Origin of the sequence: Enterovibrio gelatinilyticus, assembly GCF_028683095.1 — a bacterium.
Taxonomy (GTDB): Bacteria; Pseudomonadota; Gammaproteobacteria; order Enterobacterales; family Vibrionaceae; genus Enterovibrio; species Enterovibrio gelatinilyticus.
In genome coordinates this window covers 1-115,343 of record NZ_JAJUBC010000014.1, presented here as the reverse complement: position 1 = coordinate 115,343, position 115,343 = coordinate 1, and the positions used below count along the sequence as shown (strand labels likewise).

87 protein-coding genes, 2 tRNA genes and 1 other annotated feature (1 of these 90 running past the window's edge) are annotated in these 115,343 nt (G+C 47.3%); of the genes, 60 read left to right on the top strand and 29 right to left on the bottom strand.

From position 1 onward, the window contains the following. The 4 genes from LRP50_RS13605 to gltB (LRP50_RS13590) all read right to left on the bottom strand — a co-directional run. On the bottom strand, positions 1–623 hold the beginning of the coding sequence (locus tag LRP50_RS13605; RefSeq protein ID WP_274165004.1) for an FAD-dependent oxidoreductase. It extends 793 nt beyond the left edge of the window; only the first 623 of its 1,416 coding nucleotides appear in the window; its start codon is at positions 621–623; the stop codon falls past the left edge of the window. 11 nt (positions 624–634) lie between these two features. Beyond that, positions 635–5,101, bottom strand: a complete 4,467-nt coding sequence (gene gltB, locus LRP50_RS13600; protein ID WP_274165003.1) for a glutamate synthase large subunit — start codon at positions 5,099–5,101, stop codon at positions 635–637. Between the two features lie 394 nt (positions 5,102–5,495). Further along, the gene (locus LRP50_RS13595; protein ID WP_274165002.1) at positions 5,496–6,965 is read right to left on the bottom strand and encodes a glutamate synthase subunit beta; all 1,470 of its coding nucleotides are present in this window, start codon (positions 6,963–6,965) and stop codon (positions 5,496–5,498) included. Beyond that, positions 6,958–11,505, bottom strand: coding sequence for a glutamate synthase large subunit (gene gltB / locus LRP50_RS13590; protein WP_274165001.1), 4,548 nt, complete (start codon positions 11,503–11,505; stop codon positions 6,958–6,960). The genes LRP50_RS13595 and gltB (LRP50_RS13590) overlap by 8 nt, the downstream gene beginning before the upstream one ends. 584 nt (positions 11,506–12,089) lie before the next feature. Between gltB (LRP50_RS13590) and mnmL the strand changes: the two genes are divergently transcribed. The 3 genes from mnmL to arcB all read left to right on the top strand — a co-directional run bounded on the left by mnmL (position 12,090) and on the right by arcB (position 17,360). Then, the gene (mnmL, locus tag LRP50_RS13585) at positions 12,090–13,016 is read left to right on the top strand and encodes a tRNA modification radical SAM protein MnmL/YtqA (RefSeq protein WP_274165000.1); all 927 of its coding nucleotides are present in this window, start codon (positions 12,090–12,092) and stop codon (positions 13,014–13,016) included. Positions 13,017–13,151: 135 nt separating this feature from the next. Further along, a complete protein-coding gene (locus tag LRP50_RS13580; protein WP_274164999.1) occupies positions 13,152–14,900 on the top strand; it encodes a sensor domain-containing diguanylate cyclase in 1,749 nt (582 codons plus the stop codon). A 114-nt stretch (positions 14,901–15,014) separates the two neighbouring features. Next, positions 15,015–17,360: an aerobic respiration two-component sensor histidine kinase ArcB gene (arcB, locus tag LRP50_RS13575; protein WP_274164998.1), complete on the top strand. Its 2,346-nt coding sequence runs from the start codon at positions 15,015–15,017 to the stop codon at positions 17,358–17,360. A 176-nt stretch (positions 17,361–17,536) separates the two neighbouring features. Here the strand turns inward: arcB and arcA are convergent, their stop codons facing one another. Further along, positions 17,537–18,256, bottom strand: coding sequence for a two-component system response regulator ArcA (gene arcA / locus LRP50_RS13570; protein ID WP_028023885.1), 720 nt, complete (start codon positions 18,254–18,256; stop codon positions 17,537–17,539). A gap of 732 nt (positions 18,257–18,988) precedes the next feature. Between arcA and LRP50_RS13565 the strand changes: the two genes are divergently transcribed. Further along, on the top strand, positions 18,989–19,486 hold the full coding sequence (locus LRP50_RS13565; RefSeq protein ID WP_274164997.1) for a putative 4-hydroxy-4-methyl-2-oxoglutarate aldolase: 498 nt from the start codon (positions 18,989–18,991) through the stop codon (positions 19,484–19,486). Positions 19,487–19,529: 43 nt separating this feature from the next. On the opposite strand, the gene LRP50_RS13560 is transcribed toward LRP50_RS13565, so the two are convergent. Further along, a complete protein-coding gene (locus tag LRP50_RS13560; protein WP_274164996.1) occupies positions 19,530–20,006 on the bottom strand; it encodes a hypothetical protein in 477 nt (158 codons plus the stop codon). A 222-nt stretch (positions 20,007–20,228) separates the two neighbouring features. Continuing rightward, on the bottom strand, positions 20,229–21,944 hold the full coding sequence (gene aceK, locus LRP50_RS13555; protein ID WP_274164995.1) for a bifunctional isocitrate dehydrogenase kinase/phosphatase: 1,716 nt from the start codon (positions 21,942–21,944) through the stop codon (positions 20,229–20,231). A 242-nt stretch (positions 21,945–22,186) separates the two neighbouring features. Further along, positions 22,187–22,305: a sequence feature (Thr leader region), on the top strand. A gap of 49 nt (positions 22,306–22,354) precedes the next feature. Here aceK and thrA point away from each other — a divergent pair. The 3 genes from thrA to thrC are packed head-to-tail and all read left to right on the top strand — an operon-like array spanning position 22,355 to position 27,056. Next, complete coding sequence (gene thrA / locus LRP50_RS13550) at positions 22,355–24,814, top strand: bifunctional aspartate kinase/homoserine dehydrogenase I (protein ID WP_274164994.1); 2,460 nt, start codon at positions 22,355–22,357, stop codon at positions 24,812–24,814. A gap of 2 nt (positions 24,815–24,816) precedes the next feature. Then, positions 24,817–25,776, top strand: a complete 960-nt coding sequence (thrB, locus tag LRP50_RS13545) for a homoserine kinase (RefSeq protein WP_274165034.1) — start codon at positions 24,817–24,819, stop codon at positions 25,774–25,776. After that, positions 25,773–27,056: a threonine synthase gene (gene thrC / locus LRP50_RS13540; protein WP_274164993.1), complete on the top strand. Its 1,284-nt coding sequence runs from the start codon at positions 25,773–25,775 to the stop codon at positions 27,054–27,056. Before thrB ends, thrC begins: the two co-directional genes overlap by 4 nt. Before the next feature lie 93 nt (positions 27,057–27,149). Here the strand turns inward: thrC and grcA are convergent, their stop codons facing one another. Next, complete coding sequence (gene grcA, locus LRP50_RS13535; RefSeq protein ID WP_274164992.1) at positions 27,150–27,527, bottom strand: autonomous glycyl radical cofactor GrcA; 378 nt, start codon at positions 27,525–27,527, stop codon at positions 27,150–27,152. 402 nt (positions 27,528–27,929) lie between these two features. Here grcA and nfo point away from each other — a divergent pair, with 402 nt between their 5' ends. The 3 genes from nfo to LRP50_RS13520 all read left to right on the top strand — a co-directional run bounded on the left by nfo (position 27,930) and on the right by LRP50_RS13520 (position 30,223). Continuing rightward, the gene (nfo, locus tag LRP50_RS13530) at positions 27,930–28,805 is read left to right on the top strand and encodes a deoxyribonuclease IV (protein WP_274164991.1); all 876 of its coding nucleotides are present in this window, start codon (positions 27,930–27,932) and stop codon (positions 28,803–28,805) included. Positions 28,806–28,831: 26 nt separating this feature from the next. Further along, on the top strand, positions 28,832–29,512 hold the full coding sequence (gene ung / locus LRP50_RS13525) for a uracil-DNA glycosylase (RefSeq protein ID WP_274164990.1): 681 nt from the start codon (positions 28,832–28,834) through the stop codon (positions 29,510–29,512). Between the two features lie 186 nt (positions 29,513–29,698). Next, on the top strand, positions 29,699–30,223 hold the full coding sequence (locus LRP50_RS13520) for a hemerythrin domain-containing protein (RefSeq protein WP_274164989.1): 525 nt from the start codon (positions 29,699–29,701) through the stop codon (positions 30,221–30,223). 133 nt (positions 30,224–30,356) lie between these two features. Here LRP50_RS13520 and LRP50_RS13515 read toward each other — a convergent pair whose 3' ends face one another. Then, positions 30,357–30,539 carry a DUF3545 family protein gene (locus tag LRP50_RS13515; protein ID WP_028023874.1) on the bottom strand — a complete coding sequence of 61 codons (183 nt, stop codon included), beginning with the start codon at positions 30,537–30,539 and terminating at the stop codon, positions 30,357–30,359. Between the two features lie 627 nt (positions 30,540–31,166). On the opposite strand from LRP50_RS13515, the gene LRP50_RS13510 reads away from it, so the two are divergent. Beyond that, complete coding sequence (locus LRP50_RS13510) at positions 31,167–32,615, top strand: alanine/glycine:cation symporter family protein (protein WP_274164988.1); 1,449 nt, start codon at positions 31,167–31,169, stop codon at positions 32,613–32,615. A 139-nt stretch (positions 32,616–32,754) separates the two neighbouring features. Further along, positions 32,755–33,528, top strand: a complete 774-nt coding sequence (gene yaaA / locus LRP50_RS13505; RefSeq protein ID WP_274164987.1) for a peroxide stress protein YaaA — start codon at positions 32,755–32,757, stop codon at positions 33,526–33,528. A 105-nt stretch (positions 33,529–33,633) separates the two neighbouring features. On the opposite strand, the gene srmB is transcribed toward yaaA, so the two are convergent. Beyond that, the gene (gene srmB / locus LRP50_RS13500) at positions 33,634–34,893 is read right to left on the bottom strand and encodes an ATP-dependent RNA helicase SrmB (RefSeq protein WP_274164986.1); all 1,260 of its coding nucleotides are present in this window, start codon (positions 34,891–34,893) and stop codon (positions 33,634–33,636) included. Positions 34,894–35,007: 114 nt separating this feature from the next. Then, positions 35,008–35,712, bottom strand: a complete 705-nt coding sequence (locus tag LRP50_RS13495; protein ID WP_274164985.1) for a tRNA1(Val) (adenine(37)-N6)-methyltransferase — start codon at positions 35,710–35,712, stop codon at positions 35,008–35,010. A 308-nt stretch (positions 35,713–36,020) separates the two neighbouring features. On the opposite strand from LRP50_RS13495, the gene brnQ reads away from it, so the two are divergent. Then, a complete protein-coding gene (gene brnQ / locus LRP50_RS13490) occupies positions 36,021–37,346 on the top strand; it encodes a branched-chain amino acid transport system II carrier protein (RefSeq protein WP_274164984.1) in 1,326 nt (441 codons plus the stop codon). Positions 37,347–37,448: 102 nt separating this feature from the next. On the opposite strand, the gene fldB is transcribed toward brnQ, so the two are convergent. Beyond that, entirely contained in the window at positions 37,449–37,967 is a 519-nt protein-coding gene (fldB, locus tag LRP50_RS13485; protein WP_274164983.1) for a flavodoxin FldB, read from the bottom strand. Positions 37,968–38,161: 194 nt separating this feature from the next. Here fldB and xerD point away from each other — a divergent pair, with 194 nt between their 5' ends. From xerD to LRP50_RS13450, 7 genes are all read left to right on the top strand, one after another. Further along, on the top strand, positions 38,162–39,058 hold the full coding sequence (gene xerD, locus LRP50_RS13480; protein ID WP_274164982.1) for a site-specific tyrosine recombinase XerD: 897 nt from the start codon (positions 38,162–38,164) through the stop codon (positions 39,056–39,058). A 146-nt stretch (positions 39,059–39,204) separates the two neighbouring features. Next, a complete protein-coding gene (gene dsbC / locus LRP50_RS13475) occupies positions 39,205–39,939 on the top strand; it encodes a bifunctional protein-disulfide isomerase/oxidoreductase DsbC (RefSeq protein ID WP_274164981.1) in 735 nt (244 codons plus the stop codon). A 229-nt stretch (positions 39,940–40,168) separates the two neighbouring features. After that, complete coding sequence (gene recJ, locus LRP50_RS13470; RefSeq protein WP_274164980.1) at positions 40,169–41,896, top strand: single-stranded-DNA-specific exonuclease RecJ; 1,728 nt, start codon at positions 40,169–40,171, stop codon at positions 41,894–41,896. 184 nt (positions 41,897–42,080) lie between these two features. After that, a protein-coding gene (gene prfB / locus LRP50_RS13465) for a peptide chain release factor 2 (protein ID WP_274164979.1) occupies positions 42,081–43,179 on the top strand; the annotation gives its coding sequence in 2 pieces (ribosomal slippage) (positions 42,081–42,155 and positions 42,157–43,179; 1,098 coding nt in all). Positions 43,180–43,207: 28 nt separating this feature from the next. Further along, entirely contained in the window at positions 43,208–44,722 is a 1,515-nt protein-coding gene (gene lysS, locus LRP50_RS13460) for a lysine--tRNA ligase (RefSeq protein ID WP_274164978.1), read from the top strand. 205 nt (positions 44,723–44,927) lie between these two features. Beyond that, positions 44,928–46,337, top strand: coding sequence for an amidohydrolase (locus LRP50_RS13455; protein WP_274165033.1), 1,410 nt, complete (start codon positions 44,928–44,930; stop codon positions 46,335–46,337). A 419-nt stretch (positions 46,338–46,756) separates the two neighbouring features. Next, positions 46,757–48,091 (top strand): sigma-54-dependent transcriptional regulator, encoded by a 1,335-nt coding sequence (locus tag LRP50_RS13450; protein WP_274164977.1) that lies wholly within the window; start codon positions 46,757–46,759, stop codon positions 48,089–48,091. Positions 48,092–48,175: 84 nt separating this feature from the next. On the opposite strand, the gene LRP50_RS13445 is transcribed toward LRP50_RS13450, so the two are convergent. Further along, entirely contained in the window at positions 48,176–48,604 is a 429-nt protein-coding gene (locus LRP50_RS13445) for a PACE efflux transporter (RefSeq protein WP_274164976.1), read from the bottom strand. A 625-nt stretch (positions 48,605–49,229) separates the two neighbouring features. On the opposite strand from LRP50_RS13445, the gene LRP50_RS13440 reads away from it, so the two are divergent. Beyond that, complete coding sequence (locus LRP50_RS13440; protein WP_274164975.1) at positions 49,230–49,481, top strand: hypothetical protein; 252 nt, start codon at positions 49,230–49,232, stop codon at positions 49,479–49,481. Positions 49,482–49,591: 110 nt separating this feature from the next. Here the strand turns inward: LRP50_RS13440 and LRP50_RS13435 are convergent, their stop codons facing one another. Next, on the bottom strand, positions 49,592–50,626 hold the full coding sequence (locus LRP50_RS13435) for an NADP(H)-dependent aldo-keto reductase (protein ID WP_274164974.1): 1,035 nt from the start codon (positions 50,624–50,626) through the stop codon (positions 49,592–49,594). A gap of 303 nt (positions 50,627–50,929) precedes the next feature. Here LRP50_RS13435 and LRP50_RS13430 point away from each other — a divergent pair, with 303 nt between their 5' ends. Continuing rightward, the gene (locus LRP50_RS13430; RefSeq protein WP_274164973.1) at positions 50,930–51,229 is read left to right on the top strand and encodes a DUF6482 family protein; all 300 of its coding nucleotides are present in this window, start codon (positions 50,930–50,932) and stop codon (positions 51,227–51,229) included. A 50-nt stretch (positions 51,230–51,279) separates the two neighbouring features. Here LRP50_RS13430 and mutH read toward each other — a convergent pair whose 3' ends face one another. After that, entirely contained in the window at positions 51,280–51,960 is a 681-nt protein-coding gene (mutH, locus tag LRP50_RS13425) for a DNA mismatch repair endonuclease MutH (protein WP_274164972.1), read from the bottom strand. Positions 51,961–52,590: 630 nt separating this feature from the next. Here mutH and rppH point away from each other — a divergent pair. From rppH to LRP50_RS13400, 5 genes are all read left to right on the top strand, one after another. Beyond that, positions 52,591–53,118 carry an RNA pyrophosphohydrolase gene (gene rppH / locus LRP50_RS13420; protein ID WP_274165032.1) on the top strand — a complete coding sequence of 176 codons (528 nt, stop codon included), beginning with the start codon at positions 52,591–52,593 and terminating at the stop codon, positions 53,116–53,118. A 59-nt stretch (positions 53,119–53,177) separates the two neighbouring features. Then, positions 53,178–55,436, top strand: a complete 2,259-nt coding sequence (gene ptsP, locus LRP50_RS13415) for a phosphoenolpyruvate--protein phosphotransferase (RefSeq protein ID WP_274164971.1) — start codon at positions 53,178–53,180, stop codon at positions 55,434–55,436. 10 nt (positions 55,437–55,446) lie between these two features. After that, the gene (locus LRP50_RS13410; protein ID WP_274164970.1) at positions 55,447–56,253 is read left to right on the top strand and encodes a sulfite exporter TauE/SafE family protein; all 807 of its coding nucleotides are present in this window, start codon (positions 55,447–55,449) and stop codon (positions 56,251–56,253) included. 13 nt (positions 56,254–56,266) lie between these two features. Further along, positions 56,267–57,067, top strand: coding sequence for a prolipoprotein diacylglyceryl transferase (gene lgt / locus LRP50_RS13405; RefSeq protein WP_274164969.1), 801 nt, complete (start codon positions 56,267–56,269; stop codon positions 57,065–57,067). Between the two features lie 95 nt (positions 57,068–57,162). Continuing rightward, entirely contained in the window at positions 57,163–58,002 is an 840-nt protein-coding gene (locus LRP50_RS13400) for a thymidylate synthase (protein ID WP_274164968.1), read from the top strand. A 122-nt stretch (positions 58,003–58,124) separates the two neighbouring features. On the opposite strand, the gene LRP50_RS13395 is transcribed toward LRP50_RS13400, so the two are convergent. Then, positions 58,125–59,270, bottom strand: a complete 1,146-nt coding sequence (locus LRP50_RS13395; protein WP_274164967.1) for a Na/Pi symporter — start codon at positions 59,268–59,270, stop codon at positions 58,125–58,127. A 422-nt stretch (positions 59,271–59,692) separates the two neighbouring features. Here LRP50_RS13395 and nhaA point away from each other — a divergent pair, with 422 nt between their 5' ends. From nhaA to LRP50_RS13380, 3 genes are all read left to right on the top strand, one after another. Beyond that, entirely contained in the window at positions 59,693–60,880 is a 1,188-nt protein-coding gene (gene nhaA, locus LRP50_RS13390) for a Na+/H+ antiporter NhaA (protein WP_274164966.1), read from the top strand. A gap of 112 nt (positions 60,881–60,992) precedes the next feature. Further along, positions 60,993–61,880: a transcriptional activator NhaR gene (gene nhaR, locus LRP50_RS13385; protein ID WP_274164965.1), complete on the top strand. Its 888-nt coding sequence runs from the start codon at positions 60,993–60,995 to the stop codon at positions 61,878–61,880. A gap of 137 nt (positions 61,881–62,017) precedes the next feature. Then, the gene (locus tag LRP50_RS13380; RefSeq protein WP_274164964.1) at positions 62,018–62,320 is read left to right on the top strand and encodes an ArsR/SmtB family transcription factor; all 303 of its coding nucleotides are present in this window, start codon (positions 62,018–62,020) and stop codon (positions 62,318–62,320) included. A gap of 71 nt (positions 62,321–62,391) precedes the next feature. On the opposite strand, the gene rpsT is transcribed toward LRP50_RS13380, so the two are convergent. Then, on the bottom strand, positions 62,392–62,652 hold the full coding sequence (gene rpsT, locus LRP50_RS13375; RefSeq protein WP_028023845.1) for a 30S ribosomal protein S20: 261 nt from the start codon (positions 62,650–62,652) through the stop codon (positions 62,392–62,394). A gap of 294 nt (positions 62,653–62,946) precedes the next feature. Here rpsT and murJ point away from each other — a divergent pair, with 294 nt between their 5' ends. The 10 genes from murJ (at position 62,947) to LRP50_RS13325 (ending at position 77,860) form a co-directional block, all read left to right on the top strand. Beyond that, on the top strand, positions 62,947–64,506 hold the full coding sequence (gene murJ / locus LRP50_RS13370) for a murein biosynthesis integral membrane protein MurJ (protein WP_274164963.1): 1,560 nt from the start codon (positions 62,947–62,949) through the stop codon (positions 64,504–64,506). Positions 64,507–64,567: 61 nt separating this feature from the next. After that, positions 64,568–65,527 (top strand): bifunctional riboflavin kinase/FAD synthetase, encoded by a 960-nt coding sequence (gene ribF / locus LRP50_RS13365; protein WP_274164962.1) that lies wholly within the window; start codon positions 64,568–64,570, stop codon positions 65,525–65,527. Positions 65,528–65,534: 7 nt separating this feature from the next. Further along, positions 65,535–68,381 (top strand): isoleucine--tRNA ligase, encoded by a 2,847-nt coding sequence (ileS, locus tag LRP50_RS13360; RefSeq protein ID WP_274164961.1) that lies wholly within the window; start codon positions 65,535–65,537, stop codon positions 68,379–68,381. A 68-nt stretch (positions 68,382–68,449) separates the two neighbouring features. Then, complete coding sequence (lspA, locus tag LRP50_RS13355) at positions 68,450–68,962, top strand: signal peptidase II (protein ID WP_274164960.1); 513 nt, start codon at positions 68,450–68,452, stop codon at positions 68,960–68,962. Between the two features lie 159 nt (positions 68,963–69,121). After that, on the top strand, positions 69,122–69,553 hold the full coding sequence (gene fkpB, locus LRP50_RS13350) for an FKBP-type peptidyl-prolyl cis-trans isomerase (protein WP_274164959.1): 432 nt from the start codon (positions 69,122–69,124) through the stop codon (positions 69,551–69,553). Positions 69,554–69,580: 27 nt separating this feature from the next. Further along, the gene (ispH, locus tag LRP50_RS13345) at positions 69,581–70,525 is read left to right on the top strand and encodes a 4-hydroxy-3-methylbut-2-enyl diphosphate reductase (protein WP_274164958.1); all 945 of its coding nucleotides are present in this window, start codon (positions 69,581–69,583) and stop codon (positions 70,523–70,525) included. A gap of 208 nt (positions 70,526–70,733) precedes the next feature. After that, positions 70,734–71,543, top strand: coding sequence for a 4-hydroxy-tetrahydrodipicolinate reductase (dapB, locus tag LRP50_RS13340; protein ID WP_274165031.1), 810 nt, complete (start codon positions 70,734–70,736; stop codon positions 71,541–71,543). A 493-nt stretch (positions 71,544–72,036) separates the two neighbouring features. Then, the gene (carA, locus tag LRP50_RS13335) at positions 72,037–73,176 is read left to right on the top strand and encodes a glutamine-hydrolyzing carbamoyl-phosphate synthase small subunit (RefSeq protein ID WP_274164957.1); all 1,140 of its coding nucleotides are present in this window, start codon (positions 72,037–72,039) and stop codon (positions 73,174–73,176) included. Between the two features lie 16 nt (positions 73,177–73,192). Further along, the gene (carB, locus tag LRP50_RS13330; protein WP_274164956.1) at positions 73,193–76,429 is read left to right on the top strand and encodes a carbamoyl-phosphate synthase large subunit; all 3,237 of its coding nucleotides are present in this window, start codon (positions 73,193–73,195) and stop codon (positions 76,427–76,429) included. Between the two features lie 579 nt (positions 76,430–77,008). Beyond that, a complete protein-coding gene (locus LRP50_RS13325) occupies positions 77,009–77,860 on the top strand; it encodes a magnesium transporter (protein WP_274164955.1) in 852 nt (283 codons plus the stop codon). Here LRP50_RS13325 and dacB read toward each other — a convergent pair. Continuing rightward, positions 77,835–79,250: a serine-type D-Ala-D-Ala carboxypeptidase gene (dacB, locus tag LRP50_RS13320; RefSeq protein ID WP_274164954.1), complete on the bottom strand. Its 1,416-nt coding sequence runs from the start codon at positions 79,248–79,250 to the stop codon at positions 77,835–77,837. The genes LRP50_RS13325 and dacB overlap by 26 nt on opposite strands. 101 nt (positions 79,251–79,351) lie before the next feature. Beyond that, positions 79,352–80,284: a porin gene (locus LRP50_RS13315; RefSeq protein ID WP_274164953.1), complete on the bottom strand. Its 933-nt coding sequence runs from the start codon at positions 80,282–80,284 to the stop codon at positions 79,352–79,354. Positions 80,285–80,792: 508 nt separating this feature from the next. Here LRP50_RS13315 and greA point away from each other — a divergent pair. Continuing rightward, positions 80,793–81,266 carry a transcription elongation factor GreA gene (greA, locus tag LRP50_RS13310; RefSeq protein ID WP_274164952.1) on the top strand — a complete coding sequence of 158 codons (474 nt, stop codon included), beginning with the start codon at positions 80,793–80,795 and terminating at the stop codon, positions 81,264–81,266. Positions 81,267–81,331: 65 nt separating this feature from the next. Here the strand turns inward: greA and yhbY are convergent, their stop codons facing one another. Then, positions 81,332–81,628 carry a ribosome assembly RNA-binding protein YhbY gene (yhbY, locus tag LRP50_RS13305; protein WP_028023831.1) on the bottom strand — a complete coding sequence of 99 codons (297 nt, stop codon included), beginning with the start codon at positions 81,626–81,628 and terminating at the stop codon, positions 81,332–81,334. Positions 81,629–81,759: 131 nt separating this feature from the next. Between yhbY and rlmE the strand changes: the two genes are divergently transcribed. From rlmE to nlpI, 15 genes are all read left to right on the top strand, one after another. Further along, positions 81,760–82,389 carry a 23S rRNA (uridine(2552)-2'-O)-methyltransferase RlmE gene (rlmE, locus tag LRP50_RS13300; RefSeq protein WP_028023830.1) on the top strand — a complete coding sequence of 210 codons (630 nt, stop codon included), beginning with the start codon at positions 81,760–81,762 and terminating at the stop codon, positions 82,387–82,389. Positions 82,390–82,439: 50 nt separating this feature from the next. Then, the gene (gene ftsH / locus LRP50_RS13295; protein ID WP_274164951.1) at positions 82,440–84,374 is read left to right on the top strand and encodes an ATP-dependent zinc metalloprotease FtsH; all 1,935 of its coding nucleotides are present in this window, start codon (positions 82,440–82,442) and stop codon (positions 84,372–84,374) included. A gap of 87 nt (positions 84,375–84,461) precedes the next feature. Next, complete coding sequence (folP, locus tag LRP50_RS13290; protein WP_274164950.1) at positions 84,462–85,313, top strand: dihydropteroate synthase; 852 nt, start codon at positions 84,462–84,464, stop codon at positions 85,311–85,313. Further along, positions 85,310–86,647, top strand: a complete 1,338-nt coding sequence (glmM, locus tag LRP50_RS13285) for a phosphoglucosamine mutase (RefSeq protein ID WP_274164949.1) — start codon at positions 85,310–85,312, stop codon at positions 86,645–86,647. The genes folP and glmM overlap by 4 nt, the downstream gene beginning before the upstream one ends. 210 nt (positions 86,648–86,857) lie before the next feature. After that, entirely contained in the window at positions 86,858–87,196 is a 339-nt protein-coding gene (secG, locus tag LRP50_RS13280; protein WP_274164948.1) for a preprotein translocase subunit SecG, read from the top strand. An 11-nt stretch (positions 87,197–87,207) separates the two neighbouring features. Beyond that, a tRNA-Leu gene (locus LRP50_RS13275) sits at positions 87,208–87,294 on the top strand. 75 nt (positions 87,295–87,369) lie between these two features. Continuing rightward, a tRNA-Met gene (locus LRP50_RS13270) sits at positions 87,370–87,446 on the top strand. 169 nt (positions 87,447–87,615) lie between these two features. Then, positions 87,616–88,071 (top strand): ribosome maturation factor RimP, encoded by a 456-nt coding sequence (gene rimP, locus LRP50_RS13265; RefSeq protein ID WP_274164947.1) that lies wholly within the window; start codon positions 87,616–87,618, stop codon positions 88,069–88,071. A 21-nt stretch (positions 88,072–88,092) separates the two neighbouring features. Then, positions 88,093–89,580 (top strand): transcription termination factor NusA, encoded by a 1,488-nt coding sequence (nusA, locus tag LRP50_RS13260; protein WP_274164946.1) that lies wholly within the window; start codon positions 88,093–88,095, stop codon positions 89,578–89,580. Between the two features lie 21 nt (positions 89,581–89,601). Beyond that, entirely contained in the window at positions 89,602–92,298 is a 2,697-nt protein-coding gene (gene infB / locus LRP50_RS13255; protein ID WP_028023823.1) for a translation initiation factor IF-2, read from the top strand. Between the two features lie 85 nt (positions 92,299–92,383). Beyond that, positions 92,384–92,782, top strand: coding sequence for a 30S ribosome-binding factor RbfA (rbfA, locus tag LRP50_RS13250; RefSeq protein ID WP_028023822.1), 399 nt, complete (start codon positions 92,384–92,386; stop codon positions 92,780–92,782). After that, positions 92,782–93,729, top strand: coding sequence for a tRNA pseudouridine(55) synthase TruB (gene truB / locus LRP50_RS13245; RefSeq protein ID WP_274164945.1), 948 nt, complete (start codon positions 92,782–92,784; stop codon positions 93,727–93,729). The genes rbfA and truB overlap by 1 nt, the downstream gene beginning before the upstream one ends. A gap of 144 nt (positions 93,730–93,873) precedes the next feature. Further along, the gene (rpsO, locus tag LRP50_RS13240) at positions 93,874–94,143 is read left to right on the top strand and encodes a 30S ribosomal protein S15 (protein WP_274164944.1); all 270 of its coding nucleotides are present in this window, start codon (positions 93,874–93,876) and stop codon (positions 94,141–94,143) included. A gap of 420 nt (positions 94,144–94,563) precedes the next feature. Then, positions 94,564–96,693, top strand: a complete 2,130-nt coding sequence (gene pnp / locus LRP50_RS13235; RefSeq protein ID WP_274164943.1) for a polyribonucleotide nucleotidyltransferase — start codon at positions 94,564–94,566, stop codon at positions 96,691–96,693. Positions 96,694–96,767: 74 nt separating this feature from the next. Beyond that, positions 96,768–97,673 (top strand): lipoprotein NlpI, encoded by a 906-nt coding sequence (gene nlpI / locus LRP50_RS13230; protein ID WP_274164942.1) that lies wholly within the window; start codon positions 96,768–96,770, stop codon positions 97,671–97,673. Positions 97,674–97,771: 98 nt separating this feature from the next. On the opposite strand, the gene LRP50_RS13225 is transcribed toward nlpI, so the two are convergent. The 3 genes from LRP50_RS13225 to LRP50_RS13215 form a co-directional block, all read right to left on the bottom strand. Then, a complete protein-coding gene (locus LRP50_RS13225) occupies positions 97,772–98,638 on the bottom strand; it encodes a U32 family peptidase (protein WP_274164941.1) in 867 nt (288 codons plus the stop codon). A 12-nt stretch (positions 98,639–98,650) separates the two neighbouring features. Beyond that, positions 98,651–99,646: a ubiquinone anaerobic biosynthesis protein UbiU gene (gene ubiU / locus LRP50_RS13220; RefSeq protein ID WP_274164940.1), complete on the bottom strand. Its 996-nt coding sequence runs from the start codon at positions 99,644–99,646 to the stop codon at positions 98,651–98,653. A 175-nt stretch (positions 99,647–99,821) separates the two neighbouring features. Further along, a complete protein-coding gene (locus tag LRP50_RS13215) occupies positions 99,822–101,870 on the bottom strand; it encodes a sensor domain-containing protein (protein WP_274164939.1) in 2,049 nt (682 codons plus the stop codon). A gap of 353 nt (positions 101,871–102,223) precedes the next feature. Here LRP50_RS13215 and ubiT point away from each other — a divergent pair, with 353 nt between their 5' ends. From ubiT to rimI, 4 genes are all read left to right on the top strand, one after another. Beyond that, complete coding sequence (gene ubiT, locus LRP50_RS13210) at positions 102,224–102,751, top strand: ubiquinone anaerobic biosynthesis accessory factor UbiT (RefSeq protein WP_274164938.1); 528 nt, start codon at positions 102,224–102,226, stop codon at positions 102,749–102,751. Next, positions 102,735–103,238, top strand: coding sequence for a GNAT family N-acetyltransferase (locus LRP50_RS13205; protein ID WP_274164937.1), 504 nt, complete (start codon positions 102,735–102,737; stop codon positions 103,236–103,238). Before ubiT ends, LRP50_RS13205 begins: the two co-directional genes overlap by 17 nt. A 174-nt stretch (positions 103,239–103,412) precedes the next feature. After that, the gene (locus LRP50_RS13200) at positions 103,413–103,808 is read left to right on the top strand and encodes a DNA polymerase III subunit psi (protein ID WP_274164936.1); all 396 of its coding nucleotides are present in this window, start codon (positions 103,413–103,415) and stop codon (positions 103,806–103,808) included. Continuing rightward, positions 103,798–104,244 carry a ribosomal protein S18-alanine N-acetyltransferase gene (gene rimI / locus LRP50_RS13195; RefSeq protein WP_274164935.1) on the top strand — a complete coding sequence of 149 codons (447 nt, stop codon included), beginning with the start codon at positions 103,798–103,800 and terminating at the stop codon, positions 104,242–104,244. Before LRP50_RS13200 ends, rimI begins: the two co-directional genes overlap by 11 nt. Before the next feature lie 36 nt (positions 104,245–104,280). Here the strand turns inward: rimI and LRP50_RS13190 are convergent, their stop codons facing one another. The 6 genes from LRP50_RS13190 to LRP50_RS13165 all read right to left on the bottom strand — a co-directional run. Continuing rightward, on the bottom strand, positions 104,281–106,215 hold the full coding sequence (locus LRP50_RS13190; protein WP_274164934.1) for an EAL domain-containing protein: 1,935 nt from the start codon (positions 106,213–106,215) through the stop codon (positions 104,281–104,283). A 79-nt stretch (positions 106,216–106,294) separates the two neighbouring features. Beyond that, positions 106,295–106,888 (bottom strand): OmpA family protein, encoded by a 594-nt coding sequence (locus LRP50_RS13185; protein ID WP_274164933.1) that lies wholly within the window; start codon positions 106,886–106,888, stop codon positions 106,295–106,297. Next, positions 106,888–108,291 carry a TolC family outer membrane protein gene (locus LRP50_RS13180; protein ID WP_274164932.1) on the bottom strand — a complete coding sequence of 468 codons (1,404 nt, stop codon included), beginning with the start codon at positions 108,289–108,291 and terminating at the stop codon, positions 106,888–106,890. The genes LRP50_RS13185 and LRP50_RS13180 overlap by 1 nt, the downstream gene beginning before the upstream one ends. Positions 108,292–108,311: 20 nt before the next feature. Next, complete coding sequence (locus LRP50_RS13175) at positions 108,312–109,694, bottom strand: HlyD family type I secretion periplasmic adaptor subunit (protein ID WP_274164931.1); 1,383 nt, start codon at positions 109,692–109,694, stop codon at positions 108,312–108,314. After that, a complete protein-coding gene (locus tag LRP50_RS13170) occupies positions 109,687–111,867 on the bottom strand; it encodes a type I secretion system permease/ATPase (protein ID WP_274164930.1) in 2,181 nt (726 codons plus the stop codon). Before LRP50_RS13170 ends, LRP50_RS13175 begins: the two co-directional genes overlap by 8 nt. A gap of 91 nt (positions 111,868–111,958) precedes the next feature. Beyond that, positions 111,959–115,343 (bottom strand): VWA domain-containing protein (locus tag LRP50_RS13165; protein WP_274164929.1); only part of this gene is annotated, 3,385 nt, incomplete at its 5' end.

Here is a 115,343-nt window from a genome sequence, read left to right as displayed (position 1 = left end):
TCGGTAAAGACGCGCTGACGATTGCGCATGATGTCTTTTTCCAATTTGAAGGACGGAATACCAAAGGTCAGTAAGCCGCCAATCTCAGGGTAGCGATCGAACACAACGGGTTTAACGCCGTTGCGGACAAGCACGTCAGCGCAGGCGAGACCCGCAGGGCCTGCACCAATGATGGCGACTTTCTTATCGGTCCATTCCACGCCAGACATGTCTGGCTTCCAGCCCATTTCAAAGGCTTTGTCGGTGATGTATTTCTCGACATTACCAATGGTCACGGCGCCGAAATCTTCGTTTAGCGTGCATGATCCTTCGCAGAGGCGGTCTTGTGGGCAGACGCGACCACAGACTTCAGGCAGGCTGTTGGTTTGGTGAGAAAGCTCTACCGCTTCAATGATTCGCCCTTCGTTCGCCAGCTTTAGCCACTGAGGAATGTAGTTGTGAACGGGACATTTCCACTCACAGTAAGGGTTGCCACAGTCCAAGCAGCGATCAGATTGTGCAGATGCTTGCGTGCCCGTGAAGGGTTCGTAGATTTCAACGAACTCTGTTTTACGTGTTTTGATCGGCTTCTTACGTGGGTCGATACGTTGCACGTCGATAAATTGGTATACGTTCTGGCTCATAAGATCCTCCGTTACTGTGCCTGAACACGCAGCTCTGCTGCGCTTCGGCTTTGGTGACCAAGCAGAGAGCGAACGTCTGCGGCTTTAGGTTTCACCAGATAGAATTTACTGATCCATTGTTCAAAGTCGGCGAGGATTTCCTGCGCTCGGCTGGAACCTGTGAGTTCCAAATGTTGATCAATGAGACCACGGAGGTGTTCTTGATGAATCGTTAAGTTATCGAGTGACAGCGCTTCAACCAATTCAGGGTTTACACGACCCGCAAAATCGCCCGTTTCATCCAGCACATACGCAAAACCACCGGTCATGCCTGCACCGAAGTTGACGCCGCAATGCCCGAGGATAGCCACAATACCGCCGGTCATGTATTCACATGCATTGTCGCCAGCGCCTTCCACAACAGCTAATGCTCCGGAGTTACGTACGGCAAAGCGTTCACCTGCTGTACCTGCAGCAAACAATTTACCGCCAGTGGCACCATACAAACAGGTGTTACCGATGATGGTCGATTCGTGGGAGCGGAACGCAGAACCCACTGGCGGCTTGATAATGATCTTGCCGCCCGCCATGCCTTTACCGACATAGTCATTGGCATCGCCGGTGAGCGTGATATGCACGCCACCCGCATTCCAAACGCCCAGAGATTGGCCTGCGGTACCTTGCAACTGGATATTTAGCGGTGTGCCCGCCATCCCTTGGTTGCCGTAGCGTTTAGCGATGGCACCCGACAAGGTCGCGCCGATAGAACGGTCGGTGTTTTTCACGTTGAGGTAGGTGCTCGCTGGCTGACGCTTTTCGATGGAATCAGCAAACGTGCCCATGAGCGTTTGGTTCAGCAAGGCTTTATCAAACGGTGGGTTTGGCTCTGTCCAATACACGGATTTGCCTGCCACAGGTGTCGGGGATTCAAGGATGCTGCTCAAATCGAGTTTAAGCTGCTTGGCTGTGAACCCATCAACCGCTTCAAGCAAGTCTGTGCGACCAATCAAATCGGTGAGTTTCTCAACGCCAAGCTCTGCCATAAGCTCACGCACTTCTTCGGCTAGACCTTTAAAGAAGTTCATGACTTGCTCTGGCAAGCCTTTGAAGTAGTCGCGGCGCAGGGTGTCATCTTGCGTTGCAACACCGGTTGCGCAGTTGTTTAAGTGACATATACGCAGGTATTTACAGCCCAGAGCGACCATTGGCGCAGTACCAAAGCCGAAGCTTTCAGCACCCAATATGGTAGCTTTAATAATATCTAAGCCGGTTTTCAACCCGCCATCCACTTGAAGGCGGATCTTATGACGAAGGCCGTTAGCCACCAAGGCTTGTTGGGTTTCTGCAAGGCCAAGTTCCCACGGGCTACCTGCGTATTTGACGGAGGTCAGTGGGCTTGCGCCTGTGCCGCCGTCATAACCGGAAATGGTGATGAGATCAGCATACGCTTTCGCCACACCCACCGCGATGGTGCCAACGCCAGGTTCAGACACCAATTTTACAGATACCAGCGCCTCAGGGTTCACTTGTTTGAGATCGAAAATCAGCTGCGCCAAATCTTCAATCGAGTAAATGTCATGGTGTGGTGGCGGTGAAATCAGTGTTACGCCCTGTACTGAGTGACGAAGACGCGCAATTTCTGCCGTGACTTTGTGGCCTGGTAGTTGTCCACCTTCACCCGGTTTTGCACCTTGCGCCACTTTGATTTGCAGCACATCGGCGTTAGTCAGGTAATGCGGTGTTACGCCAAATCGGCCTGAAGCAATCTGCTTGATGCGCGAGTTGCGCTCAGAGTTAAAGCGGCGTGGATCTTCGCCACCTTCGCCCGAGTTGGAATTACCGCCAAGGCGGTTCATCGCAATCGCGAGGGCTTCATGCGCTTCTGGGCTCAGAGCACCAATGGACATGGCGGCGGAGTCGAAACGTTTAAACAGTTCGCTGGAAGGTTCAACGTGCTCAAGAACGGCAGGTTTTTCAACCGGCTTGAGGCGCATCAAATCGCGAATTGACGAAACAGGGCGACTGTTGACGGTTTTCGCGTAAGCCTTGTAATCGACACTTTCGCCGGATTTCACCGCAGATTGCAGCGAGTTCACGACATCTGGGTTATACGCGTGGTATTCGCCATTATGGACGTATTTGAGCAAGCCACCGTGTTCGAGTGGTTTACGTTTGAGCCAAGCGCGACGTGCCAGATTGATAAGGTCTTGCTGAAAGTCATCAAAATCAGCGCCTTGAATACGGCTTGCCACACCTTTAAAGCAAAGGTTTACCACGTTGTCATTAAGGCCGACGGCTTCAAACAGCTGAGAACAGCGGTAAGAGGCAATGGTTGAGATACCCATTTTAGACATGATTTTAAACAGGCCTTTATGGATACCATTTCGGAAGTTAAGTGCCGCTTCCGCCATGGTCTTGGCAATGACCTTGTTGTCGACCATCTTGCCGATGGACTCATATGCGAGGTAGGGGTAAACCGCTGTCGCGCCAAAGCCAAGCAGAACGGCAAATTGGTGTGGATCGCGAGCAGACGCGGTTTCGATAACAATGTTGGCATCACAGCGTAGATTGGCGTTCACCAAGCGTTGTTGGACTGCACCTACCGCCATGGCTGCCGGAATCGGGAGTTTGTCTTTTGTAATGCCGCGATCTGACAATACAACCAATACTGTGCCGTCACGAACGACGCGTTCTACTTGGTCACAAACATCAATAATGGCTTGTTCGAGATCTTTCTCTTCTGGGTTGAAGTTGATGTCGATAATACTGTTTTGATAATACTCATCGTCCAGTTCAAGTAACTGCACCATGTCTGAATAGAGTAGGACAGGACTTTTGAATGAGACGCGATGTGCGTGACCATCGGTTTCTGAGAAGACATTTTTCTCACGACCAATCGAGGTTGCCAGCGACATGACGTGGTTTTCACGCAAAGGATCGATCGGTGGGTTGGTCACCTGCGCGAATTTTTGTCGGAAGTAATCCGCAACGTTTCGTTCTTTGGAAGAGAGCACTGCCATGGGCGTATCATCACCCATTGAGCCTGTTGCTTCTTGACCAATGTCACCGAGAACACGCAGCACTTGATCGAGCTCTTCGCCGGAGACGCCATAGAGTTTTTGATAAACCTGAAGTTCATCATCGTCCATGCTGCGCTGACTTGCGTGATCGCTTTGATCCATGTCTTCAAATGGCGTGAGGCGTCGAACGTTTTTGTCGAGCCACGCTTTGTACGGGTGGCGACCTTTGAGATCGTTGTCGATGTCGGCGGAGTGCCATACTTCACCGTCAAAGGTATCAATAACCAGCAGCTCACCGGGGCCAACACGGCCTTTCTCTGCGACTTCATCCGGCGCGTAATCCCAGATGCCCACTTCGGAGGCGAGGGTGATCAGTTTGTCTTTGGTGACAACATATCGCGCAGGGCGCAGACCATTTCGGTCGAGGTTACACGCGGCATATCGACCGTCTGACATGACGATGCCAGCTGGACCGTCCCACGGTTCCATGTGCATGGAGTTAAAATCGTAAAACGCGCGTAAGTCTTCATCCATGTCTGGGTGGTTTTGCCATGCTGGTGGTACAAGCATGCGCATCGCACGGAATAGATCCATGCCTCCAGCCAGAAAGACTTCCAGCATGTTATCAAGGCTAGAGCTGTCAGAGCCTGTTTCGTTAACAAACGGCGCGGCTTGTTCTAGGTCTGGCAATAGTGGCGATTTGAATTTGTAAGCACGGGCACGGGCCCATTGGCGGTTGCCTTCAATGGTGTTGATTTCACCATTGTGCGCCAAATAACGAAACGGTTGAGCCAATGGCCAGCGAGGTGTGGTGTTGGTTGAAAAACGCTGGTGGAACAAACAGATCGAAGACTCAAGGCGAAGATCAGCGAGATCAAGGTAGAACCTTGGCAGATCAGCAGGCATACACAAGCCTTTGTAGACAATGGTACGCGTCGACAGGCTGGTGATATAAAAATCAGGGTCTTCTTGAAGGGCTTTTTCTGCGCGGCGACGGGCGATATACAGACGTCGCTCAAGGTCACGGGCGCGCCAACCAGCAGGACCGTTGATGAAGACTTGCTCAATGGTAGGGACTGAGCTTAAGGCAATTTCACCCAGTACGTCTGAGTTTGTTGGCACTTCGCGCCAACCGACGATAGACAGGGTTTCGGCTTCAATTTCCCGCTCAAAGATCGCTTTGGCTTTTTTTGCCTTCTCGGGATCTTGGCTGAGGAATATCATGCCGACGCCATAGAGTTTACTGAGGGTCCAGTTGTTCTCTTCGGCAATAATACGGAAAAAGTTATCGGGCTTTTGAAGTAGTAAGCCGCAACCATCACCGGTTTTCCCATCGGCGTTAATCGCGCCACGGTGGGTCATTCGGTCTAGTGCGGAAATAGCGGTTCGGACAAGTTTGTGGCTTGCCTCGCCCTCGGTATGGGCAATGAGGCCAAAGCCGCAGTTGTCTTTCTCCAGCATTGGATCATACAGCGACATTGCAATTCTCCCTTGCGACTGCTCCAAGCAGTGACTGCAGTTCTATGCCTTCCTGGCATTTAGGTTGAGTCATTGTGCTCAACGGTATTTATTTTGGGCAGAACAACTTATCGGTTAATGATGACTAGGTCAAATTTCGTCACATCACATTAACCTCGTTTTTAAACAGATATATATGTCGAATTGTAGGGGGTGATGTAGCATTTTGTGGTGGTTTTTTTAACTCTGTCGCAGAGATTCACTTATCCGTATGCTGAGAATCATCTAAGCGTGTTGCTGGCTTTTTGCGAGGAGTTGGGGAAGTTGAGGCGGAAGTGACACGAATGCTGGGAATCAAAAAGAAAAAAGCCAGCCGCGGGGGCTGGCAAAACTGGAAGATAACACTTACTTATAGTTATGCGGAGAGCATCAAAGAGTCTGCTTTAGCCTCAAGATGCGTATCACCCATTAGATAAGTATCAATTGCACGGGCACATTCGCGGCCTTCATTGATACAACGTACAACGAGAGACTGACCAGTACGCATATCGCCAGCGGCAAATACGCCTTTTTGACTTGTTTGATAATTGGTCGCTGCGACGTTGCCGCGGTCATCCAAGGCAACATCTAGCTGCGCAAGCACACCGTGAGGTTCTGGGTGGAGGAAGCCCATCGCCAAGAATGCGTTATCACAAGGGATAACACGCTCAGAGCCTGCGACCTCTTCAAAGCCTGGACGTTCGCCTGGCGCTGCATCTTTCCAAACAATATCAGCGATACGTAGTGCTTTTACATTGCCTGCATCGTCACCGATAAATTCTTTGGTCAGGATGTTCCAATGACGATCACAACCTTCTTCGTGAGAAGTCGAGGTACGCATGATCATCGGATATTGCGGCCAAGGCATATTAGCGGGACGCTTCTCTGGTGGGATCGGCATGATTTCCACTTGGGTAATGCTCTTCGCACCATGACGGTTTGATGTACCTACACAGTCAGAACCGGTATCACCACCACCAACAACCACGACGTGCTTGTCTTTTACGTGGATTTCGTCAGTTTTCAAATCCATGCCGTTTGCACGGCGGTTGTTTTGACCGAGGAATTCCATCGCAAAATGAACGCCTTTCAGATCGCGACCCGGGATTGGCAAATCGCGTGGCACGGTTGAGCCACCTGTTAGCAATACCACATCGAAATCTTGACGGATTTGCTGTGCGTTAACGGTGACACCGACGTGAGCATTTACTTCAAATTGCACGCCAGCTTCGGCCATTAGGTTGATCTTACGATCGATAATGTCCATACCTAGCTTGAAATCAGGGATGCCGAAACGTAGCAAACCACCGACTTTCTCATCACGTTCAAAGACGGTGACGGAATGGCCTGCACTGTTAAGTTGCTCGGCAGCAGACAGGCCCGCTGGACCTGAACCGATGATCGCCACTTTTTTACCAGTGCGAGACGTTGGGATTTTTGGTTTGGCATAGCCTTCACGGTACGCCGTCTCAACGATGGTTTTCTCGATATTACAAATCGTGATTGGGTCTTGGTTAATACCAAGAACGCACGAAGTTTCACAGGGAGCAGGGCACACACGTCCTGTGAATTCAGGGAAGTTGTTGGTAGAACTTAAAATGTTCCACGCTTCTTCCCAGCTGTCGCGATATACCGCGTCATTGAATTCAGGAATGATGTTACCGATTGGGCAACCGTTATGACAAAACGGTACGCCGCAATCCATACAACGTGACGATTGCTCGTTAATCTTTTCACCAAACTCTTCGTTCAGGACAAATTCCTTGTTGTCTTGAATACGAACAGCAGGGTCTTTTTTGCCCGGGAGTTCACGGCCAAATTCTAAAAATCCAGTTGGCTTACCCATTTACAGCCTCCACTTCTTCCTTGTTTGCGGCTTCTGCTTTGCGTTGTTCCAGCACAGCTTTGTAATCGCGTGGCATCACTTTCACAATGCGCTTGAGGTTCTCATCAACATTTGACAAGAAGGTCTTCGCAACGGCACTGCCAGTCAATGTTTGGTGCTTACCAATCATTTCTTTCAGCAGTTCGATGTCTTCTGCATCCAATGGATCCAAGTCAACCAACTCAGGGTTTAGCTTAGATTCAAAGTTTTCAAATTGATCCCAGATATAAGCAACGCCGCCGCTCATACCCGCTGCAAAGTTGCGGCCGGTTTGACCAAGAACGATAGCAACACCACCGGTCATGTATTCACAGCCGTGGTCGCCAATGCCTTCAACAACCACTTTCGCGCCGGAGTTACGAACACAGAAACGCTCGCCTGCTACACCGCGAATGAATGACTCACCAGAGGTTGCGCCATAGAAACAAACGTTACCTACAACAATGTTGTCTTCGGCAATGATGTCGCTCTTCGCATCTGGGTACAGCACCAAAGTACCGCCAGACAAACCTTTACCCCAGTAATCGTTCGCGTCGCCTTCGACTTCGAACTTCACACCTTTCGCAAGGAATGCACCGAAGCTTTGACCTGCAGAGCCTTTGAATTTCACATTCATTTGCTCAGGTAAGCCTTGGTCTTTGTAAATTTTCGAAATCTCATTCGACAGCATGGTACCGGCACTGCGGTCCGTGTTGACGATAGCGAACTCGGCATCCACTTTGCGGCCTTCATAAAGCGCACTAGAAGCGACTTCAATCAAGCGGCGATCCAGAATGGTTTCAAGACCGTGGTTTTGCTCGCGCTGGCAGTACATGCCGTCGCCTTCGCGTGGCTCTTCTTTGTGAAGAACAACGTTGAGGTCAAGATTCTGGTATTTCCAGTGACCCACATCGCTACGTACTTTCAAATGCTGAGATTGACCGACCATTTCATTAATGGTGCGGTAGCCTAGCTCTGCCATGACTTCACGTAGGCCTTCAGCCATGTAAGTGAAGAAGGTCACGATGTCTTCTACGCGGCCGTCAAAACGTTCACGCAGGGTTTTATCTTGTGTTGCGATACCAACAGGACAGGTGTTGAGGTGACACTTACGCATCATGATACAACCTTCAACAACCAGTGCTGCGGTTGCCACGCCCCATTCTTCAGCACCTAGTAGTGTTGCCACTGCAAGGTCTCGAGGTGTTTTCATCTGACCATCTGATTGAACGACGATACGGTTACGTAGGCCGTTTTTCAGCAGTGTTTGGTGTGTTTCCGCCAAACCCAGTTCCCATGGCAGACCCGCGTGTTTGATTGACGACAGTGGTGATGCACCTGTACCGCCATCAAAGCCCGCAATCAGTACAACGTCAGCTTTTGCTTTTGCTACGCCTGACGCGATGGTACCTACACCTGCTTCAGAAACCAGCTTGACGTTGACACGTGCTTCGCGATTCGCGTTCTTGAGGTCATAAATCAGCTGCGCCAAATCCTCGATAGAGTAGATATCGTGGTGTGGCGGTGGAGAAATTAGACCGACGCCTGGGGTGGAGTGACGTGTGCGACCAATCCAGTCATCCACTTTGTGACCTGGAAGTTGACCACCTTCACCTGGCTTCGCGCCTTGCGCCATTTTAATTTGGATCTCAGCGGCATTGGTCAAGTAGTAAGACGTTACGCCGAAACGACCCGATGCAACCTGCTTGATCGCAGAACGTTCCCAATCGCCGTTTTCTTTCTTCTCAAAACGGGCTGGGTCTTCGCCGCCTTCACCTGAGTTAGATTTCGCGCCAATACGGTTCATGGCAACAGCAAGGGTAGAGTGCGCTTCATGTGAGATAGAACCAAAGCTCATTGCACCTGTAGCGAAACGCTTCAGGATGCTTTCAATTGGCTCAACCTCTTCAAGAGGAATGCTGCCCGCTGGGTTTTTCACGAAGTCGAACTGGCTACGAAGCGTTGCAGCATCATCACCTTGGCTGTCTACTGCGTGGCAATACTCTTTGAACTGCTTAACGTCTTTGTTACGCGTTGAGTTTTGCAGCAAGTGGATAGTTTCAGGGTTGAACAGGTGCTTTTCACCACGTTGTTTCCACTGATACACACCACCTACATCCAGCATTTGCACGGGGATTTCACGGGTTGGGTAACCCAGACGGTGACGGATCAGTACTTCTTTCGCAATGTCATCAATGCTCAAGCCTTGAATACGTGAAACCGTGCCGGTGAAGTATTTGTCGACAACTGCTTTACTGATACCCAGTGCTTCAAAGATTTGTGCGCCGTGGTAAGACTGAAGGGTTGAGATACCCATCTTCGAGAAAATTTTCAGCAAGCCAGCGTTGATAGACTTACGGTAGTTCTCGAACAACACATCCACATCTGCTTCAGGATCCAGCTTCTTCGTGCGCTGTAGATCGACCAAAGTTTCGTAGACCAGGTACGGGTTAACAGCATTCGCACCGTAGCCAACGAGTGTGGCAAAGTGATGGGTTTCACGAGCATCGCCCGTTTCGATAACAATGTCCGCTTTTGCACGAAGGCCTTTACGGATCAGGTGGTGGTGAACTGCGCCAACTGCAAGCATCGCTGGGATAGCAGCATGGTTAGAGTTCACGGCACGGTCAGTCAGAAGGATGATGGAGTAACCATCGTTAACGGCATCTTCTGCATACTGACAAATACGTTTTAGTGCACGCTCTAGCTTGCCATTCTCGCCGCTTGCGCGGAATACGATATCCAGCGTTTTCGCTTGAAGGTGATCGTTATCGATAGCGCGCAGTTTTTCGAGCTCTGCATTGCTCAGAACGGGGGTTTCCAATTCTACTTTACGGCAATGCTCAGGTGTTTCAATCAGCAGGTTCTGGTCTTGACCTAGGTAGGTTTTCAAAGACATAACCATACGCTCACGGATCGGGTCGATCGGTGGGTTGGTGACCTGTGCGAACAATTGCTTAAAGTAGTTTGATAAGTGCTGAGATTGGTGAGACAGAACAGCCAATGGCCAGTCCGCGCCCATGGCACCAAGAGGCTCTTTGCCATCTTTTGCCATTGGCAGAAGAATCTCATTTACTTCTTCAGTGGTGACACCAAACGCTTGTTGATGATGCAGCAGACGAGCTGGTGAAGGCTGGTGGTTTTTCGTGCCAGCTTCAGGAAGCTTATCGAGTTGCAACAAGTTCTTTTCAACCCACTCTTGGTAAGGTTGAGCAGAGGCAATTTCGTTCTTCACTTCTTCATCAGAAATGATGCGGCCTTGTTCTAAGTCAGCAACGAAGATACGACCAGGTTGCAAACGACCACGGAAGTGAACATTTTCAGGTGCGATTTCTACAACACCTGACTCGGATGCCATGATGAGGTAGTCATCTTTCGTCACGGTATAGCGGCTTGGGCGAAGACCGTTACGGTCAAGTGTTGCACCAACTTTCACGCCATCGGTGAAACATAAAGAGGCTGGGCCATCCCATGGTTCCATGATGTTGGCGTGGAATTGGTAGAAAGCACGGAGTTTAGGGTCCATGTCTTTCTTCTCTTGCCAAGCTTCCGGCACCATCATCATTAAGACGTGCGGCATGCTACGACCAGAAAGGGTCAGCAGTTCTAGCGCCATGTCGAAGTTAGCCGAGTCCGATGCACCTTCTTGACAGATAGGCAGTAGCATCTTGAGCTCTTGATCGCTAAACAGCTTTGATTCCAGCAGGGCTTCGCGTGCTTTCATCCAGTTCAAGTTACCACGAACGGTATTAATCTCACCGTTGTGTGCAATGTTACGGAAAGGCTGTGCCAAGCGCCAACGTGGGAACGTGTTGGTCGAGAAGCGGGAGTGAACCAGTGCCAATGCCGTGACCATCGAAGGGTTTTGCAGGTCTAAGAAGTACTGAGGAACTTGCTCAGTGGTTAGCTGACCTTTGTAAACGAGGGTCTTGGCGGAGAAAGAGTTGATGTAGAAATCGTCGCCAATGTTCGAGATGCTTTCTAGGCAAACACGTACTGTGTAGTTACGAAGAACAAACAGTTTACGTTCAAGTTCATCAATTGAAAGGTGGTCGCCACCGGTAACAAATGCGTGTTCGAATTGAGGTTCTGTGCTGAGTGGGTCAGCACCAATCATTGAATTGTCGGTTGGCAATACACGATAACCGATCACTTCTAACTCAAGACGTGCAGCATTACGCTCGAAGATGTCACGGCACTGCTGGCGTTTGTTCTCATCTTTCGGGAACAACATAACACCAACACCGTACTTATCAGCAGATGGCAGTTGGAAGCCTTGCTTACGGGTTTCTTCGAGTAAGAATTCGTGAGGTTTTTGTAAAAGAATACCTGCACCGTCACCACTACAAGGGTCACAGCCTTGGCCACCGCGGTGTTCCATGCGGGCCAGCATATCAAGTGCCTGAGTGACAATCGCGTGCGACTTTCTGTTTTTTAAGTGGGCTACAAAGCCAATACCACAGGCGTCATGTTCCATTTCGGGCACATAAAGCCCCTCTGTGCGTAGCACTGAATCAGTCATTTTTACGTCCTTCCAGTTGACACAAATGCAGCGGGCGCATTTGTCTTCCCTTGCTGTACCTGTTGCGGGTACAGGCTGAGCGGGTGCCAATTTTGAATAAACAAACATTGTCTATTCGCGGTACCCAAGCCCGGCAACTACTTTGAAAGTAGTCACCTTCTCCGTTCTGCAATCCTATGCAGTAGTGCTGCGTTTCATTTGAATAGCCAGATAAGTCACTGGATAAGTGCCATATCTCGCGAATTTTATTGCTCACAATTTAGACGCAGCTGTAGCTATCCTACATATTTCGAAATTTAATTACCATCAAAAATTGCCAATCAATTGCTCTGAAATTGCCTTCTCTTGACTGTGTTTTCGAAAATAGTGAATAAAAAATCGCTCATCTGGGGTGGGGGTGAATATTGATGTTTTCTCCGAAGACGCTTCCTTAACTTGAGGAAATTGAAATGTAATTAACTTTCATAAGAAGTGGCTAAATTTAAATCAACATTGATTTGATCGAGGTTTTCAGTGACGTATCGGTGATAGTATCCCGCGCTTTTTTATTCCCCCTCTCAATCTAACAATGCAGGTAGACGACAATGGAGCTTCATCACTTGGTGAATACCTTTGGTCAGGACTTACAACGCAGGTATGGCGAAAAAGTTCACAAGCTAACGCTTCATGGCGGATTTAGCTGTCCTAACCGTGATGGAACGATCGGGCGAGGAGGGTGCACGTTTTGCAATGTCGCCTCATTTGCGGATGAAACGGCGCAGCAGTTATCGGTGTCAGACCAACTCTCTCGCCGCGCGATAGAGGTAAACAGAGCCAAGCGTTATTTGGCGTATTTTCAGGCTTATACCAGCACTTATGCGGAAGTGGAAAAACTGAAGGCGATGTATGAAGAAGCCTTAAAGCACGCCGATATTGTCGGGCTTTGTGTTGGCACTCGACCTGATTGTGTGCCAGATGCGGTGCTTGATCTTCTGGCGAGCTACAAAGATCAAGGATTTGAGATTTGGCTTGAGCTCGGCTTACAAACAGCCAATGACAGAACATTGCAACGCATTAATCGTGGTCATGATTTTGCATGCTATGACAGAGTAACTCGCCGAGCACGTGCGTTGGGCTTGAATGTTTGTACGCATTTGATCGTGGGTTTACCGGGTGATACTAAAAATGATCACATTCAAACCATTGAACGCGTCGTCGACACGGGCACGGATGGTATTAAGTTGCATCCGCTGCATATTGTTGAAGGCAGCATCATGGCTAAATCATGGCGAGCAGGGCGTTTACAAGCTATCTCTCTTGAAGACTATGCCGATAGTGCCTCTGAAATGATTTTGCGGACGCCTGCAAACATCGTTTATCACCGTGTGTCGGCAAGTGCACGTAGACCTACGTTGCTCGCCCCTGAATGGTGTGAAAATCGTTGGTTAGCCATGACAGATATCGCACGCTCTTTGACAGTTAAAGGTGCACAAGGAAGTTTGATTGGCGATCCGTTTAATGCCGCACAATAGTGTGACAAGCGTTTAATTGTCAGAAAAATTAGTAAGCCCTGTTCGTGTTCTCTCATATCAATGTGGCAAGATAAAGCGTGATGTTTATTCAAAAATATAATGCTGCTTCAAGGATGTTGAGCAAAGGACGAGTTAATGAGTGAGTGGGTGCCCTTCGCGGTATTGATTCTATCTGTGGTTTTCTTCGTGGGGTCTTTCTTGATTTCCCGCCGACGTGTGATGTCAATGAAGACGTGGCAGGCTTATCTCGCAAACCTTCATTCTCCGAAGGCAATGGTGAGCGAAAAAGACGGCAGCATTCTCTACGCTAACCGAAGCTTCGTTCGCCTATTCAATATTGAGCAAGAGAACAACGCTTATCGCATTCAAGGTGAACGCGAGCGTCAGTCAATAGAAGCCTTGCTTGCCAATCGATGCTGGCCACACCCATTTATTGAAGTTACCCCTGATTTTCGATCATCGTCGGATACCCGTGTTCGACGCTATGCGCGTTTTTCTGCACTTCCAGTTTGGTGCAATGGGCAGCGGACTTGGATTGTTTCATTAGAACCTGAATCTGACTCTATCTATAGCGAACCGTTTGTCGAGAACGATAATCAGATTTTTCGAAGTGTCATTAACTCGCTTGCAGAACTGGTGTGTTTTCAAGACAGAGATGGCAAAGTTGTTGGTTCCAACCTGGCCTTTGATCGGTTTTGGGAAGGGAGAGAAAAAGAAGGTGTGCTCCTTCACTCTCATCGAGAAATAGAAGGCCGCCGAACACAACAAAGTTGGACGACTAACCCTAATGGCGATAGTTGTTTGCTTGAAACTAGCCAGACTGTTTTGCGAGATGACCATAATCGAATCTATGGCACCTTGAGCATCAGTCATGACGTGACAAACTGGCACATGATGCGACAAGTCATGGAACAAGAAATCGAGGCGCGACAGGAAGTGGAGCAGCAGCTCAAGAAGCACTCCAACGTCTTGGCTTCTATATTCAAAGCCAGTGTCGACCCTATTGGTATTTACAACAAAGACTATGAGTTCCTAGGGGGTAATGCTGCGTTTGCAGAAGCTATGGGTGCGACGCATGATAACCTTGAAGGCGAGCATGCTGTTGATGTGATGGATCCGGAGATCCTGACTCAACATCAACGTATTGACGTACCTGTGATTGAGCAAGGTAATACCGTTAAATACGAAGATTTGGTCATGAAGCGTGATGGATCTCAGGTTTGGTATGAGCTAACAAAAACCCAATTCTGCGACCCGACTGACGATACGATCGGTGTGTTAGTTATTGCTCGGGACGTGACCGAGCGGAAAGCGACTCAGCAAGAACTGGCTGATGCGATCATGGAGCTTGAAGAGTTAAGTTTCATGGACGGATTGACCAAGGTAGCCAACCGACGCAGCTTTGATGAACAGTTAGTTAAAATGTGGCACTCACACATTCGAGAACAAGAGCCGTTGTCGTTGATCCTCTGCGATATTGATTATTTTAAACCCTTCAATGATAACTATGGTCACCAACAAGGCGACACTGCGTTGCGTCGTGTTGCGGAAGTCTTCCAACATGTGATTCGTCGTCCATTAGATGCGGTTGCACGCTATGGGGGTGAAGAATTTGCCATTTTGCTTCCTAATACGTCAGAAGAAGGGGCTCGAGTGGTGGCAGAAAACATTGCGTACGAGCTTTCTCTTGCAAATATTCCACATGAATTCTCCAAAGTCTCAGAGCGCCTCACGCTGAGCCAAGGTGTCGCTACCTTGTACCCTAAAGCTGGGCAAGATTACGGCGATGTAGTATCGATGGCTGATAGGGCGCTATATCAAGCCAAAAATGCGGGGCGTGATCGGATTGCGTCAACTACTGAGGCTAAAGTAGAAACATCCTAATATTCCTCCCCATCGTGTACAGCTAACGTCTTAAGTGGCTCTGCGCGTCTTTTTCTTTTTCTTCCCAACGCGCAACGCTATCATGGCTGCAATTCACGTTGATCAGGAAGTTCAATGAAGCAGATAAAGCTATTAGCGCAATATTATGTCGATTTACTTGTCAAACTCGGCATTGTTCGCTTCAGCATGTTGTTGGCACTTGCATTGGTGGCACTTGCTGTCGTTGTGCAAGTGGGAATCACCTTATTTCTTAGCGGCACCGTTCATGACAGCGATATTGTTCGCTCTGTTTTCTTTGGCCTGCTTATTACACCTTGGGCGGTGTACTTTCTCTCCGTTGTCGTTGATCAACTTGAAGAGTCACGCCAACGTCTCACCAAATTAGTGGCAAAACTTGAAGAAATGCGCGCTCGCGACATGGAACTCAATCGCCAGCTTACGGATAACATCACCCAGCTAAATTTAGAAATTGAAGAGCGAAAACGCGCGGAAGAAGCCCGTGAAGAAGCCATGCGCGATCTTGAAAACGAAGTGTATCAGCGGGAAAAAGCGCAGGTAGAATTGGCAGAACAAACCGCGCTTCTTCGTTCCTTTATTGATGCCTCTCCTGATTTGATCTATTACCGTAATGAAAAAGGCCAGTTCTCCGGCTGCAACAAGGCAATGGAAGAGCTGACAGGTAAGAAAGAAACAGACTTAGTGGGACTAACCCCCTGGGATGTCTACAGCGAAGATGTCGCCAGCAAGGTTGTTGAAACCGATCAGCAAGTGTTTGATAACCGCGTCTCTCTCACTTACGAGCAGTGGCTCGAATACAAAGATGGCCGAAAAGCCTACTTCGAACTGCGTAAACTCCCGTTTTATGCGCGTGATGGACGCCGATTAGGGTTGGTTGGCTTTGGTCGAGAGATCACTGAACGTAAGCGTTATCAAGATGCCTTAGAAAAAGCCAGTCAGGACAAAACCGCATTTATCTCAACCATTAGCCATGAGTTACGCACTCCTCTAAATGGTATCGTTGGCCTAAGTCGAATGTTGCTCGACACCAAACTCTCTGACGAGCAATTGGGGTACCTGCGAACCATTCATGTAAGTGCGATTACGCTAGGCAATATTTTTAACGACATTATCGACTTGGATAAATCGGATCGCAGCCGTTTGGCATTGATGCCGGAGCCTGTCGATTTACCTGATTTTGTCTCTGAGATTGATAACATTAGTGCGCTGATGGCTGAGCAAAAAGGTCTGCGGTTTAGCCTCGATAGACTGACCTCTCTGCCTGCCTCTGTCAAAGTGGATGCAACGCGTCTTCGTCAAATTCTGTGGAATTTGGTGGGGAATGCCGTGAAATTTACTAAGCAAGGAGCCGTGAATGTCACAGTGAGCTGTGATGTGGAAGAGGATACGGCCTATCTGCAATTTGACATTGAAGACAGTGGAATTGGTATTCCCCAAGAGGAAGTGTCTAAAATATTCGCTATGTATTATCAAGTACAACAAGGCGAAGATAATTTGCACGCGGTAGGTACAGGTATCGGTCTCGCGGTGTCGCGTAAGCTGGCGCGTTTGATGGGCGGTGATATTACTGTTGATACCGAAGAAGGAGAAGGCAGTACGTTTACGGTTTCTTTGGCTGTGCCGATTTGCGAATCAGCTGTGAATACTGAAGTGGTGAGAGTTGAGCAAAGTCCGCTTCATATTTTATTGGTAGAAGACATCGAACTGAACATTACTGTGGCGTTGAATTTGCTTGAGAGTTTGGGCCATACAGTGACTGTTGCTCGAAGCGGACAAGAAGCGCTAGATACCTTCCCTACTGAATCGTTTGACCTGTTGTTGTTGGACATTCAATTGCCAGACATGACAGGCTTCGATATCGCAAAGGTGTTAAGAGTGAGTGGCAAATCATTACCGCCATTAGTGGCTTTGACTGCCAATGTTATCAAAGACAAAACAGAATACATCCGCAAAGGGATGGATGACGCGATCAGTAAACCTATCAGTGTCGCAGCCGTCACCGATGTGATTGAGCGTCTAGCTTTGCAGAGTGAAGCTGATCACGAGTTAGTGATTGAGTCTCGCCGCCATCAGCCAGCGACAGAGATGTTTGAAACCTTGTTAGACCTCGATATGTTGACCTCTTATGTCGATATCGTTGGTGCGGAACCTGTTTATCAAAGTATTGCCATGTTTGAAGAGGTGATGCCTGACTACCTGAAGATTTTAGACAGTAACATGATGGCGAAAGATCAGGATGGCATTGCCAGTGAGGCGCATAAGATAAAAGGTGCAGCTGGTTCAATTGGTCTGAAACATATTCAGAAGATCGCCCAGAAAGCTCAATCTCCTGAACTGCCTGCATGGTGGGAAAATATTGATGATTGGGTTGATGAAATCAAAGAAGGTTACAAACACGACTTGAGTGTACTGAAGGAGTGGCTGGACGAATACAGCAAGTAGCCCTGCAATTTGCCATGAAGCCATGAAGCCATGAAGCCATGACGAGGGATGAAAGTTGACGCTTTTGTCCCTTTTCTTTTAGCTGGATTCTGCCAATCAATATGTGGGTGGAAGCAGACAACAAAAAGGCCTGCAATGCAGGCCTTTTCAGTATGTGTCGTTTGCGTCAGCGAAGATTAAATATCTTCTAGCTCGCCGCAGAAACGGTAACCTTCGCCGTGGATCGTAGCGATGATTTCTGGCGTATCACCAAATGACTCAAAGTGCTTACGGATACGACGGATAGTCACGTCAACCGTGCGGTCATGCGGCTTCAGTTCACGGCCAGTCATCTTTTTAAGAAGATCAGCACGTGTTTGGATTTTGCCTGGGTTTTCACAGAAATGCAGCAGAGCACGGAACTCAGAACGAGGCAGTTTAAACTGCTCTTGATCTGGGCTAACCAGTGAGCGGCTGTTGATATCAAGCGTCCAACCATTGAATACATAGCTTTCTACTGAACGCTTGTCTTCTGGCAGAGCGCCTTGGCTCATTGCGCGAGTTAGCAAGTTGCGTGCACGGATAGTCAGTTCACGTGGGTTAAATGGCTTGGTGATGTAATCATCCGCACCGATCTCTAGACCCAAGATTTTATCGACTTCGTTGTCGCGGCCAGTTAGGAACATCAGCGCCATGTCGCCTTGTTCGCGTAATTCACGCGCAAGTAGCAGACCATTTTTGCCTGGCAGGTTGATGTCCATAATGACCAAGTGAACCTGACTGTGAGACAGCACTTGATGCATTTCTTCGCCATCGTTGGCTTCTAGAACCGTGTAACCTTCTGCTTCAAAGATACTTTTTAGCGTGTTACGGGTTACGTGTTCGTCTTCAACAATCAGAATATGAGGGGTTTGCATTGGCGTTACCTAATTTCTTTAAGGAATCTGGTATTAACAATCACAGAGTACTCAGACTCTATGAAGAAAATTTACAAACAGGACAAGTATATCAAACATGTTCAAGTTGCTTAACAAGCATACTTTCCTGATACAAACGCCATCCTTAGAGAAGGTGATTGCAGATGCGGTTAATCGCGCTGCATGCTACTAGTCAATTCAATCTGACTAGCAAATCCATTGGATAGGGTGATTGTATTCATTTAACAGCGTGCTAACAATATTTAGTAATAAATCAACGCAACTTTTTTTAATCTTTATTGATATACGTCAATCTCAGCCGCTGTGGTCACAAATGATGGAATATTGTGTCAAAAAGCGCTTTAGAGTTTACCAGTAAGTTTAATCTATTTCGTAATATTACAACAGCTGTGAAAATTGTGTAACAACATGGTGGTATCACACCACTTTGTGTTGAAACGGTCAACCGTTTCACTAAGAGAGTAATGCGGTTTTCTCAGCCATGTGTGCAAAATCTGAGTGTTTTCTCGAAGAACAATCAAAGGATAGTATTTGTTGCTTAATGTTTGATTTTGAACATTTTAATTTTATATTTCTCGCCATTTTTGTGACGTTTAGTGTATTGCCATATTCGTTGGGTTGTAAGAGAGTCTCATTTTGAGGCGGACGGACGGGCATTACTCGCTGCTGTTGCTACTTTTATGGGGTATACGTCAAGCAGAGGAAAATGACATGGACGATTTATTGCCAGACATTAGTGATGCACACGGAGACGAAGTTCACTGGATCCCTATTCAATGGCGGGATTTTGGTGGGAATCCTGCATTTTCAGGGCGAGCAGAAACCTTGAGGTGTTTCGAAGACAATACCAAGGTCAGAGATATCTTGGGTAAACCTGGCCAAGGTCGAGTGCTGGTGGTTGATGGTCACGGTAACTTGAACAAAGCACTATTGGGGGATCAACTTGCTGAGTTAGCCGTAACAAATGGGTGGGAAGGTGTTGTTGTATTCGGTGCCGTGCGTGATGCGGGCGCATTGAGCAATATGCAGTTAGGTGTAAAAGCCTTGGGTGTGTGTCCGATAAAAACAGAGAAGCGTGGAGCAGGTGACGAAAATGTTCCTCTTCGCATCCATGATGTCCCTATCTCTCCAGGAGACTATGTATTTGCTGATCTGAACGGGGTGATGGTAAGTCAACACCCCATTGAGTTTGGTGAACACGAAAAGTGAGCAATGAATAGTAAGCCATAAATAAAGGTGTTGGATATTGCAGTTAGAAGCGGTATCCGACACCCAGCTGATAGTTGGCTGAGGCCGCGGGTTCTTGATTCAAGCTGTAATCAAACTTGGCTTCAAGGTTCAACTTTTCTGTGAGCCTGAACTGACTGCTCATTCCCACGCTGCCAACGGTTTCTTCATTGACACGCTCTGCTTGAATCGAACTCCCAAAGCTGAGCGAATCGCTAAAATTAAACTCTAACCCGCTGAGCACACCTTTAGCACTGGCGTTGTAGTCTGACTCCGTGGTCATTTCCGTCGCCAAGTAGACATTAATGTTTTTCAGAACGGGATAATGATAACCAGAGCTCATGGTCCAGCTGTCAAAGTGTTGGCCACCTGTTGACACTGAGTGCGAAAACCATGGTGTTTGGTTATTGTCTTCTATGTATTCATACAGCGGTAACGAACCCTGCGCGAATGTCAAAAAAGCCACTGATTGCAGGGTGATGGCAAGCAAGAATTGTTTCATTGATACCCTCCCTGATTCGTTTTTATTTGATTGCGTGATTCAGTCTAGCTCACTTGTCTTAAGTTTGTTACTAGACTGTCATGAAATTTGCGCCACTTCTAACTCACCTCTGCCATAGCGATGTCAGTACATTGCCGCCATGACGAGGTGATTAAAAATGAAGCAAGTTTCGCGCCTGAAATAATGACGTTTTTCTGTCAGAGGGTGCGTAATCTCTCATATTTAAAGGTTGGAAAAACGAGATACCTCACTGTATGGGAATACATCGTTGAACTGGCCTTGCTGAATGTTGTTTTGAAGGCTCTTCCAGTAGTTAGCATCAAACAAATCTGAGTGCAGTTCGTCGAACAACGCTCGGATTTTAGGATTGATTAACAAAAAGGTGCGAAACTCTTCAGGGAAGACATCATATTCTCCCACGCTATACCAAGGCTCGGCGGCCATTTCATCTTCAGGAAAGCGCGGTGCTGGTATATGGCGAAAGTTCACCTCAGTGAGGTAGGAAATTTCATCATAGTCATAGAAAATGACGCGGCTGTGGCGTGATACCCCAAAGTTTTTGAACAACATGTCTCCGGCAAAAATGTTGGCTGCGGCTAGCTGTTTAATGGCATCGCCATACTCTTGCACAGCCTCACGCAATTCATCGTCATCAGCCTGTTCAAGATACATGTTAAGCGGGATCATCCGTCGTTCCATATATAGGTGACGAATGTGCACTTCTTTGTTTGTCAGTTTGATGTTTGATGGGGCGACCTCTAACAGCTCTTCAATCAATAATTCACTAAAACGGTGTCGCGGAAATATGAAATGGCGGTAATCGAGTGTGTCGGCCATTCGACCCACACGGTCGTGTTCTTTAACTAACTGGTATTTCTCTTTGACCACGGCGTGAGTGACATCTTTTTGAGGGGCAAATTTGTCTTTTATGATTTTGAACACAAAGCCATAGGATGGCAGTGTGAACACAGACATCACCATGCCTTTGATACCGGGCGCGACAACAAACTGATCATCGGAATTGTCCATGTGTTGCAAGAACTCTCGATAAAGCTCGGTTTTACCGTGTTTCTGACAACCAATCGCCGTGTAGAGCTGCGCTGGTGTTTTGTGAGGCATCAGTTGATTCAGAAAATCTACGAGTGCTGCTGGTGCAGGGGCGTACACCATAAAGTAGGAGCGAGCGAAACCAAAGATGACACTCACTTCATCAGAATCGGTGATGCAGGCATCGACATACAGCTCACCGTGAGAATTGACTAGAAGCGGGAGCACTAAAGGACGGGTTTGATTTGCCATATCAATTCGTCCGATTAAGTAAGCTGCTTTATTACGAAAGAAGGGCTCGCGCACCATATCGATCGTAATTTCGTTGGTCAATTGCGGCCCTAATCGGTGTTGAAGCGATTCAACAATACGATGAACATCCCGCGCCTTATTCACCCAAGGGAGCGTAAAAGGGGTGTCATCAAGGATGCGCTCAACGGTTTGAATAAGGTTTTGTTGTGAAGGGTAACGTTTTAGCAGTGGCGTTGGGTATTTTGGAATTCGACCACCTTGGGAGCTGTTAACAAACAACTTGTCGCGACGAATATTTCGATGGTCGAACATCCGACAATAGACCGAGTTGAAAAAACTCTCCGCAATGTCATACCGAGGATAATCGTCTAGTAGGTGACTGTAAGACTCTTTAACGGCCATTAAAAATGAACGCGTAGCATGCTGTTTGTCCAGCATGGTTTTTAGCTGTTGGCTTACCAGTGCCACATGATGGTCGTAAAAGTTAATGCGGGTTTTTAGTGCGCTTTGCACGCTTTTCCAGTCTCGCTGTTCAAACCGTTCTTGTGCGCCAGCAGTGACATCTAAAAAGCGCCCATACATGGCGTCAGAGCCTTGTAATATGGTTTGTGCAACCAGTTCCTCCATTTCAACAGCCATGGTTCCCTCCTTTGCCATTGGTGGTTTTCTGTTCGATTCAATTCACTATGTCGTGCTCACTGAACAATCGCAAGCGTCAAGGGGCGGAATGCTGCGCTCTCTCATCTTTTAATAATGTTAATTTAATCTTGCGAATTGATGCGTTTTTTTGACAGATAACTTAAATTTTTGTTGACCTGATACCCTGCCTTGAGTAAAGGTTATAAAAAAGCAGCAAGGAAGGTCCGAAGCGATGCTTCATACAGTCGGCACCACGAACATTATTACCATTATTACCATCACCACAGGTGAAGGTGCGGGCTGACATGCACAGAATTTTTAAAAGAAGCCCGCACTAAAAAGATGTGCGGGCTTTTTTTTCGCTTATTTGTTATTGAATCTTCGGATTCAGGAAGGAGTTGGAGGTAAGGATGCGAGTTTTAAAATTTGGTGGCACATCGCTAGCCAATGCGGAACGATTTAGCCGCGCAGCAGAGATCATCACAAGCAATACCTGTCAAAGTGACGTGTCAGCGGTATTGTCCGCCCCCGCAAAAATCACCAATGCATTGGTCGATGTCATTGATAACACCGTCAAGCATGGTGAAGCAGACAGCCAAGTCGCACTCATCGAGTCAATTTTCTCGGCGCTATTTGATGGCCTTGCTGATATGGAAGCGGATTTTGATAAAGCTTCTTTGTACGTTGAACTAGAACGCTCAATTGGCCAGCTCAAGCAATACATTCATGGTATTGCACTGCTAGGCCTTTGTCCTGACAACATTTACGCCCGCATTATCAGTAAAGGTGAACGCCTCTCTATCGCGACCATGTCAGCCTTGCTGCAAGCCCGCGGTCACAAAACATTTGTGATCGACCCTGTGCATTATCTGCAGGCGAAAGGGGATTACCTTGAAGCCATGGTTGATATTGAAGTCTCTTCAGACAACTTCAAGCGAGAGCCAATTCCTGCGAAACACATTGGTCTTATGCCTGGGTTCACAGCTTCTAACGAAAAAGGTGAGCTGGTGACTTTGGGCCGAAACGGTTCTGATTACTCTGCAGCAGTGCTTGCCGCGTGTGCGCGTGCCGAGTGTTGTGAAATTTGGACTGACGTAGATGGCGTATATAGCTGTGACCCACGCTTGGTGCCGGATGCGAAGCTACTTAAGTCACTCAGCTACCAAGAGGCAATGGAACTGTCTTACTTTGGTGCTAAAGTCCTCCACCCGAAAACCATCCTTCCCATCGCGCGTTTCCACATTCCATGCTTGATCAAAAACACGGCCAACCCTCAAGGTGCAGGTACGTTGATCGGGATCGACAATGGTGAAGATAAGCTGGCAATCAAAGGCATTACCACGTTGAGTGACCTTAGCATGGTGAACGTGTCAGGTCCTGGCATGAAAGGCATGGTAGGTATGGCGGCTCGTGTATTCGGTGCGATGTCTACCGCTGGCGTTTCTGTTGTGCTTATCACTCAGTCTTCTTCTGAATACAGCATTAGTTTCTGTATTGAAGCTGACGATAAAGCGTTGGCTGAGCGTGCGCTGCACGATAGCTTTGAGCTTGAACTAAAAGACGGTTTGCTAGAGCCCGTTGATTTCGTTGATAACGTGTCGATTGTGTCATTGGTCGGCGATGCAATGCGTACCGCGAAAGGCGTAGCGTCTCAGTTCTTCACTTCATTGGCTGAAATGAACGTCAACATCGTGGCGATTGCGCAGGGCTCCTCTGAGCGCTCAATCTCTGCGGTTATTCCTGATAACCGTGTATCAGAAGCGGTGAAAGCGTGTCACGAGAACCTCTTTAACAGTAATCACTATCTCGACGTGTTTATTGTCGGCGTGGGTGGCGTAGGCGGTGAGTTGGTTGAGCAGGTTAAGCGTCAACAAGCCAAACTGGCAGGGCAAGGCATCATCATTCGCGTTTGCGGCCTTGCGAACAGCCGTCAAATGAAGCTAGATAGTAAAGGCATCGACCTGAACAACTGGCGTGAAGCGTTGGTGAATGCAGAAGATAGCTTCAGTTTGCCACGCATGGTTAAGTTGGTTGAGCAAAACCACATCATCAACCCTGTATTTATCGATTGTACTTCTGATCAATCGATCGCTGATCAGTATGCGGACTTCTTATCTGCAGGCTTCCACGTGATCACACCGAACAAAAAAGCCAACACGGCTAGCATGGCCTACTATCAGCAGCTTCGAGCGGCTGCGCGTGGAACGCGTCGTAAGTTTATGTACGACACCACGGTTGGTGCAGGCTTACCCGTTATTGAGAACTTACAGAACCTAATTTCAGCGGGTGATGAGCTTGAGAAGTTCACTGGCATTCTGTCGGGCTCATTGTCTCATATCTTCGGTAAGTTAGATGAAGGCCAGAGCTTTAGCGAAGCGACCACCGTTGCGCGTGAAAGTGGCTTTACCGAACCTGACCCACGTGATGACCTGTCCGGTATGGACGTTGCACGTAAATTGTTGATTCTTGCGCGTGAAGCAGGAATGAACCTTGAATTGGAAGATGTTGACGTTGAGCCAGCACTGCCGCCGGGTTTTGATGCATCAGGTGATGTTGAAGCCTTTATGGCCAAGCTGCCAGAGGCTGATGTTTACTTCAATAAGATTGCATCAGAAGCGCGTGAAGAAGGCAAAGTGCTGCGCTACATCGGTAGCATCGACAACGGTCAATGCTCGGTGAAGATACAAGCCGTGGATGCAGACGACCCAATGTTCAAAATCAAAGAAGGCGAGAACGCCTTAGCATTCTACAGCCGTTATTATCAGCCAATTCCTCTGGTATTGCGTGGTTACGGTGCGGGTACTCAAGTTACCGCGGCCGGCGTGTTCGCTGATTTGATGCGTACACTGGGCTGGAAGTTAGGGGTGTAATGATGAGTGTTGTTGTTTATGCGCCAGCGTCGATCGGTAACGTGAGTGTAGGTTTTGACGTATTGGGCGCTGCAGTGTCTCCGATTGACGGAACACTGCTAGGGGATCGCGTACAAGTGGCAGACGGTGGCAACGTACCATTTAGTCTACATTGCGTGGGTAGCTTTGTTGATAAGCTGCCAGACGTACAAGAAGATAATATTGTTTACCAAAGTTATGTCGTGTTTTGCCGCGAAATGGAAAAGCGCGGTGAGCCGGTACGCAATATTTCCATGACGCTAGAAAAGAACATGCCAATTGGCTCAGGGTTAGGGTCAAGTGCATGTTCTATCGTTGCCGCTTTAGATGCATTAAATCGTTTTCATGATAATGCCCTTGATGAAACCACGCTTCTGGCCCTGATGGGTGAAATGGAAGCCGCGATTTCTGGCAGCCTACATTACGATAACGTGGCGCCTTGTTATCTGGGTGGTTTGCAGTTGATGGTGGAACAAATGGGCATCATCAGCCAGCAAGTGCCTTGTTTTGATGAATGGTACTGGGTTATGGCGTACCCAGGTATCAAAGTCCCAACAGCTGAAGCACGTGCGATTTTGCCTGCGCAATATCGTCGTCAGGATGTGATAAATCATGGTCGCCATCTGGCAGGCTTTATCCATGGCTGTTACTCTGGTCAGCCGCAATTAGCTGCGAGCATGATCAAAGATGTGGTTGCAGAACCGTATCGAGAAAAGCTGTTGCCAGGCTTTGCGGATGCCAGACGTTACGCAACGGATGCCGGTGCGCTTGCTACAGGCATTTCAGGCTCAGGCCCAACGCTATTCAGTATCACTGACGATAAAGAGATTGCTGAACGCGTCGCTAAGTGGCTACAGGATAACTACGTTCAAAATGAAGAAGGATTTGTCCACGTCTGTCGATTGGATGTGACCGGTTCGACAGTGACAGGAAGTGAACTATGAAGCTTTACAATATCAAGGAAAACGACGAGCAAGTCTCGTTCGGACAAGCGGTAAAACAAGGTCTTGGCCGTAACCAAGGATTGTTCTTCCCGAGTGAATTACCCGTATTTGATGATGTTGACGCACTGCTAGAGAAAGACTTTGTATCTCGCAGTACCGACATCCTGTCTGCATTTATCGGCGATGAACTGCCACAAGAAACCGTTCGTGCGATGGTTGAAAATGCATTCCAATTCCCAGCAAAAGTTGAAAAAGTCACCGACAGTGTGAGTGCTTTGGAGCTATTCCATGGCCCAACGCTAGCGTTTAAAGACTTTGGTGGTCGCTTTATGGCGCAATCACTGGCTGCCGTGTCTGACGGCGGCAAAGTGACCATTTTGACGGCGACGTCGGGTGATACAGGCGCAGCAGTTGCCCATGCGTTTTACGGCATGGAAAACATCAACGTTGTTATCCTTTATCCGAAAGGCAAAATCAGCCCGTTACAGGAAAAACTTTTCTGTACCTTGGGTGGCAACATTCACACCGTGGCGGTTAACGGCACATTTGATGATTGTCAGACCATGGTGAAACAAGCATTTGATGATGCTGAACTTCGCCAAGCAATTGGTCTCAACTCGGCTAACTCCATCAACATCAGCCGTTTGATGGCGCAGATCTGTTATTACTTCGAAGCGGCTTCTCAATTGACGCCAGCGCAACGCGAAAACTTGGTAATTTCAGTACCAAGCGGCAACTTTGGTAACTTAACGGCGGGCTTGCTGGCAAAAGCGATTGGCTTGCCAATCAAACGCTTTATCGCTGCGACCAACGTGAATGACACCGTGCCACGCTACCTGAAAACCGGAGAGTGGACGCCAACCCCAACCATTGCAACATTGTCGAATGCGATGGACGTGAGTCAGCCGAACAACTGGCCGCGTATCGAAGAGCTATGCCAACGTAAAGGTTGGGGCTTGAACGAATTGGCTTCTGGCGCTGTGACGGATGAAGAAACGGCTGATACGTTAAAAGCAATGTTTGACGCAGGCTACTTGTGTGAACCACACGGTGCGATTGCGTACCGCTTGTTGGAAGAGCAATTGCAGGATGGTGAATACGGCTTGTTCCTTTGTACTGCGCACCCTGCGAAGTTCAAAGAGTCGGTAGATGAGATTCTGGGACAAGATATCCCATTGCCAGGTCCGCTGGCGAAACATGCTGTGATGGAGCTGTTGTCGGCTGAACGCGATGCTGATTTTGCTCAGATCCGCGCTTACCTCATGGATGTGGCTGGCTAAGAAAAAGCCCTACTGAAAAGCGGAATGCACAAATAAAAAAACCGACTCAAGAGTCGGTTTTTTTCATTCTAGCGGTTTGTATAGAGGTAACTATTACAGAGAGCTAGTGAAAGTACGTGCGATAACGTCACGTTGTTGTTCAACTGTCAGTGAGTTGAAACGTACAGCGTAGCCTGATACACGAATGGTTAGCTGTGGGTATTTTTCTGGGTGTGCTGCTGCATCTTCCAACGTTTCACGCTTAAGCACGTTTACGTTCAAGTGTTGGCCACCTTCAATTTTCGCTGGTACTTCAATCGCGATATCGCGGCTTTCATACTCACCGAGATCTGCGGCTGGGATAACTTGGTCTGCGTCAAAGCCTGCATTTGCAGCAACGCAACGTGCTTCGTTAGTTTCGCTGTCTAGCAGCCAGATAGAATTCAGCAGGTTGTCGTTAGCGGCTTTCGTGATTTGAATACCAGTGATCATATTCTTTCCCCTTGATAGGCTTTGGTGGTTTTAATATTCCATCATTTGATGAGCTGGGTACTTGTATACCTTACTATTTATAAGGTTATTTTGATTTTCGTCAAAATACAATCAAAATATGCAAAAATTAGCGCTTTGATTTATTGTTCTTAATCAATAAAACTTCAAATATATGTATTTATACATAAATTTAACAAGTGCGTATTTTGAATAAAATTACATTTGTAATTAAATTACCACATTTCCAATGATTCACCAGATGGGATATTCCAGCTGAATAATGTCTAAAGCATTGCCATGACCGAGAAGAGTGATGTTTCGGGTGTGAAAAACAGTCGAGGACATTGGGCTTCGAAGTAACTTAAAATGTTGTCGGTTACGGTTTTGGCGAAAGGAGAGAATATGAAGTATATCGGAGCACATGTGTCAGCTTCCGGTGGTGTCGAAAATGCCCCAATCAATGCAGCTGCTATTGGCGCCAATGCGTTTGCGCTGTTTACCAAGAATCAGCGTCAGTGGCAGGCAAAACCGTTAGACGTCGAAAAAGTGGCGGCATTCAAAGCCAATTGCATCAAGCACGGCTTTCTTCCTGAAGCCGTATTACCGCATGACTCCTACCTGATTAATTTAGGTGCCCCCGAAGCGGACAAGTTAGAGAAGTCTCGAGCCGCCTTTGTTGATGAAATGGAACGCTGCCAGATGTTAGGCTTACCATTGCTTAATTTCCACCCAGGCAGTCATTTAAAAAAGATCAGCGAAGCCGCATGTTTGTCTTTGATAGCTGAATCTATCAACCTTGCTCACCAAGCGGTCCCGAATGTCGTTGCTGTAATAGAGAACACAGCAGGGCAGGGAACGAACATGGGCTGGTCGTTTGAGCAGTTAGCGTCAATCATCGAACAAGTTGAAGATAAAGCGCGTGTGGGCGTTTGTATTGATACCTGCCATGCCTTCGCGGCTGGTTATGATTTGCGTTCTCACACTGCAGCAGAGCAATCGTTCGCCGAGTTTGAGCGCATTGTCGGTTTTAACTATTTGCGCGCGATGCACTTAAATGACTCAAAAACACCGCTTGGAGGACGCGTGGATCGTCATCAGGCGTTGGGTGAGGGAGAAATTGGTCTGCCTTGCTTTGAAGTTATCATGCAAGACGATCGATTCGATGGTATTCCCCTTATATTAGAAACCATCAAACCTGAGCGATGGGCTGATGAGATCCGCCTTCTGCGTCAGTTTGAGGCTGCTGCCAACGCGCCTATCAGCGCGACGTTAGCCTAGGTTCATTTACACATAGCGAGGACACCATGACACAGCCAGTAACTTGGGATGACGTGATCGGTCAGGAACAAGAACAAGATTACTTTAAACAAACATTGCAGGCCGTGGCAGAAGCGCGTGCGCAGGGAAAGGTGGTTTACCCTCCTGAAGAAGAGGTGTTCAATGCCTTTACGTTTACCGAGCTCTCAGATGTTCGTGTGGTCATTCTAGGGCAAGACCCCTACCACGGTCCTAATCAAGCTCATGGTTTGTGTTTTTCGGTACTGCCGGGCATCAAAACGCCGCCGTCGTTAGTGAATATGTATAAAGAGCTGGCCCAAGATATTGACGGCTTCAGCGTGCCACAACATGGCTATTTAAAAAGTTGGGCGGATCAAGGCGTGTTGCTATTGAATACGGTACTGACGGTTGAACAAGGGAATGCGCATTCTCACTCACATTTAGGTTGGGAAACGTTTACCGATCGCATCATTGGTGCTGTCAATCAGCACTGTGAAGGGGTTGTGTTTCTTTTGTGGGGAGCCCACGCCCGCAAGAAAGGCCGATCGATTGATCGCGCTCGCCATCATGTACTTGAAGCTCCACATCCTTCCCCGCTTTCAGCGCACCGTGGGTTTCTAGGGTGTAAGCACTTCTCTACCACCAATATATTGCTGCAAGAGATGGGGAAACCGTCGATTGACTGGCAGCCTTCCCTTGATAGCTGATAGCTGATAGCTGATAGCTGATAGCTGATAGCAGGAAACCAAGCCCGCATTCGTGAGACGGATCGCGGGCTTTTTTCATTGGGCTCTGATTGTGCATTATTCGAACAAAGCATGATTGTGCTCAATTTTTGTTCACGAGGGTTAGTTAGACTGAAATTCAGACGTGAATGAAAGAAGGGAATCACTGTGTTAGTAGACAGCATTCATAGAGATCACCGTAATATTAGTCGCCTGCTAAGGTTACTGACGGACAAGTTGGCCGCGATCCGAAGCGAGCAGCCTGTCGACTATGGTTATATCCGAGATACTTTGTTGTATCTAAAAGACCATGCTGAAAGGTGTCATCACCCCAAAGAGGATCTCATTTACCACTATTACCTTACCAATTACGCCGATACAGAAGGTGTGGCTGCGTTAGATGAGGAGCATGAGACCTTGGCTGCGCTCACTGCCGAGTTTGCGATATCCGTTGATATGATCCTTATGGACTCAGTGATCCCACTCGATGTGTTTGCTGGTAAGTTGACCGAGTTTGTTGAGCAGCAACAGCGTCACCTTGAGTTGGAGGAAAGGTCAGTATTGCCAGCGATTGAGAAAGCACTAACCGCTGAAGATTGGAACTACCTGCAATCGCAATGGGAAGAAGAGGACGATCCTTTGTTTGGTGAACAGGTTGCTGCTCGCTTTAAAGCGTTGGCAGCTGCAATGTAATTGAGTTTGCTACACGCTGGGAATTTGGTTTGCAGTGAGAGCAACAAAAAAGGCACCGAGAGGTGCCTTTTAATCATCCGTCTAGCGCACCATCCAGTGCGTGGGAGGGTTAAACCAAATGGGCGACTTTCAATTACAGTTCAAATTCACTGCTGTTAAAGTCGCTTAGCATATCGATATCTTGAAGCTCTTTACGCAGACGCTGACGATCTTTCAGCGCTTCAATCTCTCTCCATTTACGTTTTGCTTGTTTGGTTCGTCCACCGCGTTGTGGGCGCTCTTGTTCAAAGATGTTGTCAAAGGCAAAGCTATCCATAAATTCACCTCGTTTTACCTAGCGGTTACTAATTAAGTATCAAACCTTCAATAAAATAAAATTGAAGTGTTTCTCATTTGTTACACATCAGTGAAGTTTTTATGAGACGGTCATCACTATTGTCAAGGTGGTGGTTAAAAAACAGACTCTGATTGAGCGTTTAAGAAAGCGTGCAATGCTTGATGTGGGCTTTGGGTCAGATGATAGGAAAAGCCCAATTACAGCAATATACTTGCGCTGTACATAAAATAGTCACAGAGGAAGGTGAGGTGGCAAATCGGAGATGACATCGCAAAAAAAATGTTTCGTTCATGTTGATAGAATGCATATTTATTTGCCGCTCAATGGCTTGTAAAGCAATACCGATCTCATTTATATGTAATCTCATGCATATTGATTTTTGTGTGGACAGCCTTCATCATCTCGCCTCAATTTGCGATTGTTATCCGCAACATCAATACGAAAACGACACGTTTCTTGGAGTTTTGCGTGATTTACTCACTCAGAAACTCCTCATCAATTTAGACCAATGCAAACACGTTCTAGTGAGTTGGTCGTTTCAAATCGCACGCTCCGAAACGGAGATTTAATCACTGCGAGAATGTTTATGCGTAAAGAGAGGTCTGCGTGGTAGGTCTAGTTAATTTTTTAAACGATCTGATTTGGGGATCGGTACTTATCTATCTCCTGATCGGTGGTGGGATATTTTTTACTTTGCGTTTGGGGTTCATTCAGATCCGTCATTTTGGTCATATGTTCAAGGTGATGAAAAATAGCCGAAAATCTGATAGCGAAGGGATTTCTTCTTTCCAAGCTCTGTGTACCAGTTTGGCTGCACGAGTCGGAACAGGGAACATGGCGGGTATTGCCGTAGCGCTGACGCTTGGCGGTCCCGGTGCGATTTTCTGGATGTGGCTGATTGCCATTTTAGGTATGGCAACCGCGTTTGCGGAAAGTACGCTAGCACAGCTCTACAAGACCCGTGACGAAGACGGAAACTTCCGTGGCGGCCCTGCATACTACATGGAGAAAGGGCTAGACATGAGATGGATGGGTATCGTCTTTTCCATCTTGCTCATTATTGCTTTTGGTCTGGTGTTTAACTCGGTTCAAGCGAACTCTATTACGCAAGCCGCATACGTTGCCTTTGGTTTCGACCCTCTTTACGTTGGCTTTGCTCTGGTTCTTATGTCTGCGTTCGTCATTTTTGGCGGGATCCGCAAGATAGCGCGTACTGCTGAACTGATCGTTCCTGTGATGGCACTGCTTTATCTTGTGCTGGCGTTTTACATTATGCTCACCAATCTTGAAAAAGTGCCTGAAGTGTTTGCACTGATTTTCCGAAGTGCCTTTGGTTTAGAAGAGGCCGCATCTGGTGCATTGGGATACACGATTGCGCAGGGCATGGTACAGGGTATCAAACGCGGTTTATTCTCCAATGAAGCGGGTATGGGTTCTGCGCCGAATGCGGCAGCGAGCGCAACGCCTTATCCTCCTCATCCAGCATCACAAGGCTATGTACAGATGCTTGGTGTGTTTGTCGATACGATTGTTATCTGCACCGCGACGGTAGCAATTATTCTGATGTCAGGCGAGTACATGCCTGGGAGTGAAATCACGGGTATTGAGCTTACACAGCGTGCGTTATCGAGCGAAGTGGGGAGTTGGGGCAGTTCTTTTATTGCTGTTGCTATTTTCTTTTTTGCGTTTACATCGATCATCGCCAATTACTCTTATGCCGAAACCAACCTTATCTTTTTGGAGCACAACCACAAAGCGGGCTTAAATATTTTCCGCTGTATCGTGTTGGGCATGGTGATGTTTGGTGCCATGGCAGAGCTACCTGTGGTGTGGATCATGGCGGATACTTCGATGGGGCTCATGGCTATCGTCAATATGATTGCCATATTGTTGCTCTCCGGCACCGTCGTGAAGTTAGCTAAGGATTACAATCAACAACTCGCCCGAGGAAAAGTGCCCGCGTTTGATAGTCGTCAGCACCCTGATATGTTGACGCAGATTGAACCGGGTATTTGGGGAAAACCCTCAGAGATCGTGAAAGAAGAGAGTCGTTAATGGATGAGTAACCGGAAGTGATGTAATTGCTTCGGTTTCGTCTATTGCTGATATCGGAAAAAGCCATGCTGTACAGCGTGGCTTTTTGCTTATCGGATGGTACTCTTTCCCTTAATAAAAGATTGAAGGGAATAACATTATGCTGATTGTGGTTTCTCCGGCCAAAACACTGGACTACCAATCTCCGCTGGCGACGGAACGCTTTACGCAGCCGACGTTGACCGAGCACTCGCAACAACTGATCGAGGTTTGTCGTCAGCTAACGCCAGCAGATATCTCCAGCCTAATGAAGGTGAGCGATAAAATTGCAGGCCTGAACGCTGCACGCTTTTCTGAGTGGTCACCGACATTCACTCAAGACAATGCTCGCCCTGCAATCCTTGCGTTTAAAGGCGATGTTTACACAGGCCTTGATGCCGAAACGCTAAGTGACGAAGACTTCAGTTGGGCGCAAGATCACTTGCGTATGCTGTCAGGTCTTTATGGCTTGTTGCGTCCCTTGGATTTGATGCAACCGTATCGCCTAGAAATGGGCACGCGCCTTGAAAACCCGCGTGGTACGAACTTGTACCAGTTTTGGGGAGACATCATCACTGATTCATTGAACCAAGCGCTTCAGGCTCAAGGTGATAAGGTACTCGTGAACCTCGCGTCTAATGAATACTTCAAATCGGTGAAGCCAAAGACGCTAGATGGGCAGATCATCACGCCGGTATTTAAAGACTGTAAGAACGGTCAATACAAGGTGATTAGCTTCTTTGCCAAAAAAGCGCGCGGTATGATGGCGCGTTATATCATCGACAATCGCATTGATTCGGTTGACGCCTTAAAGGCTTTTGATACTGCGGGTTATTGGTTCAGTGCTGAAGAGTCTAACGACAAAGAATTGGTGTTCAAACGCGAAGAGCAGTAATCGAACAGTTAGGCTGATAGTATTTTTGTCATCAGTAACGCAAGATATGAAAAAGGAGGCTTTCGCCTCCTTTTTTCATGTCGTTAGGATGGGGAGTCCTGACGATTAAGATTCCGTGGTTTTCTTTGCTGACTTTTTAGCCGCTTTCTTAGCCACTTTCTTCGCTTTTGCTTTCAAGACTTTCTTCGGTGCTTTGACCTTTTTCTTCTTAAACGCTGGCTTCTTATGAGAAGGCTTCATACCTTCTACGTAGCGTTCTTTTACGTCTTCATTCATGTAACGGCAGATACGGTCCATCATTGGTTGGTCATGCGCTTCAACCAATGAGATCGCGTTGCCTTTTTTACCTGCGCGAGCAGTACGACCAATACGGTGCAAATACACGTCTGCTTTACGCGGTAAATCGAAGTTAATTACGTGGCTGATGTTAGGCACGTCGATACCACGCGCCGCAACGTCAGTGGCGAGCAAGAAGTTCACTTCACCTTTTGAGAAACGCTCGATGGCATTGGTGCGCTTGGCTTGCGCCATTTCACCTTGAATCCATGCACAATTGATCTTTTGACGAGTCAATTCTTCACGAAGTGCTGCAAGACGATCACGGGTTTTAACGAAAATGATCGCACGGTTTGCTTGGTCCGCCAAAATGGCTCTGAGCAAGGTGTACTTGTGCTTCATGTCGTCACAGCGGTAGTACCACTGAGTAATTTTCTTACGCTCACGACGAGGTGGCTCAGCTTCGACTTCGACGGGGTCAGTCAGAAGTGTTTCTTTAAAGCCGGTGATGCCTTTGCCTTCTAGCGTGGCAGAAAACAGCATACTTTGCTTACGCCAGCGACACTCGTTGGACAAACGATCGACTGCAGGGCCAAAGCCCATGTCTAGCATGCGGTCAGCTTCATCCAGTACCAGACTTTCGATTGCACGACAGTCAAAGCGCTCACCTTCCACGTATTCCATCAAGCGACCTGGCGTTGCCACCACGATGTCTTGTGTCTTACCTAGAATTTCAGCGTGTTCTTGATACGAAATACCACCGGTGATGGTGATAATTTTCAAATCGGTATGTTTGGCTAGTGCACGTGCTTGATCAGCAACTTGAATCGCCAACTCACGTGTTGGCGTCAGGATCAATGCACGAGCAGGACCAGGAGCTTGACGCGGGAAGTCCAACAGGTGCTGTAGCAATGGCAGCACGAATGCAGCTGTTTTACCTGTCCCGGTTGGCGCTGACGCCAGTACATCACGGCCATCCATTCCATGAGGGATCACGTCAGCCTGGATTGCTGTTGGTCGCTCGAAGCCAATGTCATCTAGCGCTAATAGCAGTTGAGGATCCAGTTCTAGTTCTGCAAAAGTTCGCACGCGTTGTTTCTCCACTCAAAGTTAGGGGCGGATTATATACTCAAACATCTTCAAGATGCATCGTTCAGTGTGAATAACTCGCTTAGGAATAAAATAATATTTCAAGTGGGATCATCACATCTTGAGGTAAAAGTCTCTTGTTAGCGCCACAAAGTCTACGGTGTAAGCGCCATCTTCTTGTATTACTAACGTATTTTCCTGGCATTTGTCAGGCTTAGTGGCTGTCAGTGTCATGAGTTTTCGGCTAACTGGCTTAGCGGGTGTCGGTTTCACTAATGTCAGTCTTTGGCAATAAAGATCGTGCTCATGCGCTTTGGCGCTCAACTGGTCAGCTTCTACTGAGGGTAAGATCAAATGTGCCTGCCCGTGAGGGAAAAGGTGTGCTTTTATCACTTTTAATAAGCTGTCATGAGAAAGGGTATCAGTATGGCGTGCTGTGGCACGACGCTGATCAGACGCCTGTTCTCCTGAATTAAAGTAAGGTGGATTACAGATGATAGTGTCGAATAGAGGTCCATTACGCCATTGAATAATGTCTTGATGAATGACATTGATGCGATTTTGCCAAGCAGATTGTTCTGAATTGTCGCGTGCACAGTTCACCGCATGTTGATCAATATCGATAGCCGTAATTTGTGCATGAGGGAATCGTTGCGCCATCATTAATGAAAGTAGACCTGTCCCCGTTCCAATATCGAGTACAGCGTTGTGCTCTCCTGCGTCTGCCCACGCCCCAAGTAGGACGCCATCGGTGCTTACTGCCATACCGCATCCATTATCTACGATTGAGAACTGCTTGAATTGGAAACCTTTATTCACTTTTATCCCGTCTGGTGTTTATCGATACTTGGTTAAAAAACAGTTTATTATGTTGCCGCATTGTTACCGATATTTGTTGTTAATATCTTTTGATAGTTTGGTGTTTTTCATGAAAATTGGATTTTAATTCTTACTATTAATTATAATTTGGTTTTATATTTCAATTTTGCTCACCCTATTGTTTGTATGGTGAAACTTCGTCATTATCCTGTCTACTCGGTAAAGCTCAGTAAAAATAACTAAAAAGCTAACCGGTTGATTACACGTATCGCAAACACACATCTGCAAACACACATAGGTAGTAAATAGTGAAAGAGAGTTTAAAGGTTAGCGACATACTCGCGCTAGGTTTTATGACCTTTGCGTTTTTCCTCGGAGCGGGCAACATTATTTTTCCACCGCAAGCAGGTTTTCTTGCTGGTGACCACACTTTCCCAGCCATGCTCGGCTTTTTGACGACGGCAGTGGGTTTGCCTCTAATTGGTATTGTTGCCGTTGCCATCGCTGGTGGTGGTTGGAAAGGCTTAACACGCGATCTTCCAACCTCTGTGGCGACACTGATGGCGGTGCTGATTTTCATCATTATCGGGCCTGCATTTGCTGCACCACGTGCTGGTTTGGTGGCTTATGAGATGGGCTTTAAGCCTTTCTTAACCGACGCAGGCCAATTTGAGCTCTCTCTATTCTCAGTGGTGTTCTTTGCGGTTGCGATGTTCTTTTCTTTGTCGCAAGGCAAGTTGATTGACACGATCGGCAAACTGCTGACGCCTGCACTTTTTGCGGCACTGGTTGTGCTTGCCATTGCCGTTGTGGTTAACCCTCAAGGCGACGTAGCCGCTGCACAAGGTGCATATGTAGACCAAGCGTTTGCCACGGGTTTCCTTGAAGGCTACAACACCATGGACACCTTCGCGGCACTGATGTTTGGTATGTTGATTGTCGATGTGATCCGCAAGAAGGGCATTAAATCTGAAGCGAAAACGTGCCAGTACCTGATTTACGCAGGTGTGATTGCGGCAACGGGTTTGGCGTTTGTTTACGTATCACTGTTCTATTTAGGCGCGACGGCAACGGGCGTGGCAGCAGGTGCTGCAAACGGTGGTGCTATTCTGTCGGCCTATGTGATGGCGCTATTTGGCCCAGCTGGCCAAATTATTCTGTCGACCATCATTGTGTTGGCGTGCTTAACGACCGTTATCGGTTTGGTGTCGGCATGCTCTGATTACTTCAGCAGCTTGGTCAAAGTCTCTTACCGTCAGTGGGTAGTGATCTTGTCTATTGCATGTGCGGTTGTTGCGAACGTTGGTTTGAATCAACTGATTGCCGTGTCAGTTCCTGTGCTGTTTGGTCTATACCCGGTAGCGATTGCTCTGATTGCGTTGACCTTCCTTCGCCGCTTTATGCCTAACCCTGCCATTGCTTACCGTGTGGTATTGAGCGTGTCTTTGGTCTTTGCATTGTTCGATGCGGCGAAGATTGCAGGTTTGGACGTATCCGCACTTAATGTTCTGCCACTGTTTAACTACGGCATGGCATGGCTATTACCAACAGTGATTGCGATGGTGGCGGTTCGTTTTGTTCCTGCACCAAAAGGCGATTCATCCCAAGCGCCATTGAACGGAAAGCTTAATTAATGGCTCGGCACTGTTGATAAAAAACCACCGCAAGCGGTGGTTTTTTTCTGCCTAAAAGTTGGCATCGGTTTTTAGCGACAGAGCATCGCGAACAACAGCGGTTCACAACAAGGCTTGATATTCCATCAGCACTTGTTCGCACCACGTTGCAATGCGTTCATCACTAAGATCGTATTGGCTGTCTTCATCCAATGCGAGGCCAACGAAGTGTTTGCCATCTTCAGTGAGCGCTTTTGATGCTTCAAAGGTATAGCCTTCCACAGGCCAATAGCCAATAAACGCAAGTCCTGTCGGGAGTAATTGGTCGCGAAGCATGCCCATCGCATCAAGGTACCATTCCGCGTAGCCTTCTTGGTCGCCCAGCCCAAATAATGCGGCGACCTTACCTTGTAGTTTGAGGCCATCAAGTTGGTCCCACACCGCTTCCCAGTCTTCTTGCAGTTCACCGAAGTCCCACGTTGAGATACCGAGTAACAGGAGATCATACTGATTCATGTCACTCACAGAGACGTCTTTGATGTTATGCACATCGACCAAGTCATCGCCCAAAATATCGCGAATTTTCTCGGCTGCCATTTCGGTGTAACACGTGGTTGAACCGTAGAACAATCCTATCTTCATGCCTTAATCCTACTGTTGCGCTTGGCGCGATTTTACCTGTCAGCGGTCTGCTTCTCTACCCCAGAGTTTGGTTACTGTCCCCACTTTGCTGAACAAATATGCGAGAAAGCCTTCAAAACACCTGCTGTGCTTGCATTCGAAGCTCACTGAGGTAGTTTGAATAGAGGAAAAATACCTCGTTAAGTGAGTGAAACGTGGAACAAAATACCAGTTTGGTTGAACAGTTTTTAGATGCGATGTGGATGGAGCGAGGTCTGTCAGAAAACACCTTGGTTTCTTATCGTAATGATTTAATGAAGCTGTGCCATTGGTTAGCGCAAGACAATGTGCAATTAACGACGGTCTCGACGGCAACATTGCAGGACTATCAACATTGGTTGTTTGACCAAGATTTCAAGCAGACCAGCCGTGCGCGCATGCTGTCTGCCATGCGCCGACTGTTTCAATACCTTTATCGTGAAAAGCAACGCGAAGACGATCCCAGCGCAACCTTGATTAGCCCTAAGCTACCGAAACGTTTACCCAAGGATTTATCTGAAGAACAGGTTGAAGCCTTGTTAGAGGCTCCGGATGTGGAAGACATGTTGGAGCTGCGTGATAAAGCCATGATGGAGTTGCTGTACGCGACAGGGTTGCGTGTGACAGAGTTGATTAGCCTCACCACGGAAAATGTCAGTTTGCGACAGGGCGTGGTGCGTGTGATTGGTAAAGGCGGTAAAGAACGATTAGTGCCGATGGGGGAGTCTGCCATTGATTGGCTAGAGCGCTATTTGGCGCACGGGCGTCAAGGTTTATTGGGTGAGAAAACCTCGGACGTGTTTTTTCCGAGCCGCCGAGGCCGGATGATGACCCGACAAACCTTTTGGCATCGCATTAAGTTTTATGCTGCGTTAGCTGGTATAGACAGCGAACTTTTGTCGCCACACGTATTGCGCCATGCTTTTGCTACGCATCTACTCAATCATGGTGCGGATTTACGTGTGGTGCAGATGCTGTTGGGTCATAGTGATCTATCGACCACGCAAATCTATACCTTTGTGGCCACCGAGAGGCTAAAACAATTGCATCAAGAGCACCATCCTCGGGCATAATGGCACACGTCTCGAAGTGGCTCAAAACAGCATGACTGGATTTTTTTCGAACACTCAGGGACTTTTTCTCTGTCTTTCCGGTCTGTATTAAAAGATGGTATGCCTGTGTTTACGGGTCTTCATAGATTAAGTAGGAAATATATACGATGAATTTCAAACGACTGCTTGCGGGTGTGATGCTCTCTTCAGCCATGTTGTCTTTTGGCGCAAACGCGGCGGAAGGTGCAGATAAAGCCGCTATTGCGGACGTGTTGGCGCAGTATCGCCTGAATATCGAGAGCATCGAGACTTCCCCTGTTGAGGGACTTTTTGAAGTGGTCACCAATGGCGGTGTGGTGTATGCCAACAAAGATGGCTCTTATTTTATCTATGGGCAACTGTTTCATACCACAGAACAGGCCTCGATTAACCTGACTGAGATCGCTCAAGCTAAGCGTAACAAAAAACTGTTTGATGCTGCGGATGTTGAGAAAGAGCTGATCGTTTACCCAGCAAAAGATGAAAAGCACGTGGTGAACGTGTTTACAGATACCACCTGTGGCTATTGCATGAAGCTACACCGCGAAATGCAGGAATATAATGACCTGGGTATTACCGTACGCTACTTGGCCTTCCCGCGTTCAGGTGAGCGTTCGCCAAACATGGAACAAATGAGCGCTATTTGGTGTGCTGACGACAAAGCAGGCGCAATGAATGCCGCGAAAGCCGGTAACTTTGATGAAGAAACCGCTGTATGTACCCCACTAGTCCGTCGCCATATGGCCCTTGGTTCTGCCATGGGTGTGACGGGTACACCCGCCATCATGTTGCAAGATGGCACCATGTTGTCGGGTTATCTGCCGGCTCCGCGATTGGCTGAAGTTCTTAACCAAAAAGGTTAATCACGAAAGAGCACTGAATATGCTTATATCCAAGTAACCTGAATCCTGCATCTTCGGGTTACTTGGGTATTAAAGGCGCTGACGAAAGTTAGCGCCTTTTTTCGATCACGGCGCGAGCGATTTGCTTGTTAGGGTTTCGCTTTGTTCCTTTCTCGCTACAATGATTGCCTCAATCCGCATTCTATTGATCGTCGCTGTCATGCGCCGTCTCAGACAGGTATTTGTCCCCATGATTGAAATTAAACGTCGTCAAGCCACGCCCGATGCTATGTTTCCTGCTTCAATTCCGCCTTTGCTTCAGCGTATTTATGCTAACCGAGGTGTGATTAACGAGGGTGAGCTAGAGCGCAGCGCGAAAGGCCTACACAGTTACAGTGAATTACACGGTATTGAAAAGGCCGTACAACTGCTCGCCAAAGCGATGGCGGACGGGCGACGTATTATTGTGGTGGGGGATTTTGATGCCGACGGTGCAACCAGCTCCGCCTTATCAGTGACGGCGTTTCGTATGATGGGTTGTCACAACGTTGATTATTTGGTGCCGAATCGCTTTGATGATGGTTATGGGCTGAGTCCTGATGTTGCTGCGCAAGCTGCCGCTAAAGGTGCAGAGGTCATTATGACTGTGGACAACGGCGTGTCATCGGTTGAGGGGGTGGCGGCAGCCAAAGTTCTCGGTATTCAAGTGGTGGTGACTGACCATCACTTGCCGGGCAATGTGTTGCCAGATGCAGATGCTATGGTGAACCCGAATCTTGATGAGTGCGGTTTTCCGTCCAAGTCATTGGCTGGTGTCGGGGTCGCGTTTTATTTGATGCTCGCGCTACGCGCACATCTTCGCGAAACCCATTGGTTTTCTGAGCGTAATATGCCAGAGCCTAACTTGGCGGACTTGCTTGATTTAGTGGCACTCGGCACAGTGGCGGATGTGGTCGCGCTAGATACTAACAATCGGATTTTGGTACACCAAGGCTTGATGCGTATTCGTGCGGGGAAATGTCGCCCAGGCATCCAAGCTTTGATTGAAGTGGCAAACCGCAACATGTCAACGCTAGTGGCCAGTGATTTTGGCTTCGCGCTTGGCCCGCGTATCAATGCGGCAGGGCGTTTGGATGACATGTCTTTTGGTATCGAGTTACTGTTGACTGACAGTTTGCCTGCAGCGAGGCAGATGGCGAGCGAGCTTGACGCGCTAAACCAAAGCCGTAAAGACATCGAGCAGGGCATGAAAGATGAAGCCATGGCGATTTGTGAGCGCTTGCAGTTTGGTGAAGATACGCGCCTACCAAGTGGCCTCGCACTTTTCCAGCGCGAGTGGCATCAAGGTGTGATAGGCATTGTTGCATCACGTATCAAAGACAAATTCCATCGTCCTGTGATTGCTTTTGCAGCGGGAGAGGAAGGTGAAATCAAAGGCTCTGCGCGTTCAATTCAAGGGCTTCACATGCGCGATACCTTGGATTTAATCGATACCCAAAACCCAGGGTTGATAAAGAAATTCGGAGGGCATGCCATGGCGGCAGGCCTGACGATTGCTGAGGCAGATTATTCGCGTTTTTCACGTTTGTTTGATGAGGCCGTTCAGAACATTATCAGTGAAGACCAACTGAAAGGCGTGTTGCTGTCAGATGGTGAGCTGATGCCTGCTGAAATAAGCATGGACGTTGCTGAAACATTGCGTGCGGGTGGACCATGGGGCCAAGGCTTCCCTGAACCCTTGTTTGATGGGAAATTCAAATTGCTGCACCAAAAGCTGGTGGGCGGCAAGCATCTAAAAATGATGTTGGAGCCTATCTTAGGCGGACAAATGGTGGATGGGATTGCATTTAATGTTGACCTGCGTCGATGGCCAGATCCTTCAGTTCAGACTGTGGAATTGGCTTATCGTCTTGATGTGAATGAGTTTCGCGGAAATCGTACGGTTCAATTAATGGTAGAGCACATCATCGCGGGGTAATGTTTGATTCGATTCAGGTAGTCGCGGGCACATTCGCCTAAGCGGCTACCTGCTAATTGTTGTCTTGTTTTTCACTGTTTTTCGCTAATTTTTCTTCTTTGATCCTCATCACACTCTGTTTATTCTGTCCGCAATTCTGTAGAATTCGGCGGTTAAAACTCATTCTGAACTTAGATAAGTGACCATGTTTGAAATCAATCCTATCAAAAACCGCCTAGCGGACATTGCCGAGCGTGCAAATGTCCTTAGGGGGTATCTTTGACTATGACGCCAAGAAAGAGCGTCTAGAAGAAGTTAATGCCGAACTCGAACAACCTGATGTATGGAACGACCCTGAGCGTGCGCAAGCACTTGGGCGCGAGCGTGCATCATTGGAAGCCGTTGTTGAGACAATCGACCTGCTGGGCCAAGGTGGCGAGTACATCACTGATTTGTTGGAACTGGCCGTTGAAGAAAGCGACCAAGATACGTTCGACGAAATCGAGCCAGAACTGTCAGAGCTGGAAGGCAAGCTAGTCAAGCTTGAGTTCCGCCGCATGTTCTCTGGCGACCACGATGGCTCTGATTGCTATATCGATCTACAGGCCGGTTCTGGTGGTACAGAAGCGCAAGACTGGACATCTATGTTGTTGCGTATGTACCTGCGCTGGGCTGACTCGAAAGGCTTCAAAACAGAAGTCATCGAAGTGTCAGAAGGTGATGTGGCAGGATTGAAATCAGCGACGGTCCGTATCAGTGGTGAATATGCCTATGGCTGGTTGCGTACTGAAACCGGTGTTCACCGTTTGGTGCGTAAATCTCCGTTCGATTCAGGCGGTCGTCGTCACACCTCGTTTGCTTCTGCGTTTATCTACCCAGAAGTTGACGACAACATTGAAATCGATATTAACCCTTCTGATCTGCGTATCGACGTTTACCGTGCTTCGGGCGCGGGTGGTCAGCACGTAAACACCACTGAATCAGCGGTACGTATTACTCACGTACCGACCAATACTGTGGTGCAGTGCCAGAACGACCGTAGTCAGCACAAAAACAAAGATCAGGCGATGAAGCAGCTTCGCGCAAAACTGTTTGAGCTGGAAATGCACAAGCAAAATGCTGAGAAGCAAGCGAATGAAGACTCGAAGTCTGACATCGGTTGGGGTAGCCAGATCCGCTCGTACGTATTGGATGACTCACGTATTAAAGACCTGCGTACTGGCATTGAAAACCGTAATACCCAAGCGGTACTTGACGGTGATCTCGACAAGTTTATTGAAGCCAGCCTGAAATCTGGTTTGTAATTTTTTACGTTAATTTCAAAGGTTCACTATGACTGACCAGTTACAAGACGAAAACAAGCTAATTGCGGAGCGTCGTGCAAAACTGAACCACATTCGTCAAACCTGCAATGCGAATGGCCACCCGAATGATTTTCGTCGTGAGCACAAAGCGGCAGACCTTCAGGCTGAATTTGGCGAAAAGAGCAAGGAAGAGCTAGAAGCATTGGATCACAAAGTGACCGTTGCTGGCCGTATCATGGCAAAACGTGGCCCATTCCTTGCGCTACAAGACGTATCTGGCCGTATTCAAGCGTATGCTGCGAAAGACGTTCAGAACGAGTTGAAAGAAAAATTCCACGGTCTTGATATCGGTGACATCATCGGTGTGAAAGGTGCCTTGCATAAATCAGGCAAAGGCGATCTTTACGTGAACATGGAAGAGTACACATTGCTGACCAAAGCACTGCGTCCTCTGCCAGAGAAATTCCACGGTCTAACAGACCAAGAGACGCGTTACCGTCAGCGTTATGTTGACCTGATCGTAAACGAAGATTCTCGCACAGCGTTCAAAGTACGTTCAAAGCTGATTTCAGCGATCCGCCGTTACATGGAGTCAAAAGACTTTATGGAAGTGGAAACACCGATGATGCAAGTGATCCCTGGCGGTGCGTCTGCACGTCCATTCATCACTCATCACAACGCGCTTGATCAAGAAATGTACCTGCGTATCGCCCCTGAGCTTTACCTGAAGCGTTTGGTTGTTGGTGGTTTCGAGCGTGTATTCGAAATCAACCGTAACTTCCGTAACGAAGGGTTGTCTCCACGTCATAACCCAGAATTCACCATGATTGAATTCTACATGGCGTACGCGGATTATAATGATCTGATCGACCTAACCGAAGACATGCTGCGCACTGTTGCTATCGAGGTTCTAGGTAATTCGGCGATGCCGTACGGCGACCACACTGTCGAATTCGGCGGTAAATACGCACGTATGACTATGCTCGAAGCGATCAAGCACTACAATCCTGAGCACGCTGATATCCAAGCGTTGGATGACGAAGGCGTTCAAAACCGTGACTTGATGGTATCTATCGCAAAATCTCTAGATATCTACGTTGAGAAGTTCTGGACTTGTGGTCAGCTACTTGAAGAAATCTTCGGTGAAACCGCTGAGCCTCAGTTGATTCAGCCTACGTTCATCACAGGTTACCCAGCAGACATTTCTCCGCTGGCACGCCGTAGTGATAACAATCCGTTCTTTACCGATCGTTTTGAGTTCTTCATTGGCGGCCGCGAAGTGGCAAATGGTTTCTCTGAGCTTAACGACGCAGAAGACCAAGACAACCGCTTTAAAGCGCAAGTTGACGCGAAAGAATCGGGTGATGATGAAGCGATGTTCTACGACGCAGACTATATCACTGCTTTGGAACACGGCTTGCCGCCTACAGCGGGTCAAGGTATCGGTATCGACCGTTTAGCGATGCTGTTTACTAACACGCACACGATTCGTGACGTGATTTTGTTCCCTGCTATGCGTCCACAGAATCCTAAGAACGACTGATTCCGTCTGACTTTTGAGACGTCGTTAAGACAACTCTGAGACACCAAAAACACTGGCTTTGGCCGGTGTTTTTTTATGCCTGTAAGTGAGTGTGCAAACGTTTGCTCAATGTCACATTTTTTGCGACGTAATTAACGTTTTTGTTTGGGTTTACGCCGTCACCGCGGATGATACTCGCGACATTCCTGAGCCATTATTGAAGACAATCATGCTGAAAAAATCACTCCTATCTGCCAGTGTGGCGCTTGCTACCTTGGCGTCATCTGCTGTGTTCGCTGTTGAAAATATCGATCTCTTAATCACTGATGCAACCGTGCTCACAATGAACGCAGATAAGACCGTTTACCAAAAAGGTGTTGTGGCCATTGATGGCAACAAGATCGTTGCAGTGGGCGACGATTCATTGGTGAAAGACTACAAAGCAAAAACAGTCTTAGACGTCGATGGCGATATTGTTATGCCGGGGTTGATTAATACACATACTCACGCGTCAATGACTGTGTTTCGCTCGTTAGGAGACGATGTGCCGGATCGTCTGCACCGTTATATCTTTCCACTAGAGAAGAAGCTGGTTAGTCGCGACATGGTGCGTATTGGCGCACAGCTGGGGAACGTAGAAATGCTGAAGGGCGGCGTGACAACATACGCCGACATGTACTATTTCGAAGATGAAGTAGCGAAAACTGTTGACCAAATCGGCATGCGAGCCATTTTGGGTGAGACCGTGATTAAGTATGCGGTTGCCGATGCTGAGAATGCGGAAGCGGGGATCAAATACGCGGTGAACTTTATCAATGAATATAAAGATCACCCTAGAATCACCCCTGCTTTTGCACCGCACGCGCCGTATACCAACACCACCGAAGTATTGCAGAAAATTACCAAGCTATCGCTGGAACTTGATGTCCCTGTGATGATTCATTTGGCTGAGTCTGATCGCGAAAACGAAGTCATCGCAGAACGTAGCGGCGGAAAATCGCCTGTTGCCTATATGGCGGAGATCGGCGCGTTAACACCTAACTTGGTGGGCGCACATGTGATCAATGTAGATGACGCTGATATTGCGCTGCTGAAGAAGCATGACGTGGGTGTGGCGCATAACATGAGCGCGAATATCAAATCAGCGAAAGGCGTCTCTCCGGCATTGAAAATGTTTGATGATGGTCTGCGTATCGGGCTAGGTACGGATGGACCGATGTCAGGTAATACACTGAGCACCCTTGACGAGTTCAATCAAGTTGCGAAAGTACACAAACTGGTTAATCAAGACCGTGCAGCAATGCCGCCTATCAAAGTGGTTGAAATGGCCACGATAGGCGCCGCACGTGCACTGCATATGGAAGACACGATTGGTTCACTGGAAGTGGGTAAGCTTGCTGATATCATCGTGATTGATACCCAGGCCCCAAACATGGTGCCTATGTATAACCCGTATTCGGCGCTGGTATATTCTGCGTATGCTTCAAATGTTAAACATGCAATCGTTGATGGTAAGGTTTTGATGCAAGACCGAGACGTATTGACCGTGAACGAAGATGCGATTCGTGAAGAAGCGTTGCAGTTTGCAGACAAGGTGCGTGAAACTGTGGTTGCTAGCGGTGAAGAGGTACGTTGATTCCACCCGCCTTTTGAATTCCCTGCCTTAACTAAAAGACCGTGTCTCATAGAGATACGGTTTTGTTTTCTCTATCAATAGATACCCTCACGAAAGCGGAGCATAGTCTATGATTTAAGAAAACTTAGAGAGATGTCCTTTTTTCTCTAAATTGAGACTCATAGAGATCTCCGTTTATGTTGTGATGTATAAATTGTCTGCTTTTCTCGGCTAATTCGCTGAATTGTAGGCAGTTATCCCTTGGGTTTGTCTATTCACTTGTCAAAACTTGAAACAACAGAAGTGTCTCTTTTGCTATGTGTGCAGATTTGAGAGTCATGTTGTATCTACAATGAGACAGAATAGTTTGTCTTACAAAATATAATGAACTCACAACATTTTGAACACATGTCGTTAATGGATGACTAAAGGCAGGCGTTATGGGTATGCAATTCAGATCTGAGGCGGTTCCAAGTTCACTCGTCGTAGTAGGCGGAACTTATGAACCATGGTTAGCAACGTTGGAACAAGCAGGATGGCGTTGCCACCGCTGTTACGACCTTAGGGCTGCCCAATCTCTTCTCCAAGATATCGGTCCATGTATTGGTATTGTCGATATCAGCCACGATGATTTCAGCCTCAATGGCGTGGCTTCTCTCGTTAACCGTAACAAACAAGTACGCTGGTTAGCATTGATCCGTGAGGATCAACTCAATAATGACGCAATTTGCCAGTTCATTGTGAGCTTCTGCATTGACTACTTTACCTCTCCAATTCCAGATAGCCAGTTGATGAGCACCATTGGTCACCAATTGGGTATGTTGAAACTTGAGCGTCATGTTTGGCCGCAACTGGGCGATCATAGCGATATGGGGCTATTGGGCAAAACGTCCATTATGAAAAAACTGCGAGACCAAGTGCGACGCGTCGCGCCAACCGATGTCTCTGTGCTGATCCACGGTGAAAGTGGTACAGGTAAAGAGTTGGTAGGCATGGCAATTCACAATGCTTCTACCCGTGCGAAAGGTCCTTTTGTCTCGGTGAAATGCAGTGCGTTACCAGAAAAACTGATTTCTTCTGAATTGTTTGGTGATGGCACATCAGAAGGCAAAGTTCAGCAAGCGCATCAAGGCACCTTGTTCCTTGATGAAATTGGCGATTTACCACTCAATCTTCAGGCCAATCTGTTGCACTTGCTTCAAGATGGCACGGTTGAGTCACATGATGATAAATACGCGAAAGAGATTGATGTTCGTGTTATTGCTGCCACTCATATGGATCTTGAGAAAGCCGTTGCGGAAGGCTTGTTCCGCGAAGATTTGTTCTACCGTCTCAATGTATTGCGTATTTCCGTGCCTTCGCTGAAAGAGCGTGCGGCGGACATTCCTGATTTGGCTGAGCACTTCTTGCTGAAGTTTGCTCGTCAGTACAATACACAGGCAAGAACCTTCTCTGAAGAAGCGAACAAAATTCTTACCAACTACAGCTGGCCGGGCAACGTTCGCGAACTCATCAATCAGGTGAAACGTGCTGTGCTGCTTGCTGACAACTTGGTGATTGAAGCTGAGCATTTGGATCTTCCCCGTCAGGGTGATTACAAACAGAGTCTGCGTAAGATCCGTGAAGAATCTGAGCGTGATGCTTTGCTAGCCGTACTTGAAAGCAATAATGGTCAAGTCTCTGCTGCGGCGAAGGAGTTGGGTGTTTCTCGAGCGACCATGTATCGCTTGCTGAACAAACACAGCTTGATCCCTGCACCGCGCAGCTTTCGCTAGCGGGTAGTTCGCGTCAAATAAGCGAATGAACACCAATAAAAAACCGCCACATCAGTGGCGGTTTTTTTCTGTGTTTTACCGTGCTTAGTGGGCTGGTTGCATATCTGACTTCACCGGAAAAATTTTGTCGTATGCGAGGTTATAGATATACGCATAAACCAGATAGAAGGCTACGAGACCAATGTCCATCAGGAATGCTTGATACAAACTAATGTTAAGCCACCATGCAATGGCAGGTAGCGTGACCCATAACAAGCCCAATTCAAACATCACGGCATGCAATATGCGATGTTTTTGCGATTTAGTCGTTGTGCCTGCCCACTTGACCATCCCCTTGTCAAACCACAGGTTATAAACGTAGTTCCATCCTGTCGCGATCACTGAAAACGCGATGCCTAATACGCCAGTATGGGCTGCATCAAAGCCAAATAGAGACAAGATACTGACGATACATAGTAGGCCTATGATTTCGAACGCGATGGCGTGTCGAATACGGTCTAAGGTTGTTCTCATTAAACATTCCTCCGAAAAGATGACGCTATATTATCCAAATAATGGATTGATAAAAGTTATTAACTATCCGTATTTCGGATGATTGGATGATTTCTTGGATCGGATTGGCTTAGGTTGGCTGGTGGTTTTGCCGATGAACGTGACTCTACCGATGTTTCTCTCAACATTTCTCTCAATGAATAGCGAGAACATCGGAACTTGTATAGGGAAATTGCAAATATGCACTTTCAGAGGTATGTACTAACTATTAGGCATTTTCATGGTTATCACGTGATGAAAGTTTGAACAGCTAGGGGTGGCTAGAGAATGACTTTGAATTCACGGATATATCTAATAACGCATTGATATATTGATCCATATCATTAAAATTAACAGTGAATTTACAAGTGCGATATTTACTCAAGGTTACGGATTTAAGGAGGCGATAAACATGACAAATCAAACATTTACATCAGTTCATACTTGCGCCTTTGATTCGTGCGCAACCATGCGAAAACCTGTACAGTAATTTCCGCACCCTTAGCAAAATGGGCCGCGGATATTTCTGCGGCTTGAATGCAAAGCACCATTCTCATTTTCTCCGCAGATTATCCAAGGCCTCCTAATACACAATATGGAGTCCACAATGAATCAATCACTATATCTACGCCTAGCCGTTATGTTTGTTCGCTTAGATCTCAAGCGCGAAGAAAATCAATGGCGCAAGGAACATCGACGTGTGCGCTATCTCGGTCAACCATTATCTGATCATCTAATGCGTGATATTGGCTTTGAAAAAGATGGCTTTTCTATCGGTCACACGGTTGCCCCTCAATATAAAGCGCAACGTGAAGTTGTGCGTATGAGAAGACGGTTAAGGATGAACGCTACAACATAACGCAAAGGGCAACCTGAAGGGTTGCCCGATGTGATATCTCATCAAGATAAGCGCCAACAATGGCGCTTTTTTGATCCTTAAAACGAATGATTAACAATGGTCACTAAAGCTTAAGGGCAGGGGTTGGAATACTTAGCGCCAATGGCGTCAATGCGTTGGAGCAATTCTTTAGACAATGTGAGGTCAATGGATTTGATATTGGCTTCAAGTTGTTCGCGTGTTGTTGCACCAATAATGTTACTGGCGACAAAAGAGCGACTGTTAACAAATGCGAGTGCCATTTGCGCTGGGTCAATTGAAAACTCATTGGCTAAATCGACGTAGGCTTTTGTGGCGGCTTGACCTTGCTCGGTGAAGTAACGGGCAAACCGCTCCCAACGTGTGCAACGAGCCCCTTCTGGACGTGCCCCGTTGAGGTATTTTCCTGTTAACACACCAAACGCCAACGGGGAGTAGGCTAATAACTCAACGCCTTCCTGATGACTTATCTCTGATAGCCCTACTTCGAAACTTCGGTTAAGCAGGTTATAAGGGTTTTGAATCGAGACGATGCGACTTAAACTGTGTTTTTCAGCCAGTCGCAAGTAATTCATTACTCCCCACGGCGTTTCATTAGAGACGCCTATATACCGAATCTTCCCTTCTCGAACCAACTCCGAGAGCGCATCAAGCGTGTCTAGAATCGTCACACCCGAATTGTCATCTTGGTGAGTGTAGTTGAGTTGCCCGAAACTATTCACATGTCGCTGTGGCCAGTGTACTTGGTAAAGATCAAGATAGTCTGTTTGCAACCGTGCAAGGCTATCATCCACGGCTTGACGCACATTGCGACGATTCAAAGACATGTCTTCACGAATATACGGTACACCACGAGGGCCTGCGACTTTGGTGGCAATGACCACCTTGTCTCGTTGGCCTGATTTTGCCAGCCAACTACCGATGTACTTTTCAGTAAGCCCTTGTGTTTCAGGTGTTGGTGGGACGGCATACATCTCAGCGGTATCAATGAAGTTCACACCTAAATCCAACGCTAATGACAACTGTTCATGAGCATCCGTTTCGGTATTTTGTTGGCCAAATGTCATGGTGCCGAGACATATTTTACTGACATCTAAGCTGGTATGAGGAAGGGTATGATATTGCATCCGTTCTCCTTGAATAGTGCCTGTTACACAATGAGATGAATTGCTCTCATTGTCGAGAGAAGCAAATTTATCTTCCATCTTAGGAGGTTTTTCGCGAGGTACAAGCATCAAAATGGCAAACGGGGGAGGGGGCATCAAGCATGAATAGAATGTTCAGCTTTGCTCTTCGGGCATGGCGTGTGTCGATAATGCGCGAATGTGTTAAACACGTGACCAATAAACCAAAATTTCATCAAGATACGCTGTCTTATACTGGCGCTTCTATACTAGTATTAACATCTGATTAACAATGCGGAAAGCAAGATGAAATTAAAGCAATTGAAAAACTGGATACAGGCTCATCCTGATAATGTGCCGCATTGCTATGTGGTTGCTCATGCGGGTGGTGCCCAATATATCGTTGAGATAGAAGTGAGGCATCAGCTTGAACCGCTTAGAGACGATAAAACGGATGAAGTGATGCACTTCGATAACGTTGAGCAGATTAGTGCGAAGCTAAAAAAGCTAGGGGTAAAGAAAGCGACGATGCGTTTGCTAGACCCTTACGACGAGTTTGGTCCCGCTGATCCTTCGTGCAAAGAAGACATGGAGATTTCGCTTTAGCACCAAAGGCGTCAGTTTCATCGCAGTGTCGCGATATTTGCGTAATTTGGTTACTCGCTTTCTGGCAACATGAAATGTCGGGCGAGTATCCTTGCTGTGAATTGTGTTCTTAGGTAAAACCCTCTAGGTAGTGTCTTAATCGGCTGGCCTTTTGCGCCGTACGCTTCGGTTGTAACTTTGCTGTTAGCGGCTTTAGGACGAAGCTGAAGATACTCTCCATGCCTTGCTGAGATTTCATGCACTTTCCCCAGCACGATAAATTCCATTAGTTCTTCCCAATCGGCTTTAAGTTGATGCTCTTCCTCTGCCGAGGGTTGCCACATAAGAGGCATACCGACATGCCGTTCTGCAAGGGGTATTTCTCTTTCTCCCTCTACTGGAACCCACAGTACTTTTGATAATTTGTTGCGGATGTGGCTGTTTTCCCAGGTGAGTCCGTGCACGCCAGTTAATGGGGCGACACACACAAAAGTAGTTTCCAGCGGTTTACCCGTATGACTGACAGGGATCGACTTTAACTCGATGCCAAGATCCTGAAAATCCTGCTCCGGTTTACTTCCGGCAGTTGCGCCAAGGCAGCTTTCCAACAGCATTCCCACCCATCCTTTCTCACGACGAAGATCCGCTGGGCAGTCAATACCCTGTAGAGAGGCAAGTTCTCCGAGCGTAAAGCCTGCGAGTGTGTAAGCGCGCTCAAGCAGCTCTTGCTCTGAGGTTGGAGGAAGGATCATTGAGTATTCCTATCAGTAACAATCGGCGAAAAACTATCAGCCCAGCGATGAAAACGCCAGCCTTTGTCATTGTGACGGTAAGGATCGAGTTGAACAACATGCATTTTAAAGGTTATCCACAAGGGTGGGGGCGTAAACGTTAAATTCAAAGTACATGGATGCTTATACAGTGCTTTTAACGCATTGATTACTCAAATTTATGCCATGATTGGTGGCTAATCGTACGAATGGTGTGAGTAACTGTTACTTTGGTGGATCTTTGAACACTTTAAGATCTTTGCTGTTTCTGATGAGGGTTTATTTATTGCTCTTCGCATATTTCAATTTTAACGAATTGATTTTAATTGATTTAAGTTGATTTTGAACTGAAGGGGTTCGAATTGGATCAAGTGATGCAACTTGCTTCAATTCAGTTTAAATGGTGTTCTTCACAAATCTATCCACAGAAAGCGTGAATAAATGTGCGCTTAGTCTCATCGGGTTGTTTATAACTTGGTGCTGGCACTTGTTTTATCCCTAAAGGCGGTTGAACTCCCCAAAAAATGCGTTTCATTCACAATGTTTGTTTACCACTGTGCACATAGTGTGAAAAAATCACTGTTAATAGAGATTTATATTTGGGGTCGTCCAGTGATAGATGGCGATGGTTACCGTCCCAATGTAGGGATTGTAATATGTAACAGCCACGGTCAGGTTCTCTGGGCTCGTCGATATGGACAACATTCCTGGCAATTCCCACAAGGTGGTATTGATGACGGTGAAACGCCCGAGCAAGCCATGTATAGAGAGTTATACGAGGAAGTAGGACTCTCTAAAAAAGACGTGAAGATACTGGCGACAAGTCGCCATTGGCTAAGATATAAGTTGCCAAAGCGTCTAGTTCGTTGGGATTCAAAGCCGGTGTGTATTGGGCAGAAGCAAAAGTGGTTTTTGCTGAAGCTTGAATGTGACGAGTCAAAAGTGAACATGCAGCGAAGTGGTACGCCAGAGTTCGATGGCTGGCGTTGGGTAAGCTACTGGTATCCGGTGAGACAAGTGGTGTCGTTTAAGCGTGATGTTTACCGACGCGCAATGAAAGAGTTTGCTGCTATTGCGATGCCTTTTCGTGAGCGAAAAGTAAAACGTAGTAAAAGCAAACGAGGATCAGCTAAGTACTAGAAGATCAGCTAAGTACTAGAGGATCTGCCAAGTACTAAGGGAAGACTTCGAGGGCGCCGATGCTGACGAAACTGCGAGATATCGTAAATAACGTGGCGTCATCCAGTGACGTTAAGCAAGCGCTCAATACTCTTGTGAGTGAAACCTGCTCGGCGATGAGTACAGAGTGTTGCTCTGTTTATATCGCGGATCATGATCGCAAAGTCTATGAATTGATGGCCACCCAAGGCCTCAATGCCCAATCTCGCCCTGTTACATTGTCTTTTAGCGAAGGCCTCGTTGGCCTCGTTGGTCGTCGCGCTGAGCCTATCAATCTTGCGAATGCTAGCGAGCACAATGACTTCAAACATTTCCCTGATATCGGTGAAGACCTCTTTAACTCTTTTCTTGGTACGCCAATTATCTATCGCCGTCAGGTTTTGGGTGTTTTGGTGGTTCAGCAAAGAGATTCTCGCCAATTTGATGAAAGCGAGGAGTCTTTTCTCGTCACACTGTCTGCGCAACTAGCCGTTGTTTTTGCTCATGCCAAAGCACAAGGCTTGTGGCCGAGCAATGTCAAAGGCACTTTGCTGCTGCAGGGGGCTGCAGCTTCCCCTGGCGTTGCCATTGCCAAGGCGTGGTGTGATGTCTCGCAGCCGCGGTTGGACTTGGTATTCCCTGCATCTTGCTTGGATAACCAACAAGAACGCGATCGTCTTGATTCTGCCATCGGTGCAGCGGTTGCTGATTTTCGCCGCTTGCGAAAGCGTCTGGATAACGAACTCAATCAAGACACTCTGGCGATCTTCGATCTGTTTATCCACTTGCTGAACGATCCCGTGCTTCGCAAAGCGATGAATGAACATATTCAGCAAGGCGATCTTGCTGAGTGGGCGGTTAAGCAAACGATAGATGCGTTCGCCGTTCGTTTTGAAAATATGTCAGACCCTTATCTTCGTGAGCGTGCGAGTGATGTGAAAGAGCTGGGTCAGCGCTTGCTGTATTTCCTCGAAAACCAGCAAACAAAGCAATGGAACTTTGATGAACCTGTCGTCCTTTTTGCCCGAGAACTAACGGCGGCGATGCTCGCTGCTATTCCAAGAGAAAGTTTAGCGGGAGTGGTTGCAGAAGAAGGGGCCGTGAATGCTCATGCCGCGATTTTAGCGCGTGCTTTGGGTATTCCTGCAGTGATGGGGGTGGAATTCAACCCTCAATTGATTCATCAAAAGAATGTGGTTTTGGATGGCTTCAAAGGCCGTGTGCTGGTGGAACCATCGGAGCCTATTCTCGAAGAGTACAAACGCCTTCGTGATGAAGAGTTCGAGTTACAGCAGGAAGTTGATAGCACGTTTACTCGGCAAACTGAAACTGCCGATGGGGTGCGTGTCGAGATCTACCTCAATGCGGGGTTGAGTGCAGATACCAGCATTGCCATCAACCGCGGCGTAGATGGTGTGGGTTTGTATCGTACCGAAGTGCCGTTTTTGATGCAGAGAAGTTTTCCTTCCGAAGATGATCAGGTGAAGCAATACCGATCGATTCTTGATAGCTATCCGACACAGTCTGTCGTCATGCGTACTTTGGATATCGGTGGTGATAAACCGTTACCGTATTTGAAAATCGAAGAAGACAATCCTTTTTTAGGTTGGCGTGGTATTCGCTTTACGCTTGATCATCCTGATATTTTTCTCATTCAGGTTCGCGCTATGCTTCGCGCGAGTATTGGGATAGATAACCTCGCCATTCTTTTGCCAATGATCTCCGGTCTTTCTGAACTGTTAGAGGCGAAGGCGCTGGTCGACCGCGCTTTCACAGAGGTGGCAGAGTTAGCCGTGCTTGAAGGTAAGACGTTGAACAAGCCGCGTTTGGGCATCATGGTTGAAGTCCCCTCTGTGCTTTATCAATTTGATGCAATTGCTCCTCATATCGATTTTCTATCGGTAGGGACGAATGATTTGACGCAATACTTATTGGCGGTCGATCGAAACAATGCTCGTGTTGCAGACGTGTATGATACATTCCACCCGTCTGTGCTCGCCGTATTGCATCAAATACTACTTAACAGTCAGCGGTTAAAGCTTCCTGTGAGCGTGTGTGGCGAGTTTGCTGGCGATCCCATAGGGGCTGCTTTGCTGGTCGGCATGGGCTATCGTCAACTGAGTATGAACACGCGTAGCGTCGCTAAAATTAAATACGTATTGCGTCATATTCCGTCAAAGGCATTGCAAAAACACGTAGTAGCGATGCAACAACTTTGTTTAACCGGTGAAATTCGAAAAGCCTCGGAAGACTTTTTAGAACGCTATCACTTGGGTGGTCTCATCCGAGTAGGAAAATAGGAACACTTTCATGATTGAAGCCACCTTGTGGCTATTCGGTGCATGTCTTGTACTGGGAAGCTGTGTGGGTTTGCTAGCAGGTTTGCTTGGCATCGGCGGTGGCTTATTGGTGGTTCCTGCATTATCGGTATTGTTGCCGTGGGCGGGTATTTCCGCGTCGTTAGTGATGCCGATGGCGCTGGCGACTTCTCTCGCAAGTATTGTCATGACTTCTGCTTCTTCCGCTTACACGCATTATCGATTGGGCAATGTGCAGCCTGCCGTTGTAAAAACGTTGCTACCGGGCGTATTACTCGGAGGGTTAATGGGCAGTGCGATTGCTGATCGGTTACCCACGGAATATCTCCCTAAAGTATTTGGTGTCATCGTGCTGTTCTTGGCACTTCAAATGGCGCTGTCTTTGCGTGTTAAGCCTGCTAAACCTTTGCCTGGACCTGCAAGAAACGTAGTGAGTGGTGGTCTAATAGGTATGGTTGCGAGCCTCGCTGGGATTGGTGGGGGCTCTTTGACTGTGCCTTACCTCAATTATTATGGCGTTGAAATGCGCCGTGCTATTGGTAGTGCCTCGTTGTGCGGGGTGTTTCTTGCTCTATCGGGCATGACGGGTTTTATCTTTTTTGGGCTGACACAAACTGAAACCTTACCAAGGTTTAGCGTCGGCTATGTTTACTTACCGGCATTGATTGGTATTGTAGGCACCTCTGTGTTTACGACACGATATGGCGCGAGGCTCGCATCGCGTTTACCGACACCAACGATAAAGCGTGTTTTTGCTGTTTTCTTGCTCTTGGTTGGGGCAAGTATGTTTATAAGCTAAGGATGACAACCCTATGTCTCTGACATTTCCCCAAATAGATCCCATTCTGATTGAAATTGGTCCGCTTGCTGTGCGCTGGTACGGCCTGATGTACTTGGCCGGATTTGCGTTTGCCCTATGGCTGGCTAATCGTCGTGCAGACAAACCGGGCAGTGGGTGGACGCGTGACGAAGTTAGCGATTTATTGTTCGCCGGATTTTTAGGGGTGGTGCTTGGCGGTCGCATTGGCTATGTGCTGTTCTATCAGTTTGATGCCTTCTTGGCTGATCCGTTATTCCTGTTCAAAGTGTGGACCGGTGGCATGTCATTCCATGGTGGCCTGCTAGGCGTTATTACTGCGATGTTTTGGTTTGCACGTAAAACCAAACGTACCTTCTTTACTGTCTCTGATTTTATTGCACCGCTGGTACCATTTGGCTTAGGTGCGGGAAGACTGGGGAATTTCATGAATGGTGAACTTTGGGGTAGGGCGACCGATGCACCTTGGGGCATGGTGTTCCCAACTGGCGGCCCGATCGCTCGTCACCCTTCGCAGTTGTATGAATTTGCGCTTGAAGGCGTGGTCTTGTTCTTCATATTGAATTGGTTTGCACGTCAGCCTCGACCTGCTGGTGCGGTATCAGGGCTGTTTTTAGCCGGGTACGGTACGTTTCGCTTCATTGTTGAGTTCTTCCGCGAACCCGATGCGCACCTTGGCTTGTTTGGGGATTGGATCAGTATGGGGCAAATCCTCTCCAGTCCGATGATTATTGGCGGCGTGTTGATGATGGTTTGGGCCTACCGCCGCGGACAAAACGCAATGCATTCAGCATAATTGTATATTCAAAGCCGCAGCTCATTCTGCGGCTTTCGTTGTTTTTAATTGACTGCCCTACATAAGTGGCTGGGTAGATGACGTAAGGATAAATCATGAAGCAATATCTTGATTTGATGCAGGATATCATCGACAACGGCAGTGATCGTGGCGATAGAACCGGAGTCGGTACGCGTTCTGTCTTTGGCCGACAACTGCGATTTGATCTCAGCGAAGGCTTCCCTATGCTGACAACCAAGAAGCTTTATACGCGAGCTATCATCGAAGAGTTGCTGTGGTTCCTCAATGGTGATACCAACATCAAATACTTGCAAGACAATAACGTGAGCATTTGGGATGAGTGGGCAACAGAAAGTGGCGACCTTGGTCCTGTATATGGCGCACAGTGGCGTTCATGGGCATGCCCGGATGGCTCGACGGTAGATCAGATTGCCGAACTTATTGAGCAAATCAAAATGAAGCCAAACTCTCGTCGCCACATTATCACTGCATGGAACCCGTCAGACTTACCTGATGAGACGATGAGCCCTCAGGCGAATGTTGAGCAAGGTAAAATGGCACTGGCACCTTGTCACTGCTTGTTCCAGTTCTACGTTGCCGACGGCAAACTTTCTTGCCAACTCTATCAACGTAGTGCGGACTACTTCCTTGGCGTACCGTTCAACATCGCTAGCTATGCGTTGTTGACGCACATGATTGCGCAGCAGTGTGACTTGGATGTTGGTGATTTTGTGCATACGTTTGGTGATGTTCATCTTTACCATAACCACCTCACTGACGATATTGTGTATGAGCAGATGAAGCGTATTCCGGGTAACAAACCTAGCTTAAACATTGCGCGCAAGCCTGCGTCTATCTTTGATTACACGTTGGAAGACTTTGTGATTGAAGGCTATGAGGCTCAGCCTAGCATTAAAGCGCCGATTGCGATTTAAAGCGTGAATCGCACTTAATGAAAACTGCATATTTAAAGCCGGGCTAGCTCCGGTTTTTTTACGCCTGTATTTCAAAAAAAAACGCCCGTATAAGCGGGCGTTTTTTTGTATCTTCGTGATGATTATTGCGTTGCTAGCATCACAATAGAGGGAACCACGACAAATACAAGGCCAAGGTAAGCCACGACAGCCAGTTTGTTCTTCGCTGCAGCATCACCCAGCATCTCAGCACACTTCAATGGAATTTCGCGCAGGAACGGCGTACCAAAGATAAGTAGAGTTGCTAGAACATTGAACGTTAGGTGTACCAGAGCGATTTGCAGAGCAAATACTGCATTCGGACCTGTTACCGCTGTCGCTGCTAGCAGCGCAGTGATACATGTACCGATGTTAGCACCCAGAGTGAATGGATAAACATCACGTACTTTCAATACGTTTGTACCAACCAGCGGAACCATCAGGCTTGTCGTTGTAGAAGAAGACTGAACCAGAATCGTTACCAAGGTACCTGACGCGATACCGTGAAGTGGGCCACGACCGATTGCGTTGTGAAGAAGTTCTTTTGCGCGACCAACCATCAGTTTACGCATTAGTTTGCCCATCATAGTGATAGAAGCAAAAATCAGTGCGATACCGAGAACAATCAGCGCAACGCCGCCCCAGTCACCAGGTAGTGAAGACAACAGATCTTTTGAACCGTTAACCAAAGGCTTGGTCAATGGACCCATGAAGTCCATACCTTTCATGCTTAGGTTGCCTTCGAACATTAAAGGAGCAACCAACCAGCTAGAAATTTTGTCTAGTAGGCCAAACATCATTTCCAAAGGAAGGAAAATAGAGACTGCCATCAAGTTGAAGAAGTCATGAACGGTTGCACAGGTAAATGCGCGACGGAACTCTTCTTTACAACGAGCGTGGCCAAGGCTAACAAGTGTATTGGTAACAGTCGTGCCGATGTTCGCACCCATTACCATAGGAATCGCGGTTTCAACCGGCAAGCCGCCAGCCACCAAACCAACAATAATTGACGTAACCGTGCTTGAAGATTGGATCAGTGCAGTTGCAACGATACCGATCATCAAACCTGCTACAGGATGAGAGGCGAATTCGAATAGGGTTTTCGCTTCATCTCCGGCAGCCCATTTAAAACCACTACCAACCATGGACACTGCAAGAAGCAGAATATAGAGCATGAGTGCCAGGTTGGCCCAACGTACCCAATTCTTAGAGCTGTTAATTGGAGCAGCAGTAGAAGCTTGGGATGTCATAAGGAAATCTCCGAGACAGTTATATGTCAGATTTGTGTCAATGAATTAATCTGGGCGGAATAGTAGGTAGGAAATATTTCACTAATATTACAGTTTTGAGTCACTGTGTGCGTCATGCATGAGGTGGTGTGTAAAGGTAAGTGTCCTTGTTTTATTTTTTGATTATAAAACAATGGTTTGTGTGGATTTTCTGGTTAAAGATAAAGTGCTCAAAAAGCAATCAAACGCACTTTGGTCAAGTGATTATTTGAGACTGCGGACAAGTTTTGTGACAAAAGATTCTTTCATAATGCGAAAAAAGCGTCAGTTTTAAGTGGAAAGTTCGGATATTCCGATGTTTAATCTCTAAAGAACCGATTTTTCTTAAATGGCGATCGGTGACTAGACTACAAGGGATTAATTAATTTAACGGAGTGCTTTAAATGACTGATGCGATTCGTCAGTTTATGAAGATGGAATCAGCAGGTGGTTTGGTGCTGATTGTTGCGGCTATATTAGCGATCGTTATCGCTAATTCGCCATTGCAGCCGCTATATGATGGTGCTCTTCATAGCTATATTGCTGGTTTGTCAGTTGCGCATTGGATTAACGATGGTCTGATGGCTATCTTCTTCTTGCTGATCGGACTTGAAGTAAAAAGAGAGCTTATTGAAGGCGCTCTAAATACCAAAGAAAAAGCCATCTTCCCAGCCATTGCGGCTGTGGGGGGAATGTTAGCACCTGCGTTGGTGTATTTGGCGTTCAACTATTCAGATCCTGTTACCGTCAACGGTTGGGCTATCCCTGCCGCGACAGACATTGCATTTGCGCTTGGCGTGATGGCACTGCTGGGCAAGCGTGTTCCTCTTTCATTGAAAGTTTTCCTATTAGCATTGGCAATTATCGATGACCTAGGTGTCATTGTTATCATTGCTCTGTTCTACAGCAGTGATCTGTCTGTGACGGCGCTGACTGTCGCCTTCATTTCAACGGCGGTTCTGTTCATTATGAACAGCAAAAATGTCACCGGAGTAAAATGGTATTTAATTGTCGGAGCCATCCTTTGGTTCAGCGTCTTGAAGTCTGGCGTCCACGCCACACTGGCAGGCGTTGTGCTTGGCTTCGCTATTCCATTGAGTGGCGGTAAAGACGGTAAATCCCCGTTAAAAACCTTGGAACATGCTATTCACCCTTATGCGGCGTTTCTTATCCTTCCACTCTTTGCGTTTGCCAATGCAGGCGTTTCATTGGAAGGAGTATCGCTGGACAGTTTGACCAATATGTTACCTCTAGGCATCGCGTTGGGCTTGTTGGTAGGTAAACCACTGGGTATCTTCACGTTTAGTTGGATAGCAGTGAAAACGGGCGTTGCTCGATTACCTGAAAATGTTGATTTTAAACAAGTGTTCGCTGTATCACTGCTATGTGGTATCGGCTTTACGATGTCGATATTCATTTCTTCGCTAGCATTTGTGGGTGTAGACCAAAGCTATATCACCTTCTCTCGATTGGGGATCTTGATTGGCTCTACTGTGTCAGCTATTGCGGGTTATGCGCTGCTGAATGCGGTATTGCCTAAGACGCCTGCAATAGAAGAAAGTGACGAAAACAAAATGAGTATTGATTATTAGTCGCGTTTTATTGAGTGACGAATATCACAGTGAAAGGTTGGGTTAGAACCTGACAAGAAGGCGTCAGAGCTGCGTAGAGCGTAGTTTTGGCGCCTTTTTTAGTTGAGAGCTTATGTCACATTTAAACTATAACCATCTCTATTACTATTGGATGGTCTGTAAGCAAGGCTCTGTTTCTAAAGCAGCAGAAGCTTTGTTCCTAACACCTCAGACGGTAACAGGGCAAATACGAGCCCTAGAAGACCGCCTGAACGGTAAGTTGACTAAACGTTCAGGTAGGAGCGTCGTGCCAACTGAGCTCGGTCAGCTTGTTTACAAGTACGCTGACAAGATGTTTGGTATTAGCTATGAAATGTTAGATATCATTAATTACAGTCAGCGGGAAAATGAGCTGTTTGATGTCGGGGTGGCGGACGCCTTGTCAAAAAGCTTAGTCAGTCGAGTGCTGCTAAAAGCGGTTCCTGTCGGTGATGGTATTCATCTTCGTTGTTTTGAATCGACTCACGAACTATTGCTTGAGCAATTAAGTCAGCACAAGTTGGATATGATTCTGTCAGACTGCCCCGTCGATTCCAGTCAGAGTCCTGGCCTCTTTAGCGTGAAGATCGGCGAAAGTGTTATGAGTTTTTTTTGTTCAGATGCTGTCTCAAGAAAAAGATTTCCTGCCATAATCGAAGAGCATAAGTTACTTATTCCAAGTAGCAGGACCGCGATGGGTCGAAAACTCATGCATTGGTTTGATAGCCAAGGCATTACACCGGATATCTTGGGGGAGTTTGATGACGCGGCCTTGATGAAAGCGTTTGGGGCGAATCATAAGGCAATGTTTGTTGCACCCACCTTTTACTCCGCAGATGTGCTCGATTTACCTGATATTCGTGAAGTGGCGAAGGTGGAGGAGCTCAAGGAAGAGTACTATGCAATTTTTGCGGAAAGGATGATCCAACACCCTGCGGTTAAGCGTATCTGTGAGGCTGACTTCAGTAAGTTGTTCCACTAGTGTTTGATTATTCAGTTTATTAGTGTTTGATTATGCAATTAGTAGTCTTAAACGCAAGGCAATAGCACTAAGTGTTTAAGTGATAAACTAATGCCAATATAAGCAACCTTTTAGAGTATGGTAAATAGGCAGTACGTATGGAACTAAAACAAATGCAGGAAGCTGGGCCAAAAGCAGTGAAATTGCTTAAAGCAATGGCAAATGAGCGCAGGCTATTCATACTTTGCTATTTACTCGAAGGTGAGATGTCAGTGGGAACGTTAAGTGACAAGTTAGAATTAAGTCAATCAGCGTTGTCTCAGCATTTGGCATGGCTTAGGAGAGACGGTTTGGTCGCGACGCGCAAAGAAGCGCAGACGGTATATTACTCATTGAAGAGTGTTGAAGTTCAAACGATCATGATGACCTTACACGAACTTTTCTGTAAAAACATTAAGTGAAAAGTTGGAAAAACACACAAATAAAAAAACCGGCTTTTGGCCGGTTTTTTTAGTTCAAATCTAAGCGCTTATTACAGAGCTTTGATTTGAGCAACTAGGCTAGCTTTATGACGAGCAGCCTTGTTCTTGTGAATAAGGCCTTTAGTAGCCATACGGTCAAGAATAGGTTGTGCTTCAGCAAATGCTTTAGTAGCTGCTTCTTTATCACCAGCTGCGATAGCTGCGATGGTTTTTTTCAGGTAAGTGCGCATCATAGAGCGACGGCTTGCATTGTGCTGACGGCGCTTCTCAGATTGGATTGCACGCTTCTTAGCAGATTTGATATTCGCCAAGGGTCTAACTCCCAAATCTTATATTCGGTGACAATTTAAGGCCGAGGAATATGCCCCGTTTTACCCGAGTTGTCAATTCATTTGTGCAATAATCCGCCGCATCACCATAGCAATGGCATGTGACGAACATCGCGGTTAATATGGCGGCAGATTCTACCAGCATTCTTAGTATGAAGTAAGCCTTTTATCTGCCTTTTCGCACTTGTTGTACCGTCTAGAATTCAATTAGAACAGACGTGATAACATGAACGGACGGATGCATCTTACTTTATTTTTGGTTTTAAGGGGTTATAGGTGTCAAAGCGATTGCTTCGCTCAGGGATGATTGTCAGTTTTATGACGATGGTGTCACGCGTAATGGGCTTGGTACGTGATGTGGTTATTGCAAACCTCATGGGGGCTGGTGCCGCCGCGGACGTTTTCTTTTTCGCGAATAAAATCCCTAATTTTTTACGTCGTCTGTTTGCAGAAGGTGCGTTTTCACAGGCGTTTGTTCCTGTTTTAGCCGAATACCAAGCCAGTGATGATAAAAATAAAACCCGTGAGCTGATTGCTTACGTATCAGGCACCTTGGGTGTATTAGTGACCATTGTCACCGTGGTCGGCGTGATTGCATCGCCTGTGATCACTGCACTATTTGGTGCGGGTTGGTTTTTGGATTGGGTCAACGATGGCCCTTCGGCGCACAAATTTGAATTAGCGTCTTTGATCTTGAAGATCACGTTCCCTTACCTTTGGTTTATTTCTTTTGTTGCGTTGGCTGGATCGATCCTTAACACGTTAGGACGCTTTGCAGTGTCGTCTTTTACGCCAGTGTTTCTTAACATCGCGATGATTTCCGCAGCCATATGGATCGCGCCAAATTTAGAACAACCAGAAATTGGTTTGGGTATTGGTGTTTTCCTCGGCGGTTTGATCCAATTTGCGTTTCAATTTCCTTTTCTTTACCGCGAAGGGATGTTGGTTAAGCCGAAGTGGGGATGGTCTCACCCTGGTGTAGTGAAAATTCGTACCTTGATGATTCCTGCGCTTTTTGGTGTGTCCGTAAGCCAAATTAACTTGCTGCTTGATACCTTTATCGCGAGTTTTCTTGCGACGGGCTCTATCAGTTGGCTGTATTACTCTGACCGCCTTTTAGAGTTTCCGTTGGGGTTGTTTGGTATTGCGATTGCCACCGTGATATTGCCAGCGCTGTCGAAAAAGCACGTTGAACAATCATCCGGTCAATTCGCCAGTACGATGGACTGGGGCATTCGCATGGTCCTGTTGCTTGGCTTGCCTGCCATGGTCGGCATGATGGTATTGGCAAAGCCAATGTTGATGGTGCTATTTATGCGTGGTGAGTTTAGCCCGTCTGACGTGGATGCCGCCTCGTTATCGTTGATGGCTTATGCGTCAGGTTTGCTTAACTTTATGCTGATCAAGGTGCTTGCACCGGGGTATTACGCTCGCCAAGACACGAAAACCCCAGTGCGCTATGGCATTATTGCTATGGTTAGCAATATGGTGTTCAACCTTATCTTTGCATCATTTTATGGCTATGTCGGTCTTGCTATGGCCACGGCGTTGTCAGCGTTGGTGAATGCTGGCCTACTTTACCGAGGTCTTCATCAGCAGGGCGTGTACCGCGTGAGCCGTGAAACACTGTTCTTTACACTACGTCTGGTGATTGGCGCGGCACTGATGGGCAGTCTTGTGTTTTGGTTAATGCCAGAAAATACGGATTGGCTTGCTATGGGGCTTTGGGAGCGCACGTATGTACTCTTCGGCTTAATTGCTTTGGGTGCAGCGACTTACCTAGTGTCTTTGGCTGTTTCTGGCGTAAGGCCGCGTCAACTTAGAGCTGAAAGCTGATTGCTGCGCATAACTAGTATATAATCCGTCGGTTTTTTTAGGGGAAAGCAGTTTTACCATTATGGAATTGATCCGAGGCATTCATAACATCCGAGAAAGACACCGAGGGTGCGTTCTGACGATCGGTAACTTTGATGGTGTGCATTTAGGCCACCAACAAGTGCTCATTCAGGTGGTAAAAAAAGCGCGTGAGTTAGGCGTTTCGCCTACCGTTATGCTGTTTGAACCTCAACCTAGAGAATTATTTGCAGCCGAAAGTGCTCCGGCAAGGTTGACTCGTTTGCGTGACAAGTACACGCAGTTGGCTCAATTAGGTGTTGAACGGCTGCTTGTGGTGAATTTTAATGCGAAATTCGCCTCTATGACGCCCTATGACTTTGTTCATCGCTTGTTGGCTGAACAATTGGGTGTTAAGTTTCTGGTAGTCGGTGACGACTTTCGCTTTGGTGCTAAGCGTCAAGGCGATTTTGTTTATCTGCAACAAGAAGCTAAATCTGCACATTTTGATGTGGTGAGCACACAAAGTTTTTGTGTCTCCGAGCAGCGTGTCAGTAGCACCGCCATTCGTGATGAATTGGCGCGAGGCGAACAAGACGCCGTGGAGCAGATGCTTGGACGACCTTACAGCATTAGTGGGCGTATTTCCCACGGTAAGAAGCTGGGTCGTACCATTGGATTCCCTACCGCAAATGTACCTTTGAAGCGACGTGTCACGCCCGTGTCGGGTGTGTATGTTGTTAAGGTTGGCGGTATTGATGAGAACACATGGTTAGGTGGCGTTGCCAATGTAGGCACTCGACCAACCGTCAACGGTGTAGGCCAACAATTGGAAGTGCACCTTTTTGACTTCGCTGGTGACCTTTATGGTCGACATGTTGAAGTGCAGCTTCTTCATAAGCTGCGAGATGAGAAAAAATTTGGCTCGCTAGACGAGCTAAAAGCCCAAATTGAACTTGATGCCCAGACAGCACGTACGTGGCTGGCTGGTCAAGATAATGTCGAAAACGTCCATACGGAATGAACAATCAATGAGTGACTTTAAAGATACCTTAAACCTGCCGGAAACCGCGTTTCCGATGCGAGGTAATCTTGCACAACGTGAGCCGCAAATGCTTAAACGTTGGTACGATGAAGATCTTTACGGCGAGATCCGTAAAGCGAAAAAAGGCAAGAAATCTTTCATCCTGCATGACGGCCCTCCGTATGCAAACGGCAACATCCATATTGGTCACTCAGTAAACAAGATTCTTAAAGACATTATTATTAAGTCCAAAACCTTGTCGGACTTTGATGCCCCTTACGTACCTGGCTGGGACTGTCACGGTCTACCAATTGAACTGATGGTTGAGAAAAAAGTCGGTAAGCCAGGCAAAAAAGTGTCTGCTGCTGAATTCCGTCAGAAGTGCCGTGAGTACGCTGCAAAACAAGTTGAAGGCCAAAAGGCGGACTTCAAACGTCTTGGTGTGTTGGGTGAGTGGGACAAACCATACCTGACCATGGACTTTGACACCGAAGCGAACATCATTCGTGCGCTAGGTAAAATCGCAGGCAACGGCCACCTACATAAAGGCTTTAAGCCTGTTCACTGGTGTACTGACTGTGGCTCAGCACTGGCTGAAGCAGAAGTAGAATACGAGAACAAAGTATCTCCATCTATTGATGTGATGTTCCGTGCGACTGACGAAGCTGCGGTATTGGCAAAATTCGGTTTGGCGGAAGGTCATGAAGGTCACGGTGACGTGTCTATCGTTATCTGGACTACGACGCCTTGGACATTACCTGCAAACCGTGCAGTTGCGGTATCTGATGCGCTGGAATACGTGCTTGTTCAAGTGGAAGGCGAAACACCTCGCCGTTTGATCGTGGCATCTGAACTTGCGAAGCAAGTGATGGATCGCGCGGGTATCGAACACTTCCATAACCTTGGCTTCTGCCAAGGTGAAGCACTGGAGTTGTTGCGCTTCAACCACCCGTTCTACAGCTTCGATGTGCCAGTGATTTGTGGCGAGCACGTCACGACTGAATCGGGTACGGGTGTTGTTCACACTGCACCAGGTCACGGTCAAGAAGACTTCGTGGTGGGTCAAAAGTACGGCCTAGAAGTGGCGAACCCAGTCGGTAGCAACGGTGTATACCTGCCTGATACAGAGCTGTTTGCTGGTCAACACGTATTGAAAGCAAATGACAACGTGATTGAAGTACTGAAAGAACACGGTTCTTTGTTACATCATCACGCGTACGAGCATAGTTACCCGCATTGCTGGCGCCATAAAACGCCGATCATTTTCCGTGCAACACCGCAGTGGTTTATCTCTATGGAGAAAGCGGGTCTGCGTGCGAAAGCATTGGAAGAGATCAAAAGCGTACAGTGGATCCCTGAGTGGGGTCAAAACCGTATCGAGTCTATGGTGGAAGGTCGCCCTGATTGGTGTATCTCTCGTCAACGTACTTGGGGCGTGCCAATTGCGCTGTTCGTTCACAAAGAAACCTCAGATCTTCACCCGAACACGGTTGAATTGATCGAGCAAGTAGCGCAGAAGGTTGAGCAATCAGGCATTCAAGCGTGGTGGGATCTCGACACTGCGGAATTACTTGGTGACGACGCTGAAAGCTACGAAAAAGTACTGGATACGCTAGACGTATGGTTCGACTCAGGTGCAACGCACTATGCAGTTGTAAACCAACGCGCGGAATTCAACGGTCACGAAGCTGATATGTACTTGGAAGGCTCGGATCAACACCGTGGCTGGTTCCAGTCGTCGCTAATGACCTCTGTTGCTATCAAGAACAAAGCCCCTTACAAGCAAGTGTTGACTCACGGTTTCACCGTTGATGGTCAAGGCCGTAAGATGTCTAAATCGATCGGTAACGTGGTTTCTCCGCAAGAAGTGATGAACAAGCTGGGTGGCGACATCCTCCGTTTGTGGGTGGCTTCAACGGACTACACCGGCGAGATGACGGTGTCTGACCAAATCTTGAACCGCAGTGCCGATGCGTACCGTCGTATCCGTAACACCGCGCGCTTCTTGCTAGCAAACTTGAACGGTTTCAACCCAGAAACTGACATGGTTGCAGCGGAAGACATGGTGGTTGCTGACCGTTGGGCTGTAGGTAAAGCGCTTGAAGCTCAGGAAGAAATTCTGAAGGCGTTTGAAGAGTGTAACTTCCACGCAGTAACTCAACGTTTGATGCAATTCTGTTCAGTAGAGATGGGCTCATTCTACTTGGATATCATCAAAGACCGTCAATACACCGCGAAAGCGGGTGGTCATGCACACCGCAGCTGTCAAACGGCGCTATTCCACATCGTGGAAGCATTGGTTCGCTGGATGGCGCCAATTATGTCGTTCACTGCAGATGAAATCTGGAACGAGATGCCCAAGAAGCAAGCTGATCAAACAGCCCGCAACAAGTATGTGTTCACCGAAGTGTGGTACGACGGCTTGTTTGGTCTGAACGATGACGAGCAACTGAATAATGCATTCTGGTCTGAACTACTGCGTGTTCGTGGCGCGGTGAACAAAGTCTTGGAGCAAGCGCGTAGCGAGAAAACGCTGGGTGGTTCTTTGGAAGCCGAAGTGACCCTATATGCGAAAGCAGATTTTGCTGCCAAGCTTGAAGCAATGGGTAATGAGTTGCGTTTTGTGTTGTTGACGTCGAAAGCCGATGTTGTTGCGACCGATGCTGCGCCTGAGGCTGCTGTTGCGACAGACATTGAAGGCTTGTCCGTGGTCGTTGCTAAGTCTGCCGCCGAGAAGTGTGAGCGATGCTGGCACCATGTGCCGGATGTTGGCACAATTGCTGGGCATGAAGCCTTGTGTGGTCGTTGTGTAAGCAACATCGATGGTGAAGGCGAAGAGCGTCAATTTGCTTAATCGCTAAGATGAAGAAAATGCTGAACCGAACGTGTTCAGCATTTTCTGAATGATAATAGGAACCTTGGATGAAAGATCTGGCAGCGAAACAGTCAGGTATTCGTTGGCTTTGGTTGGCGTTACTGGTTTTTGTTTTAGACATCGGCACGAAACTGCTAGTGATGGATACCATGGGGTATGGTTGGGCAAATCGCATAGAAATTTTGCCTTTCTTTAACCTCTTGTATGTACATAACTACGGCGCAGCATTCAGTTTTCTGAGTGATGCAGGTGGTTGGCAGCGATGGTTCTTTGCCACGATTGCGCTCGGTGTATCAGGAATGCTTATCTATTGGATGCGCTGTACCCCAGCCACTAATAGAATTCTTAATGTGGCCTATGCGCTAGTCATCGGTGGTGCGATCGGTAATTTGTTTGATCGTTTAGTGCATGGCTATGTCATCGACTTTCTCGATTTCTATATCGGCAACAGTCATTGGCCTGCATTTAACCTTGCTGATGCAGCGATTTGTGTGGGTGCCGGATTGATTGTTTTGGATAGTGTGAAAGCATCAAAAAAGCCGCACGCTGAAACCGAGTAAGCTCTGTGCTTACTATCGGGTAAGAATACATTGATAGCGCTGGTCGCAATTGCGAACGGCGCTTTCTTATATTTGGTGTTTTAAAACCCGTTATTTTTTAGGGTCTTAGGTGCTGCCTTTGGAGGCGGGGCCAATAGTTTAATTCAAGGATGTGATAGAATGACACAGATTATTGCCAACAGTGAAGTCATTATGCACTTTACGATTAAGATGGAAGACGGTTCCGTTGCAGACAGCACGAAAACATCGGGCAAGCCTGCTAAGTTAGTGATGGGCGATGGTAGCTTGACGGAGAATTTCGAAAAGTGTTTGATGGGCTTAAATGAAGGCGAAGCCGCCAGCTTTACATTAGAGCCAAACGATGCGTTTGGTATGCCAAATCCTGATAATATCCAGCACATGGATCGCACTTTGTTTGTCGGTGATGCACCTGCAGAAGAGGGGACGATTATTGCCTTCGCTGGGCCGGGCGGACAAGAAATCCCAGGCGTTATCACTGAAGTGGCTGGCGAATCAGTGACGGTAGATTTCAACCATCCATTGGCGGGACACCGCGTAATCTTTGACGTTGAAATTGTTAGCGTCAACTAAAAAAATATTGGTTATAAAGGCAACTCAATGAAAATCATGCTTGCTAACCCAAGAGGGTTTTGCGCCGGTGTTGACCGTGCTATCAGCATTGTCGAGCGTGCACTAGAACTGTATCAGCCTCCTATCTATGTGCGGCATGAAGTGGTTCACAATCGTTTTGTCGTGGAAGGCTTAAAGTCTCGTGGAGCCGTGTTCGTTGAAGAGCTCAGTGAAGTGCCAGATGACAGCATTGTTATTTTTTCTGCCCACGGCGTATCACAAGCTGTTCGTATCGAAGCTAAATCACGCAGTTTGACTGTGTTTGATGCGACTTGTCCTTTGGTGACCAAAGTTCATATGGAAGTTGCGCGTGCGAGTCGCAAGAATATGGAAGTGGTTCTAATTGGTCACGCTGGTCACCCTGAGGTGGAAGGCACCATGGGACAATATGCCAGTGAAACGGGCGGCATGTACTTAGTGGAAACGCCTGATGATGTGCATTCACTTAATGTGAAAGATCCTTCTAACTTGCACTACGTTAGCCAAACGACGCTGTCTGTGGATGAAACCGCAGACGTGATCGATAGACTGCGTCAAGTGTTCCCTGAGATCCAAGGCCCGCGCAAAGACGATATTTGCTACGCGACCCAAAACCGCCAAGACGCGGTGCGTGAACTCGCGGCACAATGTGATGTGATGGTGGTTGTCGGCTCAAAGAACAGCTCAAACTCCAATCGTCTGCGTGAATTGAGCGAAAAGCTCGGAACGCCAGCGTATTTGACCGATTGCGCGGAAGACGTGAAAGCTGAGTGGTTTGAGAGCAAGGTGAAAGTGGGTGTCACGGCGGGAGCATCTGCGCCTGAAGAGCTTGTGAATCTCATTATTGCTCAAATTGAAGCGTATGGCGGTACGGCAGTAGAAGAGCTTAAAGGGCGTGAAGAAAACATGTTCTTTGAAGTGCCGCGAGAGCTGCAAGTTAAGCATATCGACTAACAACACGTTGATTATTTAAGATTGTATTAAAGGAGCCTTTGGCTCCTTTTTTCGTTTTACGTCGTGACCAATTGCTTCAACGAGGAACAGGTATGTTTGAAGCATGGCTCGGATATACATCACTGTTTGAAAAAGGTAGAGTGATAAACGAATGATTTCATGGCGCTGCGTTGATGCGGCGTTGACCGAGAGTAAGAAGGGGATTTACATGGTTCGCATTGCAATTGCGGGCGCTGCTGGCCGTATGGGTCGACAGCTAATTCAAGCCACGGATGGAATGGAAGGCGCAATACTGGCTGCTGCAAGTGAACGTCCAGAATCCAGTCTTATCGGTACTGATGCCGGTGAGCTTGCAGGTATTGGTAAACGCGATGTCACCATTGTTGATGACTTAGCAAAAGTGGCTGATGACTTTGATGTCATAATTGATTTTACCGCACCCGTTGTGACATTGGCGAATCTTGCGCTTTGCCAAGCGCACGGAAAAAAATTGATCATTGGTACAACTGGCTTCACCGAGGAACAGCGTGCTCAGATTGACGCTGCTGCTGAGGATGTCGGCATCGTAATGGCACCGAATTACAGTGTTGGCGTGAACCTTGTCTTTAAGTTGCTTGAGAAGGCAGCGAAAGTGATGGGCGATTACTGCGACATTGAGATTGTTGAAGCGCACCACCGTCACAAGGTCGATGCTCCTTCGGGGACGGCGATTGGCATGGGGGAGGCCATTGCTGGCGCAATGGGCAATAAGTTGAGCGATGTTGCTGTCTATGCGCGCGAGGGCATCACTGGCGAGCGAACCCGCGATGAAATAGGTTTTGCGACGATTCGTGCTGGCGATATCGTAGGTGAGCATACTGCCATGTTTGCTGATATTGGTGAGCGTGTGGAAATTACCCACAAAGCGACAAACAGAATGACATTTGCCAATGGCGCTGTACGTGCTGCGATCTGGCTGAATGCAAAAAATGCAGGGTTCTTCACCATGCAAGACGTATTAGACCTAGACGCACTCTAATTAAAAAATGATTAACTATGCAGCCTGTGCACGCCGGCTGCATAGCATTTCTTTCGTTTTATCCTCCTAGCGCTTTTACCCCTTCCCTTATGCTAAGGTCTAGTTAATGCCTGCTTTCAAGGCTTAGTGGCGCGTTCCCTCTGTACTGCCTCCAAATAACAACATAAGTGCCCATTGGGAAACGGTTGCGTATAGCAATGACTGTTTTTTTGTTTGTATGCCTAATGAGGGGCGGTAAATGACATGTCCTGAGCTTCAAATTATGACTTTCGCCTGGGATTAATGGGGTTTTTATGGGCTTGGTGGTGAAATTCATATAGGTTGGCTGAAAGTTATGTTCTTTTTTACCTGTTCTGTTGACACATTCCGCAGCTATCACTAGAATGCGCGCAATTTGTCAAATTTCGGCTTGACGTCGAAGTGGCAATTGTATGGAATGACTTAATGCGAATTTATCTATTTATTTTGCATTTTTATTGATTTGGAGGTTGTCTTGAGCAAGTCTGCGCTCTTAGTCCTAGAAGATGGGACTGTATTCCACGGTGTGTCCATTGGTGCTGATGGTTCCGCTGTTGGTGAAGTTGTTTTTAATACCTCGATGACGGGGTACCAAGAAATTCTCACTGACCCTTCCTACTCTCAGCAAATTGTTACTCTCACTTATCCTCACATTGGCAACACCGGTACTAATACCGAAGACGAAGAATCCTCAAGAATCCACGCGCAAGGCCTGGTCATTCGCGACCTTCCCCTCATTGCTTCAAACTTCCGCAGTCAACAAACACTTTCTGATTACCTTAAATCTCAAAACATCGTTGGCATCGCTGACATCGATACTCGTAAATTGACACGTATTTTGCGTGAAAAAGGCGCTCAAAACGGCTGTGTTGTTGCGGGTGACAACCTTGATGAAGCATTGGCACTTGCTAAGGCAAAAGCATTCCCTGGCCTAAAAGGCATGGATTTGGCGAAAGAAGTGACCACGGCGGAATCTTACGAGTGGAAACAAGGCTCTTGGACGCTTGAAGGCGGCCTGCCAGAAGCAAAAGACAATAGCGAATTGCCATACCATGTCGTCGCGTATGACTTTGGTGCAAAACGCAATATCCTGCGCATGCTGGTGGATCGCGGTTGCCGTTTGACTGTAGTGCCAGCGCAAACGTCTGCTGAAGAGGTTCTGGCGCTTAACCCAGATGGCGTATTCCTATCGAACGGCCCTGGTGACCCAGAACCATGTACTTACGCAATTGAAGCGACAAAAACTTTCTTGGACAAGGGGCTGCCAGTTTTCGGCATCTGTCTTGGTCACCAGATTCTGGCTCTCGCATCGGGCGCTCAAACGGTGAAAATGAAGTTTGGTCACCACGGCGCAAACCACCCGGTAAAAGACTTGGATCGCAACGTAGTGATGATTACGTCGCAAAACCACGGTTTTGCCGCTGATGAAACAACACTTCCTGAAAATCTACGTGCTACTCACGTATCGCTATTTGATGGCTCTTTGCAAGGTATCCACCGCACAGATAAGCCAGCCTTTAGCTTCCAAGGGCACCCTGAAGCGAGCCCTGGTCCGCACGATGCGGCACCACTTTTTGATCACTTCATTGAACTTATTAAGCAACACAGCGCGTAATCCGGAGTAGCAGAGAATGCCAAAACGTACAGACATAAAAAGTATTCTTATTCTAGGCGCAGGCCCAATTGTTATTGGTCAGGCGTGTGAGTTTGACTATTCAGGCGCGCAAGCTTGTAAAGCGCTGCGTGAAGAGGGTTACCGCGTTATTTTGGTGAACTCTAACCCAGCCACCATCATGACAGACCCAGAAATGGCAGATGCAACTTACATCGAGCCAATCCAATGGGAAGTAGTTCGCAACATCATTGAAAAAGAACGCCCTGATGCGGTTCTGCCGACCATGGGTGGTCAAACGGCATTGAACTGTGCGCTTGAACTTGAAAAGCACGGTGTTCTGGCTGAGTTCGGCGTAGAAATGATTGGTGCAACGGCGGATGCGATTGATAAAGCTGAAGACCGTTCACGTTTCGATAAAGCAATGAAATCAATTGGCCTAGACTGTCCTCGTGCAGACACGGCAAAAACCATGGAAGAAGCTTACGGCGTTCTCGATATGGTAGGTTTCCCTTGTATCATTCGTCCTTCGTTCACCATGGGTGGCACGGGCGGCGGTATCGCTTACAACAAAGAAGAATTTGAAGAAATCTGTCGCCGTGGTTTGGATCTATCGCCAACCAACGAGCTACTCATTGACGAATCATTGATTGGTTGGAAAGAGTACGAGATGGAAGTGGTCCGTGACAAAGCGGATAACTGCATCATCGTGTGTGCGATTGAGAACTTTGACGCAATGGGCATCCATACGGGTGACTCTATCACTGTCGCTCCAGCGCAAACGCTGACAGATAAAGAATATCAATTGATGCGTAACGCATCGCTAGCGGTTCTTCGTGAAATCGGCGTAGAAACAGGCGGCTCAAACGTTCAGTTTGGTATCAACCCGAAAGATGGCCGTATGGTTATCATCGAGATGAACCCACGCGTTTCTCGCTCTTCTGCGCTTGCATCAAAAGCAACAGGCTTCCCGATTGCAAAAGTAGCCGCCAAGCTAGCGGTTGGTTTTACTCTTGATGAGTTGATGAATGACATCACTGGTGGTGCAACCCCAGCTTCATTCGAACCAACCATCGATTACGTTGTGACTAAGATCCCTCGTTTTAACTTCGAGAAGTTCGTAGGTGCTAACGACCGTCTAACCACACAGATGAAATCTGTGGGTGAAGTGATGGCAATTGGTCGTAACCAACAAGAATCACTGCACAAAGCACTACGTGGCCTAGAAGTGGGTGCGACAGGCTTTGATGAGATGGTCGATCTGGATGAGCCAGATGCAATGACCAAGATCCGTCATGAATTGAAAGACGCGGGTGCTGAGCGTATTTGGTACATCGCCGATGCATTCCGTGCAGGCATGTCTGTGGATGGCGTATTTAAGTTGACCAACGTTGACCGTTGGTTCTTGGTACAGATTGAAGACATCGTCAAAATCGAAGCGGAAGTGAAAGAAAACGGCTTCGCAGGTTTGAACAAAGACGTACTTCGCAAGTTAAAGCGCAAAGGCTTCGCGGATGCGCGCCTGAGTAAACTTTTGGGTGTGAGTGAGAGTGAAATTCGTAAGCTTCGTGACCAATACGATATTCACCCTGTTTACAAACGCGTTGATACTTGTGCAGCAGAGTTCTCTTCTGACACGGCGTACATGTACAGCTCTTACGATGACGAGTGTGAGTCTAACCCGACAGACAAAGATAAAATCATGGTGCTTGGCGGCGGTCCAAACCGTATCGGTCAAGGCATTGAATTTGATTACTGTTGTGTGCACGCATCACTGGCGCTTCGCGAAGACGGCTACGAAACTATCATGGTTAACTGTAACCCTGAGACGGTTTCTACTGATTACGACACCTCTGACCGTTTATACTTCGAGCCAGTAACGCTGGAAGACGTATTAGCGATTGCACGTGTTGAAAAGCCAAAAGGCGTTATCGTTCAATACGGTGGTCAAACACCTCTGAAGCTGGCTCGCGCATTGGAAGCGGCAGGCGTACCTATCATTGGTACTAGCCCAGATGCGATTGACCGCGCAGAAGACCGTGAGCGTTTCCAATCAGCTGTTGACCGCTTAGGCTTGAAAACGCCAGAAAACGCCACAGTGACCGCGATGGAACAAGCGATTGAGAAGTCGAAAGAGATTGGCTTCCCATTGGTTGTTCGCCCATCTTATGTTTTGGGTGGTCGCGCAATGGAAATCGTTTATGACGAAAGTGATTTGCGCCGTTACTTCAACGAGGCAGTCAGCGTTTCGAATGAATCTCCAGTCCTTCTTGACCGTTTCCTTGATGATGCGACTGAAGTGGACGTGGATGCTATCTGTGACGGCGAGCGCGTCGTGATTGGTGGCATCATGGAGCATATCGAACAAGCCGGTGTTCACTCTGGTGACTCTGCATGTTCTCTGCCAGCTTATACCTTGAGCCAAGACATTCAGGACGAGATGCGTCGCCAAGTTGAAAAACTGGCGTTGGAGTTGGGTGTTCGCGGTCTGATGAACACACAGTTTGCAGTAAAAGACGGTGAAGTTTATCTGATTGAGGTAAACCCGCGTGCTGCACGTACGGTTCCGTTCGTGTCGAAAGCCACAGGTGCACCGCTAGCGAAAATTGCGGCGCGTGTTATGGCTGGACAATCGCTTGAGTCACAAGGTTTCACACAAGAAATCATTCCACCGTACTATTCGGTGAAAGAAGTGGTATTGCCATTTAACAAGTTCCCGGGCGTTGACCCACTGTTGGGCCCAGAAATGCGCTCTACCGGTGAAGTCATGGGCGTGGGTGACACATTTGCTGAAGCGTTTGCAAAAGCGGATCTTGGCTGTGGCAAGCAATACAGCGAAAAAGGCCGCGCACTACTGTCTGTTCGTAACAACGACAAGCAGCGTGTTGTTGACCTTGCCGCGAAGCTTATCAAGCTTGGCTTTGAGCTGGATGCAACGCACGGTACGGCGGTAGTTCTGGGTGAAGCGGGCATTAACCCACGCCTTGTGAACAAAGTACACGAAGGTCGCCCACACATTCTTGACCGCATTAAGAATGGTGAATACAGCTACATCATTAACACCACTGAAGGCCGTCAGGCGATTGAAGATTCGAAAGTACTTCGTCGCGGCGCTCTGGCTGAGAAGGTGAACTACACGACAACGCTAAACGCAGCGTTTGCAACGTGCATGGCACATGCAGCGGCAGACCTGTCGAAAGTGAACTCTGTACAAGAGTTGCACGCTCGTGTGGCAGAAAAATACGGGAAAGCTTAATCCCTTTCTTGGAAACAAAGATATAACCAATGAGCCAGCAGGAAGCTGGCCTAGATAACCTCCTTGCCCGCCAAATTGGCGGGCTTTTTTGTGTTTGGAATTGGCCAAATGAATACGAGTGCAGCGTGTTATTGCACAACCAAATTTCAATGCTCACTGTCATGAAATCTTCATGATTTGCTCTCGGTTGAGTGTTTGATTGAGGACTAAATGAGAGTAGTATTGCCTCGTCGCAATACTGCGGCACTTTTGGAGAAAACCATGAACGTTATCGACCATCCTCCGAGTTGTCAGGGAGGCCAGTAAGATCGGCGGTTTCATTTGTGAATCTTCACATTTCGACTGCCCAGTCGGAATGATCTCTACGCTTCTATTCCCAGCGCCTCCCCAACATTCAGAGTGAAAATACGCAAGGAGACCCTTGGTCTTCAATCATGCATTGTGAGAAATCTCAGGGTGTGAGAGCGATTTGCCGCTGTGCTTCTAAAAACAGACAGACGGCATCGAACTTCGTATTTTCATGGTCGTTACCCTCACCAGATAACTAATATCTGGCACTAGCCAATCGGGAGGTTCGCTATGGCGGTAATGAATGCCACTATGCTGGAAAACCAGCAAAATTATGTCGCTGCGCATGAAATTGAAGCAGCAAAAAATGCGTTTCTTATTCACAGTGGAGAAGACAGAATTCGGTTGCTGTCTGTGATGCCTGTTGCTGAAGCGATTGGTGTACTGAATTGCTGTCCGTTGGGCTTGGTCAGAAAGCTACTTGATGATCTGGCTGAAACTGGCGATGCGATTAGGGTAAGGAAAATCGCGACTGGGTTAGGGCTCATCAATTCTGAGGTAGAGCCTGACGGGAACTATTTAGCTAATTCTGTCATGTCGCATGTCCGCCAGCGAATCGGTTGGATTATTGGACTCGCTTTGCTAGGGGTCGTTTCTGGGCTGATTATCTCGCACTACGAAGATTCGATCAGCCAGCTCATATTACTGGCTATTTACATGCCAGTGGTTGCGGCGGCAGGGGGAAATGCGGGATCACAAGCTGCCACCTTGGTGGTGCGTGCGATGGCGATGAACGAAGTGCGTCCATCTCACTGGCTATGTGTCATGTGGAAGGAAGTGCGTGTGGCTTTTGTTATCGCATTTGCGCTGGCGGCAGTGATCATGGCGAGGGTGATGCTTTTTAGTGACAGCTCTTCTTTGCCATATGGTTTTTCGTTGGATGATATCGCCATTGCAATTGGGGTAGCACTAATTATTCAAGTGATTTTGTCTACCACGATTGGAGGTGTACTTCCGTTGATTGCGACTAAGTTTCGTCTCGATCCCGCTGTACTTGTGAGCCCAGTGTTAGCCTCTGTGGTTGATATCAGCGGGATGGCGATTTACTTCATGACGGTTAATGCGTGGTTAGACTTGATGTGAGCAGCGCTTGGTAGAGCTCTCGTTCAAATTGGGTGATCGGGCTGGCCACGTTGCTAGGGCGATCATCCGATTTTGGAATGTGGTAGTTGGTTACCAGTTGCACAACGAGGACGTCTTGTCCTTGGTTGTTTTTCAATATTCCCGCGAGGTTGTAACTCCCATAGAGAGAGCCTGTTTTTGCCGTCAGCTTATTTTTGAGCGGAGCATGACGGACACTACTGCGATATTTCAAAGTCCCGTCCACACCCGATACAGGTAGCATCGCCAAGACGCCCAACTGCGGGTGTGAGTAAACATATTGAATCACTGACATTAACTGTGTGGCGGTCATTCGATTATTGCGAGACAACCCCGACCCATCCACGATCACAGCAGTGTTGAGGTCAATGTTCGTTTGTTGCTTCAATATTGCTTTTATCGCTGCTGCGCCGTTGCTAAATGAACCGGGTTGTTTGAAGTAGCGATGCCCAAGTGTCTTAAGGATGTTGTCGGCAATCAGGTTGTCAGAACGTTTAAGCATGGTGTTAAGCAACGCGTCTCGCGGGGCTGACTTGTGTACGGCGATGACGCGATCCTGATTTGTCGGTGATCCAAGTCGGATGTTGCCTTTCACGGTAATTGCTGCCTTTCTTAGCTCGGCTGCAAGCACGTCACTCACATATTTTTGAGGGTTTTGTATCGCGAACTTAAGAGGAAGAGGATTGGAACGGTGAACTAAACAACCACTCAGCTGATAGTGGTTGCTGTCGTTGTAATTAAGTTCTAAATCACAATGCTGGGTTTGTTGCTGTGCTTTGGTCACGGCAAGCGCATCTGTCGATATTTCTATCGGTTGATGCTCAGGAACAAACACGCGTGTTTGGCGCTGCCCCTTGTTGCTGTATATCGAGCCTTGTACGCAGTTGCGCTCTAGGGAAATCGCTGATGATGGGGCGCTGTAGCAGACCCCCAATATATCCCAAGGCCAACCGACTGCTCGCTCATATCCGGTAAATATCTCTCCATCAAGCCAGACGTCACCACGTATCTGGTTGATGCCCTTTGCTTTCAATGCGCTAACAAGCAGCTGTAAGTCTTTACGCTTTAGCGTCGGGTCGCCCCCAAACTTAAATACAATGTCTTTGCCCGATTGAAGTACTTTAGTCTCGAAGCTAAAGTCCGATGGAAGATATAGAGAAGCGGCTAGTGCCGTTACCACTTTTTGGGTGCTGGCTGGCGGGAGCAATATGTCGTCATCGCGCTCAACAAGCTGTTGACCACTATTCACGTTATAAACAGATAGGGCAAGCTGACTTCCAGCAGGTAGCATAGCTTCAAGGGTATTGAGAGGCACAGAGAAGGCGGTCGTGGAGAAAAACGAACAAACGATTAGAACAAAGAGACGCACCATAAGAAGTTCCTGCAATCTAGGAAGATTCAGTATGGTACAAAAAACGCCTACTCGGAGGTAGGCGTTTTTGTTTCTAACTTAAGTGAAGTACTTAAGTTAGATTAGAAATCGTAACGTAGACCGAATACCATTTCGTCTTCTGCTTGGATCTTAGTTGCAACTTCGTTTTCGTTTAGAAGGTTGAAGTTGTAAGACACGTAAGTGCGGAAGTTGCTGTTGAAGAAATGCGTCGCGTCGATTGCGATAGAGTCAGCAGTGTCTTTTGACTCAGTTTCAGCTTTACCGTAAGTGGTGGTGAACTTGGTTTGGCCCATGGTGTAGGCTGCAGCGAATTCGTAACCAGTTAGGTCTTCTTTAACACCTGAAGTTTTGTTTTCACCATCTTTGTAAAGTGCAGCAACGTAGATGTCGCCCATGGTGTAAGAAACTGCAGCTTCTAGTTGGCTTTCAGTGTCTTTAGTTAGGTTGTCTTGGTCTGCGTAACCTAGAGCCATTGCTAGACCGTTCTCCATTGCGTAAACCGCGCCTAGAGAGTAGCCTTTTTTAACGTCGTCATTTTCGCCAACGTAGTTAGCTTTAACGGTTAGGCCGCCAAACTCACCTTTGTACGCGATGTTGTTGCTAGTGCGGTCTGCAACGTCGATTTTTGAGCTTGCAACAGCACCATGGTAAGACATGATATCAGTGAAGTCAGTGATCATGCCTAGAGAGCCGTCGTTCAGACCGTAAGTTACTAGGCCGTATTCGGTACCGATACCTGCGAAGATGTAACGGTTCTCGTCTGCACTTTCGTCTGATTTGAACTCACGCTCGAAGAAACCAACACCGTAAGCGCCTTCGCCAATAGCGGTAGTGCCAAGGAAGTTTAGACGTACGCGGCTGTTGTCAGCCATGTCGCCATCTTGGATAGCTGCACGTGCTTCAGCGCGGCCACCGATAGCCATAGAAGAAGTACCGTCGTTGAAAACTTCAGCAGCAGAAACAGAGGTAGAAGCTAGAGCAGCTACAGCAAGTGCGATAAACGTTTTGTTCATTACGTTGTCCTTTATAAGATTTTGATTTTCGAGATGTAATCTCCAAACATCCCGATGGCATGTTTGTAACCGCTCGCGAAATGCAACTGTTAGTAAAACGATAAAAAAACAAATAGAAAACATTGTTTTTTATGTGGCGAGCTTAGTTTAAATGGTTTTAAAACAGTTGCTTACAGTAATTCTGAAAGGTTCGATTTCAGCTGTTATTTTTATAATTTTTCATCTTTTAGGTTTTTCTAAATACTGAGAGTTGAGTTTGTTTGTGTGATATGTGTCGAGGAATTATCATGGTGGATATGTTTAAAAAGGCTTTAGTAGAAGGTTGTTGTTTGTAAGGATCTACTGATATGGGCGTTAGGCACGGCCCTGAAAAAAATGGTAGGTGACCAGAGCAAGTAACTTGTTTACACTGAGGTATAAATATTCGTTTGCCGCGCTCATACCTTTGCTTGGGCGTGGCTTTGTTATTGCCAAAACGTAGGTTTTGGACATAGAGGTAATGTCGTTTATGGATAAGGTACCCATGACTGTTCGTGGCGAACAGCAGCTTCGTACAGAGTTAGAGCGTTTGCTGAAACGTCGTCCAATTATTACTCAAGCGATCGGTGAAGCTCGTGAATTGGGCGATCTTAAAGAGAATGCGGAATACCACGCAGCGCGCGAAGAGCAAGGCATTTGTGAAGCGCAGATTCGTGATATCGAATATAAACTTTCTGTCGCTCAAATCATCGATATTGCAAAGATGCCAAACAATGGCAAAGTTATCTTTGGCTCAACAGTGGGCTTGATAGACATCAATACTGACGAAGAAGTGTCTTACCAGATTGTTGGTGATGACGAGTCTGACATTAAAAAGCACCTGATCTCTATCAATTCGCCGATTGCTCGCGGGCTTATTGGTAAAGAAGCTGGCGATGAAGTATCGATCACTACCCCTGGTGGCGTGAAAGAATTCGAAATCGATAGCGTTGAATACGTTTAATCGAATAAAAATGTTAGCGGTTATTACCATCGCAGAAACAAAAAAGGCCGCTTAGCGGCCTTTTCTTATTTACGTGGTAGTTCGATTTTGCGCTCTTTGCTTGGGCGATACAGAACAAGCACCTTACCGATGACTTGAACTTTTTCTGCCTTAGTTTCACGAACAATTGCGTCTACAATCAGGTTCTTAGTGTCGCGGTCTTCAGAGGCCACTTTCACTTTAATTAGTTCGTGGTGATCGAGAGCGATTTCAATCTCAGCAAGCACGGCTTCTGTTAGGCCATTGGCACCCATCAGAACGACAGGTTTAAGTGAGTGTGCCAGACCTTTTAGATGCTGCTTTTGTTTTGTGCTTAGATTCATGTTGACTCGATTTGTTGTTTTATCGGGGTTGAAAACGTGACATTCTACCGCCATATCCTTTCAAACTGAACAAATATCCCCCTAAGTAGTCCGTTAACATTTAACGGTCGGAAATGTGGGCTAGGTAAAACATGAGTAAAAAGAAACACTCAGCGAGTTCTGGCCGCTGGTTGAAAGAGCATTTTGATGATAAATATGTTCAAGAAGCCCAGAAAAAAGGATTTCGTTCACGCGCAATTTTTAAATTGGATGAAATTCAAGGTAAGGACAAGCTGCTAAAACCGGGCATGACTGTGGTCGATTTGGGAGCCGCCCCTGGTGGTTGGTCTCAATACGCCGTAGAGCAAGTTGGAGACAACGGTCAGGTTATTGCGTGTGACATTCTTCCTATGGACTCCTTGCCGGGTGTAAGCTTCTTGCAAGGTGATTTTCGCGAAGAAGCAGTGTTGAACGCATTGTTGGATCGTATTCAACCAGACATGGTTGATGTGGTGATGTCAGACATGGCGCCCAATATGAGCGGTAATTTGGCATCTGATCAACCCAAAGCAATGTACTTAGTTGAACTTGCAATGGAAATGTGTCGCGAAGTTCTTGCTCCAAATGGTGCTTTTATTGTCAAAGTTTTCCAAGGTGAAGGGTTTGATCAGTATTTGGCTGAAGTGCGTAAGATGTTCAAAGCGGTGAAAATCCGTAAACCAGACTCCTCTCGAGCTCGCTCGCGTGAGGTGTACATTGTGGCTACAGGTTATAAACTGTAGTACTCTACTATTATTACTAAAGTTTCCGCGGAGCTAACACCTTGAGTGACATGGCAAAAAACTTGATTCTTTGGTTGGTTATCGCTGTTGTACTGATGTCTGTGTTCCAGAGTTTTGGACCAGGCGACAGCGCGGGCCGTCAAGTCGACTACACAACGTTCGTCCAAGAGATAGGACAGGATAAACTACAGGATGTACAGTTCGATAATCGCGAACTGAAAGTGACACGTCGTGATGGCACGAGCTATGTCACCTACATGCCTGTTCTCCAAGATCCTAAGCTTCTAGACGACCTTATCAATTCTAAAGTTCAGGTTCGCGGTACGCCTCCTGAAGAACCAAGCATTCTTGCTTCAATTTTCATCTCTTGGTTCCCAATGCTTCTGCTTATCGGTGTGTGGATTTTCTTCATGCGTCAAATGCAAGGCGGCGGTGGCAAAGGGGCGATGTCTTTCGGTAAATCGAAAGCGCGCATGATGAGCGAAGAGCAAATTAAAACAACGTTCGCTGATGTCGCTGGTTGTGACGAAGCAAAAGAAGACGTTAAAGAACTGGTTGATTACCTGCGCGACCCAAGTCGCTTCCAGAAACTCGGTGGTAAAATTCCAACGGGTGTCTTGATGGTGGGTCCTCCTGGTACAGGTAAAACCTTGCTGGCTAAAGCCATCGCAGGTGAAGCGAAAGTACCATTCTTTACGATTTCTGGTTCTGACTTCGTAGAAATGTTCGTGGGTGTGGGTGCATCTCGTGTCCGTGACATGTTCGAACAAGCGAAGAAAACATCACCTTGTATCATCTTTATTGATGAAATTGATGCTGTAGGTCGCCAACGTGGTGCGGGTCTAGGTGGTGGTCACGACGAACGTGAACAAACGCTAAACCAGATGTTGGTCGAAATGGATGGTTTCGAAGGTAACGAAGGTATTATCGTTATCGCCGCAACAAACCGTCCAGACGTTCTAGATCCAGCATTGTTACGTCCTGGCCGTTTTGACCGTCAAGTCGTTGTTGGCTTGCCTGACGTCCGCGGTCGTGAACAAATTCTTAAAGTACACATGCGTAAAGTGCCACTGGGTGGTGATGTTGAAGCATCTCTTATTGCTCGTGGTACGCCAGGGTTCTCAGGTGCAGATCTGGCAAACTTGGTGAACGAAGCAGCATTGTTTGCAGCTCGTGGTAACAAGCGTGTTGTGTCTATGGTTGAGTTTGAACTCGCGAAAGACAAAATCATGATGGGTGCCGAGCGTAAATCGATGGTACTTACAGAAGAGTCCAAAGAATCGACTGCTTATCATGAAGCTGGCCATGCTGTTGTTGGTCGCCTAGTGCCAGAACACGACCCTGTCTACAAGGTGTCTATTATCCCACGTGGACGCGCATTGGGTGTGACCATGTATCTTCCTGAACAAGATCGCGTGAGCATGTCTCGCTTGCACCTAGAGTCGATGATTTCGAGTCTTTATGGTGGACGTTTGGCGGAAGAGATTATTTACGGTGTCGATAACGTTTCTACAGGGGCCTCGAACGATATTGAGCGAGCCACTGACATTGCTCGTAAGATGGTTACTCAATGGGGTTTCTCAGAAAAACTGGGTCCATTGCTGTATGCCGATGACGAGGGCGAAGTATTCCTTGGTCGTTCTGTTGCGAAATCTAAGCATGTTTCGGATGAAACGGCGCGCCTTATCGATAGTGAGATTCGTGAGCTTATTGACCGTAACTATTTACGTGCGCGTAAACTCATCGAAGAAAATATGGATATCATGCATGCAATGAAAGATGCATTGATGAAGTATGAAACTATTGATGCAGCACAGATTGATGACTTGATGGAACGCCGCCCAGTGCGCGAGCCTGCGGGTTGGACTACTGACGACAGTTCAGATAACACGCCGAAGAAGCCTGATGCAGAAGCAAAATCAGAATCTTCTTCAGATGACGCGGGATCTAAACCGGTCGATCCAGACAACCAGCCAGAAGCGTAATCGCCTCGTTAGCTATTTCAAACCCCGGGATTACTCGGGGTTTTTCTTTTGGTAGTGATAAATTCTCGCCTAAAACAAAGTCCGACTATGATACTGACCAGTAAAGAACTCTCTCTCGACCTGTCTTCTCCAAAAGTGATGGGTATCCTTAACGTCACGCCCGATTCGTTCTCCGATGGTGGGAAGTTCAGTCACCTTGATACTGCGCTTTATCATGCTGAGAATATGCTCAGTGCAGGTGCGTCGGTATTAGATATCGGTGGTGAGTCAACAAGGCCTGGGGCGGCAGATGTATCGCTCGATGAAGAACTCTCAAGAGTCATTCCTGCGATAGAAGCTATTAGAAAAAGGTTTGATTGCTGGATTTCTATTGATACCAGCAAAGCGGCGGTTATGACGGCAGCGGTAAATGCAGGTGCTAATCTAATCAATGACGTACGTGCACTACAAGAGCCCAATGCGCTTAACGCAGCAGCCTTGGCTGATGTGCCAGTGTGTATTATGCACATGCAGGGACAACCTCGTTCAATGCAGGTTGATCCTACGTATGTGGATCTTTTTGAAGATATCCATCGGTTCTTTGATGAGAGAATTGATGCCTGTTCTGCAGTGGGCATTGCCAAAGAAAAGCTCATTTTGGACCCAGGCTTTGGGTTTGGTAAGACACTTACACATAATTATCAGTTACTAGTAAAACTGGAATCGTTTCATCGTCATGGGCTGCCTATACTTGCGGGTATGTCTCGGAAGTCTATGATTTTTAAATTATTGGAAAAATCCCCTACTGATGTGTTGGGGGGGAGTTTAGCTTGCGCCACTATTGCTGCTTCGAAAGGAGCGCAGCTCATTCGTGTACATGACGTAAAAGAAACCGCCGATGTGGTTCGTGTTGTCAGCATGATGCAAGAAGCAGCAGATCTACTTGGAGATACACAATGACAGAACGTAAATACTTCGGCACCGACGGTGTACGCGGTAAAGTTGGCCAATTCCCAATCACGCCAGACTTTATGCTGAAACTGGGTTGGGCGGCAGGACGAGTGCTTAGCCAACAAGGCACAAAGAAAGTCTTGATAGGAAAAGATACGCGTATCTCTGGCTATATGCTTGAATCAGCGTTAGAAGCAGGGTTATCTGCAGCAGGTCTTCAGGCCGCATTTACTGGCCCAATGCCAACACCTGCCATTGCGTATTTAACGCAAACGTTCCGCGCCGAAGCCGGGATTGTTATCTCTGCCTCACACAACCCGTATTATGACAACGGCATCAAATTTTTCTCGTCTGAAGGCACCAAACTTCCTGATGAAGTTGAACTTGCTATTGAAGCTGAGCTTGAAAAAGCACTGACCTGTGTGGATTCTGCGGAACTGGGTAAGGCAAGCCGCATCGTAGACGCTGCTGGTCGTTACATTGAATTCTGTAAAGGTACGTTCCCGTCAGAAATGAACCTGAAAGGCCTTAAGATCGTTATCGATTGTGCACATGGTGCGACCTATCACATTGCACCTTCAGTGTTCTCTGAATTAGGCGCTGATATCATTGCAATGGGTGTAGAACCAAACGGTACAAACATCAATGCAGAAGTGGGTGCAACGGATGTTCGCGCACTTCAAAAGCGTGTTTTAGAAGAAGAAGCCGTTCTGGGTATTGCCTTTGATGGTGATGGTGACCGTATCATCATGGTTGACCATGAAGGCAATAAAGTAGACGGTGACCAAATCGCTTATATCATCGCACGTGAATCCTTACGTCGCGGTGAATTAAAAGGTGGAGTGGTGGGCACTCTCATGACCAATATGGGCATGGAAGTAGCACTGAAGCAACTCGGAATTCCATTTACTCGCGCTAAAGTTGGCGATCGCTACGTGATGGAAAAACTGCTGCAAAACGATTGGAAAATTGGCGCTGAAAACTCAGGCCATGTGATCCTTCTTGATAAGGTGACCACGGGTGACGCGATTGTTGCAGCCCTTCAAGTGCTTGCTAGTGTCGTTGGCACTGGCTTGAGCTTGAAAGAGCTATGCGATGGCATGAGTATGTTCCCACAGGTACTAGAAAATGTGCGCTTTAGTGGAAGTAGCGATCCGCTAGAATCAGATGCAGTGCTGTCTGCTAAAGCGGCTGTAGAAGCAAAACTCGGTGATACAGGTCGCGTACTGCTTCGTAAATCCGGCACCGAGCCACTCATCCGCGTTATGGTGGAAGGCGAAAATGCTGAAGAGGTTCAAGCCTATGCGCTTGAGATTGCAGAAGCGGTGAAAGCGAACTGCTAACCTGCAAAAAGCACGATAGAAAAACGACATGGAGTGGGAGTCAAGGTGGTTACAAGATGTGCAAACGGGATGAAAACTACCGTTTTTTTGCATTTTTCTCTTGTTTCACCGTCTGGCATTCGTTAGTATTCTCCCGCTCCCAATGATGGGAGTTGCGCTAGTGAACTTAAATGTCAGCTGGCTCAACAATTTGGAACATAGGTGGAACCCATGTACGAAATTCTACTTGTGATTTATCTGTTGGCCGCGCTCGGTGTTATTGGCCTGGTTTTGGTTCAACAGGGTAAAGGCGCAGATATGGGAGCCTCTTTCGGGGCTGGGGCATCAAATAGTGTATTTGGCTCTGGCGGCTCTGGAAACTTTCTGACCCGAATGACTGCGATTTTCGCAACTGTATTCTTTGTACTTAGCTTAGTGCTAGGTAACTTAACATCTCACCAAATCCAATCGGGTAGTGAGTATGAAGACCTGAGTGTGCCATTGACTGAGCAGACGCAGGCAGGTGATGTTCCAGCTACTACTGGTAGCAACAGTGACATCCCTAACTAAGAAATAGATTTGCCGAGGTGGTGAAATTGGTAGACACGCTATCTTGAGGGGGTAGTGCCTGTATAGGCATGCGGGTTCAAGTCCCGCTCTCGGCACCAATTTAAAAATCCTGAAATATGGTTCACAGTACTTGTATTAGTGTGTGAGGCGAAGATATACTATTCGCCATCGGACGCGGGGTGGAGCAGTTTGGTAGCTCGTCGGGCTCATAACCCGAAGGTCGTCGGTTCAAATCCGGCCCCCGCAACCACTTTACGGTGATTGTTTAGAGAGACCAAAACAGTCACTGGTCATGGGCAACCATGACACAAGGGTCCAGTTGCATTAAACCCCGATATTCGGGGTTTTTTGTTATCTGAAGATGACCATTCGGATGGATAACTGGGCTTTTTAGCCCTTTTTTTATTTCTGGGGTTTGTATGACAGGATTAGAAAAACAGCTTTTCGCTATGCTTGAAGCACCTGTTGCAGCGTTAGACTATGAGCTTGTAGGGCTTGAGTTTGTTCGCGCTGGACAGCACTCAACCCTTCGTATCTTTATCGATCACGAGAACGGCATCACAGTTGAATCTTGTGCTGAAGTGAGCCGTCAGGTTAGTGCAGTCATGGACGTAGAAGATCCAATTACTGTGGCTTACCACCTTGAAGTTTCATCTCCAGGTTTGGAGAGACCACTTTTTATCGCTGCACATTACCAGCGTTTTATTGGTCATGAAGTCAACATAGTGCTGAAAATGGCTATGCAAAACCGCCGCAAATGGAAAGGCGTCATTCTTTCTATGGAAGGTGAGACTGTGACCATCAACGTCGATGGCAACGAAGAAGCGTTTGCCCTGAGCAATATTGCCAAGGCCAACCTGGTTCCTTCATTTTAAGCTTAAATGAGGCATTAGTTCATGAACAAAGAAATCTTGGCTGTCGTCGAAGCGGTATCCAACGAAAAAGCAGTTCCTCGCGAGCGCATTTTTGAAGCGTTGGAAACAGCGCTGGCAACGGCCACTAAGAAAAAACACGAAGCAGAGATCGAAGTACGTGTTGTAATCGACCGTAAAACGGGCGAATTCGAAACGTTCCGTCGTTGGGAAGTTGTTGAAGAAGTCACTCAACCAACTCGCGAAATCACGCTTGAAGCTGCTCAGTTTGAAGATGAAACTATGGTAGTTGGTAGCTTCGTAGAAGACGACATCGAGTCTGTTACGTTTGACCGCATTACCACACAAACCGCGAAGCAAGTTATTGTACAAAAAGTACGTGAAGCTGAGCGTGAGCAAGTGGTTGAGCAGTTCATGGACAATGAAGGTGAGCTGATCACTGGTATTGTGAAGAAAGTTAACCGTGATGTGATCATCGTTGACCTTGGCAATAATGCAGAAGCGGCAATCCAACGTGACGATCAGTTGCCACGTGAAAATTTCCGTCCAGGCGACCGCGTGCGCGGTTTGCTGTATGCTGTGCGTCCAGAAGCGCGCGGCTTCCAATTGTTCATGACTCGCTCTAAGCCTGAAATGCTGATCGAACTGTTCCGCATTGAAGTGCCAGAAATCGGCGAAGAAATGATCGAGATCATGGGCGCAGCCCGCGATCCTGGCTCACGTGCAAAAATTGCCGTGAAGACAAATGACAAGCGTATTGACCCTGTTGGTGCGTGTGTTGGTATGCGTGGTGCGCGAGTTCAAGCCGTTTCGGGTGAACTAGGTGGCGAGCGTATCGATATTGTTTTATGGGATGACAACCCAGCGCAATTGGTTATCAATGCGATGGCACCTGCTGAAGTTGCGTCTATTATCGTAGACGAAGATACCCACACAATGGATATCGCAGTTGAAGCTGACAATCTGGCGCAAGCGATTGGTCGTAACGGTCAAAACGTACGTCTAGCATCACAACTAACTGGTTGGGTGTTGAACGTGATGACTGTTGAAGATCTTAAGAAGAAGCACCAGGAAGAAGCGGGTCAGTCTATTGAGCTGTTTAGTAAGCACCTAGACATCGACGAAGACTTCGCAGCAATGTTGGTTGAAGAAGGTTTCACCACATTGGAAGAAGTGGCTTATGTGCCAGCCGCAGAGCTAATGGAAGTTGACGGTCTTGATGAAGATACCGTTGAAGAACTGCGTAGCCGTGCGAAAGAAGCACTGACCACTATTGCATTGGCGAAAGAAGAAATCCTTGACGGTGCAGAGCCTGCTGAAGACCTGTTGGGTCTAGAAGGCTTGGAGCGTGATATGGCGTTCCGCCTGGCGACAAAAGGTATCTGCACATTGGAAGATCTGGCCGACCAAGGCACTGATGATCTTCTAGATATCGAGGGAATGGATGAAGTTAAAGCGGGCGAGCTTATCATGGCAGCACGCAATATTTGCTGGTTCAGCGACGAAGCTTAAGCGCAGCAAAGGAGGAGCAGAATGTCAGAAGTTACAGTTAAATCACTGGCGAGCGAGATCGATACGCCGGTAGATCGTTTGCTTAAGCAGTTTCAAGATGCAGGCATTCAAAAGTCAGCAGAAGACAGCGTAAGCCAAGATGAGAAGCAGACTCTGCTTTCGCATCTGAAGCGTGAGCACGGCGACGATGGTAGCGCTCCAACTCGACTGACGTTACAGCGCAAAAAACGCAGCACCTTGAGTGTTTCTGGTGCTGGCGGAAAGAGTAAGGATGTTCAGGTAGAAGTGCGCAAAAAGCGCACCTACGTGAAGCGCAGCGACCTCGAAGAACAACGTGTAGCGCAGGAAGCTGCACAACGTGAAGCTGAAGAAGCAGCACAGCGTGAGGCTGAGGAAAAAGCCCGTCGCGAAGCTGAAGAAGCAGCGAAGCGAGAAGCCGAAGAAAAAGCAAAGCGTGACGCTGAAGAAAAAGCGAAACGTGACGCCGAAGAAAAATTACGCGTTGCGGCTGAGAAATCAAAAGCTTTGAACGAGACTGCAGAGCAAAAAGCATCTCGTGAAGCTTCTGAGGCGCAAGCAAAAAATGAAGCTGATGAACTCAAGCGTCGCCAGGAAGAGGAAGCCAAGCGTAGAGCTGAAGAAGAAAGTCAGCGCCAGCTAGAAGAGGCACGCAAGATGGCAGAATTGAACGAAGAGCGTTGGAGTAAGCAAGAAGTGGTAACAGATGTAATGGAAGCAACAGATCATCACGTTACAACTTTCCAACATGCACGCGAAGCAGAAGACGAAGCGGATCGCCGCCAAGAAGCTGCACCACGTCGTCGCAAGAAGAAAAAATCAGCACAAGATAAAGACGACTCGTCAGCAAATCGCGGACGTGGTGGTAAAGGCGGCAAGCTGAAAGGCCGTATGTCTAAGCCAACGTCTATGCAGCATGGTTTCCAGAAGCCAGCACAGAAAGTTAACCGTGATGTAGAAATCGGCGAAACAGTCACTGTTGCTGAACTTGCTAACAAGATGGCTGTTAAAGCTACCGAAGTTATCAAAACCATGATGAAGATGGGCGCAATGGCAACCATCAACCAAGTTATTGACCAAGAAACTGCAGCACTGGTTGCAGAAGAAATGGGTCACAAGGTTGTTCTTCGTAAAGAGAACGAACTTGAAGAAGCGGTCATGCTGGATCGTGATGACAGTGCAAAACGTGAACCACGTGCACCTGTTGTTACTATCATGGGTCACGTTGACCACGGTAAAACATCGCTACTTGATTACATTCGTAAAGCACACGTTGCTTCTGGCGAAGCCGGTGGTATTACCCAGCACATTGGTGCATACCACGTTGAAACTGAAAACGGCATGATCACCTTCTTGGATACTCCAGGACACGCAGCGTTTACATCAATGCGTGCACGTGGTGCTAAAGCAACGGATATCGTTGTTCTGGTTGTTGCAGCGGACGATGGCGTAATGCCACAAACTATCGAAGCTATCCAGCACGCAAAAGCGGCCGATGTGCCACTTATCGTTGCTGTGAACAAGATCGATAAAGAAGCTGCTGACCCAGATCGCGTGAAGAATGAACTGTCTCAGCACAACGTTATGTCTGAAGACTGGGGCGGCGAAAACATGTTCGTTCATGTTTCTGCTAAGCAAGGTCTTAACATTGACGAACTGCTTGAAGCAATCTTGCTGCAATCAGAAGTTCTTGAGCTTGAAGCCGTACGTGACAGCATGGCGAGCGGTGTGGTTATCGAATCACGTCTAGACAAAGGCCGTGGCCCAGTTGCTACTGTTCTTGTACAAGAAGGTACGCTGAAAAAAGGCGATATCGTTCTTTGTGGTCTTGAATATGGCCGTGTTCGTGCAATGCGCGATGAGAACGGTAAAGACGTTGAAGAAGCTGGCCCGTCTATCCCTGTCGAAATCCTGGGTCTTTCCGGTGTTCCTTCTGCAGGTGATGAAGCGACTGTTGTTCGTGATGAGCGTAAAGCGCGTGAAGTTGCTCTTTACCGCCAAGGCAAATTCCGTGACGTTAAACTGGCTCGCCAGCAGAAAGCGAAACTGGAAAACATGTTCTCTAACATGGCTGAAGGTGAAGTGTCTGAGCTGAACATTGTACTGAAAGCTGATGTACAAGGTTCTGTTGAAGCCATTGCAGACTCACTGGTTAAACTGTCTACTGACGAAGTAAAAGTGAAGATCGTAGGTTCGGGTGTTGGTGCTATCACCGAAACCGATGCGGTTCTAGCTGCTGCTTCAAACGCTATCTTGGTTGGCTTCAACGTTCGTGCTGATGCGTCTGCGCGTAAGACGATTGATGCTGAAAGCCTAGATCTGCGTTACTACTCAGTGATCTACGCCCTGATTGATGAAGTGAAACAAGCGATGAGCGGTATGCTTGCGCCTGAGTTCAAACAAGAAATTATGGGTCTGGCTGAAGTACGTGAAGTCTTCAAATCACCTAAGATTGGTGCAATTGCAGGCTGTATCGTTTCTGAAGGTACCATCAAGCGTAACAACCCAATCCGCGTACTGCGTGACAACGTTGTTATCTATGAAGGTGAGCTAGAGTCACTGCGTCGCTTTAAAGACGATGTCAACGAAGTAGCGAAAGGCTACGAGTGTGGTATCGGCGTTAAGAACTACAACGATGTTCGCACTGGCGACCAAATCGAAGTATTCGAAATCGTTGAAGTGAAACGCACCATCGAATAATAGCTACCTGTAACAGGTTGTTTATAAACACCATGGGGGGAAGTGCTTAGCGCTTTCCCCCCATTCTTTATGAGAGAAGAGAGTTATGGCCAAAGAATTTAGCCGTACCCAGCGTGTATCGCAGCAAGTGCAAAAAGAAGTCGCACTTATCCTGCAGCGTGAGATCAAAGACCCGCGCATCAGCATGGTAACGGTATCAGGCGTTGATGTTTCTCGTGACCTTGCATACGCAAAAGTACACGTGACCTTTTTGACGACTGGCGATCAGACCGCAGAAGCGGGTCTGGAAGCATTGAATGAACAAGCATGGTACGTGCGCACATTGCTTGGTAAAGCAATTCGTCTACGTATCACCCCTGAAGTGATTTTTGTGTTTGACCAATCACTGACTGAAGGCATGCGCATTTCTAACTTGGTGAGTCAGGCTGTGAAGTCTGATGAAGAACGCCATGTAGAAGACGACAATGACGGAGACAAAGAATAATGGGTCGCCGTCCTCGTCGTCAGGGACGCCCAGTTGATGGGATTGTTCTACTAGACAAACCAACGGGTATTACTTCAAACGGTGCTTTGCAGCAAGTGAAACGCATTTTCTTCGCAGAAAAAGCTGGCCACACTGGTGCACTTGATCCATTGGCGACGGGTATGTTGCCAATTTGTTTTGGTGAAGCCACTAAGTTTTCGCAGTTCTTGCTCGATTCTGACAAGCGCTACGTGGTTGTCGCGAAGTTGGGCGAGCGTACTAACACCTCTGATTCAGATGGCGAAGTAGTAGAAACGCGCGACGTGAACGTGACCCAAGAACAATTGGAAGGTTTCATTGCAAGTTTCCGTGGCGAAACCATGCAAGTACCATCTATGTTCTCTGCGTTGAAATTCGAAGGCAAACCACTTTACGAATATGCTCGTGCTGGCATCGAAGTGCCACGCGAAGCGCGTAAAATCAACGTTTTCGAAATCACGCTACTTCGCTTCGAAGGCGATGAAATCGAGATGGAAGTGCATTGCTCTAAAGGTACTTACATCCGCACCATCGTTGATGATTTGGGTGAAATGCTGGGTTGTGGTGCGCATGTTACGGCACTTCGCCGTATCGGTGTGTCTCGTTACCCCGTTGAAAAAATGGTCACGCTAGAGCAGCTAGAAGAATTGTTAGAGCAAGCGCGTGAACAAGGCGTTCAGCCTCGTGAACTGCTTGACCCTTTGCTACTTCCTCTTGACTCTGCTGTTCAAGATTTAGAAGAAGTGAATATTCTCCCTACCGTCGCAAGTTATGTCTTGCAAGGTCAAGCCGTTCAGGCGGCAAATGCGCCTGCTGAAGGGCAGGTCCGTATGACAATGGGCGAAGAGCGCACCTTTATTGGTGTGGGTGAAATTGATGCTGACGGCCTGATCGCACCAAAACGTTTGGTTAAGATCCGTCAGGAATAAATTTCCAAAACAGAAAATAGTATTTTGGTAGAGACTATATCGATTGCCTTATCGAGGTAAGCGCTGTAGAATCCGCCGCTCGGGTGTCGGCTGAATCAGAGATTGGCTGGCGCAAATATAACCTTTTACATTTAGGAATAGACTATGTCTCTGAATGCAGAAACTAAAGCAGCAATCGTTGCAGAATACGCACAAGGCACTAACGACACTGGTTCTCCAGAAGTTCAAGTAGCGCTTTTGACTGCTTCTATCAATCACCTGCAAGGCCACTTCGCTGAGCACAAAGGTGATCACCACAGCCGTCGCGGTCTACTGCGCATGGTTTCGCGTCGTCGTAAACTGCTTGACTACTTGAAAGGCAAAAACGCTGACCGTTACCTTGACCTGATCAAGCGTCTGGGTCTGCGTCGCTAATAAGCCTTTGGCTTTTAAGCACCGCATACCGAAAAGGAGCCCTAGTGGCTCCTTTTCTCGTTTTTGCTCCCTTCTTTCATAATGTGTCGGCTAGGCTTATTGTTCGGTAGTCAGTGGGTTTGTGTCCAATGCGACCTTTTCAGTTGGCCTGAAAGCCGTATGTATACTCACCCTTGAGCATCACTCCAGTAATTCTTGCCGAAACATGCATATTGCGTCAGTTTGGGTATATAATATTGGCGCTTTCATTGGCTTCGCAGTCTACGAAGTCGACCATCAGGTCGCGACTATTGAGAACACTCTGTTGTCGTATTCTTCTTATGAAGAATAATTGAGTTTTGTCATTAGTCGCGATTGGTGAAGCCATTGAGAATAAAGTGACTCGCACTAAGTAAGTGCAAATAAAACAAGGAATTTCACGTGAATCCAATCGTAAAAACATTCCAGTATGGTAACCACACCGTAACGCTGGAAACTGGCGTTATGGCTCGCCAAGCAACTGCAGCTGTTATGGCTAGCATGGACGACACTTCAGTATTCGTAAGTGTTGTTGGTAAAAAAGACGCGGTAGAAGGTCAAGACTTCTTCCCGTTGACGGTTAACTACCAAGAGCGTACTTACGCAGCGGGTAAAATCCCAGGTGGTTTCTTCAAACGTGAAGGTCGTCCTTCAGAAGGCGAAACACTAACTTCACGTCTGATCGACCGTCCAATCCGTCCACTTTTCCCAGACGGCTTCAAAAACGAAGTTCAAGTTATCGCAACTGTGGTTTCTGTAAACCCAGACGTTAACCCTGACATCGTAGCAATGCTTGCAACGTCAGCGGCACTGACTATTTCTGGTTTGCCATTTAACGGCCCAATCGGTGCTGCACGTGTTGGTTTCATCAACGATCAGTTGGTATTGAACCCAAGCAACACTGAACTAGAAAGCAGCCGTTTGGATCTGGTTATCGCTGGTACTGAAGGCGCTGTTCTGATGGTTGAATCAGAAGCTGACCGTCTAAGCGAAGAGCAAATGCTACAAGCGGTTGTTTTTGGTCATGACCAACAACAAGTTGCTATTAAAGCAATCAACGAGTTCGCAGCTGAAGTTGCTACTCCTTCTTGGGATTGGGCTGCACCAGTTGTTAACGCTGAGCGTAAAGCACGCGTTGCAGAACTGGCTGAAGCACGTTTCGTAGAAGCGTACCAAATCACCGAGAAAATGGCGCGTTACGCACAAGTTGGTGAAATCAAGCAAAGCGTTATCGCTCAAATGAGCGAAGAGAATGACGATCTGAACGTTCGTGAAATCCAAGGCATGCTGGGCAGCCTTGAGAAGAACGTTGTACGTGGCCGCATCATTGCTGGTAACCCACGTATTGATGGCCGTGAAAAAGACATGGTTCGTGCGCTAGACGTACGTACTGGTGTACTTCCACGTACCCACGGTTCTTCATTGTTCACTCGTGGTGAAACTCAGGCTCTTGTTACTGCGACCCTTGGTACGCAGCGTGACGCACAAATCATTGATTCAATCACTGGTGAGCGCACTGACAACTTCCTACTGCACTACAACTTCCCTCCATACTGTGTAGGTGAAACAGGTTTCGTTGGTTCTCCTAAGCGTCGTGAAATCGGCCACGGTAAACTGGCTAAGCGTGGTATTGCAGCAGTAATGCCTTCACAAGATGAATTCCCGTACACCGTTCGTGTGGTTTCTGAAATCACTGAATCTAACGGTTCGTCTTCAATGGCGTCTGTATGTGGTACTTCTCTTGCGCTAATGGACGCGGGTGTACCTATCAAGAAATCTGTTGCGGGTATCGCAATGGGTCTTGTGAAAGAAGAAAGCGACTTCGTTGTTCTGTCTGACATCTTGGGTGACGAAGATCACCTAGGCGACATGGACTTCAAAGTAGCGGGTACTGATGATGGTGTTACTGCGCTGCAGATGGACATTAAAATCGAAGGTATCACTAAAGAGATCATGGAAATTGCTCTGAACCAAGCTAAGGGCGCGCGTCTGCACATCCTAAGCGTGATGGACCAAGCAATCTCTGCAGCTCGTGACGATATCTCTGAATTCGCACCACGCATCCATACCATCAAGATCAACCCTGAGAAGATCAAAGATGTTATCGGTAAAGGCGGCGCTGTTATCCGTGCATTGACTGACGAAACTGACACAACTATCGAAATCGAAGATGACGGTACAGTGAAGATCGCAGCAACTGACGGTGAGAAAGCGAAAGCGGCAATTGCACGCATCGAAGCGCTGACTGCTGAAGTAGAAGTAGGCCGTATCTACACGGGTAAAGTAACGCGCATTGTTGACTTCGGTTGCTTTGTGTCTGTTATCGGCACCAAAGAAGGTCTGGTACACATCTCTCAAGTGGCTGATAAGCGCATCGAGAAAGTGTCTGACTACGTAGAACAAGGTCAAGAAGTTCAAGTCAAGGTTCTGGAAATCGACCGTCAAGGCCGTATCCGCCTGAGCATGAAAGAAGCAGTAGAGCAAGCACCTGCTGCTGAAACTGACGCTCAGCCTGAAGCTGACGCAGAATAAGTGACACACTCGCGTTAAACGCGGTATAAAAAGGGGGCTATGCCCCCTTTTGTTTTATCTGGAGATACGCACACATGCGAAATATGAGATGGCTGCCGTTGACCATTGTTGGTTCGTTGCTACTGCTTTCTGGCTGTGCGACTTCGACGTCAACGCAAAACTCGCAACCTTGGCACTATTTGCCAATGGCTGTGCCACTGCAGTCAACCACGCAACAAGAAGTGCAGTTGGCGCGAATTGATCAAATCTTGCTGAGAGAAGATCTCACAGAACAAGACAAAGCGCAGATTTACTACGAGCGTGGTTTAATCAACGATAGCCTAGGGTTGCGTGATCTGGCTCGTTTAGATTTCAACCGTTCACTGTCCTACAACCCAGCGCAGCCTGATGTATTTAACATTCTAGGCGTTTATTTTACCCAAAGTGGTATGTATGACGCTGCCTATGAAGCCTTTGATTCAACGCTAGAGTTGGATGAAACCCATCAGTATGCAGAACGTAATCGTGGTATTGCTTTGTACTATGGCGGTCGCTATGACCTTGCTGTACGCGATCTACTAAAGCATTACAATGACGACGGGAACGACCCTTACCGTGCAATATGGCTGTACTTGGCTGAGCAGCAAAAGTCGGGTAATGAACAGGCGACAGAAGCGCTACGTGCTCACTTCCAAGCGTCTGACAAAAAAGACTGGGGTTGGCTGATCGCGCGTTTATACCTTAACGACATTAGTGAAGAGGCGTTCTTTCGAGAGATCATGAGATCGAGTACTGATAACGCTCAATTGGCGCAACGACTCTGTGAAGGGTATTTTTATCTGGCGAAGCGTTATCAATCTCAAGGTGATTTAGGCTCTGCGGTTGCATTGTACAAGCTTGCGATGGCCGGCAATGTCTACGAGTTTGTTGAGCATCGGTATTCTATGCTCGAGTTGAGCCTCATCGCCCAGCAGTTGAATCGAGCCGTGCCAGTATCCTAACTTCGTTTGTGAGCGCCAGCAACGATAGAAAATCGTGATTCTATGATGAATAAAAAAGAGCCGCAGTTGCGGCTCTTTTACGTTCAGCGTTAAGGCAATTAAGAGTGAATCGCCATGCCTTCAATACTATGCCAATAACCATTGCAGTGATGTGTTTGCGCGGTGCTATGGCGCTCGCCACGCTTAAACCCAGCGATAACATCAAGAGAGTTGATGTCTTGTGGGCTAATACGCGCCACATCCACAATGCCGTGCATAGAGTCGACATCTTTGCTGAGGTCGTAACAGTAACCTGATTGGGTCTGAATGCCATTGAGCGTAAACACGGCTTGGCCTTCTTGGCTTTTCACTTCTAAACCCTGTGGGTAGTTAATACAACAGGTTTCGCATTTGTCCTTCGGGCGGTTTTCCGCACGTGCACTGAAGCAGCGTGCAGAGTAGGCCAATGGCAAATGACCAAATGAGAATACTTCAACCTCGAAGCGGTCTCGAATTCCCATTGTTTCAGTTTCTGCCAGCACTTTAAGTAGCCATTCACGAGAAAGCTCGACGGGCATACACCAGCGCGTCATGCCTTTTGACAGTAGAACGTTAAGCGCCTGTGCATTGTAAAGATTGAGTGCAGGACCAGCGACGAAGGGCAATTGTTTTTCATGAGCCAATTGAATGGCAGATACATCGTTGGCTTCAATGATGAAGTCGCCATTGTCGATGTAGCTTTGCATAACCTTCACTTCACTCGGGGCTTCGAGTAATGCCATGGTTGAGAGAACCACTTGCTTGCCACTTTTCGCGAGTTCGCGACCAAGATCCATCCAGTCAGCCAAACGTACTTCGCGGCGTTTAGAACACACGGTTTCGCCAAGATAGACAATGTCGGCGTCGCTGCTGATCGCTTGTTGATAAAAGCTCTCAACGTCTTGTTTGGGCCAAAAGTAAAGAAGTGGGCCAAGAGAGTATTTCATGGGGAGCTCCTTTTACTGCCATTTACGGTGGTAGGCACCGAGTGTGGTTTGCGCGCCTTCCGAGACGCTGTCTAAGCACTGGTTCCATTGGGGAAGCACGTTATAGGCTTCTGGATTGCGTTGATAACTATCAATGGCTTGACGCCATGTGCGAGTCACTTGCTCGACATAAGCAGGGCTGCGCTGACGCCCTTCAATTTTCACCGAGGCAATATTGGCGGCGAAGAGTTCAGGCAAAATCGACAGAGTGTTCAAACTGGTAGGCTCTTCCAGCGCATGGAAAGGTTCGCCATCAGTGATGAATCTGCCTTTGCATAGTGTAGGGTACCCAGCGTTTTCCCCCACTTTGTAGCGATCGATTAAAATGTCATTGAGACGAGACTCTAACCCTTGAGGGGTTTCTTGCCAGCGGACATATTTGGCTGGGGAACATGCGCCAACCGTGTTTGGGGATTCACCCGTCAGATATGACGATAGGTAGCAACGGCCTTCCGACATGATACAAAGGCTACCAAATGCAAACACTTCGAGATCGACATCAGTGGTGCGAGAAAGCTGTTTCACTTGATGCATAGACAATACGCGCGGTAAGACAACGCGCTTTACGTTGAAGTGATCGCGATAAAAATCGATGGCCGCACTGTTGGTAGCCGAGGCTTGCACCGACAAGTGAATTTCCATGTCTGGGTGTTTTTTGGCTGCGTAATCAAGAACGGCGAGGTCGGCGATGATCAGTGCATCGACACCAAGATCGACAGCGGCATCAACGGCATCTGTCCAGCGTTTAAATCCGTCAGGGTGCGCAAATGTGTTCAGCGCAACGTGAAGGTGTTTTTTCTTTTCATGGACATAGGAAACGGCCTTTTCGAGTTTTTTGCCGTCAAAGTTCAGACCCGCAAAATGACGAGCGTTAGTGCCATCTTTGAACCCGATGTATACCGCATCGGCACCATTATCAATGGCTGTTTTTAGGGCAGGGAGATTCCCTGCTGGGCAAAGCAATTCCATAAATATCCCCACATCGCGTGGTCAGCATCTGGCTATGAGTTTGAGCGTAGGGTTGGGATTTTAGGCACAGTCATACCCCATAGCATTGATGTGAGGCAGGTTTGATTAAACAAATGAAGAAACGAAAGGAAAATGAGGGGAAGATAAGTTGGCGCAAAGACTGCGCCAACCAACATTAGGACGCGGCTTTTATGGCCTTATGATTATTGATCAGTAGCGCTTCAAATTCTGATCTCGGCATAGGCTTGTAGAAATGAAACCCCTGAATAGTGTCACATTTTAAGTTACCGAGCACACTGGCTTGCTTGCCAGTCTCAACCCCTTCAGCCACCACAGACATGTTCAATGAACGGCCTAAATTGATGATGTTTTCAATCAAGGTCACCTGTTTTGGAAAGGTTTCCATGTCGCAGATAAATGCGCGGTCGATTTTAAGTTCATCAAGCGGGAATTTGGCGAGATAGGAAAGCGACGAGTAACCGGTACCAAAGTCATCGATGGATAATGCAAACCCCAATTCTTTAATGGCATTCAGCATTTGAATCGCATGATCGCCATCATTCATGACGGCACTTTCTGTTAGCTCGAAAGTGATTAGCGAAGGATCTGCCTGCGTGGCAACCTGAAGCTTTTTCATGTGGGTGGTTAGGTTCGGGTTGCGAAACTGCTGAGGAGACAAGTTAATGGCCACGCGGCCAGGCAATACTTTTAGGCCTTGCCAGCGGCGCACTGCTTGAAACACTTCGCGCATCACGTTTCTACCTAGCAGTTCAATCATGCCAGAGCGCTCGGCGACAGGGATAAAGCGGGCAGGGCTGATATAGCCTTCTACAGGATGTTTCCAGCGTACCAAGGCTTCTGCACCATTGATCGTGTAGTCCTTGGCGTTGACTTTAGGTTGATACCAAACTTCTAGGCCATTATTTTGCAGGGCTTTTTGGAGTTCTATTTCCAGCCAAAGTCGCATACGCGCTTCTTTGTTCATGTGCTGGTTGTAAGTAACAACACGATTGCGCCCTTGCTCTTTGGCTTCATACATTGCGGTATCAGCATTCTGCAAAAGGCTGCGTGCATCTTTACCATCTCCCGGAAATTTGACCGAGCCGATTGAGCAGGCGAGATATTTACTAAAATGGTAGAGATCAAACGGTTGACTGATAACTTCGACTATTTTATTGGCAAGATCGGTAGCGGTTTCATCACCATTTTGCTCAGGCAAGAGAACTGCAAACTCATCCCCCCCGAGATGCCCCAATATTGTTTCAGCGGGCAAATGACGACGAAGACGTTGCGCTATTTCTTGTAAGACACGATCACCAATGTGATGCCCGAGAGAATCGTTGATGTTCTTAAAGTTATCGACATCTAGGTAAAGCATCAACAGAGGCGTATCGTTGGTAATGAGCTGTTCAAGGCGACGAGAAAATCCGTGTCGATTATACAGACTCGTTAACGCGTCAAACTGCGCCAACTTTTCTATGGTTTGCTGATGGTCAGAAACAGCAACGGTATGAGAGAGCGTAATAAGTGCGCCACTGCTACCTAATAGGCTGACAGCGCCATAAGAGACGTTTAAGGGTTTGCTGTTGGCGTTCGCTTTACTTGCATGACATACCAACTGTTTACCTGTACCTAAAGTGGTGAGAGAGGCGACAACGGATTGACCTTTGACAGGGCTTGCCAGCAGGTTTTCGATGTCCTCACCTAGAATTTCATTTGGGTTGTCAAAACCTAGCATGCTAACGGCATGATGATTGGCACTGAGCACGATACCGTCATCGAGGACGCAACATCCTTCTCCGACTAATTGGCAAAGGTTGCTAAAGCGACTTTCTGACGACTCTAACGCACTGGTTAGAACTTGCCTTTCTGATGTATCAGCTGCATGGAAAATGATGGCGCCTTCCGGCCATTCATTGTTGTCGAGTGGGGAGACACTGAAATGAAAGCTGGAGTCGTGGATACCGTCATTGAGCACTATTTCGCCTTCCGAGTGTTCCCCGACGAAAGCACGTTGATAGTGAGGTGACAGCGCCTCATAAAAGCCAAGACCAAGAATGTCTGAATCCTGTTTGCCGACCAATTCGCTTTGATCTAACCCGCTAATTTCACAATATCGCTGGCTGACCCAAAGATAATGATGATTTTTGTCTAGTACGGCAAAAAGGAAAGGGCTGTTATGAGTTAGGCGCGAAAACCAATAGGTTAGTTGCTCAATTGGCATTTAGGCTCCATACATCCAAGCTAGCGAAGCTATTTCCTACTTCAACTCCAAATTTGAAGCAATACTATATAACGCGAGTGTATCAGGATAAACACATATGTTACCAAACTGCTTAAGGTAACTTGTTAATTGAACGCATGCCGCTTTTTATGTATTCATGGTGGTTATGTTGGCCTTTAAATGCTACTGAGTTGTGAATGCCTTTTTGGGTGTGTGCTACCTGTAGTAAACAGAATGAATCAAAAAAGAGTGAGGCTGTGCTTCGAGTTTTTTGATTCAAGGCATGATCTAACAGGGTCACAATGGCATACAATGAAGCATACTTTTCGCTCCCTTAGCGTTGGAACATTATCTTGCTCGATAAACTTCATACAGCCTTGGTGCAACAGGCACCTGCACTTTTTCGATTGCCCGTTAAACTTATCCCAGCAGCCGCACAGCAGGCGCTCATGTTAGAGACGCTCAAACGTGTTTTCAGTGAAGCATTGGATGATGACGAATTTGAATTTCTTGAAAATCGCTGGTTGGAAGTGCATGTTCGCGATATAGGTTTTAATAGCTACATTAGTTTTGATAACGACAAGCTTGTCGTAAAACAAAATATTGAAACCCCTGACGTAAGATTTAGCGGTGATCTCAATGACTTGATTTTGATCGCTGCTCGTAAAGAAGATCCTGATACCTTGTTTTTTCAACGTCGTTTGTTGATTGAAGGTGACACAGAGCTCGGTTTGGAAGTCAAAAACTTGATGGACAGTGTTGATCTGGATCTATTACCACCTTTACTTCGCCAAGGATTGTTTTCGTTAGCAGCGTTCGTTCAAAAAGGCCTGCAAACATCCGCCCATGCTGATGAGGCGCACTATGCTCATAAGATCTGAAGCACCTGCCGATCTACTTCCGATCGACCGATTGAATAAAAAAACGTTCCCAACCCATGCAGAAGCTAAGCTGGTGATGTCATTGCGTGAGAATGGGCATAACACCTTGTCATTGGTGGCTTGCACTGATGAAGGTGAAGTGGTTGCGCATACTATGTTTAGCCCTGTCACCATTGGTGGACAAGACACAGGCGTACAAGGGTTGGCTCCCATTTGTGTACATCCAGATTATCGTAGGCAAGGTATTGCGGCAGCGCTGATAAAGGAAGGCTTTGAAATACTTCGTGAGTTTGGTTACCCAGCCTGTGTGGTGTTGGGCGATCCTGCCTACTATTCGCGAGTGGGCTTCACTGCAGCCAAAAAATTTGGCTTCCATTGTAAGTGGGACGTGCCTGCAGAGGCATTTATGGCGATTGAACTGATTGATGGCGCATTCGATTCATTACAAGGGCTAGTGGATTACTGTCCTGAGTTTGATGAACTCTGATATTGCCGACTCATGCATTTTTAAAAGAGCAGCGTGAGGCTGCTCTTTTCGTTTTATTGGCCGGATTTTGGGGCAAGAAAAGAGCCAAATTGGCGTGCTCATTCCGATACCCGCAGAAGTTTGTTAGGATGCATCGCATATTCTCTTGGTTCATATTTTGATATTCGTGGTGTCATGAACGATTTACAGCGACTCAAAGAAATGGGGATCACGGTATGGGACGTTAAGCGTCCTGACTTGTTTCCAAACAATGCGGACAAGGCCATAGCGTTACCGTCGTCGTGTAAACTCTTGTTCGTGAGTGATGCCGAGTTGAGTGAACGTGATGCTTGGTTATTTGGAAAGATCTTAGCCAGCATGAAGCTTACCCCCGAGCAGGCACTGAGTTTGCCTTCAAGAGCGCTAGCCAATCTTGGAGAACACTCCTTGATCTGGTGTTGGTTTGCAGGTGCGTCTGTACAGACATTATCGGGCGTTAATTCGCTCTCCTCGCCAGTACTCTCGATACTCAATGACGATCAAGACGCCAAAAAGGCGTTATGGAAACAAATCAAACGTTATGAAAACTGAATTTCTCTTGATGGATGATGCCTGGCTAGACTCAGTCGTCGCCATAGAACGAGCAGCCCATAGCCACCCTTGGGCTGAAAGCTTATTGCGAAAGCCGCCAACCAAGTTTGGCTGCAATCGCGTTCTGGTCATGGATCATGAAGTGGTCGGGTACTTTTTTGCGCAATGTGTGGCTGGAGAGGCATCGTTACTCAATATCGCTGTTGCGCCGCAGCACCAAGGTAAAGGTTTTGGTAAGCAACTGCTTAATGAGTTTCTTATTTGTATGCGCAACGCTGATGCACAAGAAGCGTGGTTAGAAGTTCGAGAAAGTAACCAATCGGCAATTAAGCTTTATGAATCGCTGGAGTTTAATGAGTTTGACCGCCGTTATGGGTATTACCCGAAAGAGGGTGGCAAGGAAGATGCGCTAATTATGAGTTACTGGTTCGAATAAAAGAAAACCCGCTGAATGCGGGTTTTTTTGTGGGGTTTACATGGCTTTTTCTTGAGCCATGACGACAACTGGAGGGTGTATAAAACCTTGGTAGGCATCAATAAACAGCGTGTCTAACTGTGATTTGCTTTCTTCATCTTTCACACCTGTTGCAATTACGGTGATATCTAAAGAATCTGCAATGTTGGCCAGCGTTTCGGTAAACAAGCGGTTTTGACTGTTTTGTTCTTGGCTCAATGCTTGGTCTAGCTTGACGTAACTCGGTTTAAGCTTTGCCAAATACTCGACGCCCTGTAGATAGCGGCCAAAATGATCAACGCCAACAAAAGCACCTGTTTTTCGGATTTTCTCGCTAAACGTAATGCAGGCATCTAAGTTATTGCGCGCACTCGCCTCGCTGATTTCAAAATACAGGTTTTTGCTTGGCAGCTCGGTATGAATCTTCTGTACTAACCAATCGCAAAAGGCTTTATTTGAAAGGCTTTCGTCAGTTAGGTTCAAGGCAATACGAGTTTCAATAGGCAGGTTTTTATGTAGTGCAATCAAAGACTCAATTACGACTCTGTCAAACTCAACGCCTTTTTTAAATAACTGAACGTACGGCATGATACGTCCCGCTGAATGCCATTGATTCTCTATCAAAGCCTGAGTGAATAGCTCGTAGTGAAGGGGCTTAGATATAGAGGAGTCGAGGTTGTTGACCGCTTGCCACTGAAATCTAATCGTCTTCTTTTGTAAGGTGTCAGTGAGCAATGCTCGCCATGTTTCTCGATCAATGACTTGTTCGTCGGCTCCGCGATTAAAGACGAAGACTTCGTTGACTTGAATAGCGCGCTGTAATGCATTGTCTGCTAAAGACAGCAACTGAGAGCCAGGTACGCCATGACCGTGGACGACGCCAATAGAAAACCCTTCGTTGGCTTCAAACCCAGCCATTGCGACTTCATTATTGAGGGTGCTGATCAAAATGTGTAAGCAATGTCGGCTCTGCTCTTCGCTGTATTCAGGAAGAAGTAATGCCACTTCGGTTTCGCTGATACGTGCAATGCAGATATTGCTTTGGCTACCCAATGCACTTTGGAGAGAGCTGGATAGAAGACGCCAGGTTTCATCTCGGGCCGCAAAACCATAGTGGCGGTAGATTGTATCTAGCCACTCCATTTTTGTAATGAGTACCGCTCCTTGTGAGTCGTTATCTTCACCCATCCAACTGTTGAGCTGGTGGATGAAAAATTGACGATTTGGAAGGCTCGATACCGCGTCGTACATCATGCTGTTGTGTAGCGTTTTCAGTTCGTTGTTCAGTGATTTTATGAGCCGTTGCACTTGCTGCGCCAAGCCATCTATTGCTTGGTCCAGTAGGGGAAGCCCTGAGCGCTTTGATGACTCCAATGATGAGAAATCTTGAACCGCTAACTGATGAATGGTTGATGTGGCTTTCTTTATGGCTTGGCGTCGTTTTTCGTCAAGAATGGTAAAAATGAAAAGCAATGCCAAAGTTAGAAGACTCGCACTTGAAATCAGGCCTGACAAATGTGAAGCAACGTCTTGATTCGCAATGTTGGGTGATAGTGTTAAAGACAGTGAAGCAATGACTGCACCGTCATCTTCCAGCTCTACGGTTCGTTCAACGGGAGTCACTTGGCTTAACGAAAAAAACCAGCCCAAATTGTTTGGTGTGGTTTTATGTGTCCAGGTTATTGATTCCGAAGTGATCTGATCGGTGAGAGATATCGCAGTGATTTCCTGTGACAGTATGCTATTGGCGATAAGCTTAATCGAGTCAGTGTCATAGTAAGTAATGAATTTTGGCAAAGTTTGCACGAGTTGATCCGTGGCAACGTCAGCGCGCTGTATAAGCCTCGCCTGTTGTTCATGGGTGCTCATAAACAATTGCCCCGTTAGAAACACGGCGAGTAGCAGCATTGCGGAAAAGTAAACCAACAGCAAAGAATAGCGTTTTGTGATCATAGAAAACTCGTGGTGGCGCAGAACACAACAGGGCTGACACCTTCATGTGTCAGCCCTTGCTTTTAGTTAGATATCAGGGCTATTCAGACGTAAAGATGGTCCATCTCATGTCCGTGGTGCTGTATTCGCCCGATAACGATGCCATAACTCGACGGTTGGTCTCATGAGCAAGCTCAGAGTCTTCATCGATGAGTGGTTCAGCATCGCCGTAACCGATAGCTTCAACACGTGATACCGGAATGTCGAAATCTTCAACCAACGCATTCGCCACAGCATCAGCACGGCGTTGTGATAATGCTAAGTTGTATGCAGGGTTACCGACCTTACTTGCGTGGCCTTCAATAGTCACAACTGCACCATCTTGCTCTTCCAAAAACGCAGCGAGCTGCTCGAGCTTCGCATAGTTACTCGGCAAGAGTTTTGATGAGTCATTGGCAAACTTCACGTCGAGGCGAAAGCTCTGTTTGATGGTTTTGTCTTTTGGACAGCCGTCGTTATTGACTGATGCTCCATTGAGAGTTTCATCGCACAGTTCACGTGCTTTGATAACGCCATCGTAGTCAAGATCGCGCAAATCATTCACTTGTGATGAAGTGTCTTGCATCGTGACAATCTCTTGGTTGGCACAGCCAGCCAAGAATAGGGCTGGAATTAAGAGAATGAGCTTATTCATTATTGAACGCCTCCTTTGTAAGCGTCTTCACCGAGCCATACCTCTGGCGTTGTTATGCGTAGTGAGTCGAGCAGTTGACCTGTTGCGTTTAGCAATCGGTATTGTGCAATTAAGTCATCATATTCTGCAGTGAGGTATTCACGGCGGGCTTGGAAAAGCTCATTTTCAGAATCAAGTACGTCGATCAATGTACGTTGACCGAGTTTGAACTGGTCTTCATAGGCGTTGCGCGTTTCAATGGCGGATTCCACATGCTGGCGAAGATACGTCATTTGTTGGCTAAGGAAATCGCGAGCATTCCAAGCCAATGTCGTGCCTTCTACAACATCACGATACGCTTCTTGCTGAATCGCTTTGGATTCGTTAATGCTGTAAGCGGCTTCACGCTCTCTTGCTCTATCTGCGCCACCTGAGAACAGGTTATAGCTGACACGTACCATCGCGAGTACTTCATCACTGTTGCCGCCGACATCTGCACCAATCGGGCTTGTACCGTCAGTGCCATCAAGGTTGTCATCCCAACCGGCAGATAAATCAAACGTCACCTGTGGGTAGTAGTTACCCTTGGCAGATTCACGCTGTGCGTTGGCGGCATTGATATCGCTACCCGCTGATTTCAACGTTGGATGCTCGATCGTAGACATATCAATTGCTTGCTCTAGGCTAGTTGGCAACATGACTGCATCGGGAACGGGAAGACGTGTATCTGACGGAGCGATGCTGACCAGCTTTTTGTAAGTGATAGTGGCATCAGAAAGGTTATTTTTTGATGAAATCAGGTTGGAATGGGCACGAGCAAGACGGCCTGTTACCTGAGAGAGATCCGCGGTAGAACCCAAACCAGAGTCAGTTTTTTGTTTTACCTGGTCAAAAATAATCTGATGGCTTTCTAGGTTACGTTCGGCAAGTACTACGATTTGGGTAGCGCGCAAAAACTCCAAGTAGGCACGTGAGACTTCCAGTGCCACATCTTCTGCAGAAGCAAATAGCGCCCACTGTTCGGCACTGGCTTCATATTCGCTGCGTTCTACTTCGTTGGTGGTTTGAAAGCCACTAAATATGACCTGGCGAAGTGATACACCAATCTCGCGACGTGTCAGCTCTTTCGTGTCGTCAACATTGTAGTTCAGTGCATCTCGACGGGTTGATGGACTTTCTGTCCATTCACGTCCTATCCCTGCATCGAAATCAATCGTTGGGTAGTAGCCAGCAAAAGCTTGGTTCACCTGCTCTTCACGCACCTTGAAGCGGTTGAATGCTTGACGAATTTGAGGATGGGTGTCCAATGCTGTAGCCACTGCCTGTTCGAGTGATTGAGCAGCAACTGACGTTGGTAGCAATACGGCAGCCACTGCCAATGCTGCCACGCTTTTTTTAAGCGTTCGGCTAACACTGTTTTTCATGTCTCTCTCCTTGATTATTATTAGCGCTCTCTTAGCGCCGATTCTTTTGCCCTTAAAATGGGATTGAGCAAGTACTCCAGAACTGTCCGCTTCCCTGTGATGATGTCCACGGATGTCAACATTCCTGGGATAATGGGCAATTCACCGCCATCCTTTTTTTCTAAGCTGGATTTTTCTGTTCGGATCCTAACCAAATAGAAACTGTTTCCTTCTTCGTCCTGAGTCGTATCAGCACTGATATGTTCAAGCGTGCCGTTCAGCCCGCCATATCGGGTGAAATCGTATGCTGTGACTTTGACAACAGCAGGAAGCCCCGAATGCAGGAAGGCAATATCTTTGGGGGCAATCTTTGCCTCGATAAGCAATTTATCTTCCGCGGGAACGATCTCGATCAAATCAATACCAGGTTGAACCACGCCGCCTAATGTATTGATATGAATCGTCTTAATGGTACCAGTCACTGGAGCGGTAATGACCGCCTTGTCGACTTTGTCTTGTGAGCCTACTTGCGCCTGCGTTAATCGAGATAGGCGCGATTCGAGTTCACCCATTTTTGAGCGAGTCTCGTTGTTAAAAGACAGCACAGCCTCTCGACGTTTTAAAATCGCTTCATCGACGGTGGATTTAATTTTTGGTTGCATCAAACGCAATGACTCAAGCTCACCTTTAAGGTCATTAACTTGGCGTTCAAGCTTGAGTAAATCGATAGCTGATACGATGCCTTTTTTGGCTAGAGGGACGGTTATTTTCAACTCGCGGCTGATCAGTCCATAACTGTCTGACAGTGTTCGAAGTTTTGAATCGATTTCTTGTCGTTCTTGCTGTTTTTGCTGAATTTGACGAGCCAGTATCTCTAGACGGTTTTTCAAGTCGAGTAAGCGACCTTCATACTCCTGACGCTGTCCCGCAATCAAATCGGGCTCTTCGCTCGCCAAAGCGACCGGAAATTCTAGAGGGGATATGACGATCTGAATCTGCTCCCTCCAGTTAGGTGCCGTCGGTTTTAGCGTGATACTGCCGAGTTCTGCTTGCATACGAATGATATTGGCGCGAAGACTAGACACTTCTTCTTCTTGCTGCGCCAAGTCGGAGCGAAAGCGAGTGTCATCAATGCGCGCAAGTGGCTCACCTTGCTGAACAAGCTGGCCTTCTTGCACGTACATAGCTTGAAGAATACCGCCATCTAGGCTTTGGATGAGCTGAACTTGAGAAGAGGGAATAACCTTTCCTTCTCCTCGGGTCATGCGATCTAGTGCTGCAAAACTCGCCCACGCCAACATCACAGCAAAAAATGCAAACACTCCCCAGATAACGATGCGATAGCGCAGCGGGGCATCAGTAAGCATTGCGCCATACACATCGTCCGTCATTTCAAGATCATGGCGCTTTAACGTGTTAGTCATTCTGTCCTCCGGCGTTACCACTGTTTAAACGCTCTAGAACTTTGTCTCTTGGTCCATCCATGACGACACGGCCTTTATCCATCACAATGACGCGGTCAACGAGTTGGAGTAACGCCATTTTGTGAGTGATCATCACCAAGGTGCGATCTTTGGCTGCAAACTTCATGGAATGAATAAATTGATTTTCTGCGTGGGCATCTAAGCTAGCTGTTGGTTCGTCCATGATCAGCAACGGAGGATCGTTCAATAGGGCGCGAGCCAAAGCGACCGATTGTCGCTGACCACGAGACAGTGTTTCCCCCCGTTCGCCAACTTGCTTGTCTAAACCTTCGCTATCTTGAGAAGTGAAAATCCCAACACCAGAAAGTTGTGTTGCGCGAATTAGTTGATGCTCGGTCACTTGGCGAGTGCCAAACATAATATTTTCACGAATAGTACCGTGAAAAAGCGTTACATCCTGCGCCAAATAACCCACATTGCGGCGCAGATCTGCTGGATGTATTTGTTTGGCCTCGATTCCGTCAAAACGCAGACTGCCAGCACTAGGTTGGTATAGCCCTGCGAGCATTCGGATCAGCGTGCTTTTCCCTGTTCCGTTTTTGCCCAGAATGGCAATTTTTTCACCGGCTTTTATCGTGAAATTTGTGGGGTGAAGTGTCGGCTTTTCCGATTCAGGGTAGCTAAAACCAATGTTGTCGGCATAGATATCACCTTTTAGGCGCTTGCGGCTAATCAGGTGCCCTTTGTCAGCAAATTCATCCTCTTGTTCCATCATAGCGTTGAGCTGGCGCATGCCTGACTGTGTCTGATTCCAGCGACTCATTAATCCAGCCAACTGTGCCATAGGAGATACCGCACGGCTCGAAAGCATGACTGCTGCAATGATCCCGCCCATGCTGATTTGCGCATCGGCAACTCGGTAAACCCCCATGACAACAACCGCTACTGAAGTTACTTGCACGATGAAAGCGGCGAAGTAAGAGACTGAGTTGGTGATTTGTTTAACTTTGAGGTTCCAGTTGGCGGTATGCGCCGTCATCTGTTGCCAGCTTTTCTGAACAATGCCTTCCGCGACATTGGCTTTGATCCCTTCTAGCGCAGAGAGGCTCTCAATCAAATGACCATGCTTTTGGCTGGCATATTTGTTGGACTCCTCAATGGCAGCCTTAAGGCGTGGTTGTACAAATAACGCATAGCCCAAAATGAGTATGCCTGCGACAACGGGGACAACGGCCAAGTCACCCGCGAACAGGTAAATCACAAACAAGAAGAATACGGCAAATGGTAAATCGACCAAGGTGGTAATGGTTGCGGACGTTAGCATGTCACGAATGCCGTCGAACTCTCCGAGCTGCTTTGCCATGCCGCCAACACTTTTTGCGCGCTTCTCAAGTGGAATACCCATCAATCTAGCGAACAAGCGCGATGACACAATAATGTCAACTTTCTTACCTGCTATATCAATGAGATATGATCGCATTTTCTTCATCAGAAAATCGAAAGCAAAGGCGATAAGCGCACCTGACGCTAACACCCACAGGGATTCGAAGGCGAGGTTAGGCACAACCTTGTCATACACGTTCATGACAAACAGCGGTGACACCAAAGCAAATAGATTGACTAAAACGGAAGCAATTAAGGCATCCCTATAAATCGGCGAGGCGTCTTTGACTGTTTGCCAGAACCAATGGATTTTAGAGTCGTGCAGGTGCAGATCGACACTGGAATCACCGCGGTATTGGCGTTTAACCAAAAAGGCATAGCCCACATACATGGACTCAAGCTCTGCTAAAGAAATTTCATCTTCGCCTCCGTTCTCGGAGGTTTGGATAAGAGCCATGCCTGTATCTTCGTTAATCTCACGAAGGATACAGGATCTTTTGTCAGTCAAAAGAAGTATGCAGGGTAACAAAAGTTTCGGTAGCGCCTTTAACTGGCGCCGCGAAAGCTTAGCAGTTAACCCCGCACGTGCCGCCGCCTGCGGAAATAGATCCGCCGTTAGCAACGCATCTGTCATGGGTAAACCTGCCGTTAAGGCATCGCCAGAGCACGGTGAACCATAGTGCTCGGTCAGTAAGACCAAGCAATCTAACAACGGGTCGTCAACCGCCTGTGTTGACGCTGAAATGCGCCACTGCGACGGTTTGCGTTCAGCGATAGCTGCTTCTGTCACCTAGTTCTCTCTATAAATAGTCAAAAAGTAAACGTGCAAAAATTAAAAGCAAAAAACGGGCCTAGCGAAGGCTGGGCCCGTAGGGTTGTGTTTAAGGATTTAAATCCAAGTCGATGACTATAGTTGTAGTTCCCTCTCCATTGATTGCGGTGTCGGAGCTATTAATCAACGCTGTGGTTTTATCATCAAACATTCCGTTTTTAATGATGTCATCCATGTCATTGAAACTAGATGATTGCAGTATAATCTCCTGATCAAAAGTGCCATCACCATTCGTATCAATAGCTATGACAGTATCGTTTCCACTGTTCTCAGACGTTATTTGGATTACCGAGTCTTTTGAGAGCAGATCGGAGATATCAAGAATATCCTTTTCGCCAGTTGTCGTTCTGAAATCCGTAACCAAGTCGCTCACTGCATCGTTACCAGAAACTGCACCACTGTTACTGATATCTGATTTACGCCAAAGGAATATATCGTCGCCTTTATCCCCAGTAAGCTCATCACCATCATAACGACCCGTAGCCCCCGAACTACCGTGACCGTTTGACCCTCCTATGAGGATGTCACTGCCGTTACCACCAGTAATTTGGTCATTACCCGCCCCTCCGTCGAGTATTGCTCCTGTGAGAGGGTCATAATCCGCATCAGCGTTAGCAGTATCCCCTGGAGCACGATCTGTTTGGAAATTCCAACCATTATCCGCTAGGGCTTGCTCTGTATAGTGGACGCCGTCATATCCTCCTAAGGTTGCAAGTATGTCTTCCCATTCATCTCTTACAGTGATGTTATCGTCAGCATCATAACCTTTAACACTCGTTCGATCGGTTTCGCCGATGATGTCGATTGTCAGTGTGGCAGAGCTTGTATCACCATCAGCGTCTTCCAGCTCATAAGTGAACTCTGGTGACTTGATCTCACCATCATTTAATGAGTTAGCACGTTCATTTGGTGTAAAGGTAAAGTCACCAAATTTATCGATAACGAGCGTTCCATACTTGGACTGGATGGTGAGGTCGGAACCATCATCAGGAACATCAATCCACTTCCAACCAAAGTTGCTGCTGTTTCCTTTTTGTACATACGCACGTATGCGTGTAATGCTAGTGTCGTCAGAACCGATGTGATCTTGTCCTGTGCCTTGATTACTACCGACAATAACGTTGCCTGTAACCGCGGAGTCTTCATCAATTGTTCGGGTATCGTCTACAGCTCTCGGAGCAGTGTCTTCGACGTTTACGAACAACGCATCCGTTGATGTGATTTCATTTTTTCCGCTTCCTGACGTCACTGATACAGGGATAACAATGACATCGTTATCTGACTTATTGTGCTGGACAGCCGACTTGGATTTGAACGTTAACTCAATTGAAATGACACCATTTAGATTTTCACTGGCAGCGCTAATCTTAAACGCAAGGCCTGAGTCAGAATCTATCCAGGTGCTTCCAACAAGCTCGTCTACGTTCCTTGGAATATCAAACGCTTCATCACCAACGGTAAATTTATTGACTCTATCTCCCGAGAGGGTCAGTGATACTGTATTAGCGCCACTCTCTTGTGACCCTTCAACCACAGACGTATCACCAATCGCGTCTCCGTTGCTATCGTTTATAGATATTCTTGGCATACTCGGGACATTGATTTGGAGCTGAGACAGAGCGCTGTCGCCATCCTTATCAACAAGTGTGAAATCGACGGCAAATACTCTTGACTGAGCGCCAAGCTCCCCAGCAACAAACGTGTATTTACCGTCACTGGAAATAATGAGTTTGTCGCCAAAGCTGTTGGTGATATGCAACTTACCGTCGACTAACTTGACGTTTTGTCCATCAAGCCCGGTACCACTGCTTTTCGATGGGTCCGTCAGGTCAAACGTGTATGTTCCGCCAGTAAAGGCAATAACGAGAGCTTTCCCTTCATCTGCACCATATTTATTGCCTGAATTAGTCGCGAACAAGTCACCTTCTATGTCAGATACGCTATATGCAGGCACGACAGGAATACCATCTACCATATCGCTTAAATTATTTGCTGTTGTATCTGTGTTGCTGGTGCCATCGAACGCAATATCATCCAGTTCGGTAGTGGTTGAACCATTTTTATTGATGTTCACCGTAATGGCATTGATGTTTTTGCTTGTAAGGTGCTGCTTCCATTCCTCAACCTTGTCGGCAAAGTTAGACGAGTTTTCATTTGGATTACCGTCTGAGAAGAAGTAAGAGACATTCTTGCCAGACGACAATTTACCATCTGCATCCCACGAAGCTTCATCACCTTTGCTCATGGCTTCTTCTAGCGCACCAGAGAAATCAGTTTTTCCACCTTCGCTGATGCTTTCTAGCAGAGCTAGTGCAGCTGCTGGATCCATCCACACAGTACCTTGCGCATCCAACACATCATCATGTTTATCAAATACAATGATTTGAACTTTTACGTTTCCGTAGACATCGTATTGCTCAATCAAAGCTTCAACGGCTTTCTGCATTGCTTCGAGACGAGTTTGACCATCATCCATCTCGGTATCCATAGAGCCTGATTTATCGAGGATAAACTGGATATTAGTGTCGGTCTGCGACGAAGTGACAGTGACATTATGCTCAACCTTCGATGCGGTAGGTATATCGTCTTTCACCGAGATGTTAATCGTCCCCTTGTCTACGACCCCCGCAGTTGAACCAGAACCCGTAAACTCAACCTCGGGATTAATCAAGAGGGTATTTTCATCTGCTGAATTCGGATTTTGAGGCTCTGCGTGGTCGATTGGCAACATTTGATTGACGGTAAATGTCGGCTTTTCAGAATCAGATGTGCCATTAGTACTCTTAGTACCGTTAGTCAGCACCACTTCAAGAACTGGCGCACCGCCTTCGGTAGTTGCAGTTAGCGTTTTGCCATCAGAACTTACTGACCACTCAACTTTTTCACCGCCAGAGGTGATCACTGGGAGATCGTCGATATTGACAAACTTAGCATCGAACTCACTCGCGTCTTTTACATTCAACTGGAGTTTGCCTGTCGCTTCTGGATTGTTGGCGTCAATCTCAGCGTCTCCAATTTTGGCAGCGTTGTTTTTAACTAACAAATCATCGTTATCGAGAATGGTTCCTTTCCCCACTACTGGATCGGTTTGATTGTCGGTTTTACCAGACAAAGTGAAGTCTTCTTTGCCTTCCACAATCGAATTGTTATTAGCATCCTTGTTATCTAGGGTGTTGATGGTTATGTCAAAACTGACTGAATTAGCTGGCACGGTAACGACAAAGGATCCGTCGGCGTTCACAGGTGTGAGCTTGCCATTTACCATGACCGTCGTGCCCGTAAAGTCGACATTCTTATCAGCGCTGCCGCTGGCCAGGCTCATGGAGACTGACGTTGCCGTCGTGCTTGGGTTGGTCAGCGTCACCGTAAACTTAGCAGCCTCCCCTTCGGTCACTGTCGGGCTTGAAATTGACAATATCTGAGGAAGGTCGTTG

Bases quoted from the DNA above. Each gene is read 5' to 3' on its own strand.
- lspA (WP_274164960.1), top strand. From the start codon at position 68,450: ATGAAAGATCTGGCAGCGAAACAGTCAGGTATTCGTTGGCTTTGGTTG.
- truB (WP_274164945.1), top strand. From the start codon at position 92,782: ATGGGTCGCCGTCCTCGTCGTCAGGGACGCCCAGTTGATGGGATTGTT.
- gltB (WP_274165001.1), bottom strand. From the start codon at position 11,505: ATGACTGATTCAGTGCTACGCACAGAGGGGCTTTATGTGCCCGAAATG.
- LRP50_RS13175 (WP_274164931.1), bottom strand. From the start codon at position 109,694: ATGACTAACACGTTAAAGCGCCATGATCTTGAAATGACGGACGATGTG.
- LRP50_RS13445 (WP_274164976.1), bottom strand. From the start codon at position 48,604: ATGAGAACAACCTTAGACCGTATTCGACACGCCATCGCGTTCGAAATC.
- aceK (WP_274164995.1), bottom strand. From the start codon at position 21,944: ATGGCTGTTGAAATGGAGGAACTGGTTGCACAAACCATATTACAAGGC.
- dapB (WP_274165031.1), top strand. From the start codon at position 70,734: ATGGTTCGCATTGCAATTGCGGGCGCTGCTGGCCGTATGGGTCGACAG.
- dsbC (WP_274164981.1), top strand. From the start codon at position 39,205: ATGAATTTCAAACGACTGCTTGCGGGTGTGATGCTCTCTTCAGCCATG.
- carB (WP_274164956.1), top strand. From the start codon at position 73,193: ATGCCAAAACGTACAGACATAAAAAGTATTCTTATTCTAGGCGCAGGC.
- dacB (WP_274164954.1), bottom strand. From the start codon at position 79,250: ATGGTGCGTCTCTTTGTTCTAATCGTTTGTTCGTTTTTCTCCACGACC.
- glmM (WP_274164949.1), top strand. From the start codon at position 85,310: ATGACAGAACGTAAATACTTCGGCACCGACGGTGTACGCGGTAAAGTT.
- ftsH (WP_274164951.1), top strand. From the start codon at position 82,440: ATGGCAAAAAACTTGATTCTTTGGTTGGTTATCGCTGTTGTACTGATG.
- folP (WP_274164950.1), top strand. From the start codon at position 84,462: ATGATACTGACCAGTAAAGAACTCTCTCTCGACCTGTCTTCTCCAAAA.
- rimI (WP_274164935.1), top strand. From the start codon at position 103,798: ATGAAAACTGAATTTCTCTTGATGGATGATGCCTGGCTAGACTCAGTC.
- rbfA (WP_028023822.1), top strand. From the start codon at position 92,384: ATGGCCAAAGAATTTAGCCGTACCCAGCGTGTATCGCAGCAAGTGCAA.
- ptsP (WP_274164971.1), top strand. From the start codon at position 53,178: ATGCTGACGAAACTGCGAGATATCGTAAATAACGTGGCGTCATCCAGT.
- LRP50_RS13565 (WP_274164997.1), top strand. From the start codon at position 18,989: ATGGACGATTTATTGCCAGACATTAGTGATGCACACGGAGACGAAGTT.
- LRP50_RS13515 (WP_028023874.1), bottom strand. From the start codon at position 30,539: ATGGATAGCTTTGCCTTTGACAACATCTTTGAACAAGAGCGCCCACAA.
- ribF (WP_274164962.1), top strand. From the start codon at position 64,568: ATGGAATTGATCCGAGGCATTCATAACATCCGAGAAAGACACCGAGGG.
- arcA (WP_028023885.1), bottom strand. From the start codon at position 18,256: ATGCAAACCCCTCATATTCTGATTGTTGAAGACGAACACGTAACCCGT.
- LRP50_RS13410 (WP_274164970.1), top strand. From the start codon at position 55,447: ATGATTGAAGCCACCTTGTGGCTATTCGGTGCATGTCTTGTACTGGGA.
- ispH (WP_274164958.1), top strand. From the start codon at position 69,581: ATGAAAATCATGCTTGCTAACCCAAGAGGGTTTTGCGCCGGTGTTGAC.
- LRP50_RS13190 (WP_274164934.1), bottom strand. From the start codon at position 106,215: ATGATCACAAAACGCTATTCTTTGCTGTTGGTTTACTTTTCCGCAATG.
- LRP50_RS13380 (WP_274164964.1), top strand. From the start codon at position 62,018: ATGGAACTAAAACAAATGCAGGAAGCTGGGCCAAAAGCAGTGAAATTG.
- rpsO (WP_274164944.1), top strand. From the start codon at position 93,874: ATGTCTCTGAATGCAGAAACTAAAGCAGCAATCGTTGCAGAATACGCA.
- LRP50_RS13435 (WP_274164974.1), bottom strand. From the start codon at position 50,626: ATGCAATATCATACCCTTCCTCATACCAGCTTAGATGTCAGTAAAATA.
- yaaA (WP_274164987.1), top strand. From the start codon at position 32,755: ATGCTGATTGTGGTTTCTCCGGCCAAAACACTGGACTACCAATCTCCG.
- lysS (WP_274164978.1), top strand. From the start codon at position 43,208: ATGACTGACCAGTTACAAGACGAAAACAAGCTAATTGCGGAGCGTCGT.
- LRP50_RS13395 (WP_274164967.1), bottom strand. From the start codon at position 59,270: ATGACATCCCAAGCTTCTACTGCTGCTCCAATTAACAGCTCTAAGAAT.
- LRP50_RS13440 (WP_274164975.1), top strand. From the start codon at position 49,230: ATGAATCAATCACTATATCTACGCCTAGCCGTTATGTTTGTTCGCTTA.
- LRP50_RS13450 (WP_274164977.1), top strand. From the start codon at position 46,757: ATGGGTATGCAATTCAGATCTGAGGCGGTTCCAAGTTCACTCGTCGTA.
- LRP50_RS13400 (WP_274164968.1), top strand. From the start codon at position 57,163: ATGAAGCAATATCTTGATTTGATGCAGGATATCATCGACAACGGCAGT.
- LRP50_RS13180 (WP_274164932.1), bottom strand. From the start codon at position 108,291: ATGAAAAACAGTGTTAGCCGAACGCTTAAAAAAAGCGTGGCAGCATTG.
- nhaR (WP_274164965.1), top strand. From the start codon at position 60,993: ATGTCACATTTAAACTATAACCATCTCTATTACTATTGGATGGTCTGT.
- LRP50_RS13430 (WP_274164973.1), top strand. From the start codon at position 50,930: ATGAAATTAAAGCAATTGAAAAACTGGATACAGGCTCATCCTGATAAT.
- rimP (WP_274164947.1), top strand. From the start codon at position 87,616: ATGACAGGATTAGAAAAACAGCTTTTCGCTATGCTTGAAGCACCTGTT.
- LRP50_RS13225 (WP_274164941.1), bottom strand. From the start codon at position 98,638: ATGAAATACTCTCTTGGCCCACTTCTTTACTTTTGGCCCAAACAAGAC.
- LRP50_RS13595 (WP_274165002.1), bottom strand. From the start codon at position 6,965: ATGGGTAAGCCAACTGGATTTTTAGAATTTGGCCGTGAACTCCCGGGC.
- LRP50_RS13205 (WP_274164937.1), top strand. From the start codon at position 102,735: ATGCTCATAAGATCTGAAGCACCTGCCGATCTACTTCCGATCGACCGA.
- greA (WP_274164952.1), top strand. From the start codon at position 80,793: ATGGATAAGGTACCCATGACTGTTCGTGGCGAACAGCAGCTTCGTACA.
- thrB (WP_274165034.1), top strand. From the start codon at position 24,817: ATGAGTGTTGTTGTTTATGCGCCAGCGTCGATCGGTAACGTGAGTGTA.
- thrC (WP_274164993.1), top strand. From the start codon at position 25,773: ATGAAGCTTTACAATATCAAGGAAAACGACGAGCAAGTCTCGTTCGGA.
- nhaA (WP_274164966.1), top strand. From the start codon at position 59,693: ATGACTGATGCGATTCGTCAGTTTATGAAGATGGAATCAGCAGGTGGT.
- fkpB (WP_274164959.1), top strand. From the start codon at position 69,122: ATGACACAGATTATTGCCAACAGTGAAGTCATTATGCACTTTACGATT.
- LRP50_RS13580 (WP_274164999.1), top strand. From the start codon at position 13,152: ATGAGTGAGTGGGTGCCCTTCGCGGTATTGATTCTATCTGTGGTTTTC.
- secG (WP_274164948.1), top strand. From the start codon at position 86,858: ATGTACGAAATTCTACTTGTGATTTATCTGTTGGCCGCGCTCGGTGTT.
- LRP50_RS13325 (WP_274164955.1), top strand. From the start codon at position 77,009: ATGGCGGTAATGAATGCCACTATGCTGGAAAACCAGCAAAATTATGTC.
- lgt (WP_274164969.1), top strand. From the start codon at position 56,267: ATGTCTCTGACATTTCCCCAAATAGATCCCATTCTGATTGAAATTGGT.
- LRP50_RS13215 (WP_274164939.1), bottom strand. From the start codon at position 101,870: ATGCCAATTGAGCAACTAACCTATTGGTTTTCGCGCCTAACTCATAAC.
- nusA (WP_274164946.1), top strand. From the start codon at position 88,093: ATGAACAAAGAAATCTTGGCTGTCGTCGAAGCGGTATCCAACGAAAAA.
- arcB (WP_274164998.1), top strand. From the start codon at position 15,015: ATGAAGCAGATAAAGCTATTAGCGCAATATTATGTCGATTTACTTGTC.
- LRP50_RS13185 (WP_274164933.1), bottom strand. From the start codon at position 106,888: ATGAATAAGCTCATTCTCTTAATTCCAGCCCTATTCTTGGCTGGCTGT.
- mutH (WP_274164972.1), bottom strand. From the start codon at position 51,960: ATGATCCTTCCTCCAACCTCAGAGCAAGAGCTGCTTGAGCGCGCTTAC.
- infB (WP_028023823.1), top strand. From the start codon at position 89,602: ATGTCAGAAGTTACAGTTAAATCACTGGCGAGCGAGATCGATACGCCG.
- nlpI (WP_274164942.1), top strand. From the start codon at position 96,768: ATGCGAAATATGAGATGGCTGCCGTTGACCATTGTTGGTTCGTTGCTA.
- ileS (WP_274164961.1), top strand. From the start codon at position 65,535: ATGAGTGACTTTAAAGATACCTTAAACCTGCCGGAAACCGCGTTTCCG.
- nfo (WP_274164991.1), top strand. From the start codon at position 27,930: ATGAAGTATATCGGAGCACATGTGTCAGCTTCCGGTGGTGTCGAAAAT.
- thrA (WP_274164994.1), top strand. From the start codon at position 22,355: ATGCGAGTTTTAAAATTTGGTGGCACATCGCTAGCCAATGCGGAACGA.
- recJ (WP_274164980.1), top strand. From the start codon at position 40,169: ATGATTGAAATTAAACGTCGTCAAGCCACGCCCGATGCTATGTTTCCT.
- LRP50_RS13315 (WP_274164953.1), bottom strand. From the start codon at position 80,284: ATGAACAAAACGTTTATCGCACTTGCTGTAGCTGCTCTAGCTTCTACC.
- fldB (WP_274164983.1), bottom strand. From the start codon at position 37,967: ATGAAGATAGGATTGTTCTACGGTTCAACCACGTGTTACACCGAAATG.
- LRP50_RS13560 (WP_274164996.1), bottom strand. From the start codon at position 20,006: ATGAAACAATTCTTGCTTGCCATCACCCTGCAATCAGTGGCTTTTTTG.
- mnmL (WP_274165000.1), top strand. From the start codon at position 12,090: ATGGAGCTTCATCACTTGGTGAATACCTTTGGTCAGGACTTACAACGC.
- gltB (WP_274165003.1), bottom strand. From the start codon at position 5,101: ATGTCGCTGTATGATCCAATGCTGGAGAAAGACAACTGCGGCTTTGGC.
- ung (WP_274164990.1), top strand. From the start codon at position 28,832: ATGACACAGCCAGTAACTTGGGATGACGTGATCGGTCAGGAACAAGAA.
- rlmE (WP_028023830.1), top strand. From the start codon at position 81,760: ATGAGTAAAAAGAAACACTCAGCGAGTTCTGGCCGCTGGTTGAAAGAG.
- yhbY (WP_028023831.1), bottom strand. From the start codon at position 81,628: ATGAATCTAAGCACAAAACAAAAGCAGCATCTAAAAGGTCTGGCACAC.
- LRP50_RS13200 (WP_274164936.1), top strand. From the start codon at position 103,413: ATGAACGATTTACAGCGACTCAAAGAAATGGGGATCACGGTATGGGAC.
- ubiU (WP_274164940.1), bottom strand. From the start codon at position 99,646: ATGGAATTGCTTTGCCCAGCAGGGAATCTCCCTGCCCTAAAAACAGCC.
- grcA (WP_274164992.1), bottom strand. From the start codon at position 27,527: ATGATCACTGGTATTCAAATCACGAAAGCCGCTAACGACAACCTGCTG.